The organism is Phyllobacterium sp. YR620 (assembly GCF_900104165.1).
GTDB lineage: Bacteria > Pseudomonadota > Alphaproteobacteria > Rhizobiales > Rhizobiaceae > Phyllobacterium > Phyllobacterium pellucidum.
In genome coordinates this window covers 54,895-166,861 of the sequence record NZ_FNJP01000004.1, presented here as the reverse complement: position 1 = coordinate 166,861, position 111,967 = coordinate 54,895, and the positions used below count along the sequence as shown (strand labels likewise).

General features: G+C 60.2%; 115 protein-coding genes and 2 pseudogenes (2 of these 117 running past the window's edge). 34 read left to right on the top strand and 83 right to left on the bottom strand.

Going from position 1 to position 111,967, the window contains the following annotated elements; all coding sequences use genetic code 11:
• Positions 1–1,065, bottom strand: partial view of an FAD-binding oxidoreductase gene (locus BLR72_RS15005; RefSeq protein ID WP_091949904.1) — the 5' portion only. Its footprint begins 351 nt before the window's first position; 1,065 of the gene's 1,416 nt are visible here — the first part of the coding sequence; the start codon lies at positions 1,063–1,065; the stop codon falls past the left edge of the window.
• Positions 1,062–2,045, bottom strand: a complete 984-nt coding sequence (locus tag BLR72_RS15000; RefSeq protein ID WP_244506728.1) for an L-threonylcarbamoyladenylate synthase — start codon at positions 2,043–2,045, stop codon at positions 1,062–1,064. Before BLR72_RS15000 ends, BLR72_RS15005 begins: the two co-directional genes overlap by 4 nt.
• A 187-nt stretch (positions 2,046–2,232) precedes the next feature.
• On the opposite strand from BLR72_RS15000, the gene BLR72_RS14995 reads away from it, so the two are divergent.
• Entirely contained in the window at positions 2,233–2,643 is a 411-nt protein-coding gene (locus BLR72_RS14995; RefSeq protein ID WP_091949900.1) for a hypothetical protein, read from the top strand.
• Positions 2,644–2,685: 42 nt separating this feature from the next.
• On the opposite strand, the gene glyS is transcribed toward BLR72_RS14995, so the two are convergent.
• The 5 genes from glyS to BLR72_RS14970 form a co-directional block, all read right to left on the bottom strand.
• Positions 2,686–5,097 (bottom strand): glycine--tRNA ligase subunit beta, encoded by a 2,412-nt coding sequence (gene glyS / locus BLR72_RS14990; protein WP_091949898.1) that lies wholly within the window; start codon positions 5,095–5,097, stop codon positions 2,686–2,688.
• Complete coding sequence (locus BLR72_RS14985) at positions 5,090–5,644, bottom strand: endonuclease domain-containing protein (protein WP_091949897.1); 555 nt, start codon at positions 5,642–5,644, stop codon at positions 5,090–5,092. Before BLR72_RS14985 ends, glyS begins: the two co-directional genes overlap by 8 nt.
• Positions 5,641–6,591, bottom strand: coding sequence for a glycine--tRNA ligase subunit alpha (locus BLR72_RS14980; RefSeq protein WP_091949895.1), 951 nt, complete (start codon positions 6,589–6,591; stop codon positions 5,641–5,643). Before BLR72_RS14980 ends, BLR72_RS14985 begins: the two co-directional genes overlap by 4 nt.
• 78 nt (positions 6,592–6,669) lie before the next feature.
• On the bottom strand, positions 6,670–8,490 hold the full coding sequence (locus tag BLR72_RS14975) for a tetratricopeptide repeat protein (RefSeq protein WP_244506716.1): 1,821 nt from the start codon (positions 8,488–8,490) through the stop codon (positions 6,670–6,672).
• Between the two features lie 134 nt (positions 8,491–8,624).
• Positions 8,625–9,641 (bottom strand): polyprenyl synthetase family protein, encoded by a 1,017-nt coding sequence (locus tag BLR72_RS14970; RefSeq protein WP_027230106.1) that lies wholly within the window; start codon positions 9,639–9,641, stop codon positions 8,625–8,627.
• A 151-nt stretch (positions 9,642–9,792) separates the two neighbouring features.
• Here BLR72_RS14970 and BLR72_RS14965 point away from each other — a divergent pair, with 151 nt between their 5' ends.
• The 6 genes from BLR72_RS14965 (at position 9,793) to moaB (ending at position 13,429) form a co-directional block, all read left to right on the top strand.
• Positions 9,793–10,014, top strand: a complete 222-nt coding sequence (locus BLR72_RS14965) for a putative signal transducing protein (protein ID WP_027230107.1) — start codon at positions 9,793–9,795, stop codon at positions 10,012–10,014.
• A gap of 3 nt (positions 10,015–10,017) precedes the next feature.
• Complete coding sequence (locus BLR72_RS14960; RefSeq protein WP_091949891.1) at positions 10,018–10,791, top strand: tRNA1(Val) (adenine(37)-N6)-methyltransferase; 774 nt, start codon at positions 10,018–10,020, stop codon at positions 10,789–10,791.
• Positions 10,792–10,860: 69 nt separating this feature from the next.
• Positions 10,861–11,718, top strand: coding sequence for a S49 family peptidase (locus tag BLR72_RS14955; RefSeq protein WP_091949889.1), 858 nt, complete (start codon positions 10,861–10,863; stop codon positions 11,716–11,718).
• Positions 11,719–11,799: 81 nt separating this feature from the next.
• Positions 11,800–11,985: a hypothetical protein gene (locus tag BLR72_RS14950; RefSeq protein ID WP_091949886.1), complete on the top strand. Its 186-nt coding sequence runs from the start codon at positions 11,800–11,802 to the stop codon at positions 11,983–11,985.
• A gap of 5 nt (positions 11,986–11,990) precedes the next feature.
• Positions 11,991–12,875: a 4-(cytidine 5'-diphospho)-2-C-methyl-D-erythritol kinase gene (locus tag BLR72_RS14945; protein ID WP_091949884.1), complete on the top strand. Its 885-nt coding sequence runs from the start codon at positions 11,991–11,993 to the stop codon at positions 12,873–12,875.
• A 2-nt stretch (positions 12,876–12,877) separates the two neighbouring features.
• Positions 12,878–13,429, top strand: a complete 552-nt coding sequence (gene moaB / locus BLR72_RS14940; RefSeq protein WP_091949882.1) for a molybdenum cofactor biosynthesis protein B — start codon at positions 12,878–12,880, stop codon at positions 13,427–13,429.
• A 22-nt stretch (positions 13,430–13,451) separates the two neighbouring features.
• Here the strand turns inward: moaB and BLR72_RS14935 are convergent, their stop codons facing one another.
• Entirely contained in the window at positions 13,452–13,961 is a 510-nt protein-coding gene (locus BLR72_RS14935) for a glycosyltransferase (RefSeq protein ID WP_091919475.1), read from the bottom strand.
• A gap of 173 nt (positions 13,962–14,134) precedes the next feature.
• Between BLR72_RS14935 and BLR72_RS14930 the strand changes: the two genes are divergently transcribed.
• Both BLR72_RS14930 and BLR72_RS14925 read left to right on the top strand, forming a co-directional pair.
• The gene (locus BLR72_RS14930; RefSeq protein ID WP_091949880.1) at positions 14,135–15,286 is read left to right on the top strand and encodes a PA0069 family radical SAM protein; all 1,152 of its coding nucleotides are present in this window, start codon (positions 14,135–14,137) and stop codon (positions 15,284–15,286) included.
• 116 nt (positions 15,287–15,402) lie between these two features.
• Complete coding sequence (locus tag BLR72_RS14925; RefSeq protein ID WP_036813274.1) at positions 15,403–16,062, top strand: ribonuclease HII; 660 nt, start codon at positions 15,403–15,405, stop codon at positions 16,060–16,062.
• Between the two features lie 143 nt (positions 16,063–16,205).
• Here BLR72_RS14925 and BLR72_RS14920 read toward each other — a convergent pair whose 3' ends face one another.
• From BLR72_RS14920 to BLR72_RS14880, 9 genes are all read right to left on the bottom strand, one after another.
• The gene (locus BLR72_RS14920; protein ID WP_162737267.1) at positions 16,206–16,685 is read right to left on the bottom strand and encodes a F0F1 ATP synthase subunit B; all 480 of its coding nucleotides are present in this window, start codon (positions 16,683–16,685) and stop codon (positions 16,206–16,208) included.
• Between the two features lie 17 nt (positions 16,686–16,702).
• On the bottom strand, positions 16,703–17,341 hold the full coding sequence (locus BLR72_RS14915) for a F0F1 ATP synthase subunit B (protein ID WP_091949877.1): 639 nt from the start codon (positions 17,339–17,341) through the stop codon (positions 16,703–16,705).
• Between the two features lie 105 nt (positions 17,342–17,446).
• The gene (locus BLR72_RS14910; RefSeq protein WP_008125314.1) at positions 17,447–17,674 is read right to left on the bottom strand and encodes a F0F1 ATP synthase subunit C; all 228 of its coding nucleotides are present in this window, start codon (positions 17,672–17,674) and stop codon (positions 17,447–17,449) included.
• 69 nt (positions 17,675–17,743) lie between these two features.
• The gene (locus BLR72_RS14905; protein ID WP_027230118.1) at positions 17,744–18,496 is read right to left on the bottom strand and encodes a F0F1 ATP synthase subunit A; all 753 of its coding nucleotides are present in this window, start codon (positions 18,494–18,496) and stop codon (positions 17,744–17,746) included.
• Positions 18,497–18,555: 59 nt separating this feature from the next.
• The gene (locus BLR72_RS14900) at positions 18,556–18,972 is read right to left on the bottom strand and encodes an AtpZ/AtpI family protein (protein WP_091919483.1); all 417 of its coding nucleotides are present in this window, start codon (positions 18,970–18,972) and stop codon (positions 18,556–18,558) included.
• Positions 18,973–19,564: 592 nt separating this feature from the next.
• Positions 19,565–20,728 (bottom strand): cell wall hydrolase, encoded by a 1,164-nt coding sequence (locus tag BLR72_RS14895; protein ID WP_228019534.1) that lies wholly within the window; start codon positions 20,726–20,728, stop codon positions 19,565–19,567.
• 150 nt (positions 20,729–20,878) lie between these two features.
• Positions 20,879–22,348 (bottom strand): ribosome biogenesis GTPase Der, encoded by a 1,470-nt coding sequence (der, locus tag BLR72_RS14890; protein WP_091949875.1) that lies wholly within the window; start codon positions 22,346–22,348, stop codon positions 20,879–20,881.
• A 17-nt stretch (positions 22,349–22,365) separates the two neighbouring features.
• Positions 22,366–23,046: a tetratricopeptide repeat protein gene (locus tag BLR72_RS14885; protein WP_091949873.1), complete on the bottom strand. Its 681-nt coding sequence runs from the start codon at positions 23,044–23,046 to the stop codon at positions 22,366–22,368.
• 144 nt (positions 23,047–23,190) lie between these two features.
• Positions 23,191–23,775: an NnrU family protein gene (locus BLR72_RS14880; protein WP_091950277.1), complete on the bottom strand. Its 585-nt coding sequence runs from the start codon at positions 23,773–23,775 to the stop codon at positions 23,191–23,193.
• A gap of 147 nt (positions 23,776–23,922) precedes the next feature.
• Here BLR72_RS14880 and BLR72_RS14875 point away from each other — a divergent pair, with 147 nt between their 5' ends.
• Complete coding sequence (locus tag BLR72_RS14875; RefSeq protein WP_244506715.1) at positions 23,923–24,960, top strand: polysaccharide deacetylase family protein; 1,038 nt, start codon at positions 23,923–23,925, stop codon at positions 24,958–24,960.
• Between the two features lie 22 nt (positions 24,961–24,982).
• Here BLR72_RS14875 and sbmA (BLR72_RS14870) read toward each other — a convergent pair whose 3' ends face one another.
• Positions 24,983–26,236 carry a peptide antibiotic transporter SbmA gene (gene sbmA, locus BLR72_RS14870; protein WP_091950274.1) on the bottom strand — a complete coding sequence of 418 codons (1,254 nt, stop codon included), beginning with the start codon at positions 26,234–26,236 and terminating at the stop codon, positions 24,983–24,985.
• 185 nt (positions 26,237–26,421) lie between these two features.
• On the bottom strand, positions 26,422–27,675 hold the full coding sequence (gene sbmA / locus BLR72_RS14865; protein ID WP_091949871.1) for a peptide antibiotic transporter SbmA: 1,254 nt from the start codon (positions 27,673–27,675) through the stop codon (positions 26,422–26,424).
• A 163-nt stretch (positions 27,676–27,838) separates the two neighbouring features.
• Between sbmA (BLR72_RS14865) and BLR72_RS14860 the strand changes: the two genes are divergently transcribed.
• Positions 27,839–28,252, top strand: coding sequence for an ACT domain-containing protein (locus BLR72_RS14860; RefSeq protein ID WP_091950273.1), 414 nt, complete (start codon positions 27,839–27,841; stop codon positions 28,250–28,252).
• Here the strand turns inward: BLR72_RS14860 and BLR72_RS14855 are convergent.
• A complete protein-coding gene (locus BLR72_RS14855) occupies positions 28,249–29,415 on the bottom strand; it encodes a YbfB/YjiJ family MFS transporter (protein WP_091949869.1) in 1,167 nt (388 codons plus the stop codon). The genes BLR72_RS14860 and BLR72_RS14855 overlap by 4 nt on opposite strands.
• Positions 29,416–29,555: 140 nt before the next feature.
• Between BLR72_RS14855 and BLR72_RS14850 the strand changes: the two genes are divergently transcribed.
• On the top strand, positions 29,556–29,915 hold the full coding sequence (locus BLR72_RS14850) for an ArsR/SmtB family transcription factor (protein ID WP_091950271.1): 360 nt from the start codon (positions 29,556–29,558) through the stop codon (positions 29,913–29,915).
• Positions 29,912–30,391: an SRPBCC family protein gene (locus tag BLR72_RS14845; RefSeq protein WP_091949867.1), complete on the top strand. Its 480-nt coding sequence runs from the start codon at positions 29,912–29,914 to the stop codon at positions 30,389–30,391. The genes BLR72_RS14850 and BLR72_RS14845 overlap by 4 nt, the downstream gene beginning before the upstream one ends.
• A 94-nt stretch (positions 30,392–30,485) precedes the next feature.
• Here BLR72_RS14845 and BLR72_RS14840 read toward each other — a convergent pair whose 3' ends face one another.
• Complete coding sequence (locus tag BLR72_RS14840) at positions 30,486–31,223, bottom strand: isochorismatase family protein (protein ID WP_091950269.1); 738 nt, start codon at positions 31,221–31,223, stop codon at positions 30,486–30,488.
• A 150-nt stretch (positions 31,224–31,373) separates the two neighbouring features.
• On the opposite strand from BLR72_RS14840, the pseudogene BLR72_RS14835 reads away from it, so the two are divergent.
• Positions 31,374–31,532: pseudogene (locus BLR72_RS14835) on the top strand (LysR family transcriptional regulator); the annotation flags it as partial.
• Between the two features lie 163 nt (positions 31,533–31,695).
• Here BLR72_RS14835 and BLR72_RS14830 read toward each other — a convergent pair.
• The 8 genes from BLR72_RS14830 to BLR72_RS14795 form a co-directional block, all read right to left on the bottom strand.
• Entirely contained in the window at positions 31,696–32,724 is a 1,029-nt protein-coding gene (locus BLR72_RS14830; protein WP_091949865.1) for an Ldh family oxidoreductase, read from the bottom strand.
• Positions 32,721–34,751, bottom strand: a complete 2,031-nt coding sequence (locus BLR72_RS14825; RefSeq protein ID WP_091949863.1) for a dipeptide ABC transporter ATP-binding protein — start codon at positions 34,749–34,751, stop codon at positions 32,721–32,723. The genes BLR72_RS14830 and BLR72_RS14825 overlap by 4 nt, the downstream gene beginning before the upstream one ends.
• Complete coding sequence (locus BLR72_RS14820) at positions 34,744–35,625, bottom strand: ABC transporter permease (RefSeq protein WP_091949861.1); 882 nt, start codon at positions 35,623–35,625, stop codon at positions 34,744–34,746. The genes BLR72_RS14825 and BLR72_RS14820 overlap by 8 nt, the downstream gene beginning before the upstream one ends.
• Positions 35,622–36,590, bottom strand: a complete 969-nt coding sequence (locus BLR72_RS14815) for an ABC transporter permease (protein ID WP_175492371.1) — start codon at positions 36,588–36,590, stop codon at positions 35,622–35,624. The genes BLR72_RS14820 and BLR72_RS14815 overlap by 4 nt, the downstream gene beginning before the upstream one ends.
• A 54-nt stretch (positions 36,591–36,644) precedes the next feature.
• Positions 36,645–38,306 (bottom strand): ABC transporter substrate-binding protein, encoded by a 1,662-nt coding sequence (locus BLR72_RS14810; protein ID WP_091919507.1) that lies wholly within the window; start codon positions 38,304–38,306, stop codon positions 36,645–36,647.
• A 173-nt stretch (positions 38,307–38,479) separates the two neighbouring features.
• Positions 38,480–39,664 (bottom strand): mandelate racemase/muconate lactonizing enzyme family protein, encoded by a 1,185-nt coding sequence (locus BLR72_RS14805; protein ID WP_091949859.1) that lies wholly within the window; start codon positions 39,662–39,664, stop codon positions 38,480–38,482.
• A 1-nt stretch (position 39,665) separates the two neighbouring features.
• Positions 39,666–40,772 carry a mandelate racemase/muconate lactonizing enzyme family protein gene (locus tag BLR72_RS14800; RefSeq protein ID WP_091949857.1) on the bottom strand — a complete coding sequence of 369 codons (1,107 nt, stop codon included), beginning with the start codon at positions 40,770–40,772 and terminating at the stop codon, positions 39,666–39,668.
• A 49-nt stretch (positions 40,773–40,821) separates the two neighbouring features.
• Complete coding sequence (locus BLR72_RS14795; protein WP_091950265.1) at positions 40,822–41,541, bottom strand: GntR family transcriptional regulator; 720 nt, start codon at positions 41,539–41,541, stop codon at positions 40,822–40,824.
• 148 nt (positions 41,542–41,689) lie between these two features.
• Here BLR72_RS14795 and BLR72_RS14790 point away from each other — a divergent pair, with 148 nt between their 5' ends.
• The 3 genes from BLR72_RS14790 to BLR72_RS14780 are packed head-to-tail and all read left to right on the top strand — an operon-like array spanning position 41,690 to position 42,858.
• Positions 41,690–42,022 (top strand): hypothetical protein, encoded by a 333-nt coding sequence (locus BLR72_RS14790; protein WP_091919512.1) that lies wholly within the window; start codon positions 41,690–41,692, stop codon positions 42,020–42,022.
• A 15-nt stretch (positions 42,023–42,037) separates the two neighbouring features.
• The gene (locus BLR72_RS14785) at positions 42,038–42,322 is read left to right on the top strand and encodes an acylphosphatase (protein WP_091949855.1); all 285 of its coding nucleotides are present in this window, start codon (positions 42,038–42,040) and stop codon (positions 42,320–42,322) included.
• Positions 42,323–42,336: 14 nt separating this feature from the next.
• Positions 42,337–42,858: a SixA phosphatase family protein gene (locus BLR72_RS14780; RefSeq protein ID WP_091949853.1), complete on the top strand. Its 522-nt coding sequence runs from the start codon at positions 42,337–42,339 to the stop codon at positions 42,856–42,858.
• A 9-nt stretch (positions 42,859–42,867) separates the two neighbouring features.
• Here the strand turns inward: BLR72_RS14780 and BLR72_RS14775 are convergent, their stop codons facing one another.
• The 5 genes from BLR72_RS14775 to BLR72_RS14755 form a co-directional block, all read right to left on the bottom strand.
• Positions 42,868–43,704 (bottom strand): bifunctional allantoicase/(S)-ureidoglycine aminohydrolase, encoded by an 837-nt coding sequence (locus tag BLR72_RS14775; RefSeq protein ID WP_091949851.1) that lies wholly within the window; start codon positions 43,702–43,704, stop codon positions 42,868–42,870.
• Positions 43,705–43,914: 210 nt separating this feature from the next.
• On the bottom strand, positions 43,915–44,529 hold the full coding sequence (locus BLR72_RS14770) for an ATP-dependent Clp protease proteolytic subunit (protein WP_091949849.1): 615 nt from the start codon (positions 44,527–44,529) through the stop codon (positions 43,915–43,917).
• 36 nt (positions 44,530–44,565) lie between these two features.
• Positions 44,566–44,898: a hypothetical protein gene (locus BLR72_RS14765; RefSeq protein ID WP_091949847.1), complete on the bottom strand. Its 333-nt coding sequence runs from the start codon at positions 44,896–44,898 to the stop codon at positions 44,566–44,568.
• Positions 44,895–45,206: an ArsR/SmtB family transcription factor gene (locus BLR72_RS14760; RefSeq protein ID WP_091949845.1), complete on the bottom strand. Its 312-nt coding sequence runs from the start codon at positions 45,204–45,206 to the stop codon at positions 44,895–44,897. Before BLR72_RS14760 ends, BLR72_RS14765 begins: the two co-directional genes overlap by 4 nt.
• Before the next feature lie 45 nt (positions 45,207–45,251).
• Positions 45,252–46,157, bottom strand: coding sequence for a LysR family transcriptional regulator (locus tag BLR72_RS14755; RefSeq protein ID WP_091949843.1), 906 nt, complete (start codon positions 46,155–46,157; stop codon positions 45,252–45,254).
• Between the two features lie 131 nt (positions 46,158–46,288).
• Here BLR72_RS14755 and BLR72_RS14750 point away from each other — a divergent pair, with 131 nt between their 5' ends.
• A complete protein-coding gene (locus BLR72_RS14750; protein WP_244506727.1) occupies positions 46,289–47,707 on the top strand; it encodes an MFS transporter in 1,419 nt (472 codons plus the stop codon).
• A 9-nt stretch (positions 47,708–47,716) separates the two neighbouring features.
• On the opposite strand, the gene BLR72_RS14745 is transcribed toward BLR72_RS14750, so the two are convergent.
• The 3 genes from BLR72_RS14745 to BLR72_RS14735 are packed head-to-tail and all read right to left on the bottom strand — an operon-like array spanning position 47,717 to position 48,962.
• Positions 47,717–48,133: a GFA family protein gene (locus BLR72_RS14745; RefSeq protein WP_091949839.1), complete on the bottom strand. Its 417-nt coding sequence runs from the start codon at positions 48,131–48,133 to the stop codon at positions 47,717–47,719.
• Positions 48,134–48,171: 38 nt separating this feature from the next.
• Positions 48,172–48,636 (bottom strand): SRPBCC family protein, encoded by a 465-nt coding sequence (locus tag BLR72_RS14740; protein WP_091949837.1) that lies wholly within the window; start codon positions 48,634–48,636, stop codon positions 48,172–48,174.
• Entirely contained in the window at positions 48,633–48,962 is a 330-nt protein-coding gene (locus tag BLR72_RS14735) for an ArsR/SmtB family transcription factor (RefSeq protein ID WP_091949835.1), read from the bottom strand. The genes BLR72_RS14740 and BLR72_RS14735 overlap by 4 nt, the downstream gene beginning before the upstream one ends.
• A 157-nt stretch (positions 48,963–49,119) precedes the next feature.
• On the opposite strand from BLR72_RS14735, the gene BLR72_RS14730 reads away from it, so the two are divergent.
• A complete protein-coding gene (locus tag BLR72_RS14730; RefSeq protein ID WP_091949833.1) occupies positions 49,120–49,857 on the top strand; it encodes a L,D-transpeptidase in 738 nt (245 codons plus the stop codon).
• A 58-nt stretch (positions 49,858–49,915) separates the two neighbouring features.
• Here the strand turns inward: BLR72_RS14730 and BLR72_RS14725 are convergent, their stop codons facing one another.
• From BLR72_RS14725 to BLR72_RS14700, 6 genes are all read right to left on the bottom strand, one after another.
• Positions 49,916–50,821 carry a LysR family transcriptional regulator gene (locus tag BLR72_RS14725; RefSeq protein WP_091949831.1) on the bottom strand — a complete coding sequence of 302 codons (906 nt, stop codon included), beginning with the start codon at positions 50,819–50,821 and terminating at the stop codon, positions 49,916–49,918.
• A 170-nt stretch (positions 50,822–50,991) separates the two neighbouring features.
• Positions 50,992–51,351, bottom strand: coding sequence for a YciI family protein (locus BLR72_RS14720; RefSeq protein WP_027230149.1), 360 nt, complete (start codon positions 51,349–51,351; stop codon positions 50,992–50,994).
• 113 nt (positions 51,352–51,464) lie between these two features.
• A complete protein-coding gene (gene guaA, locus BLR72_RS14715; protein ID WP_027230150.1) occupies positions 51,465–53,027 on the bottom strand; it encodes a glutamine-hydrolyzing GMP synthase in 1,563 nt (520 codons plus the stop codon).
• 129 nt (positions 53,028–53,156) lie between these two features.
• A complete protein-coding gene (locus BLR72_RS14710) occupies positions 53,157–53,810 on the bottom strand; it encodes a 5'-methylthioadenosine/S-adenosylhomocysteine nucleosidase (protein WP_244506714.1) in 654 nt (217 codons plus the stop codon).
• Positions 53,797–54,255 carry a TspO/MBR family protein gene (locus tag BLR72_RS14705; RefSeq protein ID WP_027230152.1) on the bottom strand — a complete coding sequence of 153 codons (459 nt, stop codon included), beginning with the start codon at positions 54,253–54,255 and terminating at the stop codon, positions 53,797–53,799. Before BLR72_RS14705 ends, BLR72_RS14710 begins: the two co-directional genes overlap by 14 nt.
• A gap of 45 nt (positions 54,256–54,300) precedes the next feature.
• Entirely contained in the window at positions 54,301–55,590 is a 1,290-nt protein-coding gene (locus tag BLR72_RS14700; protein ID WP_091949827.1) for an RsmB/NOP family class I SAM-dependent RNA methyltransferase, read from the bottom strand.
• Positions 55,591–55,709: 119 nt separating this feature from the next.
• On the opposite strand from BLR72_RS14700, the gene BLR72_RS14695 reads away from it, so the two are divergent.
• Positions 55,710–55,970, top strand: a complete 261-nt coding sequence (locus tag BLR72_RS14695) for a type II toxin-antitoxin system Phd/YefM family antitoxin (RefSeq protein ID WP_091949825.1) — start codon at positions 55,710–55,712, stop codon at positions 55,968–55,970.
• Positions 55,971–56,006: 36 nt separating this feature from the next.
• Here BLR72_RS14695 and BLR72_RS22895 read toward each other — a convergent pair whose 3' ends face one another.
• A complete protein-coding gene (locus BLR72_RS22895) occupies positions 56,007–56,171 on the bottom strand; it encodes a hypothetical protein (RefSeq protein ID WP_175492369.1) in 165 nt (54 codons plus the stop codon).
• Between the two features lie 127 nt (positions 56,172–56,298).
• Positions 56,299–57,795 (bottom strand): catalase, encoded by a 1,497-nt coding sequence (locus tag BLR72_RS14690; protein ID WP_091949823.1) that lies wholly within the window; start codon positions 57,793–57,795, stop codon positions 56,299–56,301.
• A 136-nt stretch (positions 57,796–57,931) separates the two neighbouring features.
• Between BLR72_RS14690 and BLR72_RS14685 the strand changes: the two genes are divergently transcribed.
• Complete coding sequence (locus BLR72_RS14685) at positions 57,932–58,861, top strand: hydrogen peroxide-inducible genes activator (RefSeq protein WP_091949822.1); 930 nt, start codon at positions 57,932–57,934, stop codon at positions 58,859–58,861.
• An 85-nt stretch (positions 58,862–58,946) separates the two neighbouring features.
• Here BLR72_RS14685 and BLR72_RS14680 read toward each other — a convergent pair whose 3' ends face one another.
• Both BLR72_RS14680 and BLR72_RS14675 read right to left on the bottom strand, forming a co-directional pair.
• The gene (locus BLR72_RS14680) at positions 58,947–59,372 is read right to left on the bottom strand and encodes an MAPEG family protein (RefSeq protein WP_091949820.1); all 426 of its coding nucleotides are present in this window, start codon (positions 59,370–59,372) and stop codon (positions 58,947–58,949) included.
• 27 nt (positions 59,373–59,399) lie between these two features.
• A complete protein-coding gene (locus BLR72_RS14675) occupies positions 59,400–60,317 on the bottom strand; it encodes a LysR family transcriptional regulator (protein WP_091949818.1) in 918 nt (305 codons plus the stop codon).
• 104 nt (positions 60,318–60,421) lie between these two features.
• Here BLR72_RS14675 and BLR72_RS14670 point away from each other — a divergent pair, with 104 nt between their 5' ends.
• Positions 60,422–61,480, top strand: a complete 1,059-nt coding sequence (locus BLR72_RS14670) for an SDR family oxidoreductase (protein ID WP_091949816.1) — start codon at positions 60,422–60,424, stop codon at positions 61,478–61,480.
• A 14-nt stretch (positions 61,481–61,494) separates the two neighbouring features.
• Here BLR72_RS14670 and BLR72_RS14665 read toward each other — a convergent pair whose 3' ends face one another.
• The 5 genes from BLR72_RS14665 to BLR72_RS14645 form a co-directional block, all read right to left on the bottom strand.
• Positions 61,495–61,890 (bottom strand): type II toxin-antitoxin system VapC family toxin, encoded by a 396-nt coding sequence (locus tag BLR72_RS14665; RefSeq protein ID WP_091949814.1) that lies wholly within the window; start codon positions 61,888–61,890, stop codon positions 61,495–61,497.
• 3 nt (positions 61,891–61,893) lie between these two features.
• Positions 61,894–62,136: a type II toxin-antitoxin system VapB family antitoxin gene (locus BLR72_RS14660; protein ID WP_091949812.1), complete on the bottom strand. Its 243-nt coding sequence runs from the start codon at positions 62,134–62,136 to the stop codon at positions 61,894–61,896.
• A gap of 69 nt (positions 62,137–62,205) precedes the next feature.
• A complete protein-coding gene (locus BLR72_RS14655) occupies positions 62,206–62,742 on the bottom strand; it encodes a DinB family protein (RefSeq protein ID WP_091949810.1) in 537 nt (178 codons plus the stop codon).
• Between the two features lie 17 nt (positions 62,743–62,759).
• Positions 62,760–64,262, bottom strand: a complete 1,503-nt coding sequence (guaB, locus tag BLR72_RS14650) for an IMP dehydrogenase (RefSeq protein ID WP_091919557.1) — start codon at positions 64,260–64,262, stop codon at positions 62,760–62,762.
• Positions 64,263–64,521: 259 nt separating this feature from the next.
• The gene (locus BLR72_RS14645; RefSeq protein ID WP_091949808.1) at positions 64,522–65,508 is read right to left on the bottom strand and encodes an MBL fold metallo-hydrolase; all 987 of its coding nucleotides are present in this window, start codon (positions 65,506–65,508) and stop codon (positions 64,522–64,524) included.
• A 231-nt stretch (positions 65,509–65,739) separates the two neighbouring features.
• Here BLR72_RS14645 and BLR72_RS14640 point away from each other — a divergent pair, with 231 nt between their 5' ends.
• Complete coding sequence (locus BLR72_RS14640) at positions 65,740–67,143, top strand: MFS transporter (protein WP_091949806.1); 1,404 nt, start codon at positions 65,740–65,742, stop codon at positions 67,141–67,143.
• 176 nt (positions 67,144–67,319) lie between these two features.
• Here BLR72_RS14640 and BLR72_RS14635 read toward each other — a convergent pair whose 3' ends face one another.
• Complete coding sequence (locus BLR72_RS14635; RefSeq protein ID WP_091919559.1) at positions 67,320–68,021, bottom strand: RlmE family RNA methyltransferase; 702 nt, start codon at positions 68,019–68,021, stop codon at positions 67,320–67,322.
• Complete coding sequence (locus BLR72_RS14630) at positions 68,014–69,474, bottom strand: Ppx/GppA phosphatase family protein (protein ID WP_091949804.1); 1,461 nt, start codon at positions 69,472–69,474, stop codon at positions 68,014–68,016. The genes BLR72_RS14635 and BLR72_RS14630 overlap by 8 nt, the downstream gene beginning before the upstream one ends.
• Positions 69,475–70,263: 789 nt before the next feature.
• Between BLR72_RS14630 and BLR72_RS14620 the strand changes: the two genes are divergently transcribed.
• The 5 genes from BLR72_RS14620 to BLR72_RS14600 all read left to right on the top strand — a co-directional run bounded on the left by BLR72_RS14620 (position 70,264) and on the right by BLR72_RS14600 (position 73,231).
• Positions 70,264–70,461, top strand: a complete 198-nt coding sequence (locus BLR72_RS14620; protein WP_027230164.1) for a hypothetical protein — start codon at positions 70,264–70,266, stop codon at positions 70,459–70,461.
• Positions 70,462–70,511: 50 nt separating this feature from the next.
• Complete coding sequence (locus BLR72_RS14615) at positions 70,512–70,766, top strand: hypothetical protein (protein ID WP_091919562.1); 255 nt, start codon at positions 70,512–70,514, stop codon at positions 70,764–70,766.
• Positions 70,767–71,091: 325 nt separating this feature from the next.
• Entirely contained in the window at positions 71,092–71,301 is a 210-nt protein-coding gene (locus tag BLR72_RS14610; protein WP_027230165.1) for a cold-shock protein, read from the top strand.
• A gap of 220 nt (positions 71,302–71,521) precedes the next feature.
• Positions 71,522–72,775: a D-amino acid dehydrogenase gene (locus BLR72_RS14605; protein WP_091949800.1), complete on the top strand. Its 1,254-nt coding sequence runs from the start codon at positions 71,522–71,524 to the stop codon at positions 72,773–72,775.
• A 129-nt stretch (positions 72,776–72,904) separates the two neighbouring features.
• Entirely contained in the window at positions 72,905–73,231 is a 327-nt protein-coding gene (locus tag BLR72_RS14600; RefSeq protein ID WP_091949798.1) for an RcnB family protein, read from the top strand.
• 48 nt (positions 73,232–73,279) lie between these two features.
• Here BLR72_RS14600 and pbpC read toward each other — a convergent pair whose 3' ends face one another.
• The 3 genes from pbpC to BLR72_RS14585 form a co-directional block, all read right to left on the bottom strand.
• Entirely contained in the window at positions 73,280–75,364 is a 2,085-nt protein-coding gene (gene pbpC / locus BLR72_RS14595) for a penicillin-binding protein 1C (protein WP_091949796.1), read from the bottom strand.
• On the bottom strand, positions 75,364–80,811 hold the full coding sequence (locus BLR72_RS14590) for an alpha-2-macroglobulin family protein (RefSeq protein ID WP_091950263.1): 5,448 nt from the start codon (positions 80,809–80,811) through the stop codon (positions 75,364–75,366). Before BLR72_RS14590 ends, pbpC begins: the two co-directional genes overlap by 1 nt.
• A gap of 88 nt (positions 80,812–80,899) precedes the next feature.
• The gene (locus tag BLR72_RS14585; RefSeq protein ID WP_348271825.1) at positions 80,900–81,802 is read right to left on the bottom strand and encodes a LysR substrate-binding domain-containing protein; all 903 of its coding nucleotides are present in this window, start codon (positions 81,800–81,802) and stop codon (positions 80,900–80,902) included.
• A gap of 95 nt (positions 81,803–81,897) precedes the next feature.
• Between BLR72_RS14585 and BLR72_RS14580 the strand changes: the two genes are divergently transcribed.
• Complete coding sequence (locus tag BLR72_RS14580) at positions 81,898–82,077, top strand: hypothetical protein (protein WP_091949794.1); 180 nt, start codon at positions 81,898–81,900, stop codon at positions 82,075–82,077.
• 4 nt (positions 82,078–82,081) lie between these two features.
• On the opposite strand, the gene BLR72_RS14575 is transcribed toward BLR72_RS14580, so the two are convergent.
• The 13 genes from BLR72_RS14575 to urtA form a co-directional block, all read right to left on the bottom strand.
• On the bottom strand, positions 82,082–82,330 hold the full coding sequence (locus tag BLR72_RS14575; RefSeq protein WP_027230171.1) for a formate dehydrogenase subunit delta: 249 nt from the start codon (positions 82,328–82,330) through the stop codon (positions 82,082–82,084).
• The gene (fdhD, locus tag BLR72_RS14570) at positions 82,323–83,264 is read right to left on the bottom strand and encodes a formate dehydrogenase accessory sulfurtransferase FdhD (RefSeq protein ID WP_091949792.1); all 942 of its coding nucleotides are present in this window, start codon (positions 83,262–83,264) and stop codon (positions 82,323–82,325) included. Before fdhD ends, BLR72_RS14575 begins: the two co-directional genes overlap by 8 nt.
• 2 nt (positions 83,265–83,266) lie before the next feature.
• Positions 83,267–86,146 carry a formate dehydrogenase subunit alpha gene (fdhF, locus tag BLR72_RS14565; RefSeq protein ID WP_091949791.1) on the bottom strand — a complete coding sequence of 960 codons (2,880 nt, stop codon included), beginning with the start codon at positions 86,144–86,146 and terminating at the stop codon, positions 83,267–83,269.
• Between the two features lie 9 nt (positions 86,147–86,155).
• A complete protein-coding gene (locus tag BLR72_RS14560) occupies positions 86,156–87,712 on the bottom strand; it encodes a formate dehydrogenase beta subunit (RefSeq protein WP_027230174.1) in 1,557 nt (518 codons plus the stop codon).
• Entirely contained in the window at positions 87,709–88,182 is a 474-nt protein-coding gene (locus BLR72_RS14555) for a formate dehydrogenase subunit gamma (protein ID WP_091949789.1), read from the bottom strand. The genes BLR72_RS14560 and BLR72_RS14555 overlap by 4 nt, the downstream gene beginning before the upstream one ends.
• Before the next feature lie 104 nt (positions 88,183–88,286).
• Positions 88,287–89,183, bottom strand: a complete 897-nt coding sequence (locus BLR72_RS14550; RefSeq protein WP_027230176.1) for a LysR family transcriptional regulator — start codon at positions 89,181–89,183, stop codon at positions 88,287–88,289.
• Positions 89,184–89,262: 79 nt separating this feature from the next.
• Positions 89,263–89,628 carry a helix-turn-helix transcriptional regulator gene (locus BLR72_RS14545; RefSeq protein WP_091950261.1) on the bottom strand — a complete coding sequence of 122 codons (366 nt, stop codon included), beginning with the start codon at positions 89,626–89,628 and terminating at the stop codon, positions 89,263–89,265.
• 17 nt (positions 89,629–89,645) lie between these two features.
• Positions 89,646–89,888, bottom strand: coding sequence for a type II toxin-antitoxin system RelE family toxin (locus BLR72_RS14540; RefSeq protein ID WP_348271827.1), 243 nt, complete (start codon positions 89,886–89,888; stop codon positions 89,646–89,648).
• 77 nt (positions 89,889–89,965) lie between these two features.
• A complete protein-coding gene (gene urtE, locus BLR72_RS14535) occupies positions 89,966–90,661 on the bottom strand; it encodes an urea ABC transporter ATP-binding subunit UrtE (protein WP_027230177.1) in 696 nt (231 codons plus the stop codon).
• 7 nt (positions 90,662–90,668) lie between these two features.
• On the bottom strand, positions 90,669–91,415 hold the full coding sequence (urtD, locus tag BLR72_RS14530) for an urea ABC transporter ATP-binding protein UrtD (RefSeq protein ID WP_091949785.1): 747 nt from the start codon (positions 91,413–91,415) through the stop codon (positions 90,669–90,671).
• A 3-nt stretch (positions 91,416–91,418) separates the two neighbouring features.
• On the bottom strand, positions 91,419–92,597 hold the full coding sequence (gene urtC, locus BLR72_RS14525; protein WP_091949783.1) for an urea ABC transporter permease subunit UrtC: 1,179 nt from the start codon (positions 92,595–92,597) through the stop codon (positions 91,419–91,421).
• On the bottom strand, positions 92,594–94,219 hold the full coding sequence (gene urtB, locus BLR72_RS14520; protein ID WP_175492368.1) for an urea ABC transporter permease subunit UrtB: 1,626 nt from the start codon (positions 94,217–94,219) through the stop codon (positions 92,594–92,596). Before urtB ends, urtC begins: the two co-directional genes overlap by 4 nt.
• Positions 94,220–94,319: 100 nt before the next feature.
• Positions 94,320–95,570, bottom strand: coding sequence for an urea ABC transporter substrate-binding protein (urtA, locus tag BLR72_RS14515; RefSeq protein WP_244506726.1), 1,251 nt, complete (start codon positions 95,568–95,570; stop codon positions 94,320–94,322).
• A 360-nt stretch (positions 95,571–95,930) separates the two neighbouring features.
• Between urtA and BLR72_RS14510 the strand changes: the two genes are divergently transcribed.
• Together BLR72_RS14510 and BLR72_RS14505 are read left to right on the top strand one after the other, a co-directional pair.
• Complete coding sequence (locus BLR72_RS14510; protein WP_091949779.1) at positions 95,931–96,269, top strand: protein tyrosine phosphatase family protein; 339 nt, start codon at positions 95,931–95,933, stop codon at positions 96,267–96,269.
• Between the two features lie 4 nt (positions 96,270–96,273).
• Positions 96,274–97,569, top strand: coding sequence for an aspartate aminotransferase type Ic (locus BLR72_RS14505; protein WP_091949777.1), 1,296 nt, complete (start codon positions 96,274–96,276; stop codon positions 97,567–97,569).
• Here BLR72_RS14505 and BLR72_RS22720 read toward each other — a convergent pair.
• Positions 97,566–97,688: pseudogene (locus BLR72_RS22720) on the bottom strand (VOC family protein); the annotation flags it as partial. The gene BLR72_RS14505 and the pseudogene BLR72_RS22720 sit on opposite strands and share 4 nt — an antisense overlap.
• A gap of 19 nt (positions 97,689–97,707) precedes the next feature.
• The gene (locus BLR72_RS14495) at positions 97,708–98,898 is read right to left on the bottom strand and encodes an acyl-CoA dehydrogenase (protein WP_091949774.1); all 1,191 of its coding nucleotides are present in this window, start codon (positions 98,896–98,898) and stop codon (positions 97,708–97,710) included.
• A gap of 142 nt (positions 98,899–99,040) precedes the next feature.
• Between BLR72_RS14495 and mutL the strand changes: the two genes are divergently transcribed.
• The 3 genes from mutL (at position 99,041) to BLR72_RS14480 (ending at position 101,687) form a co-directional block, all read left to right on the top strand.
• Positions 99,041–100,906 (top strand): DNA mismatch repair endonuclease MutL, encoded by a 1,866-nt coding sequence (gene mutL / locus BLR72_RS14490; protein WP_091950257.1) that lies wholly within the window; start codon positions 99,041–99,043, stop codon positions 100,904–100,906.
• Positions 100,907–100,989: 83 nt separating this feature from the next.
• Entirely contained in the window at positions 100,990–101,226 is a 237-nt protein-coding gene (locus BLR72_RS14485; RefSeq protein WP_027230185.1) for a DUF2093 domain-containing protein, read from the top strand.
• Positions 101,227–101,231: 5 nt separating this feature from the next.
• Positions 101,232–101,687 carry an SAM-dependent methyltransferase gene (locus tag BLR72_RS14480; RefSeq protein ID WP_091949771.1) on the top strand — a complete coding sequence of 152 codons (456 nt, stop codon included), beginning with the start codon at positions 101,232–101,234 and terminating at the stop codon, positions 101,685–101,687.
• On the opposite strand, the gene lpxK is transcribed toward BLR72_RS14480, so the two are convergent.
• From lpxK to BLR72_RS14425, 11 genes are all read right to left on the bottom strand, one after another.
• Positions 101,682–102,713: a tetraacyldisaccharide 4'-kinase gene (gene lpxK / locus BLR72_RS14475; protein ID WP_091949769.1), complete on the bottom strand. Its 1,032-nt coding sequence runs from the start codon at positions 102,711–102,713 to the stop codon at positions 101,682–101,684. The genes BLR72_RS14480 and lpxK overlap by 6 nt on opposite strands.
• Positions 102,710–104,032: a lipid IV(A) 3-deoxy-D-manno-octulosonic acid transferase gene (waaA, locus tag BLR72_RS14470; RefSeq protein WP_091949766.1), complete on the bottom strand. Its 1,323-nt coding sequence runs from the start codon at positions 104,030–104,032 to the stop codon at positions 102,710–102,712. Before waaA ends, lpxK begins: the two co-directional genes overlap by 4 nt.
• Positions 104,029–104,802: a lysophospholipid acyltransferase family protein gene (locus tag BLR72_RS14465; RefSeq protein WP_036813294.1), complete on the bottom strand. Its 774-nt coding sequence runs from the start codon at positions 104,800–104,802 to the stop codon at positions 104,029–104,031. Before BLR72_RS14465 ends, waaA begins: the two co-directional genes overlap by 4 nt.
• A gap of 30 nt (positions 104,803–104,832) precedes the next feature.
• Entirely contained in the window at positions 104,833–105,081 is a 249-nt protein-coding gene (locus BLR72_RS14460) for a DUF4170 domain-containing protein (protein WP_027230190.1), read from the bottom strand.
• Between the two features lie 36 nt (positions 105,082–105,117).
• Entirely contained in the window at positions 105,118–105,927 is an 810-nt protein-coding gene (locus tag BLR72_RS14455) for a 3'(2'),5'-bisphosphate nucleotidase CysQ (RefSeq protein WP_091949763.1), read from the bottom strand.
• Entirely contained in the window at positions 105,914–107,257 is a 1,344-nt protein-coding gene (locus BLR72_RS14450) for a TldD/PmbA family protein (RefSeq protein WP_091949760.1), read from the bottom strand. Before BLR72_RS14450 ends, BLR72_RS14455 begins: the two co-directional genes overlap by 14 nt.
• Positions 107,258–107,387: 130 nt before the next feature.
• Complete coding sequence (locus tag BLR72_RS14445; protein WP_091949757.1) at positions 107,388–108,299, bottom strand: patatin-like phospholipase family protein; 912 nt, start codon at positions 108,297–108,299, stop codon at positions 107,388–107,390.
• An 11-nt stretch (positions 108,300–108,310) separates the two neighbouring features.
• A complete protein-coding gene (locus tag BLR72_RS14440) occupies positions 108,311–109,630 on the bottom strand; it encodes a M16 family metallopeptidase (RefSeq protein WP_091949754.1) in 1,320 nt (439 codons plus the stop codon).
• On the bottom strand, positions 109,627–111,105 hold the full coding sequence (locus BLR72_RS14435; RefSeq protein WP_091949751.1) for a M16 family metallopeptidase: 1,479 nt from the start codon (positions 111,103–111,105) through the stop codon (positions 109,627–109,629). The genes BLR72_RS14440 and BLR72_RS14435 overlap by 4 nt, the downstream gene beginning before the upstream one ends.
• Positions 111,106–111,154: 49 nt before the next feature.
• Positions 111,155–111,712: a 16S rRNA (guanine(966)-N(2))-methyltransferase RsmD gene (rsmD, locus tag BLR72_RS14430; RefSeq protein ID WP_091949749.1), complete on the bottom strand. Its 558-nt coding sequence runs from the start codon at positions 111,710–111,712 to the stop codon at positions 111,155–111,157.
• A gap of 2 nt (positions 111,713–111,714) precedes the next feature.
• Positions 111,715–111,967, bottom strand: the 3' end of a protein-coding gene (locus tag BLR72_RS14425; RefSeq protein ID WP_091949745.1) for a pseudouridine synthase. It continues 1,496 nt past the right edge of the window; 253 of the gene's 1,749 nt are visible here — the last part of the coding sequence; its start codon lies off the right edge, out of view; it ends in the stop codon at positions 111,715–111,717.

The window sequence follows — 111,967 nt, the reverse complement described above, 5'->3', positions numbered from 1 at the left end:
GACTGGCACGGAAATATCGTGCTTGATCGATCCGCCCTCGGGCTTCTGGGCGAGCGACATGGCCTCGCGCATGTGCCAGAAGGATTTCTCCTGCGCCGTGCTGTCGGCAATCGTCGCATCTTCGACGAGACCGGCCTCGTAGGCTTCGGTGAGGATCGCCTCGATGGTCTCGCGCGCATCCTCGGCGGAACGTGACGAGGATATATCGATAAGGACATACCATTGGTGGACGCCATGCAGCGGATCACGCACGCCATCCGTATGCGCGACGGAGAACTCGACCCCGATGCGCGGCATCAGCTCAAAACCGGTGAGCGACGGTCCGGCATGGCTTTGCGCTATCGCCAGCAGTTTCAACGCATCCTCGGGGCTAGCCATCCCGGCATAGGCGACGCCCTTGCCGCGCGGCAAGGGAAAGAGCTTCATGACCGCCGCGGTGATCACGCCAAGCGTTCCTTCCGCGCCGACGAAGAGGTCCTTGAGGTCGTAGCCGGTGTTGTCCTTCTTGACATAGCGAAGGTCATTGAGAATCTCGCCGGTCGGCAGCACGACTTCGACGCCGAGGCAGAGTTCACGCGTGTTGCCATAGGCAAGCACGGCCGTACCGCCGGCATTCGACGAGAGATTGCCGCCGATCTGGCACGATCCTTCTGAACCGAGCGACAGCGGAAACAGCCGGCCTTCGCGTTCCGCTGTCTCCTGCAACGTCTGGAGGATGACGCCGGCTTCGACGATGGCAAGGTTGCCTGCCGGGTCGATGGAGCGAATGCGGTTGAGCCGCGAAAGCGAAAGGATCACCTGCTGTCCGCTGGCATCGGGCATCTGCCCGCCGACGAGCCCGGTATTGCCACCTTGCGGCACGATCGCCGTACCGGTTTCGGTCGCGAGTTTCAGGATCGCCGAGACTTCCTCGACGGTCGAGGGTCGCAGGACCAGCGCTGTCCTGCCGCCAAATTTTTCGCGCGGTTCGATCAGGTACGGCTCGATATCGTGGGCGTTGCGCAGCGCATTGCCCTCGCCGACGATGGCGGAAAAGCGCGCAAGAAGATCAAACGTCAAACTCATTTTATCTCATCCATTTCAGCAATTGCCGCGTCACGGGGTGCGGCGGCACGAACAAGCCGGTCATTGATCGCTTCGCCAAGTCCCTCGAAAGGTATGGGCTCCACGGCGATCACCGGACGTTTCAGGCGATCGAGGCGCTTCATGAAGTCGAAGAGGTTGGCGGCCGCCTCGCGCAAGTTCCCCGTCTCGCTGAGATTGAGGGTGGCACTGGCATTTTCAGCCTTTTGGGCACGGCTCGGCCCGAATGCCAGAAGCGCCTCCCCTTCCCTGACGTCATGCACGTTCAGCCTCACACGCGCCGAGGGCGCATAGTGCGAAGCCATCATACCTGGCGCCTCGATCGCCGCACGCTGATCAATGCGTTCGAGCCTTATCCCTACGACCATCTCGATGTCTTCAGCAGCGAGGCCGCCCGGACGCAGCAGCGCGACGCGCGTTCCGTCGACCTTGACGATGGTCGATTCCAGGCCGACCTCCGAGGGGCCGGCATCGAGAATGAGGCTGATCCGCGCGCCCAGATCCTCGTTGACCGCTTCGGCGCTGGTACCGCTGATCTTGCCGGAGGTGTTGGCGCTTGGCGCGGCAAGCGGGTGGCCCAGCGCCGCGATGATGCTGCCGGCGACGCCGCGCGGCATGCGCAGCGCAATCGTGTCGAGACCCGCGGCAACGAGGGGGTGAATGGCGGTATCGGGCTTGAGCGGCAGAACAAGGGTGAGTGGCCCCGGCCAGAAAGCATGCATCAGTCGCCGCGACAATGGATCGATCACAGCGTAGCGTTCGGCCATGTCGATATCCGAAACATGGCAGATCAGCGGGTTAAAGTGCGGCCTGCCCTTGGCTTCGAATATGCCGGCGACGGCGTCGCCATTGGTGGCATCGGCGGCAAGGCCATAGACGGTCTCGGTCGGAATCGCGACGAGCTTGCCCTCGGCGAGCGCATTGGCTGCCGTTCGCACTGCCTGATCGTCTGTCTTCAAAATCGTCGCCAAGGCGCTCTCCGATACCGGACTTGCCTACACGATGCCGCTATCGCCTCGCAAGTATCGGCTGATGAACACGCCGAATGAGTTCATGCGTAAAATTGTATCGATCCGAATCAAGGCTTGGCAATAAATCGCTGTTAAAGCTCGCTTTTAACAAAGAAACGTCACGGGGATTAGGACGAAAATGCTGCGCCAGACTATCGCTGCCACCGCCATGATCATGCTAATGGCCCCCGCTTACGCAGGCGGCTCCATCGACGTTGTAAGCGGGTCGGCAAAACCGAACTCGATCTCCTATGTGGGTTTTGACAGTTTCGACGCAACCGGCAACCCGATCTGCACGCCTTGTGAGGCGCAGCAGGCCGCGGAAGCAGCACGACTGAAAGCCTATGCCGAGCGGCGCGAACGGTCGCGGCAATATATGGCTCGCCTGCAGGGGCGCGAAGTTCCAGCTTCTACGGCAACCGCGGCCGCTCCGGTATCTGCTTCACCGATTGCAGCGAATGCCGCCGAACTCGTGCCGGCCGGCGAGCCAGTGCCGCAAAGGGCGCTCGCTGATGTGGCGGACACGCCGCTGCGCACAGGCATGCAGTAAACGTAGGGCGCTCCACCTGAAGAGGGAGCGCCTAACGCTTCGTCACCCAACGATCTTCGAGAAGTCCGCAACGGTATTCGTGGCCGTGCGGATGCGCGCGAGCAGCGCCAGGCGGTTGGCCCGGATAGCCGGGTTCTCGTCATTGACGAGCACCTTCTCAAAGAATGAATCAACTGGTTCGCGCAATGCACTAAGTGCGATCATGGCGCCGGAAAAGTCTTCCTTTTGAATCGCTTGCGCGGCTTCCTTCTCGGCTTGATTCACCGCTGCGGACAAGGCCCGCTCCTCGTCCAGATTAAATAGCGCAGCATCGACAGCATTGGCGATCTGCGTTCCCTTCTTTTCCTCGGCGCTCAGAATGTTTGCGGCGCGCTTGGTGCCCGCGAGCAGGTTTTGGCCTTCCTCCGTGTTGAGGAAGACGACGAGCGCCTCGACACGGCGGGCGATCAGCAACAGGTTGTCGGCGCGCTCGGTAAGCACCGCATCGATAAGATCATGGCGGGCGCCAAGATCGCGGAGGTAGACCTTCATGCGGTCATGGAAGAAGGCGAGCAAATCAAGTAGCACAGGATGCGCCTCTTCGATTACATCGCTGCGAAGGCGCTTTTCAAAACCGGAAACGGCGTTGATGACATCTTCTTCGCCATCGACGTCGCCCGACTGCTGAGCGGCCTGATGTTGCTCGTAGCCTTCGACGCGCTTTTCGATACTGTCTTCACGCAACTGCGAAAGTGCCATTTCGAAGACCGGCATCAGTTCGATCTTCCAGTCATTGGAAAGCAAAAGTCGAACGACGCCGAGCGCCGCCCGGCGAAGGGCAAACGGGTCCTTCGATCCCGTCGGCTTTTCATCGATCGCCCAGAACCCGACAAGCGTGTCGAGCTTGTCGGCCAGGGCCACAGCCACCGAAACCGGATCGCTCGGCACGATATCGGAGGGGCCCTGCGGCTTGTAATGCTCTTCAATTGCAGCAGCGACCGAAGGATGCTCGCCCTGCAAGAGCGCATATTTACGGCCCATGCCGCCCTGCAATTCCGGAAATTCGCCGACGATCTCGGTCGTAAGGTCCGCCTTGGCGAGAACGGCAGCGCGCATGGCAAGCGCCGGATCCGCGCCGACAAGCGGTGCGATCTCGCGGGCAAGCGCCCTTATGCGGATAATGCGCTCGCCCTGTGTGCCGAGCTTGGCGTGGAACGTAACGTTGAGCGCGTCGAGCCGCGCCATGCGCTGGTCGAGCGGCTTCGCAAGATCGAGATCGAACCTGATCGCAGCGGCGGCGAGCGTGTGCATGTCCGGCAGGTCATGCTGGTCCGTGTTCCAGAAGTAAAGGGCATCGGAGAGCCGGGCGCGCACGACCTTGCCGTTACCGAATGCTATCTCGCGTCCGCCATCCTTGGCTTCGATGTTCGAAACGAGGATGAATTTGTTCGACAGGGGATTCTCACCAGCTCCCGCAGCTTCGCTGTGACCACCCCCATCCGAGGGCGAGGTTGACGCGTTGCGGCCATTCTTGCCCTCCTCTTGAAGCGAAGGGGCGGACCGGAGAGCCGGGGTGGGATGAAGCGTCTGCTTGCGTGTAACGAAGCATTTCTGGTTGGTCTTGATCGTCAGTCGGACCACTTCCGGCGGGATTGCGAGGAATTCTTCCTCGAACTCGCCCATCAGGACGACCGGCCATTCAACAAGCCCGGATACTTCCTCAAGCAGGCCCTCATCCTCGACCAGGTCAAGGCCGGACGCAAAGGCAATGTTCTGGGCATCGGAAAGGATTATTTCCTTCCGCCGGTCGGCGTCGAGCACCACCTTGGCCTTTTCAAGCTTTGCGACGTAGTCATCAAAACGGCGAACGGTTATCGGCTTGCCGTCGCTGAGGAACCGATGGCCATAGGTGACGTTGCCGGCGCGCAGCCCATCGACCTCGAAATCGACGACAACGGGCTCCTCGGTTTCCGGACCGAAAGTGCAGAGGATCGACTGCAGCGGACGCACCCATCGCAGGCTTCCGGGCTTCGCCGAGGCTGTACCCCAGCGCATCGATTTCGGCCAGGGGAACTCGCGGATGATTTTCGGCATCAACTCGGCGATGATCTCTTCGGCGGGACGACCCGGCTTTTTCAGGTGAGCAACGTAGAAATCGCCTTTCTTGGGGTCGGTGTGGACATGCGCCTCGGAGATATCAAAGAGACCGGCGGAGCGAAGGAAACCGGCAATTGCCTGTTCCGGCGCCTTGACGCTCGGTCCCTTGCGATCCTCGTGAATATCTTTGGAGCGCGCGGTCAGTCCGCGCACGTCCAGCGTCAGACGGCGCGGTGTCCAGTAGTCGCCTGCCGCCTCGTAGGTCAGGCCAGCCTCGACGAGACCATCCGTGACAAGCTTTTTCAGATCCCCCGCAGCCTTGCGCTGCATGCGAGCGGGAATTTCTTCCGAGCGGAGTTCGAGCAATAGATCAGGCATGGTAACTCCTGCCCTCGAAAACGGGGCCAAGATCAAAAGTTAAGCGCTTTTTGGGAAGTGAGTTTACACCCCCACCCGCACCTGCGGTGCGACCTCCCCCATCGAAGGGGGAGGTGTTAAGGTCGGCGCCCGGGCCACCCTCCCCTTGATGGGGAGGGTCGAACCGCAGGTTCGGGGTGGGGTGACAAATCATCTGTTCTTTGACGACCGCGAATATCGTATCGAGAACGCTTTCAAGTTCAGTTCGGATCTCGTGGGTCCAGAAGCGCAAGACGCGATATCCCTCACCCTCCAGCCATGCCGTGCGGCGAATATCGTGCCTGCGCTGGTCTGCCAGACCATGCTGAAATCCGTCTACTTCAATGATCAGTTTCAGCCGGTGCGAAAGGAAATCCGCGCAGTACGGCCCGATGGGGACCTGTCGGCGGAAATGCGAACCCTCCAACGGAATACGCCAGAGTTGGCGCCAAAGCTTGCGCTCCTCGTCCGTCATATCGCTGCGCAGCTTGCGCGCCGAAGCGATCTTGAAGGAAGAAATCTTCTTCATTTCTGGTACGAAGCTCCACCGGCTTCCGTGAGCAAAAATGCCTCGCCGCACTGCCGGGCGAGATTGCGTACCCTCAGAATATAGCTCTGCCGCTCGGTGACCGAGATGACGCCGCGCGCATCGAGAAGGTTGAAGGCGTGAGAGGCCTTGATGCACTGGTCATAGGCCGGCAGCACCATCTTATGGATGGCGGAATTGTCGCTTTCCCTGGGGGCGCCCGCCTTGAGCAGGGCCTCGCATTCGACCTCGGCTTCCTCGAAGTGGCGAAGCAGCACGGCCGTGTTGGCATGTTCGAAATTATAGCGCGAATATTCCTGCTCGGCCTGCAGGAACACATCGCCGTAGGTGACCTTCTCGTCGCCTTCAAGTCCGTTGAAATTGAGATCATAGACATTGTCGACGCCCTGCACGTACATGGCGAGACGCTCGAGACCATAGGTCAATTCGCCGGATACGGGCGAACATTCAATACCGCAAACCTGCTGGAAATAGGTGAACTGGGAGACCTCCATCCCGTCGCACCAGCATTCCCAGCCGAGGCCCCAGGCACCGAGCGTCGGGCTTTCCCAGTCGTCTTCGACGAACCGTATATCGTGCACGAGCGGATCAAGGCCGATAGCGCGCAAGGAACCGAGGTAGAGTTCCTGAAGGTTCGCCGGCGATGGCTTCATGATCACCTGATACTGGTAATAATGCTGAAGACGATTGGGGTTCTCGCCGTAGCGTCCATCCTTCGGGCGGCGCGATGGCTGCACATAGGCGGCTTTCCACGGCTTCGGCCCGAGCGAGCGCAGCGTCGTCGCTGGGTGGAACGTGCCCGCTCCCACTTCCATGTCGTATGGCTGCAGGATCACGCAGCCGTGCTCTGCCCAATAGTTGTGAAGCGTCAGAATGAGACCCTGAAACGAGCGGGCCGGCTGCAAGTGATCGGGCAAGGAGGAAGACACCGGGCGACCTTTTGGCAAGAAGGATTGGAGTGCACGTCCTAAGGCGTGCACTCCTACCGGTCAAGCAAAACGACGTGATCAGCCCTTCTTGTCGGGTGCCGGCGCAGGCGCAGGCTCGACCGGCGGCTTGGGCGTCTCGGTGCCATTTTTGGCGACACCCGGATCCTTTTCATGGGGCAATCCGTTTTTGAGCTTTTCCTCGATCTTCGCCAGATCTTCCGGCTCGGGCTTGGAATCGCGCGCATGGGCCCACTGGAACGTCGCCTCGAGCTTGCGGCCGGCGCGCCAATAGGCATCGCCCAGATGGTCGTTGATCGTCGCATCTTCGGCCCGCAGCTTCACCGCCTGTTCGAGCTGTGCAACCGCCTCGTCGTAACGACCGAGGCGATAGTATGCCCAGCCCAGCGAGTCGACGATATAGCCGTCCTGGGGACGCGCTGCGACGGCCTTCTTGATCAGGTCGAGGCCCTGCTCGAGCTTCATGTTCATGTCGATCCAGGAATAGCCCAGATAGTTCAGCACTTGCGGCTGGTCCGGATAAAGATCGAGCGCCTTGAGGAAATTGGGCTCTGCCTTGTCCCATTCCTTCAGCCGCTCATAGGCGATGCCGCGCTGATAATAGATCGACCAGTCTTCCCGCTTGGGGTTTGCAAGCGCGGCGACGGCCTTGTCATAGGTCTCGGCGGCCTGCCGGAAATTCTTGTCCTGCGAATAGATGCTGCCGATCGCAAGATAGGTGCGCATATCCTGGGGATTGCTCCCGAGCAGGCTGTTCAACTCGGCAATCGCCTCGTCATTGCGCTTGAGGATCGCCAGATTGATCGCGAGTTGCATCTTCGCGTCGCGGCTATAGGGCGAATCGGCGGGAATGCGGCCGAAATAGTCGATGGCCTTTTCAGGCTGTTCGAGCTTCGCGCTGATATCGCCGAGCTGGAACAGAGTGGCGTCGTTGTCCGGACGCAGCGGCAGCGACATCTGCAGATAAAGCTTGGAGAAGGCTTCGGCGCCATTGCGATCGATCGCCGTCGCAATCGTATAAAGCACTTCGGCAGCGCCCTGCTGCGGCGTCTGGATCAGCGGCTTCACCGTCTTGGCATCGGCAATTTCCTTGCCGAATTCGGTCAGCACCATACGTCCCGACAGCATTTCCGAAGCTTGCTGAATCAGAGCCACCGCGCCGTCACGATCGCCATTCCTGAACTTGAACGAGGCAAACGCCTCAACCAGGCGCTCATAGGTATCGGGCGCCGCAGCGACACTGACCTTGTCGTCAATCGCGTCCTGGTAAAACTTCGCAGCCTTGTCTTTTTGCCCGGCCATGTCGGCGATCAGTGCCGAATTATATGTCTTGAACAGGTTGAAGCCTTCGGGACCCTCAAGCTTGGCGATCATCGACAGCGCCTCGTTCGGCTTGCCAGCACCGGCCTTTGCCCAGGCCGAGATCAGCCCGGTGATCATCCGGTCGAGGTCCGACTGCAGCGACAGCATCATCAGGGTATTGACCTTCTGATACTGCTTGCGATTCATCGCATCGATGCCGAGCGCAAGGCGGGAGAAGCGTTCGATCTCCGGCACGGCCTTCAACTCTTCGGCGATCGGCAGGGCCTGCTTGAACTGGCCGTCGGTCAAAAGCACAAGGAGCAGGCTCTGGCGCAGCTCGGTGTTCTTCGGATCGAATGTCAGCGCCTGCCGGTAGAAGTTGATCGCGCTCCCGAAATCATTGTCGCGCTCGGCGCTACGTGCCGAGAGAAATGCGCCTGAAAGCGTGCCTGCGTTCAAAGGTGGCGGGGCCTTGCTGGTGGCTGCCTCCGCAGCAGCTGCACCCACGGTCAAGACGGCGAGTGTTGCCCCCATAACGGAGCCGAGCAATTTACTACGCCGCATAACAGAAAACCTCATTATCTTTCCAGTTTGCATGTTTGGCCGAATCCAGTGAGCCAACCATGGCCTTTTTACGGTTCTCTCTCAACATTCATTGAAAGATTAGAACCGCCGCGATGGCCCCACAGCGGCTTTGCTTGATCAATTTCGTGTCAATTGACCCTGCTGATGCAGAAATCGATGACTTCGAGGAGCGCATCCTTTTCCGGCGAGCGGTCGAGGGGGGCCAGCGCATCGCGGGCAATGCCGCCAAAATGGCGCGCACGCTGTATAGTATCATTGAGCGCGCCATATCGCGTCATCAAACCTTTGGCTTTCTCGAGGCCCTTGTCGTCATTTGCGCCGTTTTCGAGCGCTTCCTTCCAGAAGTGGCGCTCTTCCGAGGTTCCGCGCCGGTAGGTAAGCACGACCGGCAGCGTGATCTTGCCTTCACGGAAATCGTCGCCCGTGTTCTTGCCGAGATCCTTGGCGTTGCCGCCATAGTCGAGCGCATCGTCGACAAGCTGGAAGGCAAGGCCGAGATTGAGCCCATAGGAGCGCAACGCCTGGCGATCCGTGCGCGAGGCGGCAGCAATGATCGGGCCGACTTCGGCGGCGGCAGAAAACAGCGCGGCGGTCTTCGCCTTGATCACGGCAAGATACTCATCTTCCGTCGTTTCGAGATTTTTCGCGGCCGCAAGCTGCATCACTTCGCCCTCGGCGATGATGGAAGCGGAGGTTGCGAGGACGTCGAGCGCGTCAAGCGAGCCGACATCCACCATCATCTTGAAGGCCTGTCCAAGCAGGAAATCGCCGACAAGAACACTCGCCTGATTGCCCCAGATCATGCGGGCCGTGCTCTTGCCACGCCGCAGGTCGCTTTCATCGACAACATCGTCGTGGAGCAAGGTCGCGGTGTGCATGAATTCGACGCTGGTCGCGAGCTTTACGTGCCCATCGCCCTGATAGCCGAACATGCGCGCGGCAGCGAGCGTGATCATCGGGCGCAAACGCTTGCCGCCGGACGAGATCAGATGGTTCGCCACTTCCGGGATCATCTCGACGTCAGAACCAGCCTTGGAAAGGATGAGTTCGTTGACGCGGCCCATGTCCGCCTTGGTCAAATCGACCAATGGCTGCACTGATCCCGTCGTATTTTTCTTCTCGTCAAGACTGACAACAACGCCCAAAACGAAACTCCTGCGGTTCTGGCCTGATGCGGCGACACCTTATTTTGACAGGATATATCCCGCAAGCGGCGAATTGGCGCGCAGAAATAGCAAGGGATACAAATTCGTGATAAGCGCTGGCCTAAACCCTGTGCTCCAACGCGGTATGGCCATGATCGAAATAATGCGCACCAACGACCCCGTCGTGATTTCCTTCGTGGAGTCACTCCTCAAAGAGGCGGGAATCGCCCATTTCATTGCCGATTCGAACATGAGCATCATGGAAGGCTCGCTTGGCGTCCTCGCGCGCCGGATCATGGTCGATGGAGAGCGCGAGATGGAAGCCCGGCAGCTTTTGAAAGATGCTGGAGTAGAACAGGAGCTGCGCAGCTGAACCATGCTCGCCCGGGACGTTCCCCACACGATTGACGCGTTCCACCGCGGCCGGTTCCATCTGCTTCAGCCTGCCGCCAAGGGCCACCGTTCCGGCGTCGATGCCATGATACTTGCAGCCACCTTGCCCAGCGGCTTTTCCGGGCGCGTTGCCGATCTCGGGGCAGGAGCCGGCGCCGCCGGCCTTGCCGTCCTGTCGCGCTGCCCCGACGCCAGCGCCGCCCTGGTGGAGCGTTCCGATTACATGGCCGCCTTCGCACGCAATTCGCTTGATCTGCCGCAAAACGCACCGCTTTCGGGGCGCGCCAAGGTGATCGAGGCGGACGTCACCCTTGCCGGAAAAGCGCGAATCTCCGCCGGGCTCGGCGATAATGAATTCGATTTTGCCATCATGAACCCGCCCTTCAACCTGCCGACGGATCGCTCGACTCCGGACCCTGTTAAGGCGGAGGCGCATGTCATGACGCCCGGCATGATGGAGCAATGGATCAGAACGGCGGCCGCCATCGTCAAGCCGGGCGGCGGCATCGGGATCATTGCCCGTCCGACGTCGATCGCCGATCTTCTCGACGCTCTCAAAGGCAGGTTCGGCGGATTGATGATCGTGCCGGTTCAGCCTCGCCCGCAGGAAGCTGCTATCCGTATTGTGATCAAGGGAACGCGCGGCAGCCGCGCCGGCCTGACGTTGGAGCCAGCCTTGGTCATGCATCACGCAAGCGGCAATGGCTTCACCGAACGGGCGGACGCGATCAATAACGGTCTCGCCGCGCTTTTTTAGATCGCGGCATTGCGAATTGTCGCGCACCGCCTACATGCTCCGAAAGCATTGTTTACAAAGGAGACACGCTTGGTGAGATTCGTGCGGAAACTATTGCCACGCCGCTGGCGGCCCGATCACGTCGAAATCCCGGTTGTCCGCCTGCATGGCACAATCATGACGGGTGGCGGCCCATTCCGGCAGAATCTCTCACTTGCGACCGCGGCCTCCGTTCTCGAAAAGGCATTCGGCGACAAAGATTCACCGGCCGTTGCGATTTCCGTGAACTCACCGGGCGGATCGCCTGTGCAATCGCGCCTGATCTTTCGGCGCATTCGCGACCTCGCCGCGGAGAAGAACAAGAAAGTCTATATGTTCGTCGAGGATGTTGCCGCGTCCGGTGGCTACATGATCGCCATCGCCGGCGACGAGATCATCGCCGACCCTTCGTCCATCGTCGGTTCGATTGGCGTCGTCTCCGCGAGTTTCGGTTTCACCGATCTCATCAAGAAAATCGGTGTCGAACGACGCGTCTATACGGCAGGCAAGAACAAGGCGACGCTGGACCCGTTCCGGCCCGAGAACAAGGAAGATGTCGAACATCTGAAGTCCCTGCAGCTCGAGATCCACGAGACCTTTATCAACCTCGTCAAGGAACGGCGCGGGGAGAAGCTGACCGATAATCCGGACCTTTTCACCGGTCAGTTCTGGACGGGACTGCGCGGGCTTGAACTCGGTCTCGTTGATGGGCTCGGCGACATGCGCTCCTATCTTCGCGGGCAATACGGCCCGAAAACGCGGCTCAGGGTGATCGCGCAGCCGCGTGGTCTCTTCGGGCGCAAGCTGCCTTCTGCCGAGACCAGAATGGGTGAGTTCGGCGCCAATATTGCCGGCGGTATCATCAGCGCTGCCGAAGAGCGTGCGCTCTGGTCGCGATTCGGTCTCTGATAGACGCGGAGACTGTTTTTCATCCCCTCCACAGCGTGCTAGAATGAAGTCGATAGGATTGCTTTTCGAGGTTTGCGCTTGATGCCCCAATTGATCTTTTTCGCTCTTGTCGGCGTCGCTGCCGGGTACGGCTACCGCTCGTTCAAGAAGGAAGCGCAGCGCGTTTCGCGGCGCGTGCGCGAAGCGGAGAAGGAAGTACAAAACCACGCGCAAGGAACCCTTGTGCAGGATCCTGAGACCGGCGAATATCGACTGCGCAAAGATTGATCGCAATGCTCGACAGCCTTGATCGAACGATCACTCTGACGGCTCCGGCCAAGATCAATCTCGCCCTGCACGTGACCGGCCGGCGCAGCGATGGCTATCACCTTCTCGACAGTCTCGTCGTCTTTGCCGGCTTCGGCGACAGGATAAGCGTCAAGCGTGCGGCGCTCGATGACTTCGCCATGTCCGGTCCTTACGGTCATGCCCTGCCCGGTGATGCGTCCAACCTCGTTCTCAAGGCGCGCGATGCGCTGCGCGCGGTGTTCCCAGCGCGGGCAACACCTGTTGCCATCCATCTTGAAAAGCATCTTCCAGTCGCATCGGGCATAGGCGGTGGGTCGACCGACGCCGCCGCAGCGCTTAGCGCCCTTTCCAGCCTGTGGGCCCTTGATGTCGGCATCGACGCTTTAGCGGCAATCGGTCTGCCGCTTGGCGCCGATATTCCGATGTGCCTCTACGGCCAGCCGCTGATCGCGCGCGGGGTTGGCGAGGAGATCGAACCGATGGCGACATTTCCGCGACTGCCGCTTCTGCTTGCCAATTGCGGCGCTTCGATCTCGACACCAGAGGTGTTTGCCGCCCTCGACAAGCGCGACAACCCGCCCTTGCCGGCTCTGCGCGCGATGCGCTCGCTCGATGACGTCTGCGACTATCTCAAGGCAACGCACAATCACCTGTTCCAGGCGACACGAGCGCTGACCCCCGGGATCGACGATACGATCGCTGCGCTCGAACGGACATCGCCGCGGCTGGTGCGCATGTCCGGTTCAGGCGCAACCTGCTTTGGTATTTACGACAGCGACAGCGACGCCGAAGGGGCGGCGGCAAAACTCCGTCGTGATCATCCTGGCTGGTTCGTCGTTGCAACGCATAGTGCCATGGAGGGAAACTGACCGTGGCGCGCATTGATGAAACAAGACCCTTCGTTCCAGTGAAGATCGCCGTGCTGACGGTCTCAGACACGCGCAAGCTCGAGGACGACAAATCCGGGAGCACATTGGCTGAACGACTCCTAGCGGCCGGCCACACGCTGGCGGAACGCGCCATCGTGACCGATGACGTCAACAAAATCCGCGACAAGGTGCTGTCCTGGTCGGCAGATCCGGATATCGACGTCATCATCACCACCGGCGGCACCGGCTTTACCGGCCGCGATGTGACGCCCGAAGCGCTCGAACCCATCTTTGAAAAGCGCATGGACGGATTTTCCGAAGTCTTTCATCGCATTTCCTACGACAAGATCGGCACCTCGACGGTCCAGTCGCGTGCGACCGGCGGCGTCGTCAACGCCACCTTCGTCTTCGTGCTGCCCGGTTCGCCCGGCGCGTGCAAGGATGCGTGGGACGGTATCCTGCAGCATCAGCTCGATTACCGGCATATGCCGTGCAACTTCGTCGAGATCATGCCGAGGCTCGACGAGCACCTGAAGCGTACCGGAAAAGCTTAAAGCAGCTTGCTGGATAGGAGTTCTAGCCCTTCAACGGGGCGGGAATAATTTCTGCGCGCAGCCGCTTCATTGCCAGGCCTCGCGCAATATCCACCGATTTCTTGCCTGGGTTGAACAGCGCCATCGACTGGCGCTTGGATATAAGCAATCCGTCTGCGAGCGGATTTCCCGGCTTGAACACCCGGCTGAGGAACGGCCTGCGATGCGCATGAGAACGGGTGAAGCAGGCCGGCCCCTGCATGCGCTCCACATGCATGGCAACGGGCTCGATCCAGCCGTCGAGCAGGCGCGCGCCCGGCTCCAGAAAAAGAAACCACTCGCTTCGCGCCCGGCGAAAACCATCAAGCAGCGTCTGGTCCTGCAAGAAGATGCAACCTGCCTGGTCTGCGACCCGGTGCGTCTGATCGACGGATCCCTCATCGACCACGACGACGTCGCTGAGCAATCCTTCGACCGCGCCACCCACCAGCCCGGCGAGCGTTCTTGCCAGAGGTTCATCCGAATTTTGGGTTTCAATCAGAACGGAGATCATTTCGAACGCTCTATCGCATAATCGGCCGAATATCCATCTGTCCTTTCGGCGCACAGATGGGTGGGATCGCATCAATATTGTTCTTGCTTTGTTCTAGGTTTTTGCTAGGAATAGATTCATGTAGCGGCTGTGATTAGCGAATCGAGATTCGCTTCAGTCCAAGGAGAACGCAAATGAACATTGTGGTGCAAGCGGACAAAGCCGCCTTCGGGCAAGGCCGTGCACAACACGCCAATGCCGTGATCGACGAAGCGGGCCTGCGCATCGATTCGGAACGCCGCCGTGGCCGCGGCGCAGGCATGAATCCGTCGGGACGCTTTGAAGCCGAGAGCCGCCATGTCTATGACGATGGGTGGGAGACGATCGAGGACCTGCCGCCCTTCAAGACCGAGGTTCAGATCGAGAAGCCGCGCGTCATCATCACGCGCAATGAATCGCCCGACATCAGCTTCGACCGTTCGATCAACCCCTATCGCGGCTGCGAACATGGCTGCATTTACTGTTTTGCGCGGCCTACCCATAGCTACATGGGGCTTTCAGCCGGGCTCGATTTCGAATCGAAACTTTTCGCCAAACCTGATGCAGCGGAGATGCTCGACAAGGAACTTTCGAAGCCGGGCTATACGGCGAAGACGATCGCCATCGGTACGAATACGGACCCCTACCAGCCCATCGAGAAGAAGTGGCGCATCATGCGCGACATACTCCAGGTGCTTGAGGCACACCAGCATCCGGTGGGCATCGTGACGAAATCGGCGCTGGTTATGCGTGACCAGGACATCCTTGCACGCATGGCTGAAAAGGGTCTCGCCAAGGTTTGCCTTTCGGTCACGACGCTGGACGGCAAGCTGGCGCGAACCATGGAACCCCGGGCCTCGACGCCGACGCGCCGCCTGCAGGCACTGCGCAGCCTCGCCGATGCCGGCGTTCCGGTCGGTGTCATGGTTGCGCCGGTCATCCCCGGTCTTAATGATCATGAGATCGAGCGCGTCCTTGATAGCGCGAGGGCAGTGGGTGCGCTCGAGGCGGGTTATGTCCTGCTCAGGCTACCGCTCGAAGTCAGCCCGATCTTCAAGGAATGGCTGCTGCGCAACTATCCAGACCGCTACCGCCACGTGCTTTCGCTGGTACGGTCCATGCGCGACGGAAAGGACTACGATGCTGAATGGGGCAAGCGCATGCGCGGCGACGGGCCTTATGCCTGGCAGATCGGCCGCCGCTTCGAGATCGCGGCCAAGCGGCTGGGGATGAATCTCGCCAAACGGCGCTTGCGCACCGATCTTTTTTCCCCAACTCCGGGAAGCGAGCAGCTTTCCTTGTTTTAACAAGGGTTTCCGTCAGGCTGCGCCCCCATCCCGGCCTGATGTGACCTTGGGTAGCCTACCCCATCGCTACCTGAGGACTTGCAGAGAATCAGAACGAATGCGAGTTTCGTCGCAACATGGCTCGATCGCGTTCTGATTCTCTGCTTCTTCCCCTGGAGCCGGTAAAACCGGACTTTACCAGCGAGCGTAAGCTCATGCGCAGCGGCGTCGAATATATCGTCGGCATCGATGAGGCGGGGCGCGGTCCGCTGGCCGGCCCGGTGGTCGCCGCGGCGGTGATCCTCAATCCGAAGAAAATTCCCGATGGGCTCGACGATTCGAAGCGCCTGACGGCGCAGCGACGCGAGGAACTTTTCGATATCATTACGGCCACGGCGCTCTCCTGCGCGGTGGCCAGCGTTTCGGCGCCGGCAATCGACGCCACAGATATTCTGAAAGCCGCGCTCGAAGCGATGCGCAGGGCAGTTTGCGGGCTCGCCATTCAGCCCGGCCACGCACTGATCGACGGACGCGACGTGGCGCCCGGCTTGCCGTGCCCTGCAACGGCACTGATCCGGGGCGACCAGCGATCGGTGTCGATCGCTGCAGCATCGATCCTTGCCAAGGTGACGCGCGACCGCATGATGACCCAGACGGGCAAGTACCTGCCGCTGTACGGGCTCGAATCGCATGTCGGCTATGCCACCGAATATCATCGCAATGCCATGGAAGCCCATGGCCCGGTCGTCGGACTGCACCGCTTCAGTTTCTCGCCGCTCAAGGATCGGCAGGTCTAGAGCGCTGCCTGTTTGGATAGCCCCGCTCCCAGAGGTCGGATTGCTTGGCACGCCGGATCGAACGACCAGCCCCTCTCCCGCACCTATAGCGGCAGACAAAAAAGCCGCCCGGAGGCGGCTTCTCGACAGGCATTCAGCCAAGCTTAATTGAGGCGTGACTTTACCTCGGACAGCGAAGACTTGAAGAGGTCAGCCGACGTTTTTGTATCGACCTTGTCAGCAAGAACCCTGCTCGCTGCTGCAACTGCAACATCGACAGCCGTGGCGCGAACCTCGTTGACCGCTTCGACCTGGGCCTGGGCAATCTTCTGTTCGGCCAGTTTATGGCGGCGCGCGATATATTCTTCGCTCTTCTTCTTGGCTTCCTCAAGCAGGCCATGGGCTTCGCGCTGGGCGATTGCCACGATCTCGCCGGCTTCCTTTTCGGCGTCCTTGCGCTTGCGCTGAAATTCAGCGAGCAGCGACTGGGCTTCTTCACGCAGGCGGCGTGCCTCCTCAAGCTCGTCACGGATACGATCGGCCCGGCTGTCGAGCGACTTGCCGACGACACCCGGTACCTTGAGGTAGACGATCAGCGCGAGGAAGATGATCAGGCCTACGAGGGCGTAAAATGTTGCGTCCAATTCCATTTTCGTTCTCCTCAGCCCCGGACGGCTTTGACAGCGGCAGAGACGCTTGCCTTGTCGACATTGCCACCGATGATCTTGTTGACGATCTCGGTCGCCGTGTCCTCGGCAATGGTTCCGACTTCCTTCATTGCCTTGTCCTTGATGGCGGCAATGCTGGCTTCGGCTTCGCTGAGCTTCTGTTCGAGTTCGGCGGTAATCTTCGCCATTTCCGAATCGGACTTGGCCTTGGCCTCGTCCTGCGCGGTCTGGGCGATGGAGCCTGCCTTCTTCTTGGCGTCGGCAAGTTCCTGCTCATAGGCGGCGAGAGCTTCGTCCGAATCCTGTTTCATGCGGGCAGCCTGGTCGAGATCGGTCGCGATACGATCGCGGCGCGTCTCGATGATACCGCCGAGGCGAGGCAGGATCACCCGAGAGAGGAAGAGGTAGAACGCCGCGAATGTCAGTGCGAGCCACAGTACCTGGGAGGCGAAGTGGGTCGTATCAAAGGGCGGGAAGACAGCCTTCTCATGCGCCACACCGGTTTCGGTATGGGTTTCTGTTGCATGAGCGTCAGGCGCCGCAGGAACGGCCGTGCCGGCAGCGCCATGCGTATCGGTCTGAGCGACGATTGTTTCCGTTGTGGATGCGGCATGCGCCGAAGACACAAACATATGTTGTCCCCTTGGGTTCGGGCGTTTCCCAAATCAGCAAACTGGATTGCTGCATATGATTACTGGCCGCGCGCAGCGCAGCCAGCAATAGTGTGCTGTCGTGAATTAGACAGCGAAGAGAAGCAGAAGAGCGATGAGCAGCGAGAAGATGCCCAGAGCTTCGGTAACGGCGAAGCCGAATACCAGGCGGCCGAACTGGCCGTCAGCTGCCGACGGGTTGCGCAGTGCACCGGACAGATAGCTGCCGAAGATATTGCCGAGGCCGAGGGCCGTGCCGGCCATACCAAAACAGGCGAGACCTGCACCGATGTACTTTGCTGCTACCGGATCCATATTAAACTCCTTTGGATAGAATTCTCATTGATAGATTTGCATTTGGCGGAGACCGCCGGTGAAGTTTTCTCAGTGACCGCCAGGATGTACTGCGTCGTTCAGGTACATGCAGGTGAGCACGGTGAAGACGTAGGCCTGAAGGAAAGCCACCAGGAATTCGAGACCCGTCAGGGCGACCGTCATGGCGAGCGGCAGGATCGAGCCGCCAATGCCGAGAGCGCCGAGCGCGCTCATCGAGGCAACGAAGCCGGCAAAAACCTTCAGCGTAATGTGGCCGGCAAGCATGTTGGCGAAAAGACGAACTGAAAGGCTGATCGGACGGGAGAGGAACGAAATGATTTCAATCGGTACCACGAGCAAAAGCAGAAGCTTGGGAACGCCGGACGGTACGAAGACGCCGAGGAACTTGAAGCCATGCTTGGCGAAGCCATAGGCCAGCACGGTCCCGATGACGAGGATTGCGAGGCAGAAGGTAACGATGATCTGGCTCGTGACCGTGAAGAAGTACGGAAACATGCCCAGCATGTTGGCAACGAGCACGAACATGAAAAGCGAGAAAACGAACGGGAAGAACTTCATTCCGGCGCTGCCAGCCGAATCGCGCAGCGTCGAGGCCACGAACTCGTAGGCCATCTCGGAAACCGACTGGAGGCGGGTCGGGATCAGTCCGCGGTTGGACGAGGTGAAATAGAGAAATGCCGAAGCGACAGCAACCGTCGCGACCATGAAGGCCGATGAGTTGGTGAAGGAGAGGTCGACTCCACCCACATCAATGGGAATCCACTTGTTGATATGGAATTGATGAATCGGATCGTTTGACACTCTAACCTCGTCTGTAATGTCTCTACTTGCGGGTCCAGTCTTGCGACCTTGGCCGAAGCCTATTCCGGTTTCTTGGTGTCCGAACCCTTGCCGAGCTCCGCACCTTGGTTCTCCGCCACACGTCCCGTCGAGCGCAGGATGTTCAGCGTTCCAGCACAAAAACCAAGGAGGAGCAGCACGATCAGCCCCCAAGGTGAAGTACCCAAAAATCGGTCAGCTAACCAGCCCAACCCCGCACCAGCCAGAACGCCGGCGATGAACTCGCTCGACAATTTCACGGCCTGCGCGACACCGGAGGCGGTTTCCGTCCCCTTGTCTTGCGAACTGGGCTTGAGACCTACACCCCTGGCAGCCAATTTTGCCGCCAGAGAGCGACTGCGACTCTCCAGTTCATCCGAAGTCAGTCTGCGTCCAGCACCCGGCGTGTCACCGACAGGACCTGACGTATCGGGTTCTTTCCCGTTGGCCAATGGCATGTCCTTTACACGCTGAATGCGAGGCTTCACCCCCGCTTCGAAGTCGCGCGCAACATATTGTCCCGATCCGCGCTAGTCAAGGCGCTGGAAGGAGACTCTCAAGGGTAATTTTCGCCGTAAAATTCAATATGTTAGGCAAATATGACTTTATGTCTCACCTCTTTGGCGAAAATTCGGGTTCGAATCCTTGCCGATCGCCGCCCGTTGAGCATCCGTTCTGCCGTGCACCAACCAGACACACGCCCCTCAACAGGCATTCGCAACCCTGCGTTTCTTGCGGGCAACAGCGAACTTTCCGATAAATGCGGCACCGACAGCTTGAGGGGAAGCAGGTGCGCCGAGCCAGCCGGCGTATCGAGGAGGATGGGCCGCTTCGACCATGGCAAAGGCCTTGCCCTCGAACTTGGAGGTGAAGCATGTGGTTCAAGCCACTTAGCATCACCCTGATTATGAAAAGAACCCGGACTGGCTGGACAATGTCGATCCGGGTTCAATTCAACTAATCAGGAACGGGGGGCGGGCGAAAGCTCGTTCCCCACTCCAAGAATAATATAGCAGCTCTCGCACCAATTCCAAGACGACGAAAGTCGGATCAAATCCAGCCGCCGCCGAATGTTCGATAGAAGATGTGCGCGCCGATCTTGTCGACACGCTTCATCGTTCGCGCCCAGTTGGGGCGAACATAGACTGCATGGTAATGGGTTGCGGACCCAACTTCAGGCAAGAAAATCTGTCCGGATGTCACGGCCTGCGCCACCTGCTGCGCTACTTTCCATTCCCTCGGTTCCGTGACGTGGAGCTTGCGCCCCTCGCAGGCGAACGAGAACTGGCAGCGATTGATCCAGTCATCGTTCTGGTAGACGACGCCGCAAATCGTCTTCGGATAGGCCGGGTTGCGCACGCGGTTGAGAATGACCTGCGCCACTGCCGCCTGTCCCTTGATGCTCTCGCTACGCGCCTCAAAATAAATGCCTGTCGCCAGGCATTTTTGTTCTTCCTTGGTGAAAACGACGGGAGGCAAAGGCGTTGCCAGCCAATAGTGATCGCCAGCGCCGAGCTGCGGGACAAAGCGTCCCGGCGATTTCGGCTCGTTTAGGATCGAATCGAACGGCGAGGTCTTCGAATAATCCGGCGTCGCCGGCGCATAGCCGAGTGCCAGAACATCAGGCTTGTCATTATTGACGAGGCTCGCCAGCATTGGCGGCATGTCGGAAGCCGGCTTTTCCGCAGCCCGGTTGTGAAATGCGAGCGCGATCTGAAATTCCTTGCCAGCGATATTCGGCTTGGTGAATGCCATTGCGACTTCAATATCCTTGGACGGGCGAACCAGCATGCTCTGGCGCTGAAGGATCGAGCCGGCGTTGAAGGCTTTCGGCGGCGCCTTCTTGCTGATCGAAACGATTCGCCCCTGCTTTTCGGCGCGATTGATCCGCTCCTCGTCCGGAGTGGCGCCACGCGACTTCTGCGTGCCCTTGATGGCGATCGGACCGATGCCAGGCGCATCGACACCGCTTGCAGGAATCGATCCCGTGATCGCCTTTTCATCGACGAATGACATGTTGGCCTTCTGGATGGAACCTGCCGGCGATTTTTCGAGATAGGAACTCCAGCGCCCCTGCCCCGATTCGGATCCGGAAAGGAGGCTCGTCATATCCTGATATGCGGTCACGGTCGGGGAAAAGAGATAAAGCGCCGCGCCAATCAGCAAAGGGGCCGTATAGCTCTTGCCGGTCTGGTTGGTTCGCAGGGAACGCAATGCCCGCACATACTCCGAGAAACGCACGCCGATAACCCCACTCAAACCGAACAGTTCGAGCTAAAAAATGAAGCATTAACCTTGATGGAGAGTTAACGGCGCAGGCAGAAGTTTAGCGAACGAGCCCACGCCGGATGTTATCCGCGATGCTCAGCGCTTCTTCTTGGCGCGGCCCGCGAACGGATTGTCGGATGCGCGCAACACGACGCGTATCGGAACACCTGGCATGTCGAATGTTTCGCGCAGGCCGTTCGACAGATAGCGCACGTAGGATGTCGGAAAGGCTTCCGGACGCGAACACGAGATGACGAAGCCCGGCGGGCGGGTCTTCACCTGTGTGATGTACTTGATCTTGAGGCGGCGTCCGGCAACAGCGGGCGGCGGATGATGCGTCGTCACACCCTCGAGCCAACGATTGAGACGGCCGGTGGAAATGCGCCGGTTCCAGATTTCGTCGGTGGTGGCGACGGCCGCCATAAGCTTGTCGATGCCCTGGTTGCGCTCGCCCGAAATCGGCACGGCGCGAATACCGCGGATTTGCGGCAGCAGGCGTTCCGTCTTCTCGCGGAGATCGGCGAGCACCATCTGGCGGTTCTCGACGAGGTCCCACTTGTTGAAGGCGATGACCGGGGCGCGACCTTCGCGAATGATAAGGTCCGCGATCTGCAGATCCTGCTTTTCGAAGGGGATCGTCGCATCGAGAACGATGATAACCACTTCGGCAAAGCGAATCGCACGCAGTGCATCGCCGACCGAGAGCTTTTCGAGCTTGCCCTGGACGCGGGATTTTCGGCGCAGGCCAGCCGTATCAAATAGCTTGATCTTGCGGCCTTTCCATTCCCAGTCGACCGAGATGGAGTCGCGGGTAATACCGGCTTCGGGTCCCGTCAGCAGACGGTCTTCGCCAAGCATCGTATTGACCAGCGTGGATTTGCCAGCATTCGGACGGCCGACAATCGCAATGCGCAAGGGCTTCGACGAATCGTAGTCGGGAACGTCCTCGGCATCCGGATCGTCAATATCGTCGCCGATGAGATCCGCCGATGGCCCAGGCGCAGCCGGAATGCTGACAGCGACCGAATCATCTGCGTCTTTTTCAGCATGTTCGTCCGGGAAGACGCGCTCCTCGCCCATCGCTTCGATAATTGCGTCGCGCAGATCGGGAAAGCCCTGGCCGTGTTCGGCCGATATCGGGCAAGGCTCGCCAAGGCCGAGCTGCCAGGAATCGTACATCCCGGCCTCTGCGCCACGCGCTTCCGCCTTGTTGGCAACGAGAACCACGGGCTTGCCGGAGCGGCGCACGAGATCGGCGAAGGTAACGTCGGTGGGCGTGACGCCCGCCTTGGCATCCACCAGGAACAGAATGAGGTCGGCTTCGCCGATGGCGGCTTCGGTCTGCGCGCGCATGCGGCCTTCAAGCGATTCGCTCGGCATTTCCTCAAGGCCGGCCGTGTCGATCACATCGAAGTTCAGATCGTACAACTTGGCCGAATGGATGCGCCGGTCGCGGGTAACCCCCGGCAAATCGTCGACGAGTGCCAGTTTGCGACCGACGAGGCGGTTGAAAAGCGTGGACTTGCCGACGTTCGGGCGCCCTACGATGGCAAGGGTGAAACTCATCCGTTCGGTTTCCTGTCTCAGCCGGCTGTTGCAGCAGGCGCCGCACCGGTGCTGCGCAACATATCCAGCATGGTATCGGCGAACTGGCGAACATTGGCGGGAGCCGACTTGTCGTCGGCGATCTGTTGGAACAGCTTGGCGGAATCGGCGCCGCGTCCAGCCTTCCAGGCCGCAAGACCCAGCGCCTCGCGCGCCGAATGACGCATCGGGCTTGAATCTGAAGACAGCGTCTCGACGCGGCTTGCCACGTCCTCATAGGAACCGGTGTCCACGAGAATGAAGGCAGCGCGCAGCTTGGCAAGATCGCGAATGGCCTGCGGGATCGAACTATCGGCGGAGACCTTGTCGAAGGCGGCGACCGCGCCGGCGGTGTCGCCCTTCTGGGCAAGAACGCCTGCGGCGCGCATGCGTGCGAGCACCGGATAAGCGCCGTAGCCATCCTTCTCGAGTTCATCGAGCGTCTTGAGTGCGTCGTCGTTCTTACCGTCCCGAACAAGGTTGAGCGCAGCCAGGAACTTGTCGCCCGATTGCGAAGCCTGCCTCTCGGTCCAGTATTCATAGAAGGAGAAGGCCGCGGTGCCGACGACGATTGCGACCACGCCGCCGATGAGCAGCGAGCCGTAGCGTTTCCAGAAAGCCTTCACCTTGTCGGAACGCAGTTCCTCATTCACTTCACGGAAAAAGCCGTCGTCAGTCATAGTGCCTCTTGGTTCAGCTTGCGCCAAAGTACAATTGTTAAAAACGCGGTGCAGCAGAGCCGCCCGCGCATGGAGTTCAGGCGCTTTTAGTCGGAAAACTCAAAGGATGTAAGTGGCAAACGAAAATTAGGACATCGTCGCCGGTTACATCGGCTGAACGCCGATCAACAAAGCGTGCAATTTCCACACGAACAGGCCGTAGAGCACGACGCCAATCATGACCGCGATGATGTCATTGGACACCGGGCCTGCCACAATGTTAGGGGCGCTAATGAGACCGGCGCGCTCCTGTCGCTTGATGGCAATCCGATCAGCCACCGCCCAGGCGAGGAACGACAGGAACAGGATCAGCGAGGCCAGATCGCCGTTGGCAAGAAGATGCGCCAATGCCCATGTCTTGATGGCGATAAGCATCGGGTGCTTGAGCGCGGGTTTCATCCTGCCGGGCTTCGCGATGAAGACGCCGAGGAAGATCGCGGCAAAAAGCATCAGGAGACCGGCTATATGCTTCATGAAGACCGGTGGTTCATAAAGGATCGCGGCGTCAGGACGGGCAAGGCCGTATCCCCAAACGAGGAGGAAGAAGCCGGCAAGCGAGAGTACCGAATAGAAGCCCTTCCACTTGTTCTCGCCCCACTGCTCGATCTTGGCGAGCCGCCATTGCGGCGCAACGATGCGGACCGAATGAACGCCGAGAAAAACAATGATCCCAAGAATCAGTACCAGCATGGTCGCCCTCCCCGAAAGATGCCTGAGATTATAGCGGCATTGGAATAGTTCCAAGCTGATCGCTTGCGGTGGATCGCCGCGTCCGATCATCGCCACAATTGCCCTGTAGCGACGTTATTTCCCTTCCCGGAGCCGCGTTACCCCATCATGCGTTCGACCATCCTCGCCGCCGCATCCGCGACCCTGTTGTTTTCGATGCCGGCTTTGGCCGATGGCGGCGTGGCGGCGCGCGATACGCCGGACGCAAAGCCGCAATATGTGCTGATCTCGTTCGACAATTCCGGCAGCAACGAGCTTTGGGATCGCAGCCGCGCACTTGCGCAGCGCAGCAATGCGAAGTTCACCTATTTTCTTTCCTGCGTCTTCCTGATCGATCAGTCCGACCGGAAGTCCTACCAGGCTCCCGGCCAGGCGCAGGGGCGTTCGAACATCGGCTTCGCCACATCGAAACAGGATATCGCAAAGCGGCTCGACAATATCTGGCGGGCAAGAAACGAAGGCAATGAAATCGCGAGCCATGCCTGCGGCCACTTCGACGGCAAGAACTGGACAAGGGCAGACTGGCAGCGGGAACTTGTCACCTACAAGCAGGTGTTGACCGGCGCCTGGGCGAAATATGGAAACGATGCGGAGCCCGAAGGCTGGAAAAACTTTGTCACCGACGAGATACGCGGATTCCGCGCGCCCTATCTTTCCGAGGGTCCCGCGCTGATATCGGCGCTCCGCGAACAGGGCTATGCCTTCGACGGCAGCGGCGTTTCGCGGGGGCCGGCCTTGCCGGTGCATTCGGGCGGCATCTATCAGTTCGGGCTGCCGACGATCAGCGAAGGCCCGCAGAATCGCCCTGTGATCGCCATGGACTATAATCTTTACGTCCGCCATTCGGGCGCGGTGGAGCGTCCCGACCAGTTGAACGTGTTCGAGGGCCGCGCCTATGACGCCTTCAAGGGCGCTTTCGACCGACAGTATCAAGGCCAGCGCATCCCGTTCCAGATCGGGCTGCACTTCACGCTGATGAATGGCGATGCCTATTGGCGGGCGCTGGAGCGCTTTACCGAAGAGGTCTGCCCCAAAGCCGATGTGCGGTGCACGACGTACAGCCAATATTTGAAGGAAACGGGCGGTGTTGCCATGCCCGTTGCCCGGGCGGAAGTTTCACAACCCGCGGCAAAGGGCGGCATCTGAGCCGCCCCTCACTTCGTCAGTCTCAAGCGTCTTCGGTCTGCGTGCGCAGGTAGTGCTCGTCGATCGACGGCAGTGGCTCATCATAGATCACCGCCTCGAAGGCGCGCAGGCGCTTGTAGATCGATATCAGCTCGACGATGGTCGTCCACGAATTGACGAGGTACTGGAACGACGACGTTACCTGCGAGAAGGCGCCGCTGATCTGGTTCATCGTCCCGAGCGTGATCTTGCCGGCGACGATCGAAGGGATCAGCACGATCAGAGAGAAGATATTGTCGGTCTGCAGATAGAGATAGCGGGCGACGTTGAAGTACATATAGTGGAAATAGAGCCGGAAATAATTGCGCCGCACATTGGCGAAAAGCTCCCTCACCACCGGAGGCTGGGCGCGGTCGTCGTGATCCTCGCCATAGACGAGTTCCTTGCGGTACGCTGCTTCGACACGCTGGTTGCGGAACTGCAGGCCCGGCAATTTGACGCCGACGCCGGCGAGCACCACCGTTCCGAAGATCGACCAGAAAACGGCGGCAAAGACCAGCGGATGCGGCACTTCGCCGACGATCGGCAGTTCGGTGATATTCGCTGAAAGTGCGATCAGCACCGGGACGAAGGCAATCAAGGTCATGAAGGAATCGATGAGCCGGACGCCGAGCCCTTCCATGGTCTCGGCAAAGCGCATCGTGTCTTCCTGCACACGCTGCGAGGCGCCTTCGATATGGCGAAGCTGGCTCCAGTGCGACATGTAGAATTCGTTCATGGCAGTGCGCCAGCGGAAGATGTAGTGGCTGACGAAGAAGGCGAGAAGCACGCTGACGGTGACCCCGACCAGGGCGACGCCGAGGAACTGGCTTACCCCCTCATAGAATTGCTCGTAGGTCACCGGCGCGGACTTCGACACTGCCGTCTGGATGAGATTGTAGAATGGTCCGTACCAATTGTTTACGGCGACGCTGACCTGCACCTGGAAATAGGTGACGAACAGGATGAAGGCCGAGCCGAGCACCGACCAGCGCTGCCAGCGGTGCGGGGAAAACCAGGCCCAGAATGCGGCGAAGATAACGACGACGATGGCAAAATAGATATAAAACCAGATGAAGGGCGTCGACCAGAAGCTGGCAATGCCGATGATCGGCGGCGCATCGGGCGCCGCCGGCGGCAGGCCGAACCGGGCACCAAGCTGTTCGCCTATGGCAAACCAGAAAAGGACGGCGAGAAGCGACCAGAGCACTGCCGAAATGAAGAAGAGCTTCGGCCTTGGGAAGAATGAAACGAACACAGTGACACGTTCTCCGTGTGAAAAGTTGCGCAATTCATAGTTGTTCTGAATTGCACTTAACAGCACGAATTGGTCAAACATCGCTCAACAGCGATTAAATTGCTGTAATGATCTGACGATCGGAAAATGGGGATGGCGAGGTTACAGGCGGGCGATTTGCAATCGCCCGCCTGTAACGGAATGACTCAGCTATTCTCCGACTGCGTACGCAGGTAGTGCTCGTCGATCGACGGTAGCGGTTCATCATAGATCACCGCCTCGAAGGCGCGCAGGCGCTTGTAGATCGATATAAGCTCGACGATGGTCGTCCACGAATTGACGAGGTACTGGAACGACACCGTTACCTGCGAGAAGGCGCCGGTGATCTGGTTCATCGTCCCGAGCGTGATCTTGCCGGCGACGATCGAAGGGATCAGCACGATCAGCGAGAAGATATTGTCGGTCTGCAGGTAGAGATAGCGGGCGACGTTGAAGTACATATAGTGGAAATAGAGCCGGAAATAGTTGCGCCGGACATTGGCGAAAAGCTCCCTCACCACCGGCGGCTGGGCGCGGTCGTCGTGATCCTCACCATAGACGAGCTCCTTGCGGTACGCTGCTTCGACACGCTGGTTGCGGAACTGCAGGCCCGGCAATTTGACGCCGACGCCGGCGAGCACGACCGTTCCGAAGATCGACCAGAAAACGGCGGCAAAGACCAGCGGATGCGGCACTTCGCCGACGATCGGCAGTTCGGTGATATTTGCCGAGAGCGCGATCAGCACCGGGACGAAGGCAATCAAGGTCATGAAGGAATCGATGAGCCGGACGCCGAGCCCTTCCATGGTCTCGGCAAAGCGCATCGTGTCTTCCTGCACACGCTGCGAGGCGCCTTCGATATGGCGAAGCTGGCTCCAGTGCGACATGTAGAATTCGTTCATGGCAGTGCGCCAGCGGAAGATGTAGTGGCTGACGAAGAAGGCGAGAAGCACGCTAACGGTGACCCCGACCAGGGCGACGCCGAGGAACTGGCTTACCCCCTCATAGAATTGCTCGTAGGTCACCGGCGCGGACTTCGACACTGCCGTCTGGATGAGATTGTAGAATGGTCCGTACCAATTGTTTACGGCGACGCTGACCTGCACCTGGAAATAGGTGACGAACAGGATGAAGGCTGAGCCGAGCACCGACCAGCGCTGCCAGCGGTGCGGGGAAAACCAGGCCCAGAATGCGGCGAAGATAACGACGACGATGGCAAAATAGATATAAAACCAGATGAAGGGCGTCGACCAGAAGCTGGCAATGCCGATGATCGGCGGCGCATCGGGCGCCGCCGGCGGCAGGCCGAACCGGGCGCCAAGCTGTTCGCCTATGGTAAACCAGAAAAGGACGGCGAGAAGCGACCAGAGCACGGCAGAAATAAAGAAGAGTTTGGGCTTGGGAAAAAACGATACAAACACGCGGCGCGTTCCTTATGCAATCTCTAGCAATTTATGGTTGTGAAATCAGTTGGTTAGATAATATTCTTCTCAAAGCTAGTGCACGGTGTCCGCAGTTAGGCAAGGCTCAACGTTTACTTTTGCCCAGCTTGCTGGTTGCAATGAACAAACAATGGAGGACGCGATGGTTGGTGAAACGGATCTTGGCAAGCTTTTGGCAACGATGCGTCCGGTTCTCGCCGAGGGCGTCTATATGTTTGCGACCATTGCCAAGGGTGACCCGGCCCCGGCCGGCGTCGAGCCGGTGATGATGTTTCGCGAGGCGGAAGGCCTGACGCTGATCGTCGATGAAGCCACCGCTAAGCAATATGGGCTTGCAGCGATATTCCGCTCGCGGATGATAACGCTCGATGTTCACTCCTCGCTGGAGGCCGTCGGCTTTCTTGCGGCGATCACTGCTTGCCTTGCGAAGGCCAGCATGGGCGTCAATCCGGTCGCCGGGTATTACCACGACCACCTGTTCGTGCTGGAAGATCGCGCCGACGAGGCCATGAACTTGCTGCATCAATTGGCGCAGGACGCCGGGCGAACGAGCTAGCGGCCGCCCTGCCCGCGCCGCGCCGAATAGGCAAACGCCGCGGCAACGATGAGGCTTGCCGCCGCAGCGAGCGTCGCGAAGATGAAGTCGCCGGTGATATTGGCAAGGTAGCCGCCGACGAGCGGACCGATGATCTGGCCGATACCGAAAGCCGCCGTCATCACAGCCATGACCTTGCGCGGCGAATGCGGCAAGAGCACCCGGCCCGCCTGGAAGCCGAAGGCGGTGATGACGATGAATGTCAGTCCGAGCAGGAGACCGCCGATTATCGGACCATAGGGCGCCGGCAGGACGACGCTTGCCGCAACGCCGATCGCCTGCACCGCGCATCCGAGCGCAAGGGCGATGAACGGGCCGGTCCGGTGCAGAAGCGGCGTCCATAGCCAGACCGAAACCGCCCCGGCGATGCCGGTCAGGAGCCAGACCAGCGCCTCCATCCACGGCCCGCCCTGGCTGGAGCGCACGATGGCAATGATGAAGGTTGCCGTAATGATGTATCCAAAGCCGAATATGCCATAGGCGATATTGATCTTGATGAAAGCGGGCGTCCAGGCAAGACGCGGCTCCTCTACCGCCGCGCCACTGCGAACGGGACCCGTCCTGATGAGCGTAAGTACGGCCAGCAGACCCAATAGCGAAAGGATCGCAGCACCGATCCAGTCCTCCCGCCAACCATAGCCATTGGCGGAACTGAAGGCGACGAGCAGCGATGAAACGGCAATGCCGGTGCCGACTCCGCCGAAATGGATCGCCTGCAGGTCCTGGCGGTTGGCTGCTGCAAGGTGGCTGAAGACGATCGTCGCCGCAAAGACCAGCATAAAGGCGCTGGCCATGCCGGCAAGGAACCGCACCAGCGAAAAGACCAAGACGCCATCGCTTATGCTCATGATGAAGCAGAGGGTGGCACTCGACGCCAGCGCGAGGTAGACGAGCGGCCGTTCATAGCCGGACCACCAGCTGAAACCCGCCACCACCGCGCCGAGCAGATATCCCACATAGTTCGCGGAGGCGATAAGGCCCGCATCGCCCGGCGACAGGCCGAGATCGCTCATCATGCCGGGCAGGATCGGCGTGAATATGAAGCGGCCGATGCCCATGCCGACGGCCATGGAAACAAGCCCGCCAAGCGCGAGGCGGACGGAGGATGAGGTCTGCGATTGCATGGCGGGACATTATCGCTGCAGTGCACACTGACAAGCCAATAAAATTGATGGTTGGGTTATTCGCGGTAATCGATTGCAGGCGGCTTGCCAACACTTAGGAAATATCCTAAGTGTTAATCCGCATGGAAGGAGGTGCGATTATGTTTGGTGCTACCCATGGTGCTGCGCACGCGATGGCGCCGATTGACGGCATCTTCCGCGCGCTTTCAGACCCGACGCGGCGACGCGTGCTCGAACGGCTTGGAAGCAGCCCGGCTTCGGTCAGCGAACTTGCAGCGCCATTCGATATGGCGCTGCCCTCCTTCGTCGAACACCTTAAGGTGCTCGAAGGGTGCGGCCTTGTGCGGTCGGCGAAAACCGGCCGCGTGCGAACCTACCGGCTCGAACCGGAGCCGCTGCAATTGATCGAGGATTGGCTCGCGAAGCAACGTTCCCTCTGGGAACGCCGCCTCGATCAGCTCGACGACTATCTCATTCAACTTAAGGAGCAGGATAAATGACGCAGCTACCCGCAATAAATCCGGAACTCGATCTCGTTCTTGAACGCGTCGTCGATGTGCCGCGCGAACTTGTATGGAAGGCGTGGACGACGCCCGAACACATCGTGAAATGGTTCACGCCGAAGCCCTGGCAGACCACCGATTGCGAGATCGACCTTCGGCCAGGCGGCGTGTTCCGGACGACCATGCTCTCCCCCGAAGGGCAGTCGTTTCCGAATATCGGCTGCTATCTCGAAGTCGTTCATAATGAGAAGCTGGTATGGACCGATGCGCTGCTCCCCGGCTATCGCCCGTCGGAAAAGCCCTTCTTCACCGCCTATCTGACATTGGAACCCGAAGGAAGCGGCACACGCTACCGGGCCATCGCGATTCATCGCGACAGTGCGAGCAAGAAGCAGCACGAGGAGATGGGATTCCACGATGGCTGGGGCACCGTGCTCGACCAGCTGGTCGCTTATATCAAAAGCGAAATGTAACTCGGCCTATTTCGCCAGCATCGGCGAGCCGTCGCGCGCATAGCGCTCGACGGCTCGCCACCACGGCGCGCGCAATCCTCGATGGCGGATCAATTCATTTGCCGTTGGCCTGCGCGATCTGCCCTACGAGTTTTGCCCATGGCATATCGAGAGCCCCATAAACGGCGCCGGCTTCGGGTCGCGCATTGTCCTTGAGGATTTCGACCATCAGGGTCGCATAGTCCGAGACGACAACACCGGCTTGAAGCATGCGCAGCAAGCCGGCCTCTCGCTTCGTCTGGTTGAATGTGCCGGACGCATCGACTGCAACATAGGCATCATAGCCCTTGCCGATCGCACTTATCGCAGGGAACGCCGCGCAAACCTCGAGGGAGATGCCCGCGAAGATTAGCTTCTTGCGGCCGGTCGCTTCTATGGCGCGCGCCACGGTCGGATCATCAAAGGCATTGACCGACGACCGGTCGATTATCTTTGTGCCGGGCAGCGCTTCGACGAGTTCGGGAAACGTCGGCCCCCACATGCTATCGCTCGCCGTGGTCGTGACGATGATCGGGAGATCGAGGGCGCGCGCGGCCTTTGCCAGAGCGACGATGTTGTGCTTCAACTCCCCGGTGGAGTAGTCCCGCACACCAGTCATCAGGCCTATCTGATGATCGACGAGAACAAGCGCCGTATTGTCGGAAGTGAGCGGTTCATAAGGACGGACCTGGTCGGACATTTCGTACTCCTGCGGTCGGCGTGGTTGAATTGCGGCGGCAAGCGAGGGAGCGAGGCCGAATGCCGTCGCAGCCGCTCCTATTGCTGCTGTCTGGAGGAAGTGACGCCGTTCCATGATGCCTCCGTCAATTTCCCGGACAGCCACCATGGCTCGCCCGGAGTCGCTATCTTTGCGGCGACGGGACGAACTTAAGGGCTGGCTTTCTGGCCAAGAAGAGGGCAAATTTCAGACTTAACGTCCATCTCTTTGGACGAAGGAGCGGGCATGCTCGATCTCAACGAGTTTTATTATTTCGTTCAGGTTGTGGATCGGGGCGGCTTTACGGCGGCCGGCCGAACGTTGCGCGTGCCCAAATCGACATTGAGCCACCGGATCAGGCGGCTTGAGTCCGAGTTGGGCGTTCGCTTGCTCAACCGCACGACTCCACGCTGACCGCCCTGATTCCATACCGATAAGGCCTGCTGCCATCGGTTCGCGTCTTCATCGATCATCTGGCTGCCGAGCTTCCGAAGGTAGTATTCGTTTAGGCCGCCCAATCTGCATCCGCGTTCGGTCTCGCGGCGATCTGCGGCGCTGACAATACTGCCTATTTCGTCAGCATCGGTGAGCCGTCGCGCGCATAGCGCTCGACGGTCGCCACCACGGCGGCCGGCAGCGCGACACCGTTGGCATGCTGGCGGCGTGCTTCGAGACGCCGGTCGCCCGGAAGCCGCACGGCAGGCGTTTCCTTGACCGCCGTAAGCATCTGCTCGAGCCGACCGGCGAAGCCGGGCCCGGCAAACATGTCGGGATCAATGGCGATGATGAACTGGCCCGTGCGCGGCGGCCCACCTTCGCAATCGCCAAAGGATGATGCTTCGTAGGACCAGTGCGCGCCGCCAAGACCGGCAGCAAGAATATCGACCATCAGTGCAAGCCCGAAACCCTTGTAGCCTCCGATCGGCAGAAGACTACCCTCCATCGCCGCGGCCGCATCGTTGGTCGGCACGCCCTCTGCATCGATGGCCCAGCCGTCAGGCAGCGGCACACCGCGATTATAGGCGTCGATGACCGCAACCCTGGCGACGACGCTCGACGACTGGTCGATGACCAGTGGCGCATGCCCGTCACGTGGGACGGCAAAGGCGAGCGGATTGGTGCCGAAGAACGGCGTCTTGCCTCCGAAGGGCGCAATCGAGGGTGAAGCATTGGCCGTCATCAGTGAAATGAGCCCCTCGGCTGCCAGATCCTCGACAAAATAGCCGAGCGACCCGCAGGCATAGGAATTTGTGACCGACAGCGCCGCAATGCCCGATTGCCGGGCCGCGTCGATGAGCGCCGGAAGTCCGAGCGCGATCGCCGGATGGGCAAAGCCGGTGCCGGCGTCAACGCGAAGCGCGACAGGCGACAATTGCTCAAGACGCGGCTGCGCGTGGCCGTCCACCTTCTTGCAGGCGGCATGGTCGCAATAGGTCGGAAGATAGGAAAGGCCGACGATCGCCTGTCCGTCACGTTCGGCCGCCGCAATTGATTTTGCGACCGCCGCCGCATTCTCCGGAGCAACGCCAGAGGCGATCAAGGCCTTCGCCGCGAGCGTTTCGATTTCGTCATAGGTCATCACCCTCTCGTCGCTCATGCCGGCATTACCTCTTGCTTCTTTTGCAGCCGCGCCAATTCCTCGAACGGAATGTGGCAGCGAATCCTGTGTTCGGGTTCGGAATCGAAGAGCGGCGGCTCCTGTTCCTCGCAGATCGCGCCGATCTTGCGCGGGCAGCGCGTATGGAAAACGCAACCGGACGGCGGATTGACGGCGCTTGGAATCTCCCCGTCAAGCCGGACGCGGCTCGGTTCGGTCTCGTCGAGCTTCGGTACGGCCGAAAGCAGCGCTTCGGTATAGGGATGGTGCGGGCCGGAGAACACGCGTTCGGACGGGCCGATCTCCATGATCCGCCCGAGATAGAGCACAGCGATATGGTCGGACAGGTAACGAACGACGGCGAGATCGTGCGAGATAAAGATGTAGCTGACGTGCTCCTTTGTCTGCAGATCGGCAAGGAGATTGAGGATCGCCGCCTGCACCGACACGTCGAGCGCCGAGGTGGGCTCGTCGCACACGACGATGCGCGGATCGCCGGCGAAGGCGCGGGCGATTGCCACACGCTGTTTGAGGCCACCCGAAAGCTGGCGCGGCTTGACGCTGAGATGACGCTCTGTAAGCCGGACAGATCGGACCAACTCGATGAGGCGTTTTTGCTGCGCCGCGCCTTTCAGGCCGGCCAGCGTCCGCAAGGCACGGCCCATGATGTGCCGGATCGAATGCGCGCGATTGAGCGCTGAATCGGGGTTTTGGAAAACGATCTGCATCGCCTTGACCTGATCGGCACTGCGGCTTTCGAGTTTCGACGCGAGCGGCTGGCCGTCGAGTTGCATCGAGCCGCCGGAGTCGGCCGGGACGAGGCCGAGGAGGAGCCGGGCAAAGGTTGTCTTGCCGCTTCCCGATTCCCCGACGAGGCCTAGGGTCTGTCCCGGCATCAGATCAAGGGAAACGTCGTTGACCGCACGCAGGGCGTGGCCATGGGCAGCATAGGTCTTGTTGAGATCCTTGATGCGCAAAACCGGCTCGCCGCCATGGACCGCCGACGCTGCCGCAATGCTTCCCGGCGTCGCACGCGGCAGGTCCTGCGCGCGTTCGTGATAGTGGCACCGCGAAAGGCGGCCACCGAGGTCGTGCAGCGGCGGCAGTTCATTATGGCACCGGCTGTCGGCAAGGGCGCAGCGATCGGCAAAGGGACAGCCGGTGATCGTTGCGCCCGGCGCCGGGAGAAATCCCGGAATTGTGTCGAGCCTGATCTGGTCCTTGCGCTGGCCGCCCCGCGGCAGGCAGCGCAACAGTGCCACGGTGTAGGGATGGCGCGGATTGTTGAAAACTTCGGCGGTCGTCCCCTCCTCGACCAGCATGCCGGCGTAAAGAACGCCGACGCGGTCGCACATGCGCGAGACCACCGCGAGGTTGTGGCTGATGAACAGGATCGACGCCGAAAGTTCCTGCCTAAGCTTGGCAATGAGGTCAAGCACCTCCGCCTCGACCGTCGCGTCAAGGCCGGTGGTCGGCTCATCGAGGATCAGCATTGTCGGATCGCTGGCGAGCGCCATGGCAATGCCGACGCGCTGCTGCATGCCGCCGGAGAGCTGGTGCGGATAGCGCTGCATGACTCGCAGCGGATCTGAGATACGGACGCGATTGAGCATGGAGATGGCCTGGTCGACCGCGGCCTGGCTGGAAATTCCGCGCAGTTCAAAAATCTCGGTCATTTGCCGCCCGATGCGGATCGAGGGGTTCAGCGCCTTGCCGGGATCCTGATAGACCATCGACACGCTTTCGGCACGCATGCGGCGCAGCGACTCGTTGTCGAGCTTCATGACATTGTGGCCGGCCAAGGCGATTTCGCCGGCTGTGATGACCCCGTTGCGGGGAAGATAGCGCACGACAGACAGGGCAACCGTCGATTTACCGCAGCCGGATTCGCCGACAAGGCCGTAAGCTTCGCCCGGGCGAATCGTAAGGCTCAGATCGCGCAGCACAGCGCGGTTGCGGCCGCCAACCCTATAGGCGACGGAGAGGTGATGCAGTTCGAGCGCATTGGGTGTCGATAAGTCAGTCATTCAAGGCCCCCTGCACGCCGTCGGCCACAAGATTGACGCCGATCACCAGCGAGGCGATAGCGAACGCATCGAAGAGCACGGTCCACCAGAAGCCGCCGCCGATCATCCCGTAATTACTTGAAATGCTCAGACCCCAGTCCGGCGACGGCGGCTGGATGCCGAAGCCCATGAAGCTCAGCGTTGCAACCGCGAAGATGGCATAGCCAAGACGCACGGTCGTCTCGACGAGGATTGGCGGTATGACGTTGGGAAGAATTTCCACGAACATGGTGTGCAACGCACTCTCGCGGCGCAATTGCGCCGCCGCGACATAGTCGAGTTCGCGCTCCGACAGGACGGCCGAACGCACGGTGCGGGCGATGATCGGCGCAAAGCTCAGGCCAATGACGATGATGACCGTGGTCTTCGACGTTCCGAGCGCAACGATGGCGAGCAGTGCCACGATCACGACCGGGATTGCCATGAACGCTTCGAGGATGCGGCTGATCACGTCGTCGACAAGTCCGCGGAAATAGCCGGTGAACAGGCCGAGCGTTGTGCCGGCAATGGTGGCCAGCAACGTCGCCAGCGGCGCGACCGTCAATATATCGCGCGACCCGACGATGACGCGCGAGAACACGTCGCGACCGAGCTGGTCGGTGCCAAACCAGTTATCGGCGGAGGGCGGCATGAGCGCGTTGATGATGTCATCCGCAAGCGGATCGTGCGGCGTAAAATATTCGCCGAAGAGCGCACACAGGACCCAGAAGACAACGATGACGAGACCCGTGATGAAAGAACCGGAGCGGCCGAGCGCGGCCACCACTTCCATTGCGGGACTACGCTTGATCGGCGGCGCGGGCAGGTCAGGCTGTTTGATATCGGTCGCCGTCATTGATCGGTCCCCAGTCGGATGCGTGGATTGAGGACGGAATAGAGAAGATCGGCAATCAGCGTCGCCACCGCATAGACGATGCCGATCGTCAGGATACCGGCTTCAAGCACTGGGAAATCCTTGCCGCGTGCGGCCGTGAAGATCAGCGAGCCGATGCCCTGATAACGGAAGAGAGTCTCGACAACGACGAGCCCGCCAATGAGGTAGCCGGTCTGGGTGGCGATGACCGTGATCGTCGGCAGCAGCGCATTGCGCAGCACGTGCCGCCAGATGACCGTATGCCAAGGCAGGCCCTTCAAAACGGCGGTGCGCGTATAGTCGGCATCGAGCGCCTCGATCATGCCTGATCGCGCCATGCGCGCGATGTAGCCGAAGAGCACGAGGAACAGCGGCAATGCCGGAAGGATCAAATAGTAGATTTGGGTGAAGATGCCCGAACCCGGCGGCCAGACGGCTGCGATCGGCAGCCAGTTCAGCCAGACGCCGAAGAGCAGAATGAAGATGATGCCGGTGACGAATTCCGGCAGAACGGTTGCCGAGAGCCCCCCCAGGCTGATGATGCGGTCGATGGGCCGGTTGACATTCAGCGCGGCGATGATGCCGCCGAGAATGCCGAGCGGCACCACCATGATGAAAGCAACGAGCGCAAGTTTCATCGAATTGCCGAGGGCATCGATGACGAAAGGCGCAACAGGCGCTCGGAAAATATAGGAAGTGCCCATATCGCCTTGAACGAAATGGGAAATCCAGTCCCAGTATTGCACAAGCAGCGGCCGGTCGAGGCCGAGCGAATGGTTGAGCGCGTCGACGGCACGCTGGTCGGCGAGCGGCCCCAATATGGCGCGCCCGACATTCCCGGGGAGCACCTGCCCTCCCAGGAACACCATGATACTGAGCAGGAACAGGGTTACGACCGAAAGGGCAACGCGCTTCAGCAGAAAGGAAAGTATGGCTCTAGCTCCCATGTTAGCCAGCCCCACCTGCGCGGAGCTGGCTGTTGCAGGATGTCCGTTCCTCCCTTACGCCTTCGAGGCGCGGTCGAGATAGTTCTGCGACATTGCCGTCGGCTGTACGCCGGAAACGCCCTTTGCCGTTGCCGTGAGGTAGTCGAAGAAATAGCCGAAGATAACCGGCGTTTCCTCGAGCAGCAGCCGCTGAATCTTGCCGGCCGTCTCCTTCTGCGCCTCAAGGTCGAGCGCAGCGATGTATCCGGCAGCGAGCGTATCGTAGTCCTTGTTCTTGAAATGCGCCGAGTTCCACGTGCCTTCGCTCTTCAAGGGCGCGGAGAGGTAGACATTCGGCACGCCGCGATGGCCGTAGTCGGTGATGCCCATAACGGAATCGAGCCAGTTGGACTTGCCGAACACCGCATCGCCGTAATAGGCGCCCTGATCGAGAATGTTGAGCTGGAGGTCGATGCCGATCTCCTTGACCGCATTCTGGATGAGCTGGGCATATTCCGGAATTTCCAGATAGCGCTCGGTGGTGAGCGTAACCTTGAAACCCTTGCCAGCTCCAGCAGCCTCCATCAGTTCCTTTGCCTGCTTCAGATCCTGCTGGCGCTGCGCAACGGTCGTATCCGTTGACGGAAAGGCCGGCGCAAACGGGCTGTCATTGCCAAGCGAGGCCCGACCCCGCATCAGCCCCTTTTGCAGCTTGTTGCGATCGATACTGAGCGCTACGGCGCGGCGCACCCGGGGATCCTTGAACGGGTCCATGTCCGTGCGCATGTGGACCTGGTGATGGGCCACGGATTTCAGGCTGATGATTTCGACGTTCGGATCGGTGAGCAGTGCGACGCCGGCAAGCACCGGCATCTGGTTGATTACGTCGACCTGACGGCCCTGAAGCGCAAGGATCATCGGCTGGATATCACCGAAGAAGGTGAATTCCGTCCGTGCCGGGAGTGCTTTTTCGCCCCAGTAGTCCTCATTGCGCACAAAAGATGCGCCGACCTTCGGCGTGTACTTCTCGAGCTTGAACGGCCCGGTACCGTTGAAGTTCTTCTCGAAATCGCCCTTGTAATCGGCCGGAATGATGATCGCGTTGTAGTTGTCCGACGACACCATGTAGGGGAAGTTGCCGTTTGGCGCGTCGAGGTGGAACTCCACCGTGTAATCGTCGATCTTCTTGGTAGCGCCCTTCTGCAGGAACCCGGTAAAGACCGAAAGCGCATTGGACGAGTTCGCCGGGTCGGCGAGGCGATCGATACTCGCCACGACGTCGTCGGCTTTCATCTCGCCGCCGCTGTGGAACTTGACGCCCTTGCGCAGATTGAAGGTCCAGACGTCACCCTTGTCATTCGGCTTCCAGCTTTCGGCCAGCATCGGCTTCAGGACAAGATCCGGGCCATCGAGGCACAGGAACTCGCCGCATTGCTGCAACATGAGCAGGCCTCCGGCATCGGCGACGCTGACGGGTTCGATCGCCGCGGCAGGCACGCTGCTGGCAACGCGGATCGTCGCTCCGGCCGTGCCTTGCGCGCGCGCAAGACTGGGCATGCCACCCATGCCGGCGGCAAATCCGACGCTGCCGAGGAAAGGCAGGGACAGGCCAAGCAGGCTGCCGTGACGAATGAATTCCCGGCGGCTTACCCTGCCGTCGACCAGGCCGTCGATGAGATGGTTTTCGAGATCGGTCCGGCCGCGCCGGAGCATATCGAGGAACTTATAGTTTTTCATGGCTTCTGCTCTTTCCCCTGGATCATGTTTTAACCGGACGATGAGTTAGGCAGCGCTCCTGGTCGCCGAGTTGCCGGATCGTCCGTGACCGACAAACTTAAGATGCCTTTTCCTCCGATCGCGTAATGCCCGGTCTTGGCGCCGGGTCAGGCAGCAAGCGAAAAATTCTCCTTTCAGTTCAGCGGCAAGCGCCGGTAGGTACCGGGCTTCGCAGGGTCGTGATACTTGTTCTTGGAGCCGTTCTCGGCAAAATCCCTGTGGCAGGCAGCAAGGCGGTCCCGATCGAGTGTAACCCCCAGTCCCGGCCCTTCTGGCACTGGAACGACATTGTTTCGCGGTGAAAACGGCCCTTCCTCGATGACGTCGGTGGTTTGCATTCGGAAAAGCGACTGATTTGGCTCCCTAATCCAGCCGAGCGCCGCGCAGAGGTGAAGGTAAGCGGCGCTGCCGACACCCGAATCGCCGCTATAGCACCAGAAATCGATGCCGGCGTGTTCGCAGGCGCCAATGAAGCGGACGAGGCGGCCGATGCCACCGTGGGTCGCGGGGTTGCCGACAATCGCGTCCGGCACCCGCAGTTCCATGGCGCGGGCAATGTCGATGTTGTGCGTCGAGAACGGTATCGAACAATGGCGACGCAATTCACGCATTTCCTCGATTGTCGCGACAGGATCTTCCCAGTTGCGAACGTTCAGTTGCTCCAAGGCTCGCACAAGTTGCCGAGCAGTTGCAAGTGAATAAGCTTGGTTGGAATCGATTCGCAGCATCACGTCGTCGCCGAGCTTCTTGCGGATGAGTTCGAGCATACGCAGCGAGACCTTCGGGTCTTCGGTCGAGAACTTTCCCTCGAAAAACGTGGTCCCGAACTGCTCGTTGAGCTCGACGCAATAGTCGGCAACTTCCTCCGGGGTCTTCTCGCCAATCGTGGCCGCGCCATCGCCGCGCAGGGAGAAATAATCGGTGAAAGGTATTTCCTTGCGCACCGCCCCGCCGAGCAATTGATAGAGCGGCTGGTTCCAGGCCTTGCCACGAATGTCCCAGAGCGCCATCTCGATTGCGCCAAAGGCGAGGATGCGCGTGCGATCGTTGATGCTCTGGACGCCGGTCCAGAACGGCAGGCAGACGTTCTCGGCGCCGGCAATATCGATCGGATCGCCCCCGATCAGGCGAGGCGCCAGCGTGTCATTGATGATCGCGGCGGCGGCCGAACTCGGCGCTTCGCCGAGCCCGATAATCCCATCATCGGTTTCGACTTCGACGATGGTTGGCGAAAAGCCGTCGAGTTCGCCGAACACCCAGACATAGGGCGCTTCGAGCGTCAGGTTGATCGGGGTTGCGGTAATGCGGCGGATTTTCATGTCAGTGGCTCAGTTCGAGAAACGGCTTGCCGAGGAGATCGGTATCGACATCGATGCCGAGCCCCGGACCGTCCGGCACGCCCATGCGGCTGCCGACAACCGGGGGCGCGTTGCGTGCAGTGCGGACCGTCACCCATTCGTGAAAGGCGATGGCATGCAAGCGCCGCTCTTCCGGCGTCGATAGCGAGAGGTGGGCCATGGCAGCCGTGTCAACCTCGGCGCCGCCTGTGTCTTCCACCGTGATCATGAAGCCGAGATCGACGGCGACGTCGCGGATCTGGCGGGTCTTGGTGACGCCGCCGAGCCGCGAGATCTTGAGGGTCAGTCCGTCAGCCGCGCCCTTGCGATGAATTTCGAGCATCTGTTCGAGCGAGGTGACCGATTCATCGAGCACCATCGGCTTGTCGAGCGAACGGCGAACGGAGAGGCAATCGTCGATCGCGAGGCACGGCTGCTCCATCGTGTAGTCGATGGCGCGTGTCGCATCGGCGAACTGGCGTGCCTGATAGGCGGTCCAGCCGCCATTGGCATCACAGAAGATCACCGTGCCTTTCGGCACCGCCGCAGCGACGGCGGTTACCCGCTCGATATCGTCGTGGACCTTGCCGCCCACCTTGACCTGCAGGCGATGAAACCCTTCGCCGACGATGCGCCTGGCAAGATCAACCATCGCGTCGACGGAGCCGTGGGTGACGACCTTGTAGAGATCGGCCATATCGCTTTCGCGGCCGCCGAGCATCGTCACCAGCGGGACCTCGGCGGCGCGGGCCGTGAGGTCGCAGCAGGCCATGTCGAAGGCAGCCTTGATATAGGGGTGGCCGTTGAAGACAGTATCCATCAGTCGGTTTATCTGCGCGAGCCCGCGCGGGTCCCTGCCGAGCAGATGTGGCGCGATTTCCGGAACACCTGCCCTGGCGCCTGCGGCAAAGGCAGCCGAATAGAAGTTTCCAAGTGGCGCCATCTCGCCCCAGCCGGTCACCCCGGTGTCGGAGGTAATAGAAACGAGGATTGCATCGAAACCGTCGGCACCACGCCCCTTCGACATATTGTAGCGGCCGCCGACAAAGGGTTGCATAAGACTGTAGGCTTTGATGGACTTGATCTGCACGATAACCGTTCCCGTGTTATTATCTGTGGAGAGCGCCTGCGGTCCGCGCTCAATTGTCGAGGCGTTTGCGGCTCCCCGGCTTCTTGGCGGCCTGCCTCTCCTCAAGCCCGCGCGCAAAAGCAACAAGTTCCTCAAAATCGAGGGCGATGTGCTCACGGGCGTGCCGCTGCGCCGCTTTCATGTCCTTGCCTTTGAGAAGACGCACATATTCCTCGTGCACATCGAGCGAGGGCACGGGCTCGTTGCGTGCCCGTTGATGCAAGGCGAAATACATCTGCAGGCGGCTGGTGAGGCGCTGCCACGTATCCAGCAGGAGTGGGTGATCGGCCCATTCATAGATCAGGCCGTGCAGTTGCAGCGCCGTCTCGATCTGCCTGGTCGTGTCGATGTCGAGGGTCGCCTGCTTTACCGCAGCATGACGTCTGTCAAGTTCGGCAAAGAAGACCTCGGTGCGGAGCGGCCACGTTCTTTCGATGGCAAATTCGTCGAGAACCTGGTTGAGCGAATAGGCATCCTCGATATCCTTCGCCGTCACTTCGATCACGAATGTGCCCGCATAGGGAATGCTGGTAAGAATGCCCTCCTGGACCAACTCGCGCATGGCTTCGCGCAAGGGCGCGCGGCTCACCCGCATCTGTTCGGAGATGCGCAGTTCGTTGAGTTTCTGGCCAGGTTCGAGCTTGCCGGTGAGGATGGCCCGTTTGAGCAGGCTGACGATCTCGGCCCTACGGGTCGTATCGACAATGGGGTCAAAATCCGTAGCGCTCATGGATGGATCCTCGTTCCGATGCAAGAAAATCAGATTGTCGACAATATTGCAATCGAGAACTCGCAGCATTAGCATCGACATGTCGATCTGACCGCTTTAACAGCAGACTGACCGAGACGTAACGCGTACCTATCCACCGGAGATCGACATGACCTTGACGGGCTTTTTGCAGCTCACCGCTTCGACATTCACGTTCCTGCTCGCCGCGACGTGCGCAAAGGCATGGGCGCTGGCGCCGAGCAACGCGAAGCTGGTTCTAACCATTGTTCTCTATTCCGTCGGCAATCTCATCATGCTGCGTCTGGTACGCGAGTTCGGCATGGCATCGGCTTTCAGCCTCTCGGCTGTCATCCAGCTTATTGCGGTCAATCTCATCGCGCTGGTTTTCTTTGGCGAGAAGCTGTCGATTGTTCAATCCTTCGGCATCATCTTTGCTATACTTGCGGTCGGATTGATAACATTCGGGTCCGCCACCGAATAATCGGCAGGAGACGCGATGCCGGAGGAGCATCAGGCGAAGATGGTTCGCATATCGGGCCGCGTACAGGGCGTAAGCTACCGCGTCTGGACGCGCATGGAAGCGCGCAGGCTCGGATTGGGGGGCTGGGTCCGCAACGAACCGGACGGGAGCGTATTGGCCTTTATCGAGGGGCCGGAGAACGCGGTATCCTCGATGCTCGATCGGTTCTGGCAGGGGCCGCCCGGTGCGTCGGTAAAGGATGTCGTGTCTGAGATTGCAGAGCCAGAGAATCTGTCGGGGGAGTTTCGGATAACGTCGTAAATGCGAGGACTTCGATGCGCAGGCTCATCCTCTTTCGGCATGCAAAATCGGAATGGCCGGCGGGCGTCGAGGACCATGAACGGCCGCTCGCCAAACGTGGCCGGCGGACGGCGCCATTGATGGGTGCGTTCCTAGCGCGTCAGCAGTTGCTTCCCGATCTTACCCTCGTTTCGACCGCGAGAAGAGCCATGCAGACGTTTGAGCTGGCATCCGCCGAAGTTGGAGTAAAGCTCGAATGGAAAGCCGAGCCGCGCCTTTACGATGCACCCGTCAACGCACTTCTCGACGTTGTCCGGCAGGCACCCGCCACCATCTCGACCCTGATGCTCGTCGGCCACAATCCCGGGCTTGAAGAGTTCGCGCGCCAGCATGTGGCGGGTGGGCCCGAACCCGATCTTTCGCGGCTGCGCGAAAAATTCCCGACCGCCGGCATTGCCGTGATCGATTTCAATGCCAAGGACTGGACAGCTGTTGAAACCGACCGCGGCGAACTCAAGCGGTTCGAGACGCCGAAGTCGCTCGAAGATACAAACTAAAAACCGAGCCTAGCGCCGCGGCGTCAGGCTGAGCTTCATGTGGCGGTTGACATCCTTATAGAGCAGATAGCGGAACTTGCCCGGACCGCCAGCATAGCACGCCTGCGGACAGAAGGCGCGGAGCCACATGAAATCGCCCGCCTCCACTTCAACCCAATCCTGGTTGAGCCGGTAGACGGCCTTGCCCTCGAGTACGTAGAGACCATGTTCCATGACGTGGGTTTCGGCAAAGGGAATGACGGCGCCAGGCTCGAAAGTCACGATCGTCACGTGCATGTCGTGACGCAGATCCGACGGATCGACAAAACGCGTCGTCGCCCATTTGCCCTCGGTGCCCGGCATCGGCGCCGGTGCAATATCCGCTTCATTCGCGAAAAAGGCTTCCGGCATCTCGATACCTTCAACGGCTTCGTAAGCCTTGCGGATCCAATGGAAGCGGACCGGCGCGCTGCTTTCATTGCGAACTTTCCAGTTGCTTGCCGGCGGGATGAAAGCAAAGCCGCCGGGCTGCATCACCTGCTTCTTGCCATCGAGCGTGACGCTCAGTTCGCCTTCGAGAATGAAAAGCACGCCCTCGGCGCCAAGGTCGAGCTCGGGCCGCTCACTGCCGCCGCCGGGCGCTACTTCCATGATATATTGCGAGAATGTCTCGGCAAAGCCGGAGAGCGGACGCGAAAGCACCCAAAGCCGGGTGTCGTCCCAGAACGGCAGGAGGCTTGTGACGATATCCATCATCACGCCCTTCGGGATCAAGGCATAGGCTTCGGTAAACACCGCGCGGTCTGTCAGGAGCTGCGTTTGCGCGGGTGCGCCCCCGTGGGGAGCGGAATAGGTTCGTTGAGCCATGGCCATTTCCTCTGCGTCTCCCGCCGAAGGCGGGCCTCGAAATCCAGATAACGCCTTCCTCAATAGCCAAACAAGGGCCGATTCATACCCCTTAAAAAATTGAAAGTGCTTGCACGTTTAACGCGAGCCACGGCCGGTCAAAATTTGTTGATGCGACAGGGCAGGCCAGCGGCTCCTACCTATCGGTCGATCAGGGAGGAACGTCCCTCCCTAGCGCGCCTCCAGGTCGTTGTTTCGTGACGTCAGCACCCGGTCGATCAACCCCCACTCCGCCGCCTGCTCGGCGTTCATGAACTTGTCGCGGTCGAGTGTCCGTTCCACCTCTTCGTAGGTTCGCCCGCAATGCCTGGCGTAAAGTGTGATCATGCGGTGTTTGACCTGCGCCATTTCCTCGGCATGGATCAGGACATCGGACGCTTGGCCCTGAAATCCTCCGAGGGGCTGATGGACATGAAGGCTGGCATTCGGCAAGGCAACCCTGTGCCCCGGCTCGCCACCCATGAGAAGAAAAGACCCCATCGATCGCGCAGTTCCCATGCACAATGTGTGTACGGGAGCGCGGATGAACTGCATGGTGTCATACATGGCAAGCCCACTGGTGATAACGCCGCCGTAGGAATTGATGTAGAGTGCGATGGGCAGCTTGGGGTTTTCCGCTTCGAGGAAAAGCAACTGCGCGCAGACCGTTGCCGACATGGCATCGTTCACCTCGCCGTTCAGAAACACGATACGCTCGCGCAGCAAGCGCGAATAGATATCGAATGAGCGTTCTCCACGCGAGGATTGTTCCACCACCATAGGGACGAGTTGCATCGTGTCGCGCATGCGCAACCTCCAGATTTCCGATTGATGTTTTGAGTATTAAGCGGCGAGCAGCATTCTTGGCACGGCGTCGTTCGCAGCCACCCGGGCCATGGTTCGCCGGTGAACGATTCCAAAAATGGTGCCGCCACGGCCATTTGCACGTACGCTGAAAGTCACAATGCCTTGGTGGTGCGGCGGCTCGGTCTCCTCGATCAGCAACTCAAGTTGTTCGCGTTGCGTTTCGTGCAGAACCTCGAGCACATTCTGGTCCGGGAGCCAGCGCTTGCGAAAGGCTTCGACGCTGATCGCCTTCCAAACCTTGTCTGGGTCGGCCTCGAATTCGAAGCTAAACTTGAGCTGCGGCTCGGAACGTGAAGGGGCTTCATTCACTGGTCCATCTCCTTGAGCAGGTCCTCCAGATCGGCAGCGCGATCAGGCCAATAGGTGCGATATTTGGCAAGCCAGTTGACCAATATCAAAAGGCCATCGGGCTCGACTTCATATTGGGTAAACCGCCCTTCGCGGCGCTCCTTCAGAAGCCGCGCTTCGCGCAGGACCGACAGATGCTGCGACATGGCGGGCTGGGTTATGCCAAAGCCTTGACGCAACTCTGTGGCATTCTGCGGCGCGGCTGCGAGCTTTTCAAAAATGGCCCGGCGCGTCGGATCAGCAAGGGCTTTGAAAACGATTTGTTCCATGGATTGAGATAAGCAAACACTTATCTCAATGTCAAGCGAGCCAGTTTAATCCTGCTCAATTTGTTCGGCGCAGGCGTCTTGCACGCAGTCTCGCAGCCAGCGGTGCGCGGCATCGGCATCATGGCGTGGATGCCAAAGCAGCGAAACGGTGACGACTGGCATCGAAACCGGAAGCGGGAAGCTGTGCATGCCTATACGCAAGGCGCTCGTGTGCCGTTCCGGCACGCTGGCGATCAGGTTCGAACCGCGGGAAAGCGCCAGCGCACTCGCAAATCCGCCGACGGTCACCACGATTTCTCGTTCAAGCCCCAGCAATTCCAGGGCCTCGTCGATGGGTCCCCTGTCGACCCCGCGCCGCGAAACACTGACATGCCGCCCCCCGACGTAGCCCCGGGTGGTCACCTCGCCCGCGGCGAGTGCATGGCCTTTGCGAACCACACCGACGAACCGATCGCGGAACAACGTCTGGATGCGCAATTCCGGGCTCGTCGCCTTGCCGACGACGCCTGTTTCGAGATCCACGGTGCCGTCGCGAAGCGGGGCACTTTCCCTATCGGCCTTTTGCGCAAAACGCAGGCGTACACCCGGCGCTTCTGCGCCGACCCGTGCCATCAGTTGCGGCCCGAACGTTTCGACGAAGCCGTCGCTGGTGCGCAAGGTAAAGCTTCGCTTGAGGCCCCTGAGGTCGAGTGATTCCTGCGGCCGCAGAACGGCCCGCGCCTCCTCCACGAGTGGACCCACTCGGTCCCGCAGTTCAAGCGCACGCGGTGTCGGGACTAGACCACGCCCGGCACGGACAAGGAGCGGGTCGCCTGTCGTCTCGCGCAGACGCGCGAGCGCCCTGCTCATCGCCGATGGGCTCAGTCTCAGACGTTTGGCGGCGCGCGCGACGCTGCCCTCCGCGAGGAGCACATCGAGCGTAACGAGCAGGTTCAGGTCGGGCGGCGTCATGCCACGACCATACGGAGTCTGAGATATGGCGTCAAACGCACGATTGAAGTGCAAATGCTGCGTCTTCCGCCATCTGTCGCAAGCGCTTAGCCTACCGGGGGAAGTGGCAAGGAGCCCCGAAGATGGACCAGATGGCGATTGATCGAACGGAACCGGCAGCCGGAAGCAAGGAGGTATCCGCTCGGTTGACGCTCACCGCGCTTGCACTCTCGACGCTGCTTGCTGCCCTCGGCGTCAGCATCGCCAACGTCGCGTTACCGACGCTGGCGCAGGCATTCTCCGCGCCGTTCCAGCACGTGCAGTGGATCATCCTCGCCTATCTTCTTGCCGTCACGGTTTGCATCGTAAGCGTGGGACGCCTCGGGGACGTTGTCGGCCATCGGCAGGTGCTCCTCGCCGGAATCCTGCTGTTCACCCTTGCCTCCGCCTTGTGCGCCGCGGCCCCCACATTGTGGATGCTGGTTGCCGCCCGCACGGCGCAGGGGCTTGGAGCGGCTATCCTGATGTCGCTCAGCATCGCATTTGTTGGCGAAACGATTCCGAAGGCAAGGATCGGCAGCGCCATGGGCTTGCTCGGAACGATGTCGGCAATCGGAACGGCGCTCGGTCCTTCGCTCGGCGGCGTGTTGATCGCCGGCGCCGGCTGGCCCGCGATCTTTCTGGCGATGGTGCCGCTGGGCGTTGGCAACTTCGTTCTAGCCTATCGCTATCTGCCGGGCGAAAGCCGCAAAGGCCTTTCAACCCGCACCGGCTTCGACCTGCCGGGCACATTGCTGCTGGCGGTGACACTTGCCGCCTATGCCCTGGCGATGACGATTGGTCGGGGCCGATTCGACGGCTTCAGCGCAGGCCTGATCGGGCTTGCAGTTGTCGCGGGCATGCTTTTTGTGCTCGTGGAGAAAAGGACGAAATCTCCTCTGGTTCAGCTGGCGATACTGCGCAGCCGGGTTTTGAGCGGCAGCCTTGCCATGAACGGGCTCGTCTCGACCGTCATGATGACGACATTGGTCGTCGGCCCCTTCTACCTGGCGCACGGGCTTGGGCTGAGCGCCGCCCTCGTCGGCATTGTCATGTCGGGCGGGCCGATCATCTCCGCCTTGAGCGGCGTGCCGGCGGGGCGGATGGTCGATCGTCGCGGCACGCGCGCCATCATTCTTGCCGGCCTCTCCCTTATGGTGGCGGGTTCACTTGCGCTCTGCCTGATACCGGCGACGTTCGGCATTGCCGGCTATGTCACCGCCATTGCCATCCTCACGCCGGGCTATGCCCTGTTTCAGGCGGCCAATAATACCGCGACCATGAAGGACGTCGCCGTCGACCAGCGCGGCGTCATCTCGGGCATGCTCAGCCTCTCCCGCAATCTTGGGCTGATTACCGGCGCATCGGTGATGGGGGCGGTTTTTGCCCGGGCATCCTCGGCGCTTGATATCGCGGCAGCACCTGCCGATGCGATCATTGCTGGCATGCATGTGACCTTCGCGGCTGCTGCGGTTCTGGCGCTCGTTGCACTTGCGGTCGCCATGCGAACCGCGACCATCCCGCGAGCATAGGCAATGAGATCACATGTCCGGCGGCATCTTGTCGAACTTTGGCAGGGCCGGATCGACATGATCCCAGGGTAGCGCGCGCATGGCGTAGGTCACGACCTGCGGCACGTAGCGGTTCGGATCGTCGAGACTTGCCGCATGAATGGTAAAGAGCTCCGGCATGGTCGCGAAGGTCAGATAGACCGGCGATCCGCAGGTCGGGCAAAAGCCGTGCGACTTTATGTTGGCACTGTCGCCCGCAAGCGCCCACAGCTTCGCCTCGCCGCTGAGTTTCGGGTTAGCGCCGGCAAAGGTCATGTAGGATCCGTGTCCGGTGCCGCTGCGCCTTTGGCAGTCACGGCATTGGCAATCGTTAGAGAATACGGGTTCGGCCGCGATTTCATAGCGAACGGCGCCGCAGGCGCAGCCGCCGATATAAGGCTTGCTCATGAGTTTCCTCCAAGGATGGTTATGTCCGGATTGGGAAGTTAGTTCGTTTCGTCGGCGACATCGCCGATACGCGGGATGATCTTTCTCCAGCCGTCGCTCATGCTCCTGAACGCTGTATCGTTCTTCGGCGCGATGAAGCCGGAATGGGTCAGCGTGAGCCGCGTGCCGTTTTCGACCGGTTTCAGGACGAATGTTACGATCGTGTCGAGGCGCGAGCCATAGCCGGTGTTGCTCTCGTGACCTCCTTTCCAGGCATAGACGAAGCGTTCATTGGGTATGGCCTCGAGAACCTCGCAATGAATGGTGCCGTCCCACTCTCCCGCCGGTGTGGTCTGATAGGTGAAGCGGTTGCCCTTCACGGGTTCAAAACCCTGGGCCGCCATCATCCAGCGGCCAATCAATGCGCCGGTGGTCAGCGTCTTCCAGATCGTCTCCGGCGCATGCGGGAAGACCTCGTCGACAACGATGTCGTGCGTATCGGCGTTCAATGCGGCGTCGTTCATGGATCGATCTCCTTGAGAAGGCTGCGAAGATTAGCGAACCGCTCGCGCCAGAAGACGCCGTAGTAGTCCATCCAGTCAAACAGCGGCTCCAGCCCTTCGGGCCTGGCGCGATAATAGACGTTGCGCCCCTCGGGCCGTTCGGCAACCAGGCCGGCGCGTTTCAGCGACTTCAGGTGCTGCGATATGGCTCCCTGCGTCACGCCGCTTCCCCGCGTCAGCTCCACCACCGTGATTTCATCGGTTCGAACGATCCGCTCGAACACGGCGCGCCGGGTAGGATCCGCGAGCGTACGCATGACGTTGGTGATGGGAGTAGCATCGAGCATGAGAATACATTAGTGAATGCTAATTCATTAGTCAATGCTAATCATAATGCCAATGGAATTATAACTTTTGGATATGGTTGCGATCACACATAACGTATGGACGCGCAGCCCTCCCTTAATCATCTTTAGGCACCGCAGCTATGGAACATGCCTAAATATGACTAACAACAACATTCAATTGTCTCGGCGCACCTTTCTGCTGGGATCATCCATGTCGGCAGGCGCAGCCCTCGCTGGATGTTCAACGACAACGCCAGTCGTTGAACGTATGGAGCCCCTCCAGACAAGCGCTGTCGTCGGGATTTCGCCTACGTCGGAACTCGATGCGCGCTACGCGGCTTTCGAGGATGGCGGCCATTCCATACCGGCTGTGCCTTACCAAAAACTGGACCTAAAGTACGTCCGGCAGCGCGTCGTGGACCCAACGGGCGAGCCCGCAGGCACCATAGTTGTCGATACGCCTGGACGCTTTCTCTATGTGGTGGAATCGGGCGGTACCGCAATGCGCTATGGTGTGGGCATAGGGCGCGACGGCTTTGCCTGGGAGGGTGAAGGTAAGATTCATTGGCGGCAACCGTGGCCACGATGGAAGCCGCCAAGCGAAATGATTGCGCGAAAGCCCGAGCTGGAAAAATATTCCGTTGCAAATGGCGGCATGGATCCTGGTGTCGCAAATCCGTTGGGCGCCCGCGCGCTCTACATCTTCCAAAACGGTCATGACACGCTTTATCGCCTTCATGGGACGCCGGAGTGGTGGTCTATCGGTAAGGCGACTTCATCGGGCTGCGTACGCCTGGTAAACCAAGACGTCATCGATCTCTACGACCGCGTGCCTTATCACGCTCGAATTATCGTCCATCAAGCTCCACGCGGTCCGGTACAATCGATGGCTTGACGGTCCGAAATTTCTGGCCAGAAGCCGTCAGTCGCCGCGTAGCTGACGACACTATGGCTCAGGTCGTAATTCCTTCGACGGACCGGAGTTTTGGAACGATAAAATCAGTAAAGGCGCGGACGACCGGCCTCATAAATTTCGTGGACGGATAAGTCAGAAAAACCTCCGTAGGCTTAACGGCATAATCCGGGAGAACCCGGACGAGCAATCCTTCCGCAAGTTCCCGGGATACCAGGTTCACTTGTGCAGGGCCGATACCACGGCCGGCTAACAGGCTTGTCGTTAGGACCTGGGCGCTGTTTGTCTTCAACACGGGTCTGACATTGATCTCGATCGTATCGTCACCGTGGCAAAGCGTCAGACTGTCACGAGGGGAGAATATCGTAGTGGTCGCGACCATATCGCATTCTGCAATACGCTCCAGCGTTTCAATGGGGCCCGCGCGTTTGATGTAATCTGGTGAGGCAACCAGTATCCGCTGTATCCATCCGATGCGTCTCGCGATGACTTCCTGGCTTACGATTTTCCCGTAGCGCACAGCGAGATCGAAGTTTTCATAAATGAGGTCGACATTCCTATTATCCAGAACCAAATCGACAGTGACGGCGGGATGATCGTCCTGAAATAGCATAATCATTCCGTGAAGATGCTGAGCGCCGAGGCAGGACGGTGCATGAACTCTCAAGTTGCCTTCGATTTCGCCCATATCGCGACGTACGCCCTCCATCGCAGCGTCGATCGAGGCCAACGCATTTCTACTCACTTCGTAGAGCGTCATGCCGTGAGCGGTTGGACGGACCGTTTTCGACGATCGTTCGAGAAGCCGCGCATTTACGTGGCGCTCGAGATTGCGTAGATGCTTCGTAACGGCTGGTTGGGATATTGCCAGATCGCGCGCAGCTCCCGTAACGGACCCTTTTTCGACCGTTCTGACGAATGCCCGCAGAGCTGTGTTGATATCCATCAATAACTCCTAGTTATGAAACACTGACACCATAACGGATCGGAGCGGGTGCGCAATTGGTTATCCGCTGACTGACAATGCCTTCGGCGATGGCCGGCTCATCAAAAAGCGATGTGTTCTGCCAGCGCGGCGGTTATCGCCGCGCTAAACCTACGACCGCCGTCGGTTCGTCATTGAAAATCAGCCATCTCATAAAGCGGACGGATTTCGATCTCGCTCGGGCCCGGCATGGGGTTGGGGCAGCGCTTCACCCATGCGACCGCTTCGTCCATATCCTTGACATCCCAGAGCCAGAAGCCGGCGACCAGTTCGCGCGGTGCGGCGAATGGACCGTCGATAACCGTGCGGTTCGCGCCATCGAAAGCAACGCGCTTGCCCTGCGAGGACGGCTTGAGCCCATCGGCATCGCGCAAGATTCCCGCCTTGGTCAGTTCGTCATTATACCTGCCCATGGCCTCGAACATCTCGGCCGTGGGAAGAAGCCCCTTTTCGCTGTCTTCGGTCGCCTTTACCAAAACCATCACACGCATCGTCTGTCTCCTTGTTTGAGCCAATCTCGGCCATTCATACAAACGACGAACGGGGCTTTCGGAAACCGACAAGTGTCAGCATTTTTAGACGAACGAGGCTCGGCGGCAAAAGCCTACTCCCACTCGATCGTGCCGGGCGGCTTTGAAGTCACGTCGTAGACAACGCGGTTGATGCCCTTGACTTCATTGATGATCCGCGTCGCCGCCTGGCCGAGGAAGCCCATATCGTAGTGGTAGAAATCCGCCGTCATGCCATCGACGGAGGTGACCGCCCGCAACGCACAGACAAACTCATAGGTGCGCCCATCGCCCATGACGCCGACGGTCTGCACCGGCAGAAGGACGGCGAAGGCCTGCCAGATCACGTCGTAGAGACCGGCTTTGCGGATTTCATCGAGGTAGACAGCGTCGGCTTCGCGCAGGATTTCGAGCTTTTCACGCGTGATACCGCCCGGGCAGCGGATGGCAAGACCCGGACCCGGGAATGGGTGGCGTCCGATGAAATGGTCCGGCAGGCCGAGTTCCTTGCCGAGCACGCGCACCTCATCCTTGAAGAGTTCGCGCAAGGGCTCGACCAGTTTCATATTCATGCGGTCGGGCAGACCACCGACATTGTGATGCGACTTGATGGTCACCGACGGGCCGCCGGTGAAGGAGACGCTTTCGATGACGTCCGGGTAAAGCGTGCCTTGCGCAAGGAAATCGGCGCCGCCGAGCTTTTTGGCTTCTTCCTCAAAGACTTCGATGAAAAGTCTTCCGATCGTCTTGCGCTTCTTTTCAGGGTCCGCTTCGCCTTCCAGCGCGCTGATGAAGCGCTCCGAGGCATCGACGAGAATGAGCGGCAGATTGTAGTGCTCGCGGAACATCTGAACGACGTCGGCGGCTTCGTTCTTGCGCATCAGGCCGTGATCCACAAGGATGCAGGTCAGCTGGTCGCCGACGGCTTCATGGATCAAAAGGGCGGCCACGGAGGAGTCGACGCCGCCCGAAAGCGCGCAGATCACCTTCTTGTCGCCCACCTGCTTGCGGATGGCATTGACGGCCTGCTCGCGATAGGCCGACATCGTCCAGTCGCCCTCGATACCGGCGATGCGGTGGACGAAGTTTTGGAGAAGCCTGGCGCCATCCGGCGTGTGCACGACTTCCGGGTGGAACTGGACGGCATAGTATTTGCGTGCCTCGTCGGCAATCGCCGCGAAGGGCGCGCCGGTCGATGTGCCCACGACCTTGAAGCCTTCCGGAATTTCAACCACGCGGTCGCCATGGCTCATCCATACCTGGTGGCGTGTGCCCTTGGCCCAGACGCCTTCGAACAGCGCGCACTCCTCCTGGATATCGAGGAAGGCGCGACCAAATTCCCGGTGGTGGCCGCCCTCGACCTTGCCGCCAAGCTGGGCGCACATGGTCTGCTCGCCATAGCAGATGCCAAGGACCGGAATGTTCGCATCGAAAACGTCCTGCGGGGCGCGCGGGCTCCCGATGTCGACGGTCGAGTGCGGGCTGCCGGAAAGGATCACAGCCTTGGGACGGATGCGGTGGAAAGCCTCGGCGGCAGACTGGAAGGGAACGATCTCGGAGTAGACGCCGGCCTCGCGCACGCGGCGGGCGATCAGCTGTGTAACCTGGCTGCCGAAATCGACGATGAGGACTGTATCTGGGTGCACGGGAGTGTTCATGGCGGGCCTTTAAAGCAAATGTCGAGTCGGTGCAATGGGTTACCACGCCGCACTGAAAAAGTGATTCCAGTTGTTTAGGGAAGAGATGAAGAGCTTGCGATTTTGATTCAACGGGCCGCTGGAATTCCCTCAAACAGCGATGCGCCCGTCTGCCAAGGCCGCGCCCATCGCCTCGACGGCAAGGCCAAGCTTCTCGTCGATGACATGGAGATATTCCTTCCAGTCGTTGAGATGCCGCAGTTCCTCCTTGCCGTCGGAAATACCGCGCAGGCCGATGAGCGGCAGTCCGAAACGCTGGCAGGCCCGCAGCACGGCAAACGTCTCCATGTCGACCATTTCGGCGTGTACGCCGTCATAGGCCTCGCCGGAGACGATGTTGGCGCCCGTCGACAGGGAAGCCTCCTTGACGCCCGGAATGCGATGCAGCAGCGGAACAACAACCGGCAGGTCGAGGAAAGGCGTCGCGCCTTTCTTGAACCCCAGCGGCGAGGCGTCCATGTCGCGGTAGCTGACGTTCGTCACCTGGTAGATTTCGGCCTGTTCGAGCGTGCGCGAACCGGCCGAGCCAAGCGAAACGACGAGAGCGGGGAGCGCGCGGTTGGCAGCGAGGCTGGCAAGCGTTGCGGCGACGCTTACCGCCGCCTCCACCGGGCCGACGCCGGTAATCATCGGGGTAAACAGTCTTCGTAGATGCGGACCATATTCGGCATCGACAGCCATGGCGAAGACGACGTTTTTTCCGGCGATCGGCGTCAGGTAAGCGTACATGTCATCCTGTTGCATTGAGCATCCACAACGATGCGTTGAGAAGTGTCGCGAACGCCACCCAGGCGAGATAGGGCAGGAAAAGCAGCGCGGAACTTCGGTCCGGCTCCCATGTGACCTTTATGAAACCGATGATTGCAACGAGCAACAGGCTGATGACGATCAGCGCCAGTCCCATCTGCTGGAAGCCGAAAAATGTCGGCGACCAAAGGAAGTTCAGAACGAGTTGAGCCCACCAGAATTGCTGCGGTCGTGGCAGGCCGTAGTCCCAGACCCGCCAGCCGGCAATGGCGATCAATATGTAGAGAATTGTCCAGACCGGGGCGAAGATCCAGTTCGGCGGGTTGAACGAGGGTTTCACCAGACCCGCATACCATTCACCGGGCAGCGTGATGTAGCCTATGGCGAGCCCACCGCCGATAACCAACACGAGAAACAAGAGAAGCGCCATGGAACGGGACATGCTCGAACCTTCTACTGGAGGACGTGCCTTGCGGCTTTTGTAACGCTATTTTTCCCGTCTGAGAACTGAAATGAAGAAGCCGTCCGTCGAGGTTGCGAGCGGCGAAAGGATTGCTGTTCCGTCTTTGAAAAGCGGGGAAAAATCCTGCGCCTCGCTGACCGCACGGTTCCAGAGCGGCTTTGTGTCGACGCGTGCATAGGCTGGATTGCTGTTCAAGAAAGCATCGACCTGGTTGCCGTTTTCCGGCGCGAACAGGGAACAGGTGATATAGACGAGCCTGCCCCCCGGCTTGACGTAGGCCTTGGCGGCGTCGAGCACCTCGCGCTGTTCGACTTCGCGGCGCTCAAGCTGCTGGTCGCTGAGGCGCCACTTTGCGTCTGGCCGCCTGCGCCACGTTCCCGAACCCGTGCACGGCGCATCGACGAGTACAAGATCCATCTGCCCCTCGAGCACGGCGAGGTCTTCGACGTTTGCATGGGCCTGCGCGTTGCGCACCCCTGCCCGCCTCAGGCGGTCGAAGATCGGCGCGAGCCGTGCGCGCTCGGCGTCATAGGCATGGATCTGTCCCTTGTTGCCCATTTCAGCGGCGAGCGCGAGCGTCTTGCCGCCGGCCCCCGCGCAATAGTCCAGCACCTGCTCGCCGGGCTTGGCATCGCTGAGCTTTGCCGCAATCTGCGAGCCCAGATCCTGCACCTCGAAGAGCCCGCGCTGGAAGGCGGGCTCGGCTTGCACGTTGGGATGGCGCCCCATGGCCCGCAAAGGCGGGACGCGCACCGCGGTTTCGAGCAGCGGTGCAGCGCTGGCGCCGGCCCGCGCCAGTTCCTTCAGGACCTTGTCACGATCGGCCTTCAGCGTGTTGATGCGCAGGTCCACCGGCGGACGGTCGCTGAGAGCTGCCGCCTCCCTGACCCAACGATCGCCGAATATCGCCTCGAAATGCGGCATGCACCATTCCGGGACATCGGCACGGATGTGGTCGGGCGCCAAGGCAAGGTCACGCTCTTCCCAGATCGAGCGGCGCTCGGCTTCGAGCGGCGCGGGAGCAAACTTGTCGCCGTCCAGCGCTGCATTGATCTCTTCCATGTCGAGTTCGGCATCGGAAAGCAGGACCCCGAAGGCGATATGGCGGGCGGCATCGCTATCCATGCGCCAGCCCAAAGAGAGCTTACGGCGCAGGGCGTCATAGACGATATTGCCGATGACCGCGCGGTCGCCGGCGCCGGCGAAACGATGAGACAGGCCCCAATCCTTCAAGGCATCGGAGGCCGGTCGCTTGCGGTTCTCGATATCGTCCAAAACTTCGATTGCCGCCTGCAGGCGTCCGCCAAGTCGCATGTGCATTCCTTTTTCTGTCTTACCTGTCGCATACATGGCCGCGGCAATAAAGAAAAGCCGGAGCGTATCAACGCCACGATCGCCTTGACGAAGTGGCTACATGCAGCCACTTTTGTTTGATGAAAACAGTTTCCATACGCGATGCCAAGAACCGGCTGACCGAACTCGCCCGCGAAGTCGAGCAGGGCGAGACGATTGTTGTCACTCGCAACGGACGGCCGGTGATTGACATCATTCCGCACCAGAAGCGTGGCGGGCTCGACCTCATGGCTGGTGAAACCTACTTGCGGGCACGAAGAATCAAGCAGCCGGTACCCTCTATCGCCGAGGATTTTGACGCCGAGCTACCTGAAGATTTTCTCATTGCTCCGCATAGTTGATGCGCGTCCTGCTCGACACTCCTCAATGAAGATCAGCTAGCAAAACTCGATCCGGGCATGCCGCTCCATGACATTGTCGGATTTGTCGATGCCGTCGGGATTGCGCTTTTGCCAATCGAGGCGCGCCATGTCGTTATTGCGGCCCAACCGGAACCACCTACGCGCGATCCGTTTGATCGGCTGCTGCTTGCGCAGTGTCATGTCGAGGGGTTAGCCCTTGGCGACCGTCGACCGCGCCCTGATCGATCATCCGCTGGCGTTGCAGCCATAAAAGAAAAGCCGGAGCGTGTTGCCCCGGCTTTTCTCGGTTCAGATCGATGAAGCGTAATTATTCGGCCGCTTCAGACTTTTCTTCCTGCGAGATCGAGCTTGCTTCATAGCCATGCGCTTCCTTCAGCGCGGCGCGGACGCCCGCCTCGTAGTCCGGATGAACGCGCTTGAAATGCGCCAGCTGACGCTCGACGATCGCGCCCGGAACGCCCTCCATCGCTGCGGCGATGTTGGAGAAGAGGCGCGACCTCTGGACAGCATCGAACAGGCCGAACAGAGCCGTGACCTGACCATAGTCGTCATTGCCGATGCGATGGTTATATCGATCAGCAGCGCCCGATAGGGGCAGCGGCGGTTCCTGCGCGGCGGGCTGTTCGACGGCTCCCGAGAAGCTGTTCGGCTCGTAATAGGCATCGACATTGCCTGTCTTCTGGCCGAAGAAATTCATTGGGCCATCCTTGTGGTAGTGATGGACCGGGCATTTCGGTGCATTGACCGGGAGCGCTTCATAATGCGTGCCAAGGCGATAGCGATGGGCATCCGCATAAGAAAATACGCGCGCCTGCAGCATTTTGTCGGGCGAATGGCCAATGCCAGGAACGATATTCGACGGCGAGAAGGCCGCCTGTTCGATCTCGGCGAAATAGTTGTCGGCGTTGCGGTTGAGTTCCATGACGCCGATCTCGATCGGCGGGAATTCGCCGTGCGGCCAGACCTTGGTCAAGTCGAAGGGGTTATAGGAGGTCCTCTCGGCCTCGGCTTCCGTCATGACCTGGACCTGAACAGTCCATTTCGGGAACTGTCCACGTTCGATGCCGCCAAAAAGCTCTTCCTGATAGGATTCGCGGGTCTTGCCGATCAGGTTTTCAGCCTCGGCATTGGTGTAGAATTTGTGGCCCTGCTGGGTCTTGAAGTGGAACTTTACCCAGAAGCGCTCGCCCTGGTCGTTCCAGAATGAATAGGTGTGCGAACCGTAACCGTTCATGTACATCGGGGCGACGGGCAGACCGCGATCAGACATCAGGATGGTTACCTGATGCAGGCTTTCCGGTGAAAGCGACCAGAAGTCCCACATGGCAGTGGTCGAGCGCATGTTGGTGCGTGGATGGCGCTTCTGCGTGTGAATGAAATCGGGGAACTTCAACGGATCGCGCACGAAGAAGACCGGCGTGTTATTGCCGACGAGGTCCCAGTTGCCTTCGCTTGTATAGAACTTGATGGCAAAGCCGCGCACGTCGCGCTCGGCATCGGCCGCGCCAAGCTCGCCGGCTACGGTCGAGAAGCGCAGGAGCAATGGCGTTTCGGCGCCCGGCTGCAGCGCCTTCGCCTTGGTGTACCGGGAAATATCGCCGGTGATCTTCAGGGTACCGAAGGCGCCCCAGCCCTTGGCGTGCACGACGCGCTCGGGAATGCGCTCGCGGTTCTGATGCGCAAGCTTTTCGAGAAGCTGGTAATCCTGCATCAGCACAGGGCCGCGTTCGCCGGCGGTTATGCTGTTCTGGTTATCGGAAACCGGCGCACCGGCAGTTGTTGTCAATGTCGGACGATCAGCCATTGGCCTCTCCCTAATATCTTCATGTTGAAAAAAGAATCTCACGGTGCGGCGCTGCCGCATCCGCGCGCACCATAGAACCATTCTAATCATAGTTTCCAATTGTATTTAGAATAATTATTGATAGGATTTGGTTATCATGTTTTCCGTCCGGCAAATGCGCTATTTCGAGATCCTCGCCACCACGCTCCACTTCCGCAAGGCAGCGGAAATGGCGCGTATTTCTCAGCCGGCGCTTTCGGCCCAGATCGCGGAGATGGAGATGCGGCTCGGTGCGGCGCTGTTCGAGCGGACCCGCAGAAGCGTTGTCCTTACCAACATGGGCAAGCGGCTCCTGCCGCGCATCCGCACTATTCTCGATGAGATCCGTTCACTTGAAGAGCTTGCAGCGCAAAAGCGCGGCATCCTCAAGGGTCAGCTACGGCTCGGTATTATACCGACAATCGCGCCCTATCTCCTGCCGCTGCTCGTCCCCGCCCTGCATGAGGCTTATCCCGAGCTATCAATCGAATTGCGCGAAGCGGTCACTTCCAAACTTATCGAAGATTTGCGCCTCGGCGATCTCGATGCGCTGGTCGCTGCCTTGCCGATCGAGTCGGAAGGGACGATCGCCCGGCCGCTGTTTCGCGACCGTTTTCTCGTCGCGACCTCGACCAACGATATCGACGTCCTGACCTCGCCGATGACCCAGGAGGATGTCGCCGTCGAACGCCTGTTGCTGTTGGAGGAAGGCCATTGCCTGCGAGATCAGGCGCTCGCTGTCTGCACCAATGTGAAGCGGCGGCAACTCGTCAGCTACGGCGCGACGAGCATGGCGACGCTGCTGCAAATGGTCAGCCATGGCATGGGCCTGACCCTGATACCGGAAATCGCCGTCCGCACGGAAGCAACGCGCAACAATGTGCGGATTGTGGCTTTCGCTGATCCTGAACCTGCGCGAGATATCGGCCTGATCTGGCGCAAGCAGAGCGAGCGGCGCGATGACTTCGAGGCGCTTGCCGCGACGATCGTCGATTGCGGCAGGCAACTCGCCATCTCGGCGGACGAATTAAGGGCGCTTGCTGCTTAGATGTCACCGCTGTCATCAAGTCCGACTTCGGCAGCATGGATCCTCAGGTCGAGAGCCCGACGATGATGGCAGTGGGTTGGGGGACCTATGCGACGGGTGGCAATGCGAGATGCAGCGCCAGCATAACCCATAGTGCACCGTTCAAAATAAACCCGACCATGAAAAGCGGCTGCCGCAGCCTCAGGCGGTTGGACGTGATGTGCACGATCGAATGCGCGACGCGCGAGGCGACGAAAAGCCAGGCGAGAACCACTGCAAGAATATTCGCGCCGTTGACGACATAGAGCGACAGGCAAACGACGTAGAAGAGAACCGGCAGTTCGTAGAGATTGATCAGATTGCGAATTGCCTTGACGCTTGCTTCGGGCTCGTTAAGCGGCAGCCTGAAGTCCGACGGCCTCGCCTGACCGCTGATCACGGCCTCGCGCCGGCGCAGAAATACCACGGCGTAAACGCAGCAGATCAGAAAGGTTAGCGCGATCATCGGCCAGAAAATTGCGGTCTGTGACATCCATAGCCCTCCATTGTTGAATACGTTCTAGTCAGGCTTGTGGATCATGCGCAAGCCTTCAATCCCCGCCATACAAGTCGAAAGATGATCGATGAACGCGCGGACCCTGCGTGGGACGAAGCGGGAGGTCGCGTAGACCGCGTGGATATCGAGCGGCGCGTAGGCATGGTCGGGAAGCACCCGGATCAAGCGGCCGCTATCAAGATGCGCCTTGACGAGCGGCACCTGTGCGCCGCCAATGCCGAGACCTGCGCAAAGCGCGTCGTTGAGCACGAAGGCGTTGTTGGCAAGAAAGGTCGAGCGAACCGGGACGGTGACAGGCCCTGCCGGCCCGATCAGCGGGATCGCCTCTCCGAGCGGCGTCCACGCGAAACGGATATGCCGATGATGAATGAGATCGTCCGGCGATTGCGGCGTACCATGTTCGGCAAGATAGCCAGGCGAAGCCACGAGAATGCGCTCGAACGTTGCAAGCTTGCGGGCAATCAGCCCGGACGATTTGAGTTCGCCAAGCCGGATGGCGACGTCGACCCCTTCGGCGATTACGTCGGCGATGCGGTCGTCAAGGACAAGCTCGATCACTAGGTCCGGATGCAGCCGCTGGAATTCGATGACGGCCGCGGCAAGATGCATCTGGCCGAAGCCGACCGGACCATGCGCCCGGAGGCTGCCGCGCAGGCCGATCGTTGCCGTTGCCACGCTCTCCTCCGCCTCATCGACGGATTGCAGGATCGCACGCACCTCCCGGTAGTAGGCCTCGCCGGCTTCCGTCAAAGCCAGCCGGCGGGTGGATCGATGCAGCAACTGCGCATTCAGGTGTCGCTCAAGCCCCATGACCTGCTGGCTTACGGCGGGCTGGGTCAGACCAAGTTCACGCGCCGCCGCCGAGAGCGTGCCCAGCTCCGCAACCCGAACGAACGTCTTCATAGCCGCGAAACGATCCATGACGGCCTCAAACCTTCACTTATGATTGTTATAAATATCGCGCGTCTACATAAACTAAAACATATAAATCATTTTAGCCTTCGAAGCAGATCAAGGAGGCACAAATGGAATCGGAACGGAAGAAGGCGGTTGTCGTCGGGGCCAATGGGATCATTGGCGGCAATCTCATCGCCCATCTGGTCGAACTCGGCGACTGGGAGATCGTTGGACTTTCACGGCGCGGCGGAAAGGCGGCAGGCAAGCTCACCCACATCGCCGTCGATTTGCTCGACATCAATGATACAAGGGACAAACTCGCGGGGCTTACCGACGCAACCCACATTTTTTACGCGGCCTACCAGGACAGGCCGAGCTGGGCCGAGCTCGTGCCGCCCAATCTCGCCATGCTGGTCAATGTGGTGAATGCCATCGAGCCGATTGCACCGCGTCTTAAGCACATCAGCCTCATGCAGGGATACAAGGTCTACGGCGCGCATCTTGGGCCATTCAAGACGCCGGCGCGGGAAACCGACGCCAAACACATGCCGCCGGAATTCAACATCGATCAGCAGGATTTTCTCGAAGCCCTGCAAAGGGGCAAGACCTGGACGTGGTCGGCGCTGCGCCCATCCGTGGTGATCGGCTTTGCCCTGCGCAACCCGATGAACCTCGCTTCCGTCATCGCCGTCTATGCGTCGATGTCCAGGGAACTTGGCATACCCTTGCGCTTCCCCGGCAAGCCCGGCGCCTATGACAGCCTTATAGAAATGACTGACGCCGGTCTTCTGGCGCGGGCAACCGTATTCATCGCGACGCACCCGCAATGTGGCAACCAGGCCTTCAACATCAATAATGGCGACCTTTTCCGCTGGAGCGAGATGTGGCCGAAGATCGCGAAATTCTTCGACCTCGAGGCCGCGCCGCCGCTTCCGATGGCGCTCGGGGTCGTGATGGCGGACAAGGCGGATCTCTGGAAGCGGATGATCGACAAGCACAACCTTTTCGAAACGCCCTATGAGGACGTTTCGTCATGGAGCTTCGGCGATGCTGTTTTCAGCTGGAACTACGATTTCTTTGCCGATGGGACAAAACTCAGACGCGCCGGCTTCCACGAATTTGTCGATACGGAGGAAATGTTCATGCGGGTTTTCCGCGATCTTCGCGACAGGAAGATCATTCCCTGAAGGTGTGCGAGGACTCAGCCAGCCGCGATATCGGTCTTCGTGAAGTCGTTGCCCTTGTATAGCAAAGGTACGCCGTAGTGACGCGCGCACGCATAAGCGAAACAATCGCCAAAGTTGAGATTGGCGGGATGTCGGTTCTTGCCGAACCGGTCATAAGCTTCAAGTGCGAGGAAAGCGGCTTGAGGGGGCATCTGTACCAGTTCGATTTCCATCAACACCAAAAAGTCCCTGACCGCGGACGTCGCTGCGGGAAGTGAAATCTCGAGAATGCGTGCAACATCGACTGCGCATTCCCACGCTGCCGCAGGCGACGTAATTCGGTTGGCAGCAAATTGCATGCGGGCTGCAAGAGAACGCGCATCATCTTCGTCTGACCTCATTGCCACGAGGGCGGATGCGTCGATGAACACTGCTTACTCGTAGAGACTATCGCGAAATGCCTTGTCGGCGGATCGGCCCTGTTCAGGATGGCCGGTACGGCGCATCTCGCGAGCGAAATTTGCGGCAATATCGGCAAGCAGGGGTCTGCCCTCCTGCTCATGCAATGCGAGTTGCAGTGCCAGACGTACCGCCTCGGTCTTCGAGGGAGCTTTGATGGACGCCTGATACCGGCGCGCAAGTTCATCAATCGTATCGTCCTTGATATAGAGCGGCACTATATTCTCCTTGGTATATAAGGGTATAAAATAGAAGATCCCGATCAACAGTAATACAAGTCAGACTCACTACGTGAATAGTTCGCCCTGACGGCGCGGCCTATCGTAGTTGAGAAAGAATTCGTCGAGTTGCGGCGGGGACACCTGCGTCCCCGCAAGCATTGCGTGGGCCTGGCCGCGATGATGGATCTGATGGACGAAAAGGTGCGACAGTACGAGGCGGATCGGCTCCTGCGAGGTGTCGCCGGTGCGCCACGTGATCGAAATGACGCGGTCGAGGTCTTCTGGGCTCAAGCCATCGCAAAATTCGATCAGGCTGACGTCGAACTCTTCCTGGGCGCGCTTTAGATCGCTCGCCTTCGGAAACGGCACGTCGCCTTCGATCCCCACATTCTGCCGGCCCTTGCCGATCATGTCGGCCATATAGATATGGTCAACGATCAGATTGTGATTGAGCGTAAGCTGGATCGACGGGAAAAAGCTGGTGCGCTCCTGTGCGAATTCCTCGTCGGTCAATTGTTCGCAGGCGGTCAGAAGGCGATGGTTGGACCAGGCGCTGTTGCGCGCCATGGCCGAAAAGTGGTCGCGGAGGGCGCTGTCAGACATCGCCTTCCGCCCTTTTGTCAGTTGCCGCCCGGATAGTTCGGGCTTTCGCGTGTGATGGTGACATCATGGGTATGGCTCTCGCGCAGACCGGCATTGGTGATGCGCACGAATGTAGCCTTTTCGCGGAATTCTTCCAAGTTCCTGGCACCCACATAACCCATGGATGCACGCAAGCCTCCTGCCAACTGGTGCAGCACACCCGCGACCGGGCCCTTGTAAGCGACCTGTCCCTCGATGCCTTCTGGCACCAGCTTCAATTCATCGCGCACTTCAGCCTGGAAATAGCGATCGGCCGAACCGCGGGCCATTGCACCTACGGAGCCCATGCCGCGATAGGCTTTGAACGACCGCCCCTGATAGAGATAGACCTCGCCCGGGCTTTCTTCAGTACCCGCCAAAGCCGAACCGGCCATGGCGGCCGAGGCGCCTGCCGCCAAAGCCTTAGCGAAATCGCCAGAATATTTGATGCCGCCGTCGGCGATGACCGGAACATCTGCCTTCTGCGCTGCCTCGACGGCCGACATGATGGCCGAAAGCTGTGGCACGCCCACCCCGGCGACGATGCGCGTGGTGCAGATTGAACCAGGGCCGATGCCGACCTTGACGGCGTCGGCGCCGGCGTCGATAAGGGCTTGCGTTCCAGCGGCAGTCGCCACGTTGCCAGCGATGATGCGCACGGCATTCGACATTTTCTTTGCACGGGTCACCGCGTCTAGAACGCGCTGCGAATGGCCATGCGCGGTATCGATGACGAGAACATCGACACCGGCGGCGATCAGCCGTTCAGCCCGTTCAAAGCCGTCTTCGCCGACGCTCGACGCGGCCGCCACGCGCAGGCGTCCCTGGGCGTCCTTCGCGGCATTCGGGTTGAGCTGCGACTTCTCGATGTCCTTGACCGTAACCAGTCCGACACAGTGGCCGCGATCGTCGACGACCAGCAGCTTTTCAATGCGGTGCTGATGCAGTAGACGCTTCGCCTCGTCCTGCTGCACGTTCTCGCGCACGGTGATGAGATTGTCGCGCGTCATCAGTTCGTGGATTTTTTGCGCAGGGTTTGATGCAAAGCGTACGTCGCGATTGGTGAGAATGCCGACGAGCCGTCCCGGCCTGCGACTGCCCTCACCGGCATTCTCGACGACGGGAATGCCAGAAATGCCGTGCGACCGCATCAGCGCCTGTGCATCTGCGAGCGTAGCATCAGGGCCGATCGTGACAGGGTTGACCACCATGCCCGATTCGAACTTCTTGACCTGGCGAACTTCCTCCGCCTGTCGTTCCGGGGAGAGGTTGCGGTGGATGACGCCCATGCCGCCGGCCTGAGCCATGGCGATGGCGAGCCGCGACTCGGTAACCGTGTCCATGGCGGCGGAAAGCAGCGGGAGATTGAGTTCGATATCCGGAGCGATGCGGGTGCGAATGTCGGTCTGACCGGGCATAACTTCGGAATGACCGGGTTGCAGCAGGACATCGTCAAATGTCAGTGCCAATGCGCCTGTTGCGGATTCAACGATTTTTGCCATGGACCAATTCCTTGCGGTAAAAGACTAAAGGGCGCACCACACGGGTGGAGCGCCGATCACGTTCAGTTCAGATGAATTGGCACGGGCTGGTAACACGGATATGTCCGTTTGAAAAGGCTCAAACGCAATTCCAATACGATCAACTTATCGCCATCGGATCTACAGGTGGTCTATCGCGGCGCTGCGGGCGCACGATATTGAGGCAAATCCGCGCCGCCGGGCGCGATGCCCGGCCGGCGGTCCACAGGGCTGCCAACGATCAGACGTCGAATTGATAGGTGACGGGAACGAAGCGATAGCCGCCTTCCTGTTTTTCGGCGAAGCCGACCGAGGGGAACGGCATGTGGTAGCCGATGAAAGGCAAGCGGTCGGTCGCAATCATATCGAAGACCTTCTTGCGGGTTGCGGCCCCCATGGCCTTGTCCCTATCGAAGGCGACTTCCCAATCCGGCCGCTGCAACGAGGCGACATAATGATTGGCCGTGTCACCTGTAATGACGAGGTGTTTTCCGCCGGATTCAATGTGGAAGATCATATGCCCCGGGGTGTGTCCATACGCAGCTTCGCTGGTGATGCCGGACGCGACAGGATCGCCGGCCTTGATGAACTTGATCTTTTCGGCAAGCGGCTTGACCTTGGCGGCAACGGCCTTCGCACCGTTTTGCGCCGGTGTTCCCATGCGGGCCGGGTCGGTCCAGAACGAATATTCGAGCTCGCCGGCAACGATGCTGGCATTGGGAAATGCCGGCGTGTCGCCGTTGATGAGACCGTTGATGTGGTCGCCATGCATATGCGTGAGAACAACGATGCTAACCTGGTCGGGCGTATAGCCGGCGGCCTTCATGTTGGTCTCGAGCCTGCCGAGGCCATTTTCCCGTCCGGCCGCCCCGAAGCCCGTATCGAACAGGATGAGGTCCGATCCGGTATTGATGAGCACGGGCGAGAAGCCGTTGACGAATTTCGTCTCCGGCAGGAAGTTCGCCCGCATCAACTGTGAGACGGCTTCCTGCGTCTGGTTGGCGCCGAAGGTTGGATAGGGTCCGTCACCTGGGCGCAGTCCGTCGAGGACGGTGGTAATTTCGTACTCGCCAAGCTTGAACCGCTTGAAGCCCGGCGGCGGCGTGTCCGACTGGGGTACGGCGGCGGCCATGGCGGAATCGGCAATCAATTGCGGCATCGTCAAACCTCCGATGGCTGCTGTGGAGGCCACGAGCAAGTCGCGGCGGGAAATCTCGAAACTTTGCATGACGCCTCTCCTGTGTATTCGTTCAACGGCCAAGCTTACACCGGCATGCGAACCCGTCGTCCTTGCGGCCATGGCAAATTGATCACAAGACGGCGTTGCCGGATCACATCTCTTTGATCGCGGCTTGAGCGCTGGAACAGCGGGTGCTATCGGAGCTTTCATCAAGAGCAACTGAGTCCTGCGTATCGGGCCCTGCCTCCTGTTTTCTCGGTTGTGAGAACTGGAAACATCGTGAACCGCATAGTTCCCCTTGTCCTTGCCGTCGCTCTGTTCATGGAGCAAATGGATTCCACCGTTATCTCGACATCGCTTCCGGCAATTGCTGCGGATGTCGGTACGAGTCCCATTGCGCTGAAACTCGCCCTGACCGCTTATCTCGTTTCGCTGGCCGTATTCATCCCCGTCAGCGGCTGGATGGCCGATCGTTTCGGAGCAAAGAACGTTTTTCGCGCGGCGATCGTCGTCTTTGTCCTCGGCTCCATTGCCTGTGCCGCATCGGGATCACTATTTGCCTTCGTTGTGTCGCGGTTTTTTCAGGGTGTCGGCGGCGCAATGATGACGCCGGTCGGCCGCCTCGTTCTCGTCCGCTCGACGCCGCGCAGCGAACTTGTCGGTGCGATGGCCTGGCTCACCATGCCCGCGCTCATCGGGCCCTTGCTGGGTCCACCGGTTGGAGGGTTTCTGACGACCTATTTCAGCTGGCACTGGATCTTCCTGATCAACGTTCCGATCGGCATCATCGGCATATGGTTCGCCACGCGCTATCTTCCGGCCATCGAAACGCTGATCCGGCGGCCGCTCGATGTTCCCGGATTTTTCCTGAGTGGCATCGCCGCCTCCGGCATTGTCTTCGGTCTTTCCGTCGTGAGCCTGCCTGCCCTCCCCTCGTGGGTCGGTTTTTCGACGCTGGCGCTCGGGATTGTTTCCGCGGTCCTTTACCTGCTTCACGCGCGAAAGACGCCGGAGCCACTTCTCTCGCTCGATCTCTTCAAGAATCAGGTGTTCCGGGCATCGATCGTCGGCGGAAGTCTATTCCGCATAGGCGTCGGCGCGGTGCCGTTCCTGCTGCCGCTGATGTTCCAGATCGGCTTCGGCATGACACCGTTTCAATCCGGCCTCATCACCTTTGTCTCTGCCGCGGGAGCAATGAGCATGAAGCTGGTGACGAAATGGTTTTACAGGAAGACCGGCTTCCGCAACTCATTGATGTATGGATCGGTGGTCGCCGCAGCGTTCATTGCCGTCAATGGCTTCTTCACCCCGGAAACGCCCTATGTCCTTATGATCCTCGTACTTCTAGCCGGCGGCTTCTTCCGCTCGCTGTTCTTCACCGGCACCAATGCGCTCGCCTATGCGGACATCCCGAACGAACAGACGAGCCTTGCGACGCCAATCAGTTCGGTCGCCCAGCAGATATCCATTGCGCTCGGCGTTGCAGTTGCGGGCGGCATACTCGAAGTTTCGACCAAGATGCATGGCGGGCCGCTGCAACTTTCCGATTTTCACATCGCGTTCTTCATCGTCGCGGCAGTATCGAGCTTCGCGTGCCTGTCGTTCCGGGGATTGCGAGCCGATGCAGGCGCAGAAGTTTCCGGCCACCGGCCATTGGTGAAAGTGCCGGCTGCTGCAGAGTAGGCGAACGCTAAAAAGGTGCTTTGGGAGTATCACCCTTACAATGAAAAGAACCCGGATCGGCTGGCAAGTCTGCATCCGGGTTCAATTCATTCGATAAGGAAAGAGGGGCGGGCGAAAGCTCACTCCAAGAAAGAATACACCAGTTTCCTGGTTATTTCCAAGTCAGGCTATGGGCGTTATCCCTTGAAATCGCGGGCCAGCAGATAGAGCTCGACAGATTCGGCGCGCGACGCCGGCGGCTTGACATGATGGACGGATTTGAAGTTTTTCTTCAGCAAAGCCAGCAATTCGTTTTCCGTGCCGCCCTGGAACGTCTTCGTCAGGAAATGTCCGCCGGGCCGCAGCACCGCGACGGCAAAATCCGCCGCCACCTCGCAAAGGTGCGTGGTGCGGATATGGTCGGTGCGGCGGTGACCGGTGGTCGGTGCCGCCATGTCGGAGAGCACGATATCCGGCTGGCCGCCGAGCGCTTCCATCAGTTTGTCCGGCGCGGCATCGTCCAGGAAGTCCATTTCGAGAAGCGTGACGCCCGGCAGGGGATCGACGTGCAGATAGTCGATGCCGACGACGGTCGGTTGCTCGTCTGGCGACCCGACAATCGACGCGGCGATCTGGCTCCAGCCGCCCGGGGCAGCGCCAAGATCGATGATACGCTGGCCCTTCTTTAGGATCTTGTAACGGTCGTTGATCTCGATGAGCTTGTAGGCCGCGCGCGAGCGATAGCCGTCCTGCTTCGATCGTTGCACGTAAGGATCGTTGATGTGCCGTTCCAGCCAGCGGCGCGACGATTCCTTGATCGTCCCCGCCTTCTTCTTGATCTTGGTATGAAGGCCGCGCGTTCCCGTGCCGCCGCGCCCGCCCGTTGTTGTCTTAGCCATGTGCACTCCGGTGCCAGCGATTGCGCCACGCACCATCGCGCGACATGAGTTCAGTCAGGATGCCTTCGCGCAAACCCCGGTCGGCCACACGCAGCTTCTGGCTCGGCCAGACATTGCGGATGGCGTCGAGAATGGCGCAGCCGGCCAGAACGAGGTCGGCGCGGTCAGCCCCGATGCAGGGATTGGCGACGCGCTGGTCAAAGCTCCAGGAGAGGAGCTTGCTCGTCATTTCGGTTACGTCGTTATTCTCCATCCAGATGCCGTCGATGCGGCGCCGGTCGTAGCGTTCAAGACCGAGATGGATGCCGGCCAGCGTCGTGACGGTGCCGGACGTGCCGAGAAGATGAAAATTCTGGCTATTGACGAGATCGCCGAGCTTGTGCCGCTCGGAGAAATCATTGAGCAGCTCGGCGACGTGGTTGACCATGACGGCAAAATTGTCCGTCGTGACGTCGCGCCCGCCGAAGCGTTCGGCAAGTGTTACTACCCCGACCGGAAGCGACGTCCAGGCGATGATGTGCTCGGCAAGACGCGGCGACCGGCGCTCGGTGAGGTCGATCAGCGCGATTTCGGATGAACCACCGCCAATATCGAAGAGGACGACAGCATCGGTCTCGCGCTCGACCAGGGTGCCGCACCCGGACACGGCCAGGCGTGCTTCAGTCTGCCGGTTGATGATCTCGAGTTCGAGGCCAGTCTCATCCTTGACCCGCCCCAGAAATTCCGGACCGTTTTCTGCCTGACGGCATGCCTCGGTCGCGATAAGCCGCGCCTTGCGAACATCGTGATTTTCGAGCTTGTCGCGGCAAATCTTCAATGCCTCGATGGCGCGGTTCATGGCGCTGTCGCCGAGCCGTCCACTGGCGCCAAGTCCCTCGCCGAGCCGCACGATGCGGGAGAATGCATCAACGACACGGAATTGCCCGGGACGCGTTGGCGAGGCAACGAGAAGGCGGCAATTGTTCGTGCCGAGATCGAGCGCGGCGTAAAGGGGCCCAGAAAAGCGGAAGTCTTGCCGAGACGACTGCGGTTGCGGCGTTGCCGATGCGTTTGCAGAAACGGTCGCGGGCGTCGGCGTTGCAGACGCTGGCGGCTTTACACCGGCCCGGCCACGCCTGCGAAAACGATTGGGCCGGCGATTCTTTCCATGCTTGGTGGCAGCGGGAGGCGTTTCGCCGGTGGAAACTGAAACAGGCGTTGGCGCAAGCGAAGGTGCACTCGAAACAGCCGCCTGTTTCGACTTGCCGCGCCTGCGACGGCGTGCTCGTTTCCTGGGGTTCTTGTCGAAGCGTCCTTCCTGGGAATCAGGCTGGTCGTTCCGCGCATCGAGCGCAGAATCCCCGTGAGGCCCGGGCCCATTCTTGGGGTGACCTGTGCTGCCATTCAGCACCGTGCCACCGCCAGACGCCCCTCCGTGCGGCGCGTTGCCCGCGCCCGTTTCGGGGTCTTTCAAGATATTTTCCTTTGAGCGCCGCGCGAACCTTGAAGGACGCAGCAGGACGCTTTTTCAATTAACGTTGAACATAATGTAACACGCTTTGACAAATATTAAAGTGCACGAGCTGAATTAGCGAAGCGCGGTCCATCAAGATCACGAGTCTTTATCCACGCCCGCCGTAAAATCTGGCAATCTGTTGTTCCATGAATGTTCCGCCACATTAATCCAAAGGGATTAGAAGCGGCCAATATGTGTAGCAGCGATCATATGTTAGTAGCGTTCCGTCGATCCTTCCGCCAGAATTCCACGCCGACACCCTCAACGAACTGCTGAACACGCTTTATTTGCAATTTCTGGTTGTACTTCTTCATTGTACAACCGTAGTCGATGGATCCTTTATGCCAGAGCATGAGCACAGGCCGGTTTCCGTGGTCGGCCTTATACTTTTGTGTGCAGCGACCCTGATCTTCCTCGTGGTCATTTGGCTTGTCGGCAGCGCCTTTGCGCGGTCCGAACCAAATTTCACCCAGAGTGAAGCGGTCGGCGGCGGCGTGGTAATTGCGTCTGTGCGTTGACGAGCCGACATACCACTTCCTGAATTGATCAACAGAACTTTGGAGTGCGCGGTAGCGAACCAATCCGCAACCGTGCAAGGGCATTAGCTACGTGTCTGGAGTAGCCGCAGCGCAACCGATCGGCCCGCCAAACCAATCCACCACCAAGGCTCCGCGCGCGAACAAAACAGGAACAAATTCCTTTTCATATAGGTCTGGTTGTGGCAATCTCTTGGAAAAGGAGATTCTGATGAACGCGATATCCCGGCAACCGGAGGATGAAATCGATGAGGCGTTGGCCTACCATCAGGGCGATGCTCGGGCGACGATTGCCGCGCTGCTTTCCGAACGCGAATTCCTTCTGCGCGAGATCGAGTATGCCTCGCTCGCCCTGTCTTATGGCTTTGCGCGTGGCTGGAAGCCGGGACGCCAGACCCCGGCGCGATAGACTTCAGCGGCGTCACGTGCGAAGCTTGTAGCAGAGTAAAGCGAGGCACGATGAAACATAGTCCTAAACAAATACCCGCGGTCGGCGTAAAGCCAAAACCCGTTCTAAGTCCTTCCGAGCAGAAGAATCTGGCGACAACGCTTGCCGCGACCGCCATCATCAACGATGAAACCGCAAAATGGGAAAACAAGACCGCGCGTCTCAAGGCCTTGCGCCTTGCAAAGGAAGCTGCGGAACAGACGGACGTTTCCACGCGTGCTCCTGCGACGAAATCAAAGACTGTGCGCAAGGCAAAGGCGAGATGATCCCGTTCTTAAAGTTCAATCCGGGTTCGCACGGACGGACGGCCGTTCTCCGTCCATTGAAGGCGGCGATAAATATTTTCAAATAGAAATGGGTATCTGAAGGACCGAGGCAATTCGTTATATTACACGCAAATATTTTATTGGGTTGTGGCATTGACGAAATAAAGCCTGGTGTTTATATAAGTCCCATCGGTATTTGGTAGTTTGTCAGTCCTTTTATTGCGCCACTAGGCGCTCTGAAAAAATCCTTCTTCAAAAATCGAGCTAAAAAACTGCTTGGCGCGTCGTGCCGAGGGTAGAAATATTTCCATTGAAAGGGTTCATCATGAGCACTGGAACAGTAAAGTGGTTCAATTCCACAAAGGGCTTCGGCTTCATTCAGCCGGATGATGGTTCGGCAGACGTGTTCGTTCACATCTCCGCAGTTGAGCGCGCAGGTATGCGCAGCCTCAACGACGGTCAGAAGATCAGCTTCCAGCTGGTCCGTGACAACAAGTCCGGCAAGATGACAGCTGATCAGCTGCAGGCTGCCTAAAGATAATTCGTCTCTGCGGTCTTTGACCACGGATGTACTGGCACTGGTTGCGAGATGAATTTGAGAAGGTCGGGTTTTCCCGGCCTTTTATTTTGCCCGGATTTTCACATTCGGGAAAACCAAGACATTTCATCGCATTGCAAAGAAATGTCTGGAAAGAAGCATCACGCCATATGACAGTGCGGCGGTAACGAATCCGCATTGAAGGAGTATTGCGGCGATGAAAGTTCTTGTTCTGGGCAGTGGCGTCGTCGGTGTCACATCGGCGTGGTATCTGGCGCAGTCGGGACATGACGTCGTCGTCGTCGATCGCCAGCCAGGGCCGGCCCTCGAAACAAGCTTTGCCAATGCAGGGGAAATTTCACCCGGCTACTCATCACCATGGGCAGGTCCCGGCATTCCGGTAAAGGCGATCAAATGGATGCTGATGCATTTCGGCCCCTTGGTCGTGCGGCCAAAGTTCGATCCCTATATGGCGCTTTGGCTCATCCGCATGCTGCGTAACTGCACTTCGGCCCGCTATGCCCGCAACAAGGCGCGCATGGTGCCCATTGCCGAATATAGCCGCGACTGCCTGAAGGAGCTGCGCTCTGAAATCGGCATCGCCTATGACGAGCGCATGCAAGGCACGTTGCAGCTTTTCCGCACCCAGAAGCAATATGAAGGAACGGCCAGCGACATCGAGGTGCTCAAGCAGTTCGGCGTTCCCTACGAACTTCTCGATCCCGCGGGCTGCATCGGTGCGGAACCCGCACTTGCCAATGTCAAAGGCAAGTTCGTCGGCGGCCTGCGTCTTCCCGGCGATGAAACCGGCGATTGCCAGATGTTCACCGACAAGCTGGCAAAGCTATGCGCCGAAAAAGGCGTCGCCTTTCGTTTCAACACCACCATCACGTCGATAAACACATCCGGAAATCGCATCGCCAGCGTCTCGACGGAAACCGAGGAGTTCACTGCCGACGCCTATGTGGTGGCATTCGGCAGTTACTCGCCTTTCCTCTTGCGGCGCATAGGCGTTCACATCCCGGTCTACCCGATCAAGGGGTACTCCATCACGGCGCCAATTGCCGATCCGGATTCGGCACCGGTTTCGACGGTTATGGACGAAACCTACAAGGTCGCGATCACGCGTCTCGGCGATCGCATTCGCGCTGGCGGAACGGCCGAAATTTCCGGTTACGACCTGAGCCTTCGCGACGCGCGGCGGGCAACGCTGCATCACTCGGTCGGCGATCTCTTCCCGGGTGGCGGCGATCTTTCCAAGGCGACATTCTGGACCGGTCTGCGGCCGATGACACCGGATGGTCCGCCGATTATCGGGGCCAGCAAATATTCGAATCTTTACCTCAATACTGGACACGGCACGCTTGGCTGGACCATGGCCTGCGGTTCCGGGCGCGTCCTTGCCGATATCGTCTCTGGCAAATCGCCGGATGTCGACGCATCTCCGCTTGAAATCACGCGGTACGGCTAACCCATTTTAAACATTACAAATTGTTTAGATTGGCGTTCAGATTTCATTCATCTCGTCAGGACTAAACCATGGGCGTCTCCCAAGACAACCTGTGGTTTAGTTCAGCCACGCAACAGACGAGGTAACACAATGAAAAAGATCGCTCTGGCAACACTTGCCCTATCGTTGCTGGCATCCCCAGCGGCTTTCGCCCAGCAGCAACATTCGCACCAGGGTTACCGCTACGGCCATCCGCAAAACCAAGTTGTCGTCAAGAAAACGGTGACCGTGAAAAGAAATCACTGGTCGCGGGGTAAGCAGCTTCCGCCGAGCTACCGCCGCCACGTGGTGCGTGATTACCATCGTTATCACCTGCGCACCCCACCGCGCGGTTATCAGTGGGTGAAGGCCGATAATGACTACGTCATGGTCAGCATCGCGACGGGTATCATTTCCGCGCTTGTCCAGGCTCGCTGAGCGTAGAAAATATTCGAAGGGCGGCGTTCAGACGCCGCCCTTTTCGATTCAATCAACAAAGACGCGAACGCTCGCTGCCCGTCCGGCTGCATCGATGACGGTGAGCGTCGAAAAACCCCCGCCATCCGGCAGCCATTGATTGACGCGGCGGCGCGATGTTTCCGGCAACGGCTTGCCATTCGCAAGCCAGCGGAACGGGGCGCGACCGCCTTGCAGCTTCAATGCCAACGGCATGATTTCGCCGCCCGACTTTGCACCGAGATCAACCCTTGCTCCTTCGGGCGGATAGACGATTTGCGGCGCCGGCTCGCGCGTCGATGCTGTGACGAGCCCGCTCGACGTTACCGAGAACCGTCGCTGGCTGATCGGCAATTGCGCCTGTGCGATGCGTGCTGCGCCGGCAGGTGCTGGAGGCATCGGCGTAATGGCGACGCCGGATTTGGCGAAGCCCTCAAAAAGGATCGGTGCTGCCGACCCGAAACCGGTGAGTCCCGGAACCGCGCCATTGTCGGGCCTGCCCACCCAGACACCGAGCACATAATTGCCATCGAAACCCACCGACCAGGCATCACGGTAGCCGTAGCTGGTGCCCGTCTTGTAGGCGATGCCACGCTGGCCGGCACCGAGCGGAGGCATGACGCCCGAGAGGACGTCCGCGACGTTCCATGCCGCCACCGGCTCGAGCAGCGGTTCGGCCATGATTTGCCCAGGCTTGTCCTGAATGCCGTCGCCAAGACGGACGGGTCTGCCCCGGTTGGCAAGCCCTGCATAGAGCTGGACAAGATCCTTCAGCGTTATGCCGACGCCGCCGAGACCGATGGCAAGCCCGGGCGCTTCATTCGGCGGCAGGACCGGCCTGATTTCGGAGCGGCGAAAGCGCATCATCAGCCGCGCCGGACCAACCGCATCGAGAAGGCGCACTGCTGGAACGTTGAGCGAGAGCTGCAACGCCTGCCTGATGCTCACATCGCCCTGATAGCTCATATCGAAATTGCGCGGGCGGTAGCCGAAGAAATCGGCCGGCCGGTCTTCGATAATCGTCTCCTGGCTGACGAGGCCGTCCTCAAAGGCGAGCCCGTAAATAAACGGCTTTAGCGTCGATCCGGGCGAGCGGTTGATGCGCGTCATGTCGATCCAGCCGGAACGGCTGGCATCGAAGTAACTGGCGGATCCGACCTCGCCGACAATCTCGCCGGTGCGCACATCCGCCATTACCATGGCAACGGATACTTTCGCCCCGAGCCGTGCAGCAAAGTCCTTCGCCACGCCTTCGAGCCCCTGCTGGACCGGCCGCCGCAGCGTGGTCATGTGCCGGAGCGTGTCCGGCTCCTTGCGCCTTGCGGCTTCGGCGAGATGGGCAGCGTAGGCCGGCAGCTGCAATCTCTGCGCCGGGATCGATGCGAGTTCGGCGCGCTCCGCCTCTCCATCGCCGACGACCTTTTCAACCGCCATCCGGTGCAGGACGCGCGAACGTGCCGCCTCGGCAAGCGCAAGGTTGCGGTCCGGCCGGCGCCGTTCGGGCAATTGCGGCAGAGCGACGAGAAGCGCCGCTTGCGCCACAGTCAGGCGACGTGGTTCCTTGCCGAAATATGCAAGGCTTGCCGCGCGCACGCCTTCCAGATTGCCGCCATAGGGCGCAAGAGTCAGGTAAAGATCGAGTATCTCGGCCTTGCTGAGGCGTCGCTCGATCTGCAGCGCACGAACGAGTTGCTGCACCTTGGCGGTCAGCGAGCGCCCTTCTCTTGGCTCGATCAGCCTTGCCACCTGCATGGAGAGTGTCGAAGCGCCCGATACAATGCGGCCATTGGCGACAAGCTGTACGGCAGCACGGGCAAGCGCGATGGGATCTATGCCGCGATGCTGCCAGAAGCGCTGGTCCTCATAGGCGATGAGCATCCGCACGAATTGCGGATCGACATCCGTGGCTTTTGTGCCCAGCCGCCAATGCCCACCAGGTGTTGCAAATGCACGAAGCAACTGCCCGTCAGCGTCAAGGACCTCCGGGGAGATGTCGCGGGCCTTCTGCAAAGGCGGCGGATAAGCGCGATCGGCTGCATCAAGGCCAAACGCCAGCGTCGTAGCCAAAGCCAGGTTGGCCGCCATGCCGATGCACAGTTTGCGCCAGATCGACATTATTGTCCTGCGACGACCTCCATGCGGCCGGTGGCAGTGCGCGCCGAGAACTGCGGACGATACATGTCCTCTACGCTCGCTGCCGGATGATCATAGGTGCCGGGGGTTACGGCGCGCACCACATAGGCAAGCGTTATCTCGCCATAGTCGCCGTTGGCGCGGTCGAAGGCCGCAACAAAGCGATCACCGCGAAATTCCGTATGGGCAGCTTCGACTTCGCCGATCCAGTCGAAATTCGACAGGCTGGCGCTGTTGACGAGCCCGGGATTGTCGATCTCGAAGCCAGCCGGCAGAAGGTCGGTGATGAGGACGCGTGACGGCCAGCTATTGTTCTGGGTCACCTTCAGCACCACGACATAGCGCTCGTTCTGTTTGGCCTCGCTGACATTGGCCTCCTGGCCGTCCAGCGTGTAGTAGGTGCGCTCTATGCCAAAGCCATTGCCGCCCGCCGGCAATGGCTGCGCCGGCGACGCGAGGGTCGTCAGGACTGCGGAGACCGGTTCCGCCGATGTGTTGGTGATCGAGACGGGCTGGGCGAGGAGCTCGTCACCGCTCAGGCGCGCGACATAGCCGCCGGTCCGCGCCGTGCCGTTCACATCAAGCTTCAAATCCTGATCGCCGCCCTGGACGGCACGCGCCGCCAGCAGCATCCACGTCTGTTCCTGCGTGCTCGTATAGGTCTTGCGCTCCCACTCGCTGGCGACGATCTTCGACAATTGCGGAATGATCGGCGGGACGGGGCGGCTTTCCGCGGCAAGGGCAAGGACGGCCGCATCGTCGCGAAGCGATGAACCATAGTCGGAGCGCGCGAGGCTGACATTGGTAACGAGTGTGGACTGCTGCAGTGCATCGGTGAAGATGCTTTGTGAACGCTGCGCATCGCCATAGAGCGAGAGGGCGGCGGCGAGATGCGCCCGCGCCAGCGGCGTTGGGAACTCGGCAAGTTTCGTGTCGGCATAATAGCGCAGGTCGCTGATGGCCGCCTTGCGGTTGCGCGCAAGCACGTAGAGCGCATAGGCAATCTCATTGCCCTTGTCCTTGACGCTGACGTCATAGCTCAGCGAATTCTGCAGGTTTTCCAGCGCCTGCACCAGCGCCTGTTCCGGCACCTCATATTTCTGTTCGCGGGCGCGGGTGAGGAAGTCGGTCACGTAGGCATCGAGCCACAAATCGCCCGAGCCGGGGCTCCAGAGGCCGAAGCTGCCTGACGATGACTGGTAGGACAGCACGCGGTAGATCGCGTCCTGGACACGCTTTTGCACGTCCGTATCCTCGGCAATTCCCGACTGCTTGGCGAGTTCACTCATGTAAAGCAGCGGCAATGCCCGGCTCGTCGTTTGCTCGGCGCAGCCATAGGGGTAGCGATCGAGCGTCATCAACAGCGCCGGAATGTCGAAGGCAGCCGAACGCGTCACGTTAAGGCTCACCGAAGCGCCTTGCAGGATGCTGCCCGCCAGCAATTCGCCATCCACCTTCAGCGTGCTGTTCGGTGCGATCTTGATTGGCTTGCGTACCGTGACCGGCAGCGTTGCCGCGCGTACCGGAACATTCAAGGATTGCTCGAGCGACAGGCCGGCCGCGTTCGAAAGCTTCACCGAAACGACGCCGTCGCCCGGATGTTCGCCCTTTAGCGGCAGGGTAATGTCGAATTTGCCGCCGGCGGGCAGGTTGATGGTCTGCGAGGCGTTCGCCGCTTCGACACTGACGACCGGGTTGGTCGTTACCTGCAGCTGATAATCGCCGGCCGGTGCATCGGTGTTGGCGATGTCGAGCCGAAGCGACGACCTGTCGCCCGGCGCGAGGAACTTCGGCATGCTGGCTGTCACGACGACGGGATCGCGGATGATCACATCAGACGTGGCATGGCCTACCCCGGCCTTCGACCAGGCGACTGCCATGATACGTGCCGTGCCGTTGAACTGCGGTATGTCGAAGCTGACATTGGCCTTGCCTTGCGGGTCGAGTTTTACCGGACCCGAGAAGAAGGCGACAAGCTTTTCGGTCGGCGGGCTCCCCTGCATCGGCATCTGCGCACCGTCGCCGCCAGTGCGCAGCTTGCCGGTCACGCCCTGCGAACCATCGATGAGGCGCCCGTAGAGATCACGAATTTCAATGCCGAGTTCGCGCTGGCCCAAATACCAGGCGTCGGGGTTGGGGGCCTCGTAGCGCGTGAGATTGAGAATGCCGACGTCAACGGCAGCGACGGTGACAAAGGCGTTTTCATTTGCGCCCGCACCGGTGACCTGCAGCGCGATGTTGAGCGGTTTGCGGGGTTCCGTCTTTGGTACGACGTCGAGCTTGACGGCAAGGTTGCGATCGCCCGGATTGACCCCCAGCCATTTGACGCCGATGGCGCGCATCGGCATGTGGCTTTCCTGGTCGTTGCCCGGGCGGAACAGAGTTGCCGTAACATAGGCGCCGGCGCCCCAATCGGCAGCGACCGGAATTTCGACTTCGCCGCCTTCGGCAGGTATGTTGGCGCGCTTGGTGAGGAGGAGATTGTCTGCGCCGACTGCGATGAGAAGCTCACCGGCAAAGCGCGGCGACACCTTAAGTTTCGCCGTTTCCCCGGGCGCATAATTTGACTTGTCGAGCGCGATTTCGAGACCGTCCGGCGTTTCGGTCGATGTCGCGGCGACATAGTAGCCCGCGTCGAATTCGACGCTCGATGTCGGGCCGTCCGCGGCGGTGGTTTCAACCTCGAGCCGGAAGCGGCCCCAGGTGACGGGCACCGAGATCTCCGCGCCGTCGATTGTCGTGTTCACTTGTCCGCTCGCGACCTGCTTCGTCGAAAGAATCGGCTCGTATTTCCATGAATTGCCATCGCGATACCATTGATAGTTGCGCTCGACGCTGACCAGCTTCCATTCGAGACCCTGCATCGCCTGCTTCTGGTTGTTCTGGTCGATGCTGATCACATGGAATTTCGCAACCGAGTTTTCCGGCAGGTCGCCGGCGAATTCCGGCTTGATCCCGATCATCGGTCCTGACGGCTTGACGGGGAGCGTCAGCGTCCGCTCGACGGCGCGGCCGCCCGCCTCCTGCATACGCACGACAACGTCGGCATTGAGAAGCTGCGTTGTCGAAGGTACGTCGCTGATCACGACATCGAAGGTGCCCTTGCCGGCATCGTCCAGTGGCTGCAGATCCTCCAGCGGAATACGCGAATCCTCACTGACCTCTTCATCGGCAAGGCCGAAGGAATAGCCCTTGAAGTCGGCGCTTTCGTGCGTCGGCTTCAAGGCGATCTCGCCTTCGAGATTGAGCCCCGCGGCCGGAGCGCCATAGAGGTAGCGCCCATCGACCTTGACCGGCGTCGGCTGGCCGATCTCGATCGATTTTGCATCGCTGGTCAGGTCGAATTCGACCCGGTCCGGTACGAAGTCCTCCACCAGAAACTGCTTTTCCGCGAGGGGCGACGCCTTTGGATCGGTAAAGATCTGCATGGTCCAGGTGCCACGCATGGAATTGGGCTGGAGCGCGAGATCGAGCGTATGGCCGCCGAGATTCGCTCCGTCGCTGACCATGCGGCGGTCTTCGACCCCGTCGGGGCGCTTGAAGATAAATGTAAGCGGCAGTTTTTCGATGGCGTTGGCGGCGTTGTCACGCGCCAATGCCGAGGCATGCACCGTCTCGCCGGCGCGATAGATGCCGCGTTCCGTCCAGGCTAATATGTCGATTGCGCCGGGGGCGGCGCGGCCTGTCACGCCGCGGTCCGAAAGGTCGAAGCCAGCGCGCGTCATATCGAGGAACACGTAGTCGGCATCGCCGTTCTTGGCGGTGATTACGGCGGGTGCGGTGGCTGAGGTGCCGCGCATTAGCCCAGCGGTGAAGGTCGCCCTTCCCTCCGTGTCAGTGGTGGCCGTGCCGAGGATCTCGTTATTCTTGGCGAGAAGCTGCAATTCGACACCGATAAGCGGCTGTGCTGTCGCCAGCGAACGGGCGAACACGTTGAGCCCGTCCGTACCGGCATAGGTCGTCAGACCGATGTCGGAGACGACGAACCACTGCGTTGCCTGCGCGTCCCACTCCTCGGCTTTCGAATCCGGCGAAACGGCGGTCAGCACATAGACGCCCGGCTTGCGCTGGGGCAGCGCTTCATCGACCGGGAAACTCGTAACCACGTCCTTGTTGAGTTCAGACTGAATGTCGATCGCGCCCTGCCATACGAGTTCACCCGATTCGTCCTGCAGGCGCTGCGCGTTGTAGCCGTCGAGCTGGGTCAGGAATTGCGAGCTTGTCATCAGCGGCGCAAGACCACGGTCGCCGATACGGTAAAGCTTCAGATTGGCGCTCGCCGTGTTGACCGAAACGATGGGAATTCCACGCCGGACCGTGCTTGGCAGCACGAAATTGTCACCGGTGAATCGCACCATGGCGGAGCGATCCTGGATGTAGAGGTCAAGATCGACAGGTGCTTCCAGCGCCTCGCCAACGGAGGACGGCAGACCGGGCCGCAGGGCGAGCTTGTAGCGCTGGCCGTGCTCCAGACCTTCCACGCATATCTCGCTGCCGCTCGCCTCCATGGCTTTTGGCGGTGCCCCGTTTAGCGTGACGAAAGGCGCGTAGTCCGTGCCCATCTTCACCAGAGGCTCGGAGAACTGCACGCAGGCGCGCGGCGTCGCGCTGTCCGCGTCAATGGTATGGTTGACAACGCGGAAGCCTTGCCGGGCCTTCAAGTCTGCATAAGCAGCCGCCACCGTCTTGTCGTCGACAAGCTCGAGGCTGGCCTTGTAGGCGCTGAGGGCAGCGCGATAATTCTCGGCGTTCTGCAGTGCTGCGGCGAGGGCGGCGAGCGCATCGGCACGGCTCGAAGCCGTGCGCGTCAGTTGGTAGCCGTTCAGCGCCGCCAACGTGGCCTGGCCGGCAATATAGGTGTTCTTGTCGGCGCGATTGGCAGCGCGAGCCGTCTCGATCCAGAGCGCGCTGTCATCGGGGGTCAACGCGAGAGCCGTCTTGAAGTTGTTCAGCGCATTTTCGAGATTGCCCGCAGCGAGCTCGCCCCGCGCGGCGGCCAGAAAGCCATCGACGCCTTGCGCCTTCTGCGCGTCCGTCGCCGTCAGGCCTCCCTTGACCTGCCGCGCCTCCTGAACGAGCTGATCCGACAGGAATTGCAGCTTCGGCGGCGCTCCGATATCAGGTTCTGCCGCCGTTTCGACGACCTTGCCGGCAATCGATCCCGGCGCCGGCTTCAGCTCTTTGAAATCCGACTTGAGAAAGCACCACCTGGCCTTGGGGTTATAGGTGAAAGCCTTGCAAGTGCGATCAGCGAGGCAAACAACCTCACATTGGTCTTGGGTAACATCCTGTTCCGTTCGAAGATCGAAACCGAAATAATCGCCGTCCTTGGTTACGACCACATCACGGTTCGTCTCTGCTGCCCCGGCTGGCGCGTAAGCTGCGAACATACTGAAAACCAAGAGAGAAAAGCCGAAAACAGCACGCATGGACATCAGGGCCTCCCAACGCTCAGGACCGGCAGATTCCGGCCCTCAATGTCGACGCTGGGCACTGTTCAAACTTCGCCGTAACTTGTCAACAGATCATACGGAAGCTGCAGCGCCCTCCTGTTGAATTTCGGTGCGGATCCAGCGCTGGAACCGCAGCATCTGCGGCGTCGGCTTGCGGTTTTTCGGCGAAACCAGCCAATAGGCGATCGGCGACGGCACCCGGGCTGGAAACGGCGCGACGAGCCTCCCGTCGCCAAGGCTGTTCGACGAACAGGTCCCAGGCGAGCATGATGCCCTGCCCACTGATCGTCGCCTCCAGCGCGAGCCATGGATCGGAGAAGGTCGGCCCGTCAAACGGCAGCGGCCCTTGAAGGCCCGTCGCGACCTGCCATTCATCCCAACTGAACATCGGATTTTCGTAACAGATGATGGGCTGGCGAAAGATGTCGGCTGGCGAAGACAGGCGTGCGGCAAAGGCCGGAGTGCACACGGGGAACATGGATTGCGGCAGTAGGCGTTCCGGCGCGCCGTCGCGCCAGTCACCGCTGCCCAGCCTGATGGCAAGATCAATATCGGATCGGTTGAGATCGAGCAGCCCCGGAGACGGATCGATGCGGATTTTAAGATCGGGGTAAGCAGCGCGCAACCGCCCGAGCCGTGGCACCAGCCATTTCGAGGCGAAAGTGGGCGCAACGGACAGGAGCAGTGCCTGTTCGGTGCTCTCGGCAAGCGCGACCGCCTGCGAGAGTTGCTGAAAACCATCGGCAAGGCGTGGCAGCAGGCTGCGGCCGAAGCCCGTCGGCACCAGACCGGCCCGCGTACGCTCGAAGATCGCCTGGCCGATCTGTTCTTCCGTGCGGATCAATTGCTGGCTGACAGCACTGACTGATACGCCGAGTTCATCGGCCGCTTTGGGCAATGAGCCGAGCCGCCCGATCGCTTCTACGGCTTTCAGTCCGTTCAAATGAAACCGGTTGAGATTTTTCATGTAGATTTTCTTCACGCCTATATCGGCAATCTTGATTGCACGTGCTGATTGCTCGGCCAATAATAGCGCAAATCTCGAGCTCAAGGAGATCGTTTATGAAGATTTTCTTTTTAATGCGCATCTTCTGGCGATCCGCTGTCGCAAAGCGGGAGCGCGGCGACGGCGAAATCCTTGACTGGCAACGGGATCCGTTATCGCATCCCGTTCTCGACGCGATGTGCCTCGACGAGTTGGCTGATTTGCCATTCGACGCCCGCTCGGTGAGTCGCCAATAACAATTCAGGCGGCAACTGATCCAGGCTTGCGGATATGCTTGGCGGCGGCGATGACGAGATCGTCCAGGCCGTTGCCGTCCTTGTCGAGGATGGCGAAGAGCTGGGTGCGCATGCGCGGCTCCCAGAAATGGTTGATATGCTCGGCGACGCCGACAATCGCCTCGTCCTTCGGCTGCGTGTGGAAGAAGCCCGCGATCTGATTGGCCATGTAGACCAGTTTCTGTTCCGTCGACTTGTGGCTTTCACTATCCATATTGCACCAATTGAACTGTCGGACTTTGAATAAGTGTGGATGCGGCGGAATCGGGATTGGCCTTTGCCGGGGCACTGGCTGCCGCCTCGTCGGCTTTGGTCTTCACCTGCGTCAGCACATGCGGGATGCGTTCCGGCCGGGTGAAGACATCGAACTCTTCGCCGCGCACCAGCGCAACGAGCGTCATGCCGGCGGCTTCAGCCGTACGAACCGCCAGCGCAGTCGGGGCAGAGACGGCAATGAGCATCGAAGCGCCGATGATCGCGGTCTTCTGGACCATTTCGATCGAAACCCGGCTGGTGATGACAACCGCGCCGCTCTCGCCGTCAACACCGGCCCTGCAGAGCGCGCCAGCGAGCTTGTCGAGCGCATTATGCCGGCCAACATCCTCACGCACCGCGACGATGCCCTGCCCCGGCACATAGAAGCCTGCCGCGTGCACCGCACCTGTTTCGCCATGAAGCGGTTGGCGCCGCGACAAGGAGGTCATGGCATCGGCGATCTCCTGCGGCGTCAGCGTCAGGCGCACCTTGTCCACCGAAGCCACCGGCTTCAACGCCTGCTCGATCGATTCAATGCCGCACAGCCCGCAGCCGACTGGACCCGCCATGCGGCGGCGACGGTCCGTCAATTCCTGCCCGGCTTCGGTCGCAAGACGCAGCTGGACGTCGACACCCTCATTATGTTCCTCGACGGCAATTTCGCTGATCTCGCCAAGCTGCGAAACGATCCCTTCGGAAAGGCTGAACCCAACGGCGAAATCCTCCATATCGGCGGGAGTCGCCATCATGACTGCGTGGGTGGTGCCGTTATAGCTGAAGGCAATCGGCGTTTCCTCGGGCACAATCCGGCCTTCCACCGCGTAGCTGTCATCCGCGCCTTTGCGGCGACGGATGATGCGCGGGACGGAAAGCCGGGTCGGCCGCTCGCTCATTGCTATTCCGCCGCGTCGAGCGTCGCCGCAATCCGGCGGCTTTGGCGCGCCTGCTCGTCATACTTGACCTGCCAGTCGCTGGGCCCGTTCGATACAGCCACCTGCACCGCCGTGACCTTGTATTCCGGACAATTGGTTGCCCAGTCCGAAAAGTCCGTGGTGATGACGTTGGCCTGCGTCGAAGGGTGATGGAAGGTCGTATAGACGACGCCGGGCGACACACGATCGGTGATCAGGGCGCGCAGTGTTGTCTCGCCGGAACGGCTTGCGACCTTCACCCAATCGCCATCGCGCACGCCGCGCTGCTCGGCGTCGTGCGGATGGATCTCGAGGCGGTCCTCTTCATGCCAGACGACATTGTCAGTCCGGCGCGTCTGCGCACCGACATTGTACTGCGACAGGATACGCCCCGTCGTCAGAAGCAGCGGGAAGCGGGGCCCGGTACGCTCGTCAGTCGCGACATATTCTGTACGGATAAATTTGCCCTTGCCGCGCGCGAAGCCGTCAATATGCATGATGGGCGTGCCGAGTGGCGCCTTCTCGTTGCACGGCCACTGCACCGATCCCTCTCTTTCGAGAAGCTCATAGGATACGCCGGCGAAGCTTGGCGTCGTCAGCGCAACTTCGTCCATGATCTGCGACGGATGCGTATAGTTCCAGTCGAGCCCCATCGCCTTGGCGAGGTTTTGCGTAACCTCCCAGTCAGCATAGCCGTTGAGCGGGCTCATCACCTTGCGCACGCGGTTGATGCGACGCTCGGCGTTGGTGAACGTCCCATCCTTTTCGAGGAAGGTCGAACCCGGCAGGAAGACGTGGGCGTAGTTGGCCGTCTCGTTGAGGAAGAGATCGTGGACGACGACGCACTCCATTGCGGCGAGACCCGCCGCAACATGCTTGGTGTCCGGATCAGACTGGAGGATATCCTCGCCCTGCACATAAAGCCCCTTGAAGCTGCCATCGACAGCGGCATCGAGCATGTTCGGAATGCGAAGGCCGGGTTCATCCTGGAGCTTCACCCCCCAGAGCTTGTCGAATATATCGCGGGTCGATTCGTCCGAGATATGGCGGTAACCCGGCAACTCGTGCGGGAACGAGCCCATGTCGCAGGAACCCTGAACGTTGTTCTGGCCGCGCAGGGGATTAACGCCAACGCCCTGGCGTCCGATATTACCGGTCGCCATGGCAAGATTGGCGATGGCCATAACCGTCGTCGAACCCTGGCTGTGCTCGGTAACGCCGAGACCGTAATAAATGGAGCCATTGCCGCCGGTCGCGAAAAGGCGCGCAGCCTGGCGCAGCATTTGCGGGTCGACCCCCGAAATCTGCTGGGTGGCTTCGGGGCTGTGTTCCGGCGACGAGACAAAAGCTGCCCAATCCTGGAATTCGTCCCAGTCGCAGCGCTCGCGGATGAACCGCTCGTCAAACAGCCCTTCAGTGACGATGACATGCGCCAGCGAGGTGACGACCGCCACGTTGGTGCCGGGGCGCAGCGGCAGATGATAGGCGGCCTCGATGTGCGGGCTGCGGACAAGATCGATGCGGCGCGGGTCAACGATGATCAGCTTCGCGCCCTTGCGCAAACGCTTTTTCAAACGCGAGGCGAAGACGGGATGTCCATCGGTCGGGTTGGCACCGATGATCATGACGACATCGGTATGCTCGACGCTGTCGAAATCCTGTGTGCCGGCCGAAGTGCCGAAGGTCTGTTTCAGGCCATAGCCGGTCGGCGAGTGGCAGACGCGAGCGCAGGTATCGACATTGTTATTGCCCAAACCGGCGCGCACCAGCTTCTGCACGAGGTAGGTTTCCTCATTGGTGCAGCGCGACGAGGTGATGCCGCCAACGGAGTTACGGCCATACTGGTACTGGATGCGGCGAAACTCGTTGGCGACGTGCTTGTAGGCCTCGTCCCAGCTGACTTCGCGCCACGGATCGCTGATCTTTTCGCGGATCATGGGGTTGAGGATACGGTCCTTGTGGGTCGCATAGCCGTAAGCGAAACGGCCCTTGACGCAGGAGTGACCGCGATTGGCCTTGCCGTCCTTCCACGGCACCATACGCACCAGTTCTTCGCCGCGCATCTCGGCCTTGAACGAGCAGCCGACGCCGCAATAGGCACAGGTCGTCACCATCGAATGCTCGGGCTGACCGATCTCGATCACCGACTTTTCCGTCAGCGTCGCCGTAGGGCAGGCCTGCACGCAGGCGCCGCAGGATACGCATTCGCTTTCGACGAAACTGTCATGCGGGCCAGCGGCCACGCGGCTGTCGAAGCCGCGGCCCTGGATCGTCAGCGCAAAGGTGCCCTGCACTTCCTCGCAGGCGCGCACGCAGAGCGAGCAGACAATGCATTTCGACGGATCATAGGTGAAATAGGGGTTGGACTCGTCCTTGGGCAGCCACTGGTCATTGGCGACAGTCCCCGCCCTGGCAAAAACGTGGTTTTCGCCCTCATAGCCATAGCGAACATCCCGGAGACCGACGGCGCCGGCCATGTCCTGCAACTGGCAGTCGCCATTGGCGGCGCAGGTGAGGCAGTCGAGCGGGTGATCGGAGATGTAAAGCTCCATCACGCCCTTGCGGATATCCTTCAGGCGCGACGTCTGGGTATGGACGACCAGACCCGGCATCGCGGGCGTTGTGCAGGAAGCGGGCGTGCCGCCGCGACCTTCGATCTCGACGAGGCACAGGCGGCAGGAACCAAAAGCGTCGACCATATCCGTGGCGCAGAGCTTTGGAACCTCGATGCCGGCTTCCATGGCGGCGCGCATGATCGACGTGCCCTCCGGCACAGTCACCTCGTTTCCGTCGATGGTCAGAGTGACCAGCTTTTCGGACCGCGAGGCGGGCGTGCCGTAATCGATTTCATGAATCAGGGACATTGTCTTCTCCTATTCCGCAGCCTGGGCGACAGGCGCCGGCCGGAAATCTTCAGGAAAATGCGTCAGCGCGCTCATGACGGGATAGGGCGTGAAACCGCCAAGGGCACAGAGCGAGCCGAACTTCATTGTATTACATAAATCGGTCAGAACCTTGATCTGTTTTTCAGGTTCGACATTGGCCGCGATGCGGTCCACCACCTCGACGCCGCGCGTCGACCCGATACGGCAGGGCGTGCACTTGCCGCAGGATTCAACCGCGCAGAATTCCATGGCGAACCGCGCCTGCTTCAGCATGTCGACCGTATCGTCGAAAACGACGAGACCGGCATGGCCGATAAGGCCGTCCTTCGCCGCGAACGCCTCGTAGTCGAAGGGCGTATCGAAGAGTTCGCGCGGGAAATAGGCGCCGAGCGGACCGCCCACCTGCACCGCCTTGACGGGGCGGCCACTTGCCGTGCCGCCGCCAATATCATCGACGATGTCACCGAGCGTCAGGCCGAATGCCGTTTCGAAAAGGCCGCCATGCTTGACGTTGCCGGCGATCTGCAGCGGGATGGTGCCGCGCGACCGGCCCATGCCGAAATCCTTGTAGAAGGTGGCGCCCTTGTCGAGAATGACCGGGACCGAGGCCAGCGAGATCACATTGTTGATGACGGTCGGACGGCCGAAAAGGCCCTTATGGGCGGGAAGCGGCGGCTTGGCACGAACGATGCCGCGGCGACCTTCAAGGCTTTCGAGCAAGGCAGTCTCTTCGCCGCAGACATAGGCGCCGGCGCCAACGCGCACCTCCATGTCGAAGGCATAGGGCGATCCGAGCACCGATTTTCCAAGCACGCCCGCCCGGCGCGCGACCTCGACCGCCTCGTTCATCACCGCGACCGCATGCGGATACTCGGAGCGTATATAGACATAGCCCTTGGTCGCACCAGTGGCGATGCCGGCGATCGTCATGCCCTCGATGAGGACAAAAGGATCGCCTTCCATGATCATGCGGTCGGCAAAGGTGCCGCTATCGCCTTCATCGGCGTTGCAGACGATGTATTTTTGCGCGCCTGCGGTGTCGAGCACGGTCTTCCACTTTATGCCGGTCGGGAAACCTGCGCCGCCACGGCCGCGCAGTCCGGATTCCGTCACCTGGGCGACAATTTCGGCCGGTGCCAGCGTAAGCGCGTTTTCCAGGCCCTTGAGGCCGTCGTGGGCACGGTAATCCTCAAGCGAGACGGGATCGATAATGCCGCAACGAGCAAAGGTCAGCCGCGTCTGTCGCGCGAGGAACGGCAGCTGATCCGTAAGGCCGAGCCAGAGCGGATGCACCCTGCCCTCGCCCATCCCGTTGTCCAGCAATGCCGGTACCTCCGACGCCTTGACCGGACCATAGGCCACGCGGCCGGATAGCGTTTCGACCTCGACCAAAGGTTCAAGCCAATACATGCCGCGCGAACCATTGCGCACGATGCGGGCATCGAGACCGCGACTGTCGATTTCAGACTGCAGAGCTTTTGCAACCCGCTCGGCGCCGAGCGCGAGCGCACCTGAATCGCGCGGAACGTAGAAGGTCACGGTCATAGCCGCACCTCCGTCATGATCTCTTCAAGCCTTTCTGCGTCAAGGCGACCAATGACTTCACCATCGAGCATTGCCGAAGGCGAGCAGGCGCAAAGACCGAGGCAATAGACCGGTTCGAGTGTTACGGCGCCATCAGGAGTGGTGCCATGCCAGTCAATCCCGAGAAGTTCGCGGGCGCGATCGGCCAGCGCATCGCCGCCCATCGACTGGCAGGATTCAGCCCGGCACAGTTTCAAAACGTGCCGCCCGGCCGGATGATCGCGGTAGTCATGATAGAATGTGAAAACGCCGTGGACCTCGGCGCGCGAAATATTGAGAGCGCTGGCAATGATCGGCAGCGTTTCCCTTGGAACATAGCCGAACTCAGCCTGCAACTCGTGCAAGATAGGAAGCAGAGGACCTTCTTTGCCCTTCAGTTGATCGATAATGCCTATCGCCCTTTCGGCGATATCGGTACTTGCACTCTGCATACTGTGCAGTGCCCTCCCTCATGTTTCTCCCTGTTCTTTAGAACAGATCAAATATGGCATTATATATCAATATCGCAGTCTCGTCATTCGATAGAAGATTTCTATCAAACCATATCCAAGCTTTGCGCAAGGGCCCGCGCTTCGTGCAGAAGCGCCGAAACCAGCGGCGTGTGCGGTTCGCGGTCGGCCGCAACGAGCCCGACAAGGTGGCGCGCATCGGGCTCGACAATGGGGATGGCGCGGATCGGTTCGGCAAATCCGAGCGTCTCGGCAAGGTTGAGCGGCATGATGCTCGCCCATTTGCCCGTACGGATATGCGAGAACAGCACGATCATCGAATTCGATTCGAGCGTCGGATGCACCTCAATTCCCGCCTCTTGCAAATGCTTGTTGATAAGGCGGCGGTTCTGCATGTCCATGGTGAGCAGGCAGAGCGGCAATTGTCCGACCTCCCTCCAGGTGACGGACTGCCGGTCGGCGTGGGTACTCCCGGCTGATGTAATGAGCTGGTAGCGCTCGGTATAAAGCGGCACCGAAGTAACACGCCCGAGTGGCTCATTGTCGAGATAGCTGATACCGACATCGATTTCGAAATTGCTGAGCAGCGTCAGCACTTCAAGCGAAGTGCGCGACGTTACCGAGAACGTCACGTCCGGGTGCTTCTCCCGAAACGGAGTCGTCAGCCGCGACACCATGGCGAGCGCGGTCGGAATTGCCGCGATCTTTACGTGACCGGCAAGTCCAAGGCGGGCGGCGCGCAATTCCTCGCGCATGGTGCGCGTATCGCCAACGATGCGCCGCGCCCATTCAAGAACGCGCTGGCCTTCGGACGTAAGGCCCTTGAAGCGCGAGCCCCGCTGGACGAGAACGACGCCGAGCGTGTCCTCGAGCTGACGGATGGCGGCCGACAGAGTGGGCTGGGTTACGCCGCATTCCTCGGCGGCACGACCGAAATGCCGATGCCGCGCCAGCGCGATGAAAAATTCCAGCTTGTCGATCATCAAGGTTGCTCCTTCGGAGCGAACCTAGCGATGTTGACGTGTCGTCAGCAAGGCAAGTTTTCTGCGGCATACATTTCCGTCAGACGAGGTCGTCCAGATCGACGCGCAGAATAGCGGCAATCTTCTTCATGGCCGACAACCCGCCTTCCTTCTTGCCGTTCTGAATGTCGGACAAATAAGACGGGCTGAGGCCAACCGCCGAAGCAAGTTCACGGTTGGACAGACCGCGATATTCTCGCCAAACCCGAAGCTTGTTCTCACCTGCAAGTATGCGGTCGGCAATTGCTGAGGGAACAAGTTCATCTTCGCCCGAGACAAGCCGGGCTTTTACTTCATCATAGGCGACGAGATCCTGCGCCATCTCCGCATCGTGCACGAGCTTTTCGTAATGCGCGCGCGGCACAACCACCATTTCATCGCCGCTCGGCGTCGTGAAAATCGTCATCTCATTCATAACAGCCTCTATTCATAAATACCGCCGCGCGGTCCAATCTGGAGAATGCTCAGAACGTTACCGTCATCGTCAAATATGACACGCCAGTCACCTACGCGTAGCCGATAGCCCGTCCTCCCCTGAAGCCGGACAACATTTGCCGCCTGCGCGCCAGGATTCGACGCATATTGCTCGATTTTCAATCGGATGCGTCCCGCAACATTCACAGGCATACGCGAAAGTGCTTTCAGCGCAGACCGACTGTATTTAATTTCTTTCAGAACAATATTATCAAATGGCGATCAAAGTTTCAACTTAGAATTCACTCGTAGAGAATAGTCGGGCAATTTCAAACAGTCAGGAATTTGCGGACCTCCGGCCGGTCGAGGCTCGGCGCGTCGCCGGAATGTACGATCTCGCCGCGATCCATGATGTAGACGTGGTCGGCGAGTTCGCGGCAGAAGTCGAGATACTGCTCGACGAGAAGGATGGCGAGGCCCGCCTGATCGCGCAGAAACTGGATAGCGCGGCCTATATCCTTGATGATCGATGGCTGGATACCCTCGGTCGGTTCATCGAGCACCAGCAATTTCGGCCGCGTCACCAGCGCACGGCCGATTGCCAGTTGCTGCTGCTGGCCACCGGAAAGATCGCCGCCCCTGCGACCCAGCATCGTCTTCAGCACCGGAAACAGCTCGTACACTTCCGCGGGCACGGTGCGATTGCCGCGTGAGGCGGCGGCAAATCCGGTTGCCAGATTTTCACGGACGGTGAGCAGCGGAAAAATCTCGCGGCCTTGCGGAACGAAGGCAATGCCGGCGCGGGCACGCTCGTAGGACGGCTTCCGGTCGATCGGCGCGCCTTCGAAGCGTATCGATCCCGATGACAGCGGGTGCTGGCCGACGATGGCGCGCAGCATGCTCGTCTTGCCGACTCCGTTGCGGCCGAGAACGCAGGTGATCGACTTCGGCTTGACCTCCAGCGATACGCCGCGCAGCGCCTGAGCGGCGCCATAGTGGAGAGAGGCATTTTCAACGCTGAGCATGATGTTCCTATCGTCCGAGGTAAACTTCAATGACGCGCTGGTCGTTGCTGACATAGTCGAGCGAGCCTTCCGCCAGAACCGAGCCTTCATGGAGGCACGTGACCTTGACGTCGAGTTCGCGCACGAAATGCATGTCGTGTTCGACCACCAGCACCGAGCGCGTCTTGGCAATTTCGCGCAGGAGCTTGGCGGTTTCCGCCGTTTCAGCATCCGTCATGCCCGCGACAGGCTCGTCGACGAGCAGCAGCTTCGGATCTTGCGCGAGCAACATGCCGATCTCCAGCCACTGCTTCTGGCCGTGGGAGAGATTTGCAGCCAGCCAGTCCCGCTTGGTGTGCAGCCGGATCGTGTGAAGAATGTCGTCGATCCGTTCCGCCTCGTCGGCGCTTTGGCGATGGAACAGCGCCGAGAAGGCCGAGCGCGGGCCTGCCAGCGCAAGAACAAGATTGTCCTCGACGGTATGGCTTTCAAAAACAGTCGGCTTCTGAAACTTGCGTCCTATGCCGAGAAGGGCGATTTCCGCCTCGTCGTGGCGGGTAAGGTCGATCTCGCCCTTGAAATAAACGTCGCCCGTGTCCGGGCGGGTCTTGCCGGTGATGATATCCATCATCGTTGTCTTGCCGGCGCCGTTCGGGCCGATGACTGCGCGCATTTCACCGGCCTGGAGCACGAGCGACAGATTGTTGATGGCGCGAAATCCGTCAAACGAGACCGACACGCCATCGAGATAGAGGAGTGTATCCTTGGCTTTCATGGTCTACTCCGCTGCCTGGGGTTCGGCGATCGGTGTCGCACGTTCTGTTGCCGGGGAGCCCGGTTCGCTGCGCTTGCGAGCGATGCGGTCCTTTCGCTTTGTCTGCCATGTGCCGTAAAGGCCGAGTATGCCCTTCGGGAGGAACAGGGTGACGAGGATGAAGAGCGCACCGAGCGCGAACAGCCAGATCTCCGGAAATGCCGCGGTGAAATAGGTCTTGCCGAAATTGACTAGCACCGCGCCGAGAATTGGCCCGATGATGGTGCCGCGGCCTCCCACGGCAACCCAGATCACCGCTTCGATGGAATTGGCAGGCTCGAATTCGGAGGGATTGATGATGCCGACCTGCGGCACATAAAGCGCGCCTGCAATGCCCGCCATCATGGCGGAGACCGTCCAGACGAAGAGCTTGTAGCGATCGACCCGATAGCCGAGAAAGCGCATGCGGCTCTCCGCGTCGCGCACGCCGACGAGGACCTTGCCGAGTTTGGAGCGGACAATGAAACTGGTTACGAATACGGCAAGCGCCAGGAACAACGCCGTTGCCGCAAACAGCATCGAGCGCGTGCTGTCGGCCTGGATGTTGAAGCCGAGAATATCCTTGAAATCGGTGAGGCCGTTATTGCCGCCAAATCCCATGTCGTTGCGGAAGAACGCAAGGAGCAAGGCATAGGTCAGAGCCTGGGTGATGATCGACAGGTAGACGCCGGTGACACGCGAGCGGAAGGCTAGCCAGCCGAAGCCGAAGGCGAGAACGCCGGGGACCAGCACAACCATGAGCGCCGCGAACCAGAAATGGTTGAAGCCGTGCCAGAACCACGGCAGTTCCTTCCAGTTGAGGAACACCATGAAGTCGGGCAGCACCGGATTGGCATAGACGCCGCGCGGACCGATCTGGCGCATCAGGTACATGCCCATCGCATAGCCGCCGAGCGCGAAGAATGCGCCATGGCCGAGCGAAAGGATGCCGCAGAATCCCCAGACGAGATCGAGAGCGACCGCCAGCAGGGCGTAGGTCAGGTACTTGCCGATCAGCGACACGAGATAGGTCGGCACATGCAATGCCGAGGTCGGCGGCAGCAGCAGATTCGAGAGTGGCACGAGGCAGGCCAGCGCCACCAGCAAGGCGATAACGATTGCACCGCGACGATCGACATGGGTGAAAAACCACTGCGTGATCATGCCTCGATGGCCCTTCCCTTGAGTGCGAAGAGACCACGCGGACGCTTCTGGATGAACAGGATGATCAGCACCAGCACGAGGATCTTGCCGAGGACGGCTCCCGCAAAGGGTTCGAGGAACTTGTTGGCTATGCCCAGCGACATCGCGCCGACCAGCGTTCCCCAAAGATTGCCGACACCGCCGAAGACGACGACCATGAAACTGTCGATGATATAGCCCTGACCCAGGTTGGGGCTGACATTGTCGATCTGGCTCAGCGCCACGCCGGCAATGCCGGCAATGCCGGAGCCGAGGCCAAAGGTCAGCGCATCGACCCAGGGCGTCCTGATGCCCATGGCGGAGGCCATGCGCCGGTTCTGGGTAACTGCGCGCATGCGCAGCCCGAGCATCGTCTTTTTCAGCACCAGCTGCAGCACCGCGAAGACCGATAGGGCAAAGACGATGATCCATAGGCGCGACCAGGTGAGCGTCAGGAGACCAAGATCGAACGACCCTGCCATCCATGATGGGTTGCCGACCTGAACGTTTGAGGCGCCGAACCAGGAGCGGATCGCCTGCTGCAGGACCAGCGAAATGCCCCACGTCGCAAGCAGGGTTTCCAGCGGACGGCCATAAAGGAAGCGTATTATGCCGCGCTCGATGACGACGCCGACGGCGCCCGAGACGATGAAGGCCGCAGGCAGCGCAATGAGCAACGAATAATCCAAAAGGCCCGGCGCCGAGGTGCGGATGATCTGCTGCACGACAAAGGTGGTATAGGCGCCGATCATGACCATTTCGCCGTGGGCCATGTTGATGACGCCCATGACGCCGAAGGTGATCGCCAGCCCGATCGCCGCAAGCAGCAGCACGGAGCCCAGCGACAGTCCGTAGACGATATTCTGGATGCCGTTCCACAAGGCGAGCTTGCTGTTGATGCTGTCGATCGCCGAACGCGCGGCGTCGCCCACAGGGCCGTCGCTAGTTTGGAGCGGCGTCAGGAGTCCCAGTGCGTCGCGGCTGTTGCCGGCGGTGACCTCCGCAATTGCCGCGATCTTGGCGTCATCCGGCGCGGTGGAATTCAGCACCGCCGCAGCTTTTGCCTGCTGCATCACGGCCTTGATCCCGCTATCTTTTTCCGCCGCGATGGCCTGATCGAGCAAAGCAATGGACTCGGGATCGCGGGTCTTCAGAATTGTTTCGGCGGCGGAGCGTCGTTCTGCAGGATTGTCGCTCATCAGCGTGAGGCCGCCGATCGCCGCGGCTATATCGCGGCGCAGACGGTTGTTGACCTTGATCTTTTCCGCGGCATTGCGCGGCACGGGTGCAAGCTTGGCACCCGTCAGGGGATCGCTGGCGGCATAATCCGAGCCATCGCGTTTGCCGATGAAAACCGCCTTGTCCGCCTTGACGATGTAGAGATCCCCGGCCGTAAGCGCGTTGAGGATGGCGGATACGCGCGCATCGCCGGTCTTGGCGAGGCCGGAAACCGCCTTCGTCGTCTCGTCGAAATTTTCTGCAGCAAGGGCCTGGATGAGCGGCCGCAGCGTGGCATCGTCGACCGTTTCAGCCCGCGCCTCCATTCCAGGCGCAAACACCCCCGAGAGCACAAGGAATACGGCCAGCAAGCGGATCAATTGCATAAAACAATCCTGGGTACGAGTATCGTCGGAGTGGCTCCACCCCCACTTGCGCGGAGGTGGAGTGGCTTCGGATGTGCCCCAAACCGAAGCCGGGTAGGCATTAGTTGGTCACGCCGCCGCACTTGCCGCTGACGACGTTGAAATTGCCGCACGACATCGGCTTGCGCCAATCGGAAATGAGGTCCTTGGAGCCTGGCAGGTAATCGGACCATTCGTCGCCGACGACGAGACCAGGCGTCTGATAGACAATGTCGAACTGGCCGTCGTCCTGCACTTCGCCTATCAGCACGGGCTTTGTGATGTGGTGGTTCGGCATCATCGTGGCTGATCCGCCGGACAGGTTCGGCACCGACACGCCGACGATCGAATCGATCACCGCATTGGAATCCGTGGTTCCGGCAGCTTCAACTGCCTTCACCCACATGTTGAAACCGATATAGGTCGCTTCCATCGGGTCGTTGGTCACGCGCTTGTCGTTCTTGGTATAGGCGTGCCATTCCTTGATGAACTCGGCATTGGCATCGGCGTCGACCGACTGGAAGTAATTCCAGGCGGCAAGGTGGCCGACCAGCGGCTTGGTATCGAGACCCGCAAGTTCTTCTTCACCCACCGAGAAGGCAACGACGGGAATGTCTTCCGCCTTGATGCCCTGGTTTGCGAGTTCCTTATAGAAGGGTACGTTCGCATCGCCATTGATGGTCGAAACGACTGCGGTCTTCTTGCCGGCCGAACCGAATTTCTTGATGTCGGACACGATCGTCTGCCAGTCGGAATGGCCGAACGGCGTGTAGTTGATCATGATGTCCTCATCCTTGACGCCCTTGGCGTTGAGGTAGGCCTTCAAAATCTTGTTCGTGGTCTGCGGATAGACATAGTCGGTACCGGCGAGCACCCAGCGCTCGACACCCTCTTCCTTGGCAAGATAATCGACGGCAGGGATCGCCTGCTGGTTCGGCGCGGCGCCCGTATAGAAGACGTTGCGGGAGCTTTCCTCGCCCTCATACTGGACGGGATAGAACAGCATGGAGTTGAGCTCTTCGAAGACCGGCAGCACCGATTTGCGCGACGATGAGGTCCAGCAACCGAACACGGCGGCGACCTTGTCCTGCTCGATCAGCTGGCGGGCCTTTTCGGCAAAGAGTGGCCAATCCGACGCCGGATCGACGACCACCGCTTCGAGCTTCTTGCCAAGCACGCCGCCCTTCTTGTTCTGCTCGTCGATGAGGAACAGCATCGTGTCCTTGAGCGTGGTTTCGGAAATCGCCATGGTCCCGGAAAGGGAGTGCAGGATGCCGACTTTGATCGTATCATCCGCAGCTACGGCAGGCGAGAAAGCCAGCGCCGCGCCCATGGCCGCGGCCGCAAAAGTCTCGATAAATCTGGCTGTTAGACTGGACATTCAGGTAAACCCCTCTTTTTGGTTGTGTGTACCAAGGGATTAAAAGCAATGAGTGTGCCAACTCCGGCAGCCGCATCGAAAATTATAAATTCTTCAAATTTATCGGTATTTTAGCGCCTGCGCCCGGTTATCCGGCTTGCAGGCGCGAAGTTTGAGCGTGGCAAATACCCGACACTTCCGCTTATACTTTAGTCATATCCGCACGCGTGATGAAAATTTAATCATCGTTGGGCAACAGCGATGCTTTTCAGATGGCGTTGACCATCGTTTGATGTATGGTGAGGCGACTTTCACAGTTCCCAGGGACATAAGATGGATATCCGTCAAATCGACGAAGGCTACGCCGTGAGCGGCCAGATTTCACCCGACGACGTGCGCGATCTCGCCGCGGCAGGCTATCACACGATTATTTGCAACCGCCCGGACGGCGAATCGGCCGATCAGCCCAACTTTGCCGAGATCAAGAACGTTGCCGAAAAAGCGGGCATAGCGATTTACTACGTCCCTGTCGTTTCAGGGCAATTGACACAGGACGACGTCGGCGCGATGGCGCGCGCGCTTGACGAGGCTGAGGGTCCCGTCCTCGCCTATTGCCGCTCGGGCGCCCGCTCGACCAATATTTACGGCATCGTCCAGCAGCAGAAGGGCTAACCAGATGCTCCCCATCGCTGATCTTGGCGCCGATGAACTCGACGCCCTGCGCAACCGTGTCCTGCGCGATTACGAAGCCTTCCGCGCCAAGGGGCTGAAGATCGACATGACCCGCGGCAAGCCGAGCCCGGAACAGCTCGATCTTGCCAATGGCATGCTGGTTCTTCCAGGCAATGGGGACCACTACAGTGAGGCAGGCGAAGATGCCCGCAACTATGGCGGGCTCCAGGGTCTTGCCGAAACCCGCGCATTGTTCTCACCCATGATGGGTGCGTCGGCCGATCGCATCGTCGTCGGCGACAATTCGAGCCTTGCCATGATGCATGATTGCTTGCTCTGGGCGATGGTGAAGGGCGTACCGGGCGAAATGGAGCCCTGGTCGCAGCAATCAGGTTCGCCGGCCTTCATCTGCCCGGTTCCCGGCTACGACAGGCATTTCGCCATCTGCGAGGAATATGGCATTCGCATGCTCCCCGTCCCGCTAACCGGGCACGGCCCCGACATGGATATGGTCGAGGAACTCGTCGCCGATCCCGACGTCAAGGGCATATGGTGCGTTCCCAAATACTCCAATCCCTCGGGCGAAACCTATTCGACCGAAACGATCGAACGCCTTGCAGCCATGCGAACCGGTGCCCCCGACTTCCGCCTGTTCTGGGACAACGCCTATGCGGTGCACCACCTGACGACAGAGCGGCATGAGATCGCCAACATTATCGAGCTCTGCGCGCAGGCCGGCCATCCCGACCGCGCCTTCGTCTTCGCATCGACCTCCAAGATCACACTCGCCGGTGCGGGGCTCGCCCTGTTCGCATCGTCAGCGGCAAATGTGAAATGGTATCTCGCCCGGGCCGGCAAACGCACCATAGGGCCAGACAAACTGAACCAGTTGCGGCACGTGCGCTTTCTGAAGAGCATGGAGGGTCTGGCCCGGCATATGGATGCGCACCGCGCCCTCATCGCGCCGAAGTTCAATTCGGTCATCGAGGCGCTTGAAACCCGCCTCGGCGGCACTGGCGTTGCGCGGTGGACGAAGCCGGATGGCGGCTATTTCATCTGCGTCGACGCCATGCACGGCACCGCGCGCGACGTGGTAGAACTGGCACGCGAAGCCGGCGTGGTTCTGACCCCGGCAGGCGCCACCTCTCCTTACGGCCGCGATCCCAACGACAGCACGCTGCGCCTTGCTCCGACGTTTCCATCACAGGAAGAGGTGCGTCTCGCTTCTGAAGGTATCGCGCTGTGCATCCTCCTTGCCGCCGTGGACAAGCTCATCGCACAGCGCGAAGGCGGCGTCTAAATCCTTTGCCCGACGTCGACCCGGTTGCCGTCCGGGTCGGCGAAGACGAAGGCGCGCTGGCCATAATCCTGGTCTTTCAGCGACTTGATGATACGAACGCCCTTGGCTTCGCAGACCGAAGTCCATCCGACGATAGTGTCAGAAGAAGGCCTGGATACCGGTCTGTGCCCGGCCAAGGATGAGCGCATGCACGTCGTGCGTGCCCTCATAGGTATTGACCGTTTCGAGGTTCTGGGCGTGGCGCATCACATGATAGCCGATCTGGATGCCGTTGCCGCCGTGCATGTCGCGCGCCATCCGGGCGATGTCGAGCGCCTTGCCGCAATTGTTGCGCTTGACGAGGCTGATCATTTCCGGCGCGACCTTGCCTTCGTCGAACAGGCGACCGACACGTAGGGAGGCCTGCAGGCCAAGCGTGATTTCCGTCTGCATGTCCGCGAACTTCTTCTGGAACAGCTGGGTAGCCGCGAGCGGGCGGCCGAATTGCTTGCGGTCGAGCCCGTACTGGACGGTCCGCTGCCAGCAATCTTCGGCGGCGCCGAGGACGCCCCAGGAAATGCCGTAGCGGGCGCGATTGAGGCAGCCGAACGGGCCCTTGAGCCCGGAGACGTTGGGCAGCAGATGCTCCTCGCCGACAACGACCCCGTCCATGACCACCTCGCCGGTGATCGAGGCGCGCAGCGACAGCTTGCCACCGATCTTCGGCGCGGAAAGGCCCTTCATGCCCTTTTCGAGGACGAAGCCGCGGATCTGACCGTCATGGGCGTCCGACTTCGCCCAGACGACAAAGACATCGGCGATCGGCGAGTTTGAAATCCACATCTTCGAGCCGGACAGGCGATAGCCGTCAGCGACCTTCTCGGCGCGGGTTTTCATACCGGCAGGGTCGGAGCCCGCATCGGGCTCGGTGAGGCCGAAACAGCCAATCCATTCGCCGGAAGCGAGCTTCGGCAGATATTTGCGGCGCTGCTCCTCCGAGCCGTAAGCGTAAATCGGGTACATGACCAGTGACGACTGCACGCTCATCATCGAGCGATAGCCGCTGTCCACGCGCTCGACCTCGCGCGCGACGAGGCCATAGGCGACGTAGGATGCACCGGCCGTGCCGTATTCTTCGGGAAGCGTCACCCCAAGAAGCCCCGACTCGCCCATCATCCGGAAAAGCGCAGGATCGGTCTTTTCTTCCAGATAGGCCTCTTCGATGCGCGGGAGAAGTTCGCCTTGCGCGAATGCCCGTGCACTGTCGCGGATCATCCGTTCGTCTTCGGTCAACTGCTCTTCCAGGAGAAAGGGATCAGTCCAGACGAAGGACGGCTTGGAATTGGCCATAATTGTTTTTCCTCCTTAGATGTGAAGCAAGACCTATCATCAAATCCAATCCGATGACCAGATGCTTTGCCGGCCGATTTTTCCGGGGATGCCGGCGCTCCACGGATTTCGCGGACGCGGCGAATCCACTATAGATTTTGCAATGCCCATCAAGCAGCTCACCGAGACCATTATCAACCAGATCGCAGCCGGCGAAGTCATCGAACGTCCGGCAAGCGTGGTCAAGGAGCTCGTCGAAAATTCGATCGACGCGGGCGCAACGCGGATCGAGGTCGTCACCGCCGGCGGCGGCAAGAACCTTATCCGCATCACCGATAATGGCTCGGGCATTCGCTCCGACGAACTTGCCCTTGCGGTGGCGCGCCACTGCACGTCGAAACTCACCAATGATGTGCACGATATTCGCGCCCTTGGTTTTCGCGGCGAGGCCTTGCCCTCTATCGGATCCGTCTCGCGCCTGTCGCTGAAATCACGCACGTCCGAAGCGGATTCCGGCTTCGAGATCAGCATCCATGGCGGCCGCCAGGACGGGCCGCGCCCGACGCCGATGAACGGCGGGACGATCGCGGAAGTGCGCGACCTTTTCTTCGCCACGCCAGCCCGCCTCAAATTCATGAAGACCGACCGGGCCGAGGCATCGGCGATCAGCGATGTCGTCAAGCGTATCGCCATCGCCTTTCCGCATATCCGCTTTTCGCTTGCGGGCAGCGACCGCACGCCGATCGAGCTGGCGGCGACCGGCGCGGGATCGACAGGAATGCTGGAGCGGATTTCTCAGGTGCTCGGCAAGGAGTTTCCCGAAAATGCCATTGCCATCGATGCCGAGCGCGATGGCGTGCGCCTGACCGGCTTTGCCGGCATCCCTGCGTTCAACCGTGGCAACAGCCTGCATCAGTTCGCCTATGTCAATGGCCGACCAGTGCGCGACAAGCAAATCTGGGGCGCAATCCGCGGCGCCTATGCCGATGTGATCGCGCGCGACCGCCATCCAGTCGTCGTCCTGTTCCTCAATCTTGATCCGGCGCTCGTCGATGTGAATGTGCACCCGGCCAAGGCGGATGTGCGTTTTCGCGATCCGGGGCTTGTACGCGGCCTTATCGTCGGGGCAATCCGCGAAGCCCTCGGTCAATCCGGAATCCGGGCCGCAACCAGCGGCGCCGAGGCGATGCTGCATGCTTTCAGGCTTGGTGGCGCAGAAGGCAAGCGTGCTGCCCCGCTCCATCAGAATTGGCGGGGCAACGCTGCCGTCAATCAGAATTACTCCGTTGAACAATCCCCATACCGTCCGTTCGAAGTCGAAGGCGCCCTCGCCGCCGACACCCGTGGCGGATTTGCCGAACCGGCACAGCCATTCCTCTATGATGTTGCGCAGGCCGTGGCCGCCGACGCACGCGGTGCGGCCACGGAGGCTCCAATGGAATTGGTTTCCACGCCCCTCGGAGCCGCACGCGCGCAGGTACACGCCAACTATATCGTCGCGCAGACCGAGGACAGTCTTGTCATTGTCGACCAGCATGCCGCGCATGAACGTCTTGTCTATGAGGCACTGAAAAACGCGTTGCATTCACGGCCGCTACCGGCCCAGATGCTGCTCATCCCCGAAATCGTCGACCTGCCGGAAGAGGATGTCGAACGGCTTGCCGCCCATGCAGAAACGTTGGCACGTTTCGGCCTCGGTATCGAAGCCTTTGGACCGGGTGCGATCGCCGTGCGCGAAACGCCGTCCATGCTTGGTGAGATCGATGCGCAAAAACTCGTCCGCGACCTTGCCGACGAGATCGCCGAGCACGATACATCGAATGGCCTGAAAGGCATTCTCGACCATGTCGCCGCTACCATGGCCTGCCATGGCTCGGTCCGCTCGGGACGGCGGTTGAAGCCTGAAGAGATGAATGCACTCTTGCGCCAAATGGAAGCAACGCCGGGCTCGGGCACCTGCAATCACGGTCGGCCAACCTATATCGAACTCAAGCTCAGCGACATAGAGCGTCTTTTCGGGCGGCGATAAGGGGCTTTCAATCGCGCAATGCTTGACCACCTGCGGCTCTGAGCCGTAAATGAACATTCAATGGACTGGAACATCGGCAGAATATGAACAGATTTGAAGGACCCGGCTCGCGCGAAGCCAAAATTCGTTATCTCGACGGCGACTTTCAGGTCCTGTCGCCGGGTTCCTATGTACTTTGCGCCGTTACCTCGGAAAAAATTCCGCTGGACGAACTCAAATATTGGAGCGTCGCGCGTCAGGAGGCCTATGCCGATGCGCGCATTTCGCTCGAGCGCGAGCTTCAGGTGAACCCCGACCTGCGCAGTCGAAGCAAAGGCTGAGAGATATGCTGACCGGCCGCGCAACCCTGTTCACTCTTCTCGCGGCTGGAATTCTTGTGAGCGGCTGTACCACCGATACGGCCAGCAATGCGCCGGCGTATACCGGCCCGGTAAAGACAATTCGCGGCTATCTGCAGGGACCGCCATGGGCACGCCTGACTGCAAGCTCAGTGGTGTTCGTCACTGCTTACGACGCAAGCCGGGGTAATTCGGCTCCAATGCTGCGGCTGGCCCGCACCAGCTTTACGCTGAACAGAAACGGCACATTCCCGGTCGCCTATGAAATCAGGGTTCCGGCGGCAGCCTCGACCCGCGTCGCGCTTGGCGTCGAAATCACCCGCGCCGGTGGAACACTGTTCTCTAACGACCGGCTCTATAGCCAGACCACGGGAACGAGCCTTAATATTCCGATGCGCGAAGCGCCTCCGCGGATCAACCGGAGGTACCCCGGCATTCTATGATGCATCCCGGCGCCGGTGACGGGCGCGATCGCGCGTTTCCCGTATGATGCGAGCAGGTGCGCCGGGCTGGTTGAAAACGAGTTCCACCTCCAAAACCGAGGTACGGCCGGCAAACGCCTTTGCCTCCTGGCTGCCGTCGAGAAGCCTCACCAGGTCTTTGGCTGTTGTGACCGGCGTCAGGTTTTCCCGATCGGCTGCTTCGGCGAGTTCGGCGAGGTTTTCGTCCGTATACGGGTGATGGTCTGGAAAGGCGCGCGTTTTCTCAACGATGCCGCCCGCTTCGCGAAGCGTCGTGAAAAACTTGGACGGATCGCCTATGCCGGCGAAAGCCAGTAATCGTTTGCCGGCTATCTCAGATGTCGATATCGGCTTAAGAACTCCTTCATAGATCGGTTTTGCCGCCCGCGCCGCATTGCGAATGACCCGGTCGGCGCCGTTCGCTGTGCCGATCTTGAGCACCGCGTCGGTTCGCACCAGTTGGTCGATCAGCGGCGCGCGCAAGGGTCCTCCCGGCAGGACATGGCCATTGCCCACGCCGCGGTCGGCATCCACCACCATCAAGGCAAAATCGAAATGCAGGCGGGCGCTTTGAAAGCCGTCATCCATGATGATGAAATCGCATCCGGACTGCTGCAATGCCTGTGCCGCGGCAAAGCGGTCGGACGTGACGATTACCGCCGCGTGCCGGGCGAGCAACAGTGGTTCGTCGCCGACAAGACGGGCGCTGTCATGTTCTGGATCGACACGATGCATGCCCGAAAACGCGCCGCCATAGCCGCGCGAAACGATGCCTGGCGTCAGCCCGGCGGCGATTGCTGCCCTCGCAAAAGTGATTGAGGTCGGGGTCTTTCCCGCACCGCCAACGGTGAAATTGCCGATGCAAAGCACCGGGACCGGAACGGTGGGAGGCTTCGCCCGCCTTATGCGGCGCCCGGCCACGCTGCCGTAGACTTTGGAAAACGGGCTTAGCGCCCAGGCCCGCCAATCCGGCTTTTCCCACCAGAAAGGAGGGGCCTCACTCATCATTTCCAGCCGCCTTCGCGATTGCTGAGCCGTGCCTGCAGAACGAGCGGCTGGATGAAAGGTTCAAGTGCGGTCAAGGTGCGATCGAGCGATCCGCGCATGTCCTCGACGGTCTTGAGGCCAGCGTCGATCATGACCTGGCGTTCTTCCGGATTATTGAAGAGATAGTTGACCGCGCCCGCGAGCATATCCTTGTCGCGCACAAGTTTCGCCGCGCCATTCTTGATCAGGCGCTGATAGGAATCGCGGAAATTCTGAACATTGCGCCCGGAGAGGATCGCGGATTTGAGCATGGCCGGCTCGAGTGGATTCTGCCCGCCTTGCGCGGTCAGCGACCGGCCGACGAATGCGATCTCCGCGAGGCGCAGATAGAGGCCCATATCGCCGATCGTATCGCCGAGATAGATATCCGTATCGGGCTCGATCTGATCCGCCTTGCTGCGCAGCGCCACCTTCATGCCCATTTTTTCGATTGCCTCGGCGATCTCCGGCGCACGATCCGGATGGCGTGGCACGATGATTGTCAAAAGATCGCGATGGCGCGCTTTCAGCATGTGATGCACCTGCGCAACGATCTCTTCTTCGCCCTGATGCGTCGAAATCGCGGCCCAGGTCTTGCGGGTGCCGATCATGCGCTGCATTGCGGCAAGTTCGGCATGGTTCACGGGCGGTACAGCCGTGTCCACCTTGAGGTTGCCGGATACCGTCACCGGCCTTGCGCCAAGCGCCCGAAACCTTTCACCGTCGATATCAGATTGGGCAACGACGTGGGCGAGATTCTCGAACAGGGCCTCGGCAATCGAGGGCCGCTTGTGCCAGCTGGCGAAGGAGCGATCGGAAAGACGCCCATTGACGAGCACCTGCGGAACCCGCCTGGTGCCAAGTTCAAGGATCGTCATCGGCCAAATCTCGGATTCGCAGATGATGGCAAGATCAGGCTGCCAATGGGTGAGGAAGCGGTCGACGGCGGGCTTCAGGTCGAGCGGCACATATTGATGGATGACGCGGTCGCCGAGGCGCTCCTGCACCATCTTCGCCGATGTAACCGTACCGGTCGTCAAAACGACATGGATGTCCATGTCGACGATGGCTTCGACAAGCGGAGTGACAGCCGACGTTTCGCCAACGCTCGCCGCATGGACCCAGATAAGCGGACCGGATGGGCGGGCAACGCTCGCCACACCGTAGCGCTCGCCCTGACGGCCACGCTCCTCCTTGCCCTTGCTGGCACGGAAGGCAACATACGCGCCGACAATGGGAAATGTTGCCGCGCCAATCCAGCGATAGGTGCCAAGCACCAGGCGTGCCCATCTTTCGCTCATGCCGCGCCGTCCACGAGTTCATGCACGCGCTTGGTGTTCGCGTTCAAACTATTGGTCAATTCGACACGCTTGGCTTCGAGCATTGCTTCATCTGCATCTTCGGGAACAAAGATCGGGTCGCCGACAATCAACCCCGATTTGCCGAATGGCAAGGGAATGGTGGTCTTGTCCCAACTCTTCTCCAGAACTTTTCTGCGGGTGGTCAGGTAGCAGATCGGCAGGATCGGCCGTCCGGAAAGCTTGGCCAGCAGAATGACGCCGGGACCGCTATCGCGCGGCGTTCCATGCGGAATATCCGCGATCATCGCCGCGGTCTTGCCTTCCGCCAGCGCTTTTTTCAAAACGAGCAGTGCCCGTGCCCCCCCCTTTTCCGTCCCTTTCGAGCGGTCTCGACCGCCCGAGCCGCGCACGATCTCCACGCCGAAGCGCTCGGCAACGCGGGCATTGAGTTCCGCGTCCTTGCTCTTGGAAAACATGGCGACGAAGCGCACGCCGCGCGGCATAAGGAATGGCGCCATCAAATGCTGGCCGTGCCAGGCAACGGCGATAAACGGCTCGCCCCCGCGTTTCATATCTTCGAGATCCGAAGACCCCTTGAGCCGGGGATTGGTCAGATGCACCAGCCGGAAGAACTGCGTAATCAACCATACGATCATGCTGCGGACGATCGGCGAATTCGCCAGCGGGCCGCGCACCGACCGCCAGAACCGCTTGAGCGCTCCAGCTTTGCGGCGAGGCGCTTTGGCCGTTGCTGAATTCTGGTCAATCATGTCGATCTTTGTCCGACCACGCGCACGCGGTCAGTCCGCCTTGCCCGTGGCAGGATCCAGCAAGCGATGCATGTGGACGATGAAATAGCGCATATGGGCGTTGTCCACCGTCGCTTGCGCCTTCGACTTCCATGCGCGCTGCGCCGAGGCAAAATCCGGATAGATGCCGACAATATCGAGCTTGTCGAGGTCGCGGAACTCGACACCGCCGAGTTTCTTCAGCTCACCGCCGAATACAAGGTGAAGCAGTTGCTTTTGATCCGAAGTGTTTTCGCTCATGTGCCTGTCCAAATGATCGAGAAGGTTGCTGACTGTTTATCCGAACGCGGTTTCGGCGACAACGTCCAACATGTTATCCATGAGCAATCCGCTTGCGGCAACGAGCGCGCCGTGGCGATAGTCGCCATTGCTGGTGTCGGTAAGACCGTAGGTAAGTGGCTTTCCGTCCGCGGCGACGACCCGGCCGCCGGCTTCCGATAGGATGAGATCGGCCGCTGCAAGATCCCAGTCATGCGAACTTGGCCGCACGAAAGTGCCCGCGATATCGCCGCGCGCCACCATGGCGATCCGATAGGCGAGCGAGGCGACGTACGGCATGTGTTCGATGGAGGAGAGAAAGTATTCCGGCAGCCGCTTGATGAAGGCCGAGGGACCGGCCACCTTATAGGGAAGGTGCTGGGCCTGGACATGAATGGCGGCGCCGTTCTGCGTCGCCCCGCCGCCTGGCGTCGCCATGATGATTTCGCTGCGGGCCGGGCAGTCGAGAACGCCGGCGACCGGCCGGCCGTTTTCGATGACGGCAACGCTGACACACCAGACGTCGGCACCTTCGATGAAGGCCCGCGTCCCATCGATCGGGTCGACGACGAAGAAGCGCTCTCGCGGCGAAGCGGCGCGTTCGTCCTGGGTTTCTTCCGAAATCCACCCGTAATCCGGGCGGGCCGTCAGCAGCATGTCCTTCAGATACTTGTCGGCGGCAAGATCGGCCTCGGTTACCGGCGAGTTGCCGGTTTTCATCCAGACCTGCGGCGCCTGCCGAAAGTAAGACAGAGCGATCCGGCCTGCGCCCTCGGCGGCCTGCCGGATCAGTTCCAGGTCTTCAAGATTGAGCTTACTTGCCGGCAAGTGTCATGCCTTCGATTACGAGTGTCGGGCTGGCAATGCCGAAATTGCGATCGATATCATTTGCCGCAGTGAGATTAAGGAACATGTCCTTGAGATTTGAGGCGATCGTCACTTCGCTGACCGGATAGGCGAGTTCGCCATTTTCGATCCAGAAGCCCGAAGCACCGCGGCTGTATTCGCCGGTGATCATGTCGACACCATGGCCGAACAGTTCGGTAACGTAAAAACCGGTACCAACATCGCGCATCAGGTCTTGCGGCGACTTCTCGCCGGGTTCGATGGAGAAGTTCGTCGAGGCGGGCGTGACTGTCGAGCCGGAACGCACGCCCCTGCCATTGGTGGCGAGGCCAAGTTCCTTTGCTGTCGAGGTCGACAGGAACCAGTGTTTCAGCACGCCATTCTCGATCATCGTCAAGGGAACGCCCTCGATGCCCTCGCCGTCAAACGGGCGCGAAGAAGAACCGCGCACCCGCAACGGGTCGTCGTTAACATTGATCGCTTCGCTCAGGATCTTCTCGCCCATGCGATCCTTAAGGAAGCTTGTCTTGCGTGCCACCGACGCGCCATTGATGGCGCTGGCAATATGGCCGGCAATACCGCGGGCGACGCGAGGGTCGAAAACGACGCTGACGCGACCGGTTGCTGCTTGGCGCGCGCCAAGCCGCTTGACCGCGCGCTCCCCGGCCGATCGCCCGATGGCTGCAGCGTCTTCAAGCGCGTCATAGAAAATGCGCGACGAAAAATCATAGTCGCGCTCCATGGCGGTGCCGCTGCCGGCGATTGCGCTGACGGAGCGGGAAAAACGCGATCCCACATATTGTCCGGCAAATCCGCCTGATGTGACAAGCACGAGCCCGCCCATTCCAGCCGATGCGGAGCCGCCACCCGAATTGGTAACACCCTCGACGGCGAGCGCGGCAGCTTCGGTGGCCAGCGCGGCTTCGGTCAGTTGCGCGGCATCGACGAAGGTCGGGTCGTAAAGATCGAGATCGCGAATTTGGCGGGCAAGATTTTCGGGAGCGGCAAGACCCTCGAAGCTATCGTCCGGCGACACTTTCGCCATGGCGACGGCGCGTTCGGCCAAGGCCTTTGGCTCGGCTCCGCCGTTGGCAGATATGCTGGCAATCTTGCGCCCGACGAAGACGCGCAGGGAAAACTCATCGCTCTCGGAAGATTCGGTCTCTTCGACCTTTCCGAGCCGTACGCTAACGCCCGCGGAACGCGAGCGGGCAACGACTGCGTCGGCCGCGTCGGCGCCTGCTCTTTTTGCAGCTTCGACGAGCGCGGTCGCTTTGTCTAGAAATTCACGGGAGTTCAAAGAGTCGCTCATTTTATACCTGATTATATGAATGATTAGGGTAATTTATCGTATGGTCGCATGCACCCTCCTATATGGTGCAAATTTGCGCCTATCAAGGCGGGCCGAACGAACAATCGGCATTGGCGGCCGTTGATTATTGTCATTCCGCGTCGCTGTCGCCGCCACGATCGGCATAGGTGATCGCCGCGTCAACGGCGCGCTTCAACTCGTCCTTGATCCCAGCCGATTCCTCGAGCACCTGCTGGATTCGCAGAAAATCCAGAACGCCGAATCGTGCCACGCTTGGGCGCAGGAAGATTGCCGGAGCCTGCGTACGCAGGCGGGTCGCGATGATCGATTGCATCATCAATTGGCTGGCACCGAACATGGCCTCGATTGACGAGGGGGATCTGCCGATATCGCCTTCCGGTCCGCCGACGACATCGACGGCGATGACGAACCGCGCCTTGTCCATCAAATGATCGAAGGGAACGGGATTATAAATGCCGCCGTCGATCAGGATACGGTCGTCTCGTCGCACTGGCCGGAACAAGGCGGGGATCGCGGCGGAGGCGGCGACGGCATTATAAAGATCGCCCTCGGCCATCACGACCTCGCGCTGTCCGTAGAAATCGGTCGCGGTGACGCTGAGCGGGATCACAAGTTCCTCGAATGTTTCGGGAATGCGGCCGGGAAGGAAATGCTTCAAAACCTTTTCGATGTTGAACTGGCCGAGGCGAATGCCGCCGCCAAACATCTCGCCGAAGCTTGCCGGGCGCAGCTTCCACAGGCGCGCTGCAATCTCACCACGTTTGGAGAGGATCGCGACCGCGTATTCACGAATCTCGAGCCCGGACATGCCTGCCGCCATACCCGCGCCCATGATCGCGCCGATGGACGATCCTGAGATCGCGGCAGGCCTTATGCCAAGTTCGTCCAGGGCTTCAATGACGTTGATATGAGCGATGCCGCGCGCCCCGCCACCGCCGAACGCGACGGCAAAGGTCGGCTCGCGCGGGGTTTTACTTGCGCCTGTCGACCCGTTTGCCTGATCAAGTTCGCGCGCGACCATCGGTCCTTTTCCTATGAAAGCGGTGGGCCGACGATCAGGATCGCCGGGTCCGTCAACAACAGTTTCCTGGCCGCAGCCTTTACCTCATCCAAGGTCACGGCATTGATGAGATCGGCACGCTTGTCGATGTAGTCGCGGCCTAGGTTCTCATCCTGCAGGCCAACCAGTGTGCTGGCGACGGCCGAGGAGGAGTCGAGATTGTTCACCGCATAGGACCCAACGAGATATTTCTTGGCTTCTGCCAGTTCCTCCTCGGTTGGCCCGTCCTTGGCCATCTTTGCTACTTCTGCCTTGAGGATTTGCAGCGTTTCGCTGGCCCGATCGGCCCGCGTTGCGGTCGAGATCATCAAAGCTGCCATATGATCGCGGTTGGCGAGATTGGAACCGGCCGAATAGGCAAGCCCGCGCTTTTCCCGCACCTCATTATAGATGCGCGATGAGAACGTCCCGCCGCCGAGGATATGGTTCATGATGTAGGCGGCAAAGAAGTCTGGATCCTTGCGCCTGACACCCGGATAGACCATCGAAATGGAGGTCTGGGGCAGTGCATAATCGACCTGGGTGGTCTTGCCAAAGGCAAGTTTTGCATCGCTGACCGTCGCGAGCTGGGCTTTCTCGGGCAGATCGCCGAAGACCTTGTCGAGGAGCGGCTTCAGCTCCTCCGGGCTGATCGATCCGACAACGCCGACAATCAGATTATCCCGGGCAAAGTTCCGCTTGTGAAATGCAGCAAGGTCGTCGTGAGTGATGCTCGTGAGACTTTGCTCCGTGCCCTCCGATTGACGGCCGTAGGGGTGGTCGCCATAGAGTGCCTCGGCGAATTTGCGCCCGGCAATGGTGTTCGGATTGCGCTCCGAAGCCTTGATGCCGGCGATAACCTGCTGGCGAATGCGGTCGATCGGCGCCTGATCGAAGCGCGGGTTGTTGACGGCCAGCGTCAGCAACTCGACGGCCTCATCGCGCTTGTCGGACAGCATGCGCATCGAGCCGGTGATACTGTCGTCATCGGCGTTGAAACTCATCTCGGCACCGACATCGTCGAGCTTGTCCTGGAACGAATTGGAATCGAGGTCGCCCGCGCCTTCGTCAAAAAGCCCGGTCATGAGGTTGGCAAGGCCGTCCTTGCCTTTCGGGTCCTGTGCGGAACCACCCTTGAAGGCAAAGCGCATGGACACGAGCGGCACGAAGTCATCCTGTACCAGCCAGGCGCGTATGCCCTTCGGCGAGACCACTTCCTGGATCTCGACCGCATAGCCCGGGACGACGGCAACGAGGAACAGCAGGAAAGTTGCAGCGAGCCGTCTCGTGATTGGGGTAACGGCGCGGATCATTGGACGACTCCTTCGGCGGGCGCTTGCGGCTGTTCCTGTTCGGCTGTACCGGGCGCCGCCTCCCCATCGGCGGGCACGTCGGGCTTGCCGTCTTCGGGCATGAGGTAGCTGGTAACGGAACGGCCATCGACGAGATAGCGCTTGGCCACGGCCTGGATGTCCGCGACCTTCACAGCCTTGATGCGATCCGGCCATTCCTGGATATCCTTGATGGTCTGGCCGGTCGAAAGCGTCGAACCATAGATGCGCGCCATTCCCGCCTGGCTGTCCCGGGCAAAGATCATGCTTTTCAGGAAGCGATTGCGCGCCTTTTCGAGTTCATCCTCGGTGACGCCATCCTTGATGATACGGGCGATTTGCGCATCGATGCCGGCCTCGACATCGCTCAGGGTCGCATCCCCGCGCGGCGAGCCATAGACGCCGAAACTGCCGTCGTCGAGCGATCCGCCCTGATAGAAGGCGCCGGCGCTTGCTGCCGAACCATCCTTGACGACCAGGGCCTGATAAATCCGACTGCGCGAAGACCCACCAAGGATTTCGCTCAGAAGGTCGAGAGCCTCCGCCTCGCCCGGCTTGGCGTTCGTATAGGAGGGTGCGAGCCACATCTTCTGGAAGCTCGGCTGCGACACGCGCGGGTCGGCAAGTGAAACCGTGCGTTTGGTATTCTGTTCCGGCTCCTGCGGCCGGTCGCGCTTGCCCGGCTCCGCCCGGCGCGGCACCTTGCCATAGGTCTTTTCCGCCAAGGCTTTGACGGTTGCGGGATCGACGTCGCCAGACACGACAAGGGTCGCATTGTTGGGCGTGTAATATTTCACGTAGAAGGCCAGCGCATCCTTGAGATTCAGCTTTTCCATCTCATGCAGCCAGCCAATAACCGGCATGCGGTAAGGGCTGTTCTGGTAGAGCGTGGCGTTGACCTCTTCGGCAAGCAGGGCGCCGGGATTGCTGTCGGTGCGCGAACGGCGCTCCTCGAGCACGACGTCGCGCTCGGTTTTCACCACATCGTCATTGAGGATCAGATTCTCCATGCGGTCCGCCTCATAGGTCATGACCATTTCGAGGGCCTGAGGCGACACTTGCTGGTAGAAGGCGGTGTAGTCATAGGAGGTGAAGGCATTTTCCTGCCCGCCGATCTCAGCGACCTTGCGGGAAAACTCGCCGGCCGGATAGGTTTTGGTCGCCTTGAACATCAGGTGTTCAAAAAAATGTGCAATGCCCGATTTTCCGGGTTCTTCGTCGGCCGAACCGACGTGGTACCACAGCATATGGGTGACGACCGGCGCCCGATGATCCGGGATAACCACGACTTCGAGCCCGTTGTCGAGATAGAATGACGAGACGAGGTCATCCTTGCTTTCAGCGGTCGCAGGCGTTTGCACGGCAGTTTCAGCCTGGGCAGGGGCATAAACGCCCGCGCCGGCGAGCGCGCCGGTTAAAACAAATGCCGCAAATGTGCGGCGTATAGTCGGGATCATTGAAATCGGTCCAGTACTGTTGTTCAGGATTGCGATACAATCCCGCTGTTTACGTCTTCAATGTGACAAGCCGAATGATTGTTCCGCCATACGGACGTTCCTCGACAACCGAAAAACGCGCATCGAGTTCGACCACGGCGTCGGCCTCCTCTTCGAGGACCAGCAGCGTGTCGCTTTTCAGCCAGCCGCCATCAAGGGCCGACTTGAATGCCAGTTCGCCAAGGCCTTTCGAATAGGGCGGATCGGCGAAGACCAGATCGAAAGGCTCGATTGTGCCGGCCTCACCGAGTTTGGTTGCATCGCGGCGGAAAATCTTGGTATTGCCGAGAAGGCCGAAGGCTTCGACATTGGTGCGGATCAGTCCCCTGCCCTCGGTCGATTCCTCGATGAATACGCAATAGCGCGCGCCGCGCGACATGGCTTCGAGGCCGAGAGCGCCGGTGCCGGCGAAAAGGTCGAGGACACGCGTCGCCTCGAACTTTTCGGGATAGTTGTGCACCAGAATATTGAAGAGGCTTTCGCGCGTACGATCCGTCGTCGGCCGGATCGCATTCGAAGCCGGCGTTGCGAGTGAACGTCCGCGAAATCTGCCGCCGACAACGCGCACGATCAGCCCCGCGGCTTGTTGCCACGCGGCGGACGCGAACCACCCGGACCGCCCGGCCCGCGACGCCCGCCGCCACCCGGTGCATCGCCGCGCGGCTTGCCTCCGCTGTAGGGACGATCGCCGGACTTTGCCGGGCCGCGTGCGGGCTTGCCGCTCGCGCCATAGGGCCGGTCGGCGCGGGCGGGCCGCTCCGACTGAAATGACTGGTCGCCGCGCTGCTCGCGCTCTTTCATCTCGGCACGTTCGCGCTTGCCG

Excerpts from the sequence above, each read along its gene's own strand:
- BLR72_RS14995 (WP_091949900.1), top strand. The coding sequence starts at position 2,233 with ATGCTGCGCCAGACTATCGCTGCCACCGCCATGATCATGCTAATGGCC.
- glyS (WP_091949898.1), bottom strand. The coding sequence starts at position 5,097 with ATGCCTGATCTATTGCTCGAACTCCGCTCGGAAGAAATTCCCGCTCGC.
- BLR72_RS14985 (WP_091949897.1), bottom strand. The coding sequence starts at position 5,644 with ATGAAGAAGATTTCTTCCTTCAAGATCGCTTCGGCGCGCAAGCTGCGC.
- BLR72_RS14975 (WP_244506716.1), bottom strand. The coding sequence starts at position 8,490 with ATGAGGTTTTCTGTTATGCGGCGTAGTAAATTGCTCGGCTCCGTTATG.
- BLR72_RS14965 (WP_027230107.1), top strand. The coding sequence starts at position 9,793 with ATGATCGAAATAATGCGCACCAACGACCCCGTCGTGATTTCCTTCGTG.
- BLR72_RS14960 (WP_091949891.1), top strand. The coding sequence starts at position 10,018 with ATGCTCGCCCGGGACGTTCCCCACACGATTGACGCGTTCCACCGCGGC.
- BLR72_RS14950 (WP_091949886.1), top strand. The coding sequence starts at position 11,800 with ATGCCCCAATTGATCTTTTTCGCTCTTGTCGGCGTCGCTGCCGGGTAC.
- BLR72_RS14945 (WP_091949884.1), top strand. The coding sequence starts at position 11,991 with ATGCTCGACAGCCTTGATCGAACGATCACTCTGACGGCTCCGGCCAAG.
- BLR72_RS14935 (WP_091919475.1), bottom strand. The coding sequence starts at position 13,961 with ATGATCTCCGTTCTGATTGAAACCCAAAATTCGGATGAACCTCTGGCA.
- BLR72_RS14930 (WP_091949880.1), top strand. The coding sequence starts at position 14,135 with ATGAACATTGTGGTGCAAGCGGACAAAGCCGCCTTCGGGCAAGGCCGT.
- BLR72_RS14925 (WP_036813274.1), top strand. The coding sequence starts at position 15,403 with ATGGCTCGATCGCGTTCTGATTCTCTGCTTCTTCCCCTGGAGCCGGTA.
- BLR72_RS14915 (WP_091949877.1), bottom strand. The coding sequence starts at position 17,341 with ATGTTTGTGTCTTCGGCGCATGCCGCATCCACAACGGAAACAATCGTC.
- BLR72_RS14910 (WP_008125314.1), bottom strand. The coding sequence starts at position 17,674 with ATGGATCCGGTAGCAGCAAAGTACATCGGTGCAGGTCTCGCCTGTTTT.
- BLR72_RS14900 (WP_091919483.1), bottom strand. The coding sequence starts at position 18,972 with ATGCCATTGGCCAACGGGAAAGAACCCGATACGTCAGGTCCTGTCGGT.
- der (WP_091949875.1), bottom strand. The coding sequence starts at position 22,348 with ATGAGTTTCACCCTTGCCATCGTAGGGCGCCCGAACGTCGGCAAGTCC.
- BLR72_RS14885 (WP_091949873.1), bottom strand. The coding sequence starts at position 23,046 with ATGACTGACGACGGCTTTTTCCGTGAAGTGAATGAGGAACTGCGTTCC.
- BLR72_RS14880 (WP_091950277.1), bottom strand. The coding sequence starts at position 23,775 with ATGCTGGTACTGATTCTTGGGATCATTGTTTTTCTCGGCGTTCATTCG.
- BLR72_RS14875 (WP_244506715.1), top strand. The coding sequence starts at position 23,923 with ATGCGTTCGACCATCCTCGCCGCCGCATCCGCGACCCTGTTGTTTTCG.
- BLR72_RS14860 (WP_091950273.1), top strand. The coding sequence starts at position 27,839 with ATGGTTGGTGAAACGGATCTTGGCAAGCTTTTGGCAACGATGCGTCCG.
- BLR72_RS14855 (WP_091949869.1), bottom strand. The coding sequence starts at position 29,415 with ATGCAATCGCAGACCTCATCCTCCGTCCGCCTCGCGCTTGGCGGGCTT.
- BLR72_RS14850 (WP_091950271.1), top strand. The coding sequence starts at position 29,556 with ATGTTTGGTGCTACCCATGGTGCTGCGCACGCGATGGCGCCGATTGAC.
- BLR72_RS14845 (WP_091949867.1), top strand. The coding sequence starts at position 29,912 with ATGACGCAGCTACCCGCAATAAATCCGGAACTCGATCTCGTTCTTGAA.
- BLR72_RS14840 (WP_091950269.1), bottom strand. The coding sequence starts at position 31,223 with ATGGAACGGCGTCACTTCCTCCAGACAGCAGCAATAGGAGCGGCTGCG.
- BLR72_RS14830 (WP_091949865.1), bottom strand. The coding sequence starts at position 32,724 with ATGAGCGACGAGAGGGTGATGACCTATGACGAAATCGAAACGCTCGCG.
- BLR72_RS14825 (WP_091949863.1), bottom strand. The coding sequence starts at position 34,751 with ATGACTGACTTATCGACACCCAATGCGCTCGAACTGCATCACCTCTCC.
- BLR72_RS14820 (WP_091949861.1), bottom strand. The coding sequence starts at position 35,625 with ATGACGGCGACCGATATCAAACAGCCTGACCTGCCCGCGCCGCCGATC.
- BLR72_RS14815 (WP_175492371.1), bottom strand. The coding sequence starts at position 36,590 with ATGGGAGCTAGAGCCATACTTTCCTTTCTGCTGAAGCGCGTTGCCCTT.
- BLR72_RS14810 (WP_091919507.1), bottom strand. The coding sequence starts at position 38,306 with ATGAAAAACTATAAGTTCCTCGATATGCTCCGGCGCGGCCGGACCGAT.
- BLR72_RS14805 (WP_091949859.1), bottom strand. The coding sequence starts at position 39,664 with ATGAAAATCCGCCGCATTACCGCAACCCCGATCAACCTGACGCTCGAA.
- BLR72_RS14795 (WP_091950265.1), bottom strand. The coding sequence starts at position 41,541 with ATGAGCGCTACGGATTTTGACCCCATTGTCGATACGACCCGTAGGGCC.
- BLR72_RS14790 (WP_091919512.1), top strand. The coding sequence starts at position 41,690 with ATGACCTTGACGGGCTTTTTGCAGCTCACCGCTTCGACATTCACGTTC.
- BLR72_RS14785 (WP_091949855.1), top strand. The coding sequence starts at position 42,038 with ATGCCGGAGGAGCATCAGGCGAAGATGGTTCGCATATCGGGCCGCGTA.
- BLR72_RS14780 (WP_091949853.1), top strand. The coding sequence starts at position 42,337 with ATGCGCAGGCTCATCCTCTTTCGGCATGCAAAATCGGAATGGCCGGCG.
- BLR72_RS14775 (WP_091949851.1), bottom strand. The coding sequence starts at position 43,704 with ATGGCTCAACGAACCTATTCCGCTCCCCACGGGGGCGCACCCGCGCAA.
- BLR72_RS14770 (WP_091949849.1), bottom strand. The coding sequence starts at position 44,529 with ATGCGCGACACGATGCAACTCGTCCCTATGGTGGTGGAACAATCCTCG.
- BLR72_RS14760 (WP_091949845.1), bottom strand. The coding sequence starts at position 45,206 with ATGGAACAAATCGTTTTCAAAGCCCTTGCTGATCCGACGCGCCGGGCC.
- BLR72_RS14755 (WP_091949843.1), bottom strand. The coding sequence starts at position 46,157 with ATGACGCCGCCCGACCTGAACCTGCTCGTTACGCTCGATGTGCTCCTC.
- BLR72_RS14750 (WP_244506727.1), top strand. The coding sequence starts at position 46,289 with ATGGCGATTGATCGAACGGAACCGGCAGCCGGAAGCAAGGAGGTATCC.
- BLR72_RS14745 (WP_091949839.1), bottom strand. The coding sequence starts at position 48,133 with ATGAGCAAGCCTTATATCGGCGGCTGCGCCTGCGGCGCCGTTCGCTAT.
- BLR72_RS14740 (WP_091949837.1), bottom strand. The coding sequence starts at position 48,636 with ATGAACGACGCCGCATTGAACGCCGATACGCACGACATCGTTGTCGAC.
- BLR72_RS14735 (WP_091949835.1), bottom strand. The coding sequence starts at position 48,962 with ATGCTCGATGCTACTCCCATCACCAACGTCATGCGTACGCTCGCGGAT.
- BLR72_RS14730 (WP_091949833.1), top strand. The coding sequence starts at position 49,120 with ATGACTAACAACAACATTCAATTGTCTCGGCGCACCTTTCTGCTGGGA.
- BLR72_RS14725 (WP_091949831.1), bottom strand. The coding sequence starts at position 50,821 with ATGGATATCAACACAGCTCTGCGGGCATTCGTCAGAACGGTCGAAAAA.
- BLR72_RS14720 (WP_027230149.1), bottom strand. The coding sequence starts at position 51,351 with ATGCGTGTGATGGTTTTGGTAAAGGCGACCGAAGACAGCGAAAAGGGG.
- guaA (WP_027230150.1), bottom strand. The coding sequence starts at position 53,027 with ATGAACACTCCCGTGCACCCAGATACAGTCCTCATCGTCGATTTCGGC.
- BLR72_RS14710 (WP_244506714.1), bottom strand. The coding sequence starts at position 53,810 with ATGCAACAGGATGACATGTACGCTTACCTGACGCCGATCGCCGGAAAA.
- BLR72_RS14705 (WP_027230152.1), bottom strand. The coding sequence starts at position 54,255 with ATGTCCCGTTCCATGGCGCTTCTCTTGTTTCTCGTGTTGGTTATCGGC.
- BLR72_RS14700 (WP_091949827.1), bottom strand. The coding sequence starts at position 55,590 with ATGCGACTTGGCGGACGCCTGCAGGCGGCAATCGAAGTTTTGGACGAT.
- BLR72_RS14695 (WP_091949825.1), top strand. The coding sequence starts at position 55,710 with ATGAAAACAGTTTCCATACGCGATGCCAAGAACCGGCTGACCGAACTC.
- BLR72_RS22895 (WP_175492369.1), bottom strand. The coding sequence starts at position 56,171 with ATGACACTGCGCAAGCAGCAGCCGATCAAACGGATCGCGCGTAGGTGG.
- BLR72_RS14690 (WP_091949823.1), bottom strand. The coding sequence starts at position 57,795 with ATGGCTGATCGTCCGACATTGACAACAACTGCCGGTGCGCCGGTTTCC.
- BLR72_RS14685 (WP_091949822.1), top strand. The coding sequence starts at position 57,932 with ATGTTTTCCGTCCGGCAAATGCGCTATTTCGAGATCCTCGCCACCACG.
- BLR72_RS14680 (WP_091949820.1), bottom strand. The coding sequence starts at position 59,372 with ATGTCACAGACCGCAATTTTCTGGCCGATGATCGCGCTAACCTTTCTG.
- BLR72_RS14675 (WP_091949818.1), bottom strand. The coding sequence starts at position 60,317 with ATGGATCGTTTCGCGGCTATGAAGACGTTCGTTCGGGTTGCGGAGCTG.
- BLR72_RS14670 (WP_091949816.1), top strand. The coding sequence starts at position 60,422 with ATGGAATCGGAACGGAAGAAGGCGGTTGTCGTCGGGGCCAATGGGATC.
- BLR72_RS14655 (WP_091949810.1), bottom strand. The coding sequence starts at position 62,742 with ATGTCTGACAGCGCCCTCCGCGACCACTTTTCGGCCATGGCGCGCAAC.
- guaB (WP_091919557.1), bottom strand. The coding sequence starts at position 64,262 with ATGGCAAAAATCGTTGAATCCGCAACAGGCGCATTGGCACTGACATTT.
- BLR72_RS14645 (WP_091949808.1), bottom strand. The coding sequence starts at position 65,508 with ATGCAAAGTTTCGAGATTTCCCGCCGCGACTTGCTCGTGGCCTCCACA.
- BLR72_RS14635 (WP_091919559.1), bottom strand. The coding sequence starts at position 68,021 with ATGGCTAAGACAACAACGGGCGGGCGCGGCGGCACGGGAACGCGCGGC.
- BLR72_RS14620 (WP_027230164.1), top strand. The coding sequence starts at position 70,264 with ATGAACGCGATATCCCGGCAACCGGAGGATGAAATCGATGAGGCGTTG.
- BLR72_RS14615 (WP_091919562.1), top strand. The coding sequence starts at position 70,512 with ATGAAACATAGTCCTAAACAAATACCCGCGGTCGGCGTAAAGCCAAAA.
- BLR72_RS14610 (WP_027230165.1), top strand. The coding sequence starts at position 71,092 with ATGAGCACTGGAACAGTAAAGTGGTTCAATTCCACAAAGGGCTTCGGC.
- BLR72_RS14605 (WP_091949800.1), top strand. The coding sequence starts at position 71,522 with ATGAAAGTTCTTGTTCTGGGCAGTGGCGTCGTCGGTGTCACATCGGCG.
- BLR72_RS14600 (WP_091949798.1), top strand. The coding sequence starts at position 72,905 with ATGAAAAAGATCGCTCTGGCAACACTTGCCCTATCGTTGCTGGCATCC.
- pbpC (WP_091949796.1), bottom strand. The coding sequence starts at position 75,364 with ATGTCGATCTGGCGCAAACTGTGCATCGGCATGGCGGCCAACCTGGCT.
- BLR72_RS14590 (WP_091950263.1), bottom strand. The coding sequence starts at position 80,811 with ATGCGTGCTGTTTTCGGCTTTTCTCTCTTGGTTTTCAGTATGTTCGCA.
- BLR72_RS14585 (WP_348271825.1), bottom strand. The coding sequence starts at position 81,802 with ATGAAAAATCTCAACCGGTTTCATTTGAACGGACTGAAAGCCGTAGAA.
- BLR72_RS14580 (WP_091949794.1), top strand. The coding sequence starts at position 81,898 with ATGAAGATTTTCTTTTTAATGCGCATCTTCTGGCGATCCGCTGTCGCA.
- BLR72_RS14575 (WP_027230171.1), bottom strand. The coding sequence starts at position 82,330 with ATGGATAGTGAAAGCCACAAGTCGACGGAACAGAAACTGGTCTACATG.
- fdhD (WP_091949792.1), bottom strand. The coding sequence starts at position 83,264 with ATGAGCGAGCGGCCGACCCGGCTTTCCGTCCCGCGCATCATCCGTCGC.
- fdhF (WP_091949791.1), bottom strand. The coding sequence starts at position 86,146 with ATGTCCCTGATTCATGAAATCGATTACGGCACGCCCGCCTCGCGGTCC.
- BLR72_RS14560 (WP_027230174.1), bottom strand. The coding sequence starts at position 87,712 with ATGACCGTGACCTTCTACGTTCCGCGCGATTCAGGTGCGCTCGCGCTC.
- BLR72_RS14555 (WP_091949789.1), bottom strand. The coding sequence starts at position 88,182 with ATGCAGAGTGCAAGTACCGATATCGCCGAAAGGGCGATAGGCATTATC.
- BLR72_RS14550 (WP_027230176.1), bottom strand. The coding sequence starts at position 89,183 with ATGATCGACAAGCTGGAATTTTTCATCGCGCTGGCGCGGCATCGGCAT.
- BLR72_RS14545 (WP_091950261.1), bottom strand. The coding sequence starts at position 89,628 with ATGACGATTTTCACGACGCCGAGCGGCGATGAAATGGTGGTTGTGCCG.
- urtE (WP_027230177.1), bottom strand. The coding sequence starts at position 90,661 with ATGCTCAGCGTTGAAAATGCCTCTCTCCACTATGGCGCCGCTCAGGCG.
- urtD (WP_091949785.1), bottom strand. The coding sequence starts at position 91,415 with ATGAAAGCCAAGGATACACTCCTCTATCTCGATGGCGTGTCGGTCTCG.
- urtC (WP_091949783.1), bottom strand. The coding sequence starts at position 92,597 with ATGATCACGCAGTGGTTTTTCACCCATGTCGATCGTCGCGGTGCAATC.
- urtB (WP_175492368.1), bottom strand. The coding sequence starts at position 94,219 with ATGCAATTGATCCGCTTGCTGGCCGTATTCCTTGTGCTCTCGGGGGTG.
- urtA (WP_244506726.1), bottom strand. The coding sequence starts at position 95,570 with ATGGGCGCGGCGCTGGCTTTCTCGCCTGCCGTAGCTGCGGATGATACG.
- BLR72_RS14510 (WP_091949779.1), top strand. The coding sequence starts at position 95,931 with ATGGATATCCGTCAAATCGACGAAGGCTACGCCGTGAGCGGCCAGATT.
- BLR72_RS14505 (WP_091949777.1), top strand. The coding sequence starts at position 96,274 with ATGCTCCCCATCGCTGATCTTGGCGCCGATGAACTCGACGCCCTGCGC.
- BLR72_RS14495 (WP_091949774.1), bottom strand. The coding sequence starts at position 98,898 with ATGGCCAATTCCAAGCCGTCCTTCGTCTGGACTGATCCCTTTCTCCTG.
- mutL (WP_091950257.1), top strand. The coding sequence starts at position 99,041 with ATGCCCATCAAGCAGCTCACCGAGACCATTATCAACCAGATCGCAGCC.
- BLR72_RS14485 (WP_027230185.1), top strand. The coding sequence starts at position 100,990 with ATGAACAGATTTGAAGGACCCGGCTCGCGCGAAGCCAAAATTCGTTAT.
- BLR72_RS14480 (WP_091949771.1), top strand. The coding sequence starts at position 101,232 with ATGCTGACCGGCCGCGCAACCCTGTTCACTCTTCTCGCGGCTGGAATT.
- lpxK (WP_091949769.1), bottom strand. The coding sequence starts at position 102,713 with ATGATGAGTGAGGCCCCTCCTTTCTGGTGGGAAAAGCCGGATTGGCGG.
- waaA (WP_091949766.1), bottom strand. The coding sequence starts at position 104,032 with ATGAGCGAAAGATGGGCACGCCTGGTGCTTGGCACCTATCGCTGGATT.
- BLR72_RS14465 (WP_036813294.1), bottom strand. The coding sequence starts at position 104,802 with ATGATTGACCAGAATTCAGCAACGGCCAAAGCGCCTCGCCGCAAAGCT.
- BLR72_RS14460 (WP_027230190.1), bottom strand. The coding sequence starts at position 105,081 with ATGAGCGAAAACACTTCGGATCAAAAGCAACTGCTTCACCTTGTATTC.
- BLR72_RS14450 (WP_091949760.1), bottom strand. The coding sequence starts at position 107,257 with ATGAGCGACTCTTTGAACTCCCGTGAATTTCTAGACAAAGCGACCGCG.
- BLR72_RS14445 (WP_091949757.1), bottom strand. The coding sequence starts at position 108,299 with ATGGTCGCGCGCGAACTTGATCAGGCAAACGGGTCGACAGGCGCAAGT.
- BLR72_RS14440 (WP_091949754.1), bottom strand. The coding sequence starts at position 109,630 with ATGATCCGCGCCGTTACCCCAATCACGAGACGGCTCGCTGCAACTTTC.
- BLR72_RS14435 (WP_091949751.1), bottom strand. The coding sequence starts at position 111,105 with ATGATCCCGACTATACGCCGCACATTTGCGGCATTTGTTTTAACCGGC.